110 protein-coding genes, 6 pseudogenes and 1 riboswitch (1 of these 117 cut by a window edge) are annotated in these 112,379 nt (G+C 61.5%); of the genes and pseudogenes, 74 read left to right on the top strand and 42 right to left on the bottom strand.

Going from position 1 to position 112,379, the window contains the following annotated elements:
• Both RHE_RS12755 and RHE_RS12750 read left to right on the top strand, forming a co-directional pair.
• Positions 1-833 carry the 3' portion of a cobyric acid synthase gene (locus tag RHE_RS12755; protein WP_011425749.1) on the top strand. The gene continues 622 nt to the left of window position 1, outside the view, so 833 of the gene's 1,455 nt are visible here — the last part of the coding sequence; its start codon lies beyond the left edge, outside the window; the stop codon is at positions 831-833.
• 272 nt (positions 834-1,105) lie between these two features.
• Positions 1,106-2,194 carry an adenylate/guanylate cyclase domain-containing protein gene (locus RHE_RS12750; protein ID WP_041678879.1) on the top strand — a complete coding sequence of 363 codons (1,089 nt, stop codon included), beginning with the start codon at positions 1,106-1,108 and terminating at the stop codon, positions 2,192-2,194.
• 6 nt (positions 2,195-2,200) lie between these two features.
• Here the strand turns inward: RHE_RS12750 and RHE_RS12745 are convergent, their stop codons facing one another.
• Complete coding sequence (locus RHE_RS12745) at positions 2,201-3,991, bottom strand: chloride channel protein (protein ID WP_011425747.1); 1,791 nt, start codon at positions 3,989-3,991, stop codon at positions 2,201-2,203.
• Positions 3,992-4,216: 225 nt separating this feature from the next.
• Positions 4,217-4,365, top strand: a riboswitch (cobalamin riboswitch).
• A 644-nt stretch (positions 4,366-5,009) separates the two neighbouring features.
• On the opposite strand from RHE_RS12745, the gene cobU reads away from it, so the two are divergent.
• From cobU to cobO, 4 genes are read left to right on the top strand one after another with little or no spacing between them, the layout of a single operon-like run.
• Positions 5,010-5,519, top strand: coding sequence for a bifunctional adenosylcobinamide kinase/adenosylcobinamide-phosphate guanylyltransferase (gene cobU, locus RHE_RS12735; RefSeq protein ID WP_011425746.1), 510 nt, complete (start codon positions 5,010-5,012; stop codon positions 5,517-5,519).
• A gap of 6 nt (positions 5,520-5,525) precedes the next feature.
• The gene (gene cobW, locus RHE_RS12730; protein ID WP_011425745.1) at positions 5,526-6,581 is read left to right on the top strand and encodes a cobalamin biosynthesis protein CobW; all 1,056 of its coding nucleotides are present in this window, start codon (positions 5,526-5,528) and stop codon (positions 6,579-6,581) included.
• A 3-nt stretch (positions 6,582-6,584) separates the two neighbouring features.
• Positions 6,585-10,418, top strand: coding sequence for a cobaltochelatase subunit CobN (gene cobN / locus RHE_RS12725; protein WP_011425744.1), 3,834 nt, complete (start codon positions 6,585-6,587; stop codon positions 10,416-10,418).
• The gene (cobO, locus tag RHE_RS12720; RefSeq protein WP_011425743.1) at positions 10,418-11,053 is read left to right on the top strand and encodes a cob(I)yrinic acid a,c-diamide adenosyltransferase; all 636 of its coding nucleotides are present in this window, start codon (positions 10,418-10,420) and stop codon (positions 11,051-11,053) included. The genes cobN and cobO overlap by 1 nt, the downstream gene beginning before the upstream one ends.
• Before the next feature lie 24 nt (positions 11,054-11,077).
• On the opposite strand, the gene RHE_RS12715 is transcribed toward cobO, so the two are convergent.
• Positions 11,078-11,863 carry a TSUP family transporter gene (locus RHE_RS12715; protein WP_011425742.1) on the bottom strand — a complete coding sequence of 262 codons (786 nt, stop codon included), beginning with the start codon at positions 11,861-11,863 and terminating at the stop codon, positions 11,078-11,080.
• A 99-nt stretch (positions 11,864-11,962) separates the two neighbouring features.
• Here RHE_RS12715 and RHE_RS12710 point away from each other — a divergent pair, with 99 nt between their 5' ends.
• The 8 genes from RHE_RS12710 to RHE_RS12675 all read left to right on the top strand — a co-directional run bounded on the left by RHE_RS12710 (position 11,963) and on the right by RHE_RS12675 (position 18,732).
• Entirely contained in the window at positions 11,963-12,382 is a 420-nt protein-coding gene (locus tag RHE_RS12710; RefSeq protein WP_042118624.1) for a cobalamin biosynthesis protein, read from the top strand.
• 70 nt (positions 12,383-12,452) lie between these two features.
• Positions 12,453-13,403, top strand: coding sequence for a nucleoside hydrolase (locus tag RHE_RS12705; RefSeq protein WP_042118620.1), 951 nt, complete (start codon positions 12,453-12,455; stop codon positions 13,401-13,403).
• 333 nt (positions 13,404-13,736) lie between these two features.
• Positions 13,737-14,576, top strand: a complete 840-nt coding sequence (cobA, locus tag RHE_RS12700; protein WP_011425739.1) for a uroporphyrinogen-III C-methyltransferase — start codon at positions 13,737-13,739, stop codon at positions 14,574-14,576.
• A complete protein-coding gene (locus tag RHE_RS12695) occupies positions 14,573-15,880 on the top strand; it encodes a cobyrinate a,c-diamide synthase (protein ID WP_011425738.1) in 1,308 nt (435 codons plus the stop codon). Before cobA ends, RHE_RS12695 begins: the two co-directional genes overlap by 4 nt.
• Entirely contained in the window at positions 15,877-16,884 is a 1,008-nt protein-coding gene (gene cobD, locus RHE_RS12690) for a threonine-phosphate decarboxylase CobD (protein ID WP_011425737.1), read from the top strand. Before RHE_RS12695 ends, cobD begins: the two co-directional genes overlap by 4 nt.
• Positions 16,881-17,861: an adenosylcobinamide-phosphate synthase CbiB gene (gene cbiB, locus RHE_RS12685; RefSeq protein WP_011425736.1), complete on the top strand. Its 981-nt coding sequence runs from the start codon at positions 16,881-16,883 to the stop codon at positions 17,859-17,861. The genes cobD and cbiB overlap by 4 nt, the downstream gene beginning before the upstream one ends.
• Before the next feature lie 92 nt (positions 17,862-17,953).
• Positions 17,954-18,154 (top strand): hypothetical protein, encoded by a 201-nt coding sequence (locus RHE_RS12680; RefSeq protein WP_020921531.1) that lies wholly within the window; start codon positions 17,954-17,956, stop codon positions 18,152-18,154.
• A gap of 149 nt (positions 18,155-18,303) precedes the next feature.
• On the top strand, positions 18,304-18,732 hold the full coding sequence (locus RHE_RS12675; RefSeq protein ID WP_011425735.1) for a L,D-transpeptidase: 429 nt from the start codon (positions 18,304-18,306) through the stop codon (positions 18,730-18,732).
• 42 nt (positions 18,733-18,774) lie between these two features.
• On the opposite strand, the gene RHE_RS12670 is transcribed toward RHE_RS12675, so the two are convergent.
• The gene (locus RHE_RS12670) at positions 18,775-19,494 is read right to left on the bottom strand and encodes a Crp/Fnr family transcriptional regulator (protein WP_011425734.1); all 720 of its coding nucleotides are present in this window, start codon (positions 19,492-19,494) and stop codon (positions 18,775-18,777) included.
• 288 nt (positions 19,495-19,782) lie between these two features.
• Between RHE_RS12670 and RHE_RS12665 the strand changes: the two genes are divergently transcribed.
• The 7 genes from RHE_RS12665 (at position 19,783) to RHE_RS12635 (ending at position 26,060) form a co-directional block, all read left to right on the top strand.
• Positions 19,783-20,061 carry an acyl carrier protein gene (locus RHE_RS12665; protein WP_003540486.1) on the top strand — a complete coding sequence of 93 codons (279 nt, stop codon included), beginning with the start codon at positions 19,783-19,785 and terminating at the stop codon, positions 20,059-20,061.
• Between the two features lie 117 nt (positions 20,062-20,178).
• Complete coding sequence (locus RHE_RS12660) at positions 20,179-20,661, top strand: 3-hydroxyacyl-ACP dehydratase FabZ family protein (protein WP_011425733.1); 483 nt, start codon at positions 20,179-20,181, stop codon at positions 20,659-20,661.
• The gene (locus RHE_RS12655; protein ID WP_011425732.1) at positions 20,658-21,863 is read left to right on the top strand and encodes a beta-ketoacyl-ACP synthase; all 1,206 of its coding nucleotides are present in this window, start codon (positions 20,658-20,660) and stop codon (positions 21,861-21,863) included. The genes RHE_RS12660 and RHE_RS12655 overlap by 4 nt, the downstream gene beginning before the upstream one ends.
• 10 nt (positions 21,864-21,873) lie before the next feature.
• A complete protein-coding gene (locus tag RHE_RS12650; RefSeq protein ID WP_011425731.1) occupies positions 21,874-23,160 on the top strand; it encodes a beta-ketoacyl-ACP synthase in 1,287 nt (428 codons plus the stop codon).
• A 56-nt stretch (positions 23,161-23,216) separates the two neighbouring features.
• Positions 23,217-24,245: a zinc-binding dehydrogenase gene (locus tag RHE_RS12645; protein ID WP_011425730.1), complete on the top strand. Its 1,029-nt coding sequence runs from the start codon at positions 23,217-23,219 to the stop codon at positions 24,243-24,245.
• A 6-nt stretch (positions 24,246-24,251) separates the two neighbouring features.
• Positions 24,252-25,187, top strand: a complete 936-nt coding sequence (locus RHE_RS12640; RefSeq protein WP_042118608.1) for a lipid A biosynthesis lauroyl acyltransferase — start codon at positions 24,252-24,254, stop codon at positions 25,185-25,187.
• A 180-nt stretch (positions 25,188-25,367) separates the two neighbouring features.
• The gene (locus RHE_RS12635; protein ID WP_187331686.1) at positions 25,368-26,060 is read left to right on the top strand and encodes a PAS domain-containing protein; all 693 of its coding nucleotides are present in this window, start codon (positions 25,368-25,370) and stop codon (positions 26,058-26,060) included.
• 107 nt (positions 26,061-26,167) lie between these two features.
• Here RHE_RS12635 and RHE_RS12630 read toward each other — a convergent pair whose 3' ends face one another.
• The 3 genes from RHE_RS12630 to RHE_RS12620 all read right to left on the bottom strand — a co-directional run bounded on the left by RHE_RS12630 (position 26,168) and on the right by RHE_RS12620 (position 27,787).
• Positions 26,168-26,527, bottom strand: a complete 360-nt coding sequence (locus RHE_RS12630; protein ID WP_011425727.1) for a VOC family protein — start codon at positions 26,525-26,527, stop codon at positions 26,168-26,170.
• A complete protein-coding gene (locus RHE_RS12625) occupies positions 26,528-26,926 on the bottom strand; it encodes a polyketide cyclase (protein WP_011425726.1) in 399 nt (132 codons plus the stop codon).
• Between the two features lie 69 nt (positions 26,927-26,995).
• Positions 26,996-27,787, bottom strand: coding sequence for a helix-turn-helix domain-containing protein (locus RHE_RS12620; protein WP_042118605.1), 792 nt, complete (start codon positions 27,785-27,787; stop codon positions 26,996-26,998).
• A gap of 204 nt (positions 27,788-27,991) precedes the next feature.
• Here RHE_RS12620 and gndA point away from each other — a divergent pair, with 204 nt between their 5' ends.
• The 3 genes and pseudogenes from gndA (at position 27,992) to RHE_RS12605 (ending at position 30,837) form a co-directional block, all read left to right on the top strand.
• Positions 27,992-29,443 carry an NADP-dependent phosphogluconate dehydrogenase gene (gndA, locus tag RHE_RS12615; protein ID WP_011425724.1) on the top strand — a complete coding sequence of 484 codons (1,452 nt, stop codon included), beginning with the start codon at positions 27,992-27,994 and terminating at the stop codon, positions 29,441-29,443.
• Positions 29,444-29,617: 174 nt separating this feature from the next.
• Positions 29,618-30,126, top strand: a pseudogene (locus RHE_RS12610) (GNAT family N-acetyltransferase).
• Positions 30,127-30,219: 93 nt separating this feature from the next.
• Entirely contained in the window at positions 30,220-30,837 is a 618-nt protein-coding gene (locus RHE_RS12605; RefSeq protein ID WP_011425722.1) for a class I SAM-dependent methyltransferase, read from the top strand.
• Between the two features lie 18 nt (positions 30,838-30,855).
• On the opposite strand, the gene RHE_RS12600 is transcribed toward RHE_RS12605, so the two are convergent.
• The 4 genes from RHE_RS12600 to RHE_RS12585 all read right to left on the bottom strand — a co-directional run bounded on the left by RHE_RS12600 (position 30,856) and on the right by RHE_RS12585 (position 34,511).
• Positions 30,856-31,395, bottom strand: a complete 540-nt coding sequence (locus tag RHE_RS12600) for an AAA family ATPase (RefSeq protein ID WP_011425721.1) — start codon at positions 31,393-31,395, stop codon at positions 30,856-30,858.
• A 3-nt stretch (positions 31,396-31,398) separates the two neighbouring features.
• Complete coding sequence (locus RHE_RS12595) at positions 31,399-32,475, bottom strand: D-alanine--D-alanine ligase family protein (RefSeq protein WP_011425720.1); 1,077 nt, start codon at positions 32,473-32,475, stop codon at positions 31,399-31,401.
• 32 nt (positions 32,476-32,507) lie between these two features.
• A complete protein-coding gene (locus tag RHE_RS12590; RefSeq protein ID WP_011425719.1) occupies positions 32,508-33,122 on the bottom strand; it encodes a C39 family peptidase in 615 nt (204 codons plus the stop codon).
• 345 nt (positions 33,123-33,467) lie between these two features.
• Positions 33,468-34,511 carry a LacI family transcriptional regulator gene (locus RHE_RS12585; protein ID WP_020921520.1) on the bottom strand — a complete coding sequence of 348 codons (1,044 nt, stop codon included), beginning with the start codon at positions 34,509-34,511 and terminating at the stop codon, positions 33,468-33,470.
• A gap of 452 nt (positions 34,512-34,963) precedes the next feature.
• Between RHE_RS12585 and RHE_RS12580 the strand changes: the two genes are divergently transcribed.
• The 12 genes from RHE_RS12580 (at position 34,964) to RHE_RS12525 (ending at position 50,172) form a co-directional block, all read left to right on the top strand.
• A complete protein-coding gene (locus RHE_RS12580; protein WP_011425717.1) occupies positions 34,964-36,196 on the top strand; it encodes an ABC transporter substrate-binding protein in 1,233 nt (410 codons plus the stop codon).
• Positions 36,197-36,366: 170 nt separating this feature from the next.
• A complete protein-coding gene (locus RHE_RS12575; RefSeq protein ID WP_011425716.1) occupies positions 36,367-37,272 on the top strand; it encodes a carbohydrate ABC transporter permease in 906 nt (301 codons plus the stop codon).
• A complete protein-coding gene (locus RHE_RS12570; RefSeq protein ID WP_020921516.1) occupies positions 37,265-38,209 on the top strand; it encodes a carbohydrate ABC transporter permease in 945 nt (314 codons plus the stop codon). The genes RHE_RS12575 and RHE_RS12570 overlap by 8 nt, the downstream gene beginning before the upstream one ends.
• Positions 38,210-38,216: 7 nt before the next feature.
• Positions 38,217-39,323, top strand: a complete 1,107-nt coding sequence (locus tag RHE_RS12565; RefSeq protein WP_011425714.1) for an ABC transporter ATP-binding protein — start codon at positions 38,217-38,219, stop codon at positions 39,321-39,323.
• Positions 39,324-39,617: 294 nt separating this feature from the next.
• A complete protein-coding gene (locus tag RHE_RS12560) occupies positions 39,618-42,077 on the top strand; it encodes a beta-mannosidase (protein ID WP_011425713.1) in 2,460 nt (819 codons plus the stop codon).
• Positions 42,078-42,115: 38 nt separating this feature from the next.
• Complete coding sequence (locus tag RHE_RS12555; RefSeq protein WP_011425712.1) at positions 42,116-42,877, top strand: sugar phosphate isomerase/epimerase family protein; 762 nt, start codon at positions 42,116-42,118, stop codon at positions 42,875-42,877.
• A gap of 8 nt (positions 42,878-42,885) precedes the next feature.
• A complete protein-coding gene (locus RHE_RS12550; protein WP_011425711.1) occupies positions 42,886-44,019 on the top strand; it encodes a Gfo/Idh/MocA family protein in 1,134 nt (377 codons plus the stop codon).
• A 226-nt stretch (positions 44,020-44,245) separates the two neighbouring features.
• Positions 44,246-45,277, top strand: a complete 1,032-nt coding sequence (gene mgrA / locus RHE_RS12545) for an L-glyceraldehyde 3-phosphate reductase (RefSeq protein WP_011425710.1) — start codon at positions 44,246-44,248, stop codon at positions 45,275-45,277.
• 115 nt (positions 45,278-45,392) lie between these two features.
• On the top strand, positions 45,393-47,006 hold the full coding sequence (locus RHE_RS12540) for a glycoside hydrolase family 43 protein (protein WP_011425709.1): 1,614 nt from the start codon (positions 45,393-45,395) through the stop codon (positions 47,004-47,006).
• 637 nt (positions 47,007-47,643) lie between these two features.
• The gene (locus RHE_RS12535) at positions 47,644-48,570 is read left to right on the top strand and encodes an ABC transporter ATP-binding protein (protein WP_011425708.1); all 927 of its coding nucleotides are present in this window, start codon (positions 47,644-47,646) and stop codon (positions 48,568-48,570) included.
• The gene (locus RHE_RS12530) at positions 48,567-49,328 is read left to right on the top strand and encodes an ABC transporter permease (protein ID WP_011425707.1); all 762 of its coding nucleotides are present in this window, start codon (positions 48,567-48,569) and stop codon (positions 49,326-49,328) included. The genes RHE_RS12535 and RHE_RS12530 overlap by 4 nt, the downstream gene beginning before the upstream one ends.
• A 106-nt stretch (positions 49,329-49,434) precedes the next feature.
• The gene (locus RHE_RS12525) at positions 49,435-50,172 is read left to right on the top strand and encodes an SDR family oxidoreductase (protein ID WP_011425706.1); all 738 of its coding nucleotides are present in this window, start codon (positions 49,435-49,437) and stop codon (positions 50,170-50,172) included.
• Here RHE_RS12525 and RHE_RS12520 read toward each other — a convergent pair.
• Positions 50,123-51,058, bottom strand: coding sequence for a LysR family transcriptional regulator (locus RHE_RS12520; protein ID WP_011425705.1), 936 nt, complete (start codon positions 51,056-51,058; stop codon positions 50,123-50,125). The genes RHE_RS12525 and RHE_RS12520 overlap by 50 nt on opposite strands.
• 139 nt (positions 51,059-51,197) lie before the next feature.
• On the opposite strand from RHE_RS12520, the gene RHE_RS12515 reads away from it, so the two are divergent.
• Complete coding sequence (locus tag RHE_RS12515) at positions 51,198-51,536, top strand: hypothetical protein (RefSeq protein WP_244425736.1); 339 nt, start codon at positions 51,198-51,200, stop codon at positions 51,534-51,536.
• Positions 51,537-51,640: 104 nt separating this feature from the next.
• Here the strand turns inward: RHE_RS12515 and RHE_RS12510 are convergent, their stop codons facing one another.
• Positions 51,641-52,078 carry an EamA family transporter gene (locus RHE_RS12510; RefSeq protein WP_011425704.1) on the bottom strand — a complete coding sequence of 146 codons (438 nt, stop codon included), beginning with the start codon at positions 52,076-52,078 and terminating at the stop codon, positions 51,641-51,643.
• 437 nt (positions 52,079-52,515) lie between these two features.
• Between RHE_RS12510 and RHE_RS12505 the strand changes: the two genes are divergently transcribed.
• Positions 52,516-53,799, top strand: a complete 1,284-nt coding sequence (locus tag RHE_RS12505; RefSeq protein ID WP_011425703.1) for an MFS transporter — start codon at positions 52,516-52,518, stop codon at positions 53,797-53,799.
• 14 nt (positions 53,800-53,813) lie between these two features.
• On the opposite strand, the gene RHE_RS12500 is transcribed toward RHE_RS12505, so the two are convergent.
• Genes RHE_RS12500 through RHE_RS12490 form a run of 3 tightly spaced genes read right to left on the bottom strand, consistent with a single transcriptional unit; the run spans position 53,814 to position 55,527 of the window.
• Positions 53,814-54,515: a TIGR02281 family clan AA aspartic protease gene (locus RHE_RS12500; protein WP_011425702.1), complete on the bottom strand. Its 702-nt coding sequence runs from the start codon at positions 54,513-54,515 to the stop codon at positions 53,814-53,816.
• Positions 54,512-54,727, bottom strand: coding sequence for a DUF1289 domain-containing protein (locus RHE_RS12495; protein ID WP_011425701.1), 216 nt, complete (start codon positions 54,725-54,727; stop codon positions 54,512-54,514). The genes RHE_RS12500 and RHE_RS12495 overlap by 4 nt, the downstream gene beginning before the upstream one ends.
• Positions 54,728-54,744: 17 nt before the next feature.
• On the bottom strand, positions 54,745-55,527 hold the full coding sequence (locus RHE_RS12490) for an adenosylcobinamide-GDP ribazoletransferase (RefSeq protein WP_011425700.1): 783 nt from the start codon (positions 55,525-55,527) through the stop codon (positions 54,745-54,747).
• A 172-nt stretch (positions 55,528-55,699) separates the two neighbouring features.
• Between RHE_RS12490 and cobT the strand changes: the two genes are divergently transcribed.
• Both cobT and RHE_RS12480 read left to right on the top strand, forming a co-directional pair.
• Entirely contained in the window at positions 55,700-56,716 is a 1,017-nt protein-coding gene (gene cobT / locus RHE_RS12485) for a nicotinate-nucleotide--dimethylbenzimidazole phosphoribosyltransferase (RefSeq protein ID WP_011425699.1), read from the top strand.
• Between the two features lie 142 nt (positions 56,717-56,858).
• Positions 56,859-57,242 carry a diacylglycerol kinase gene (locus tag RHE_RS12480; protein ID WP_011425698.1) on the top strand — a complete coding sequence of 128 codons (384 nt, stop codon included), beginning with the start codon at positions 56,859-56,861 and terminating at the stop codon, positions 57,240-57,242.
• A 1-nt stretch (position 57,243) separates the two neighbouring features.
• Here the strand turns inward: RHE_RS12480 and RHE_RS12475 are convergent, their stop codons facing one another.
• Positions 57,244-58,779 carry a sensor histidine kinase gene (locus RHE_RS12475; protein WP_042118597.1) on the bottom strand — a complete coding sequence of 512 codons (1,536 nt, stop codon included), beginning with the start codon at positions 58,777-58,779 and terminating at the stop codon, positions 57,244-57,246.
• Between the two features lie 106 nt (positions 58,780-58,885).
• On the opposite strand from RHE_RS12475, the gene RHE_RS12470 reads away from it, so the two are divergent.
• From RHE_RS12470 to RHE_RS12445, 6 genes and pseudogenes are all read left to right on the top strand, one after another.
• Complete coding sequence (locus RHE_RS12470) at positions 58,886-59,443, top strand: thermonuclease family protein (RefSeq protein ID WP_011425696.1); 558 nt, start codon at positions 58,886-58,888, stop codon at positions 59,441-59,443.
• 4 nt (positions 59,444-59,447) lie between these two features.
• The gene (locus RHE_RS12465; protein ID WP_011425695.1) at positions 59,448-60,080 is read left to right on the top strand and encodes a uracil-DNA glycosylase family protein; all 633 of its coding nucleotides are present in this window, start codon (positions 59,448-59,450) and stop codon (positions 60,078-60,080) included.
• Positions 60,081-60,149: 69 nt separating this feature from the next.
• The gene (locus RHE_RS12460; RefSeq protein WP_011425694.1) at positions 60,150-60,638 is read left to right on the top strand and encodes an Lrp/AsnC family transcriptional regulator; all 489 of its coding nucleotides are present in this window, start codon (positions 60,150-60,152) and stop codon (positions 60,636-60,638) included.
• A gap of 690 nt (positions 60,639-61,328) precedes the next feature.
• A complete protein-coding gene (locus RHE_RS12455) occupies positions 61,329-62,351 on the top strand; it encodes a porin (RefSeq protein ID WP_011425693.1) in 1,023 nt (340 codons plus the stop codon).
• 399 nt (positions 62,352-62,750) lie between these two features.
• A pseudogene (locus RHE_RS12450) lies at positions 62,751-63,649 on the top strand (LysR substrate-binding domain-containing protein).
• A gap of 270 nt (positions 63,650-63,919) precedes the next feature.
• Positions 63,920-64,087 carry a hypothetical protein gene (locus RHE_RS12445; RefSeq protein ID WP_166486884.1) on the top strand — a complete coding sequence of 56 codons (168 nt, stop codon included), beginning with the start codon at positions 63,920-63,922 and terminating at the stop codon, positions 64,085-64,087.
• Positions 64,088-64,266: 179 nt separating this feature from the next.
• Here the strand turns inward: RHE_RS12445 and RHE_RS12440 are convergent, their stop codons facing one another.
• From RHE_RS12440 to RHE_RS12430, 3 genes are all read right to left on the bottom strand, one after another.
• Positions 64,267-64,704, bottom strand: a complete 438-nt coding sequence (locus RHE_RS12440; protein WP_011425692.1) for a CBS domain-containing protein — start codon at positions 64,702-64,704, stop codon at positions 64,267-64,269.
• 744 nt (positions 64,705-65,448) lie between these two features.
• Complete coding sequence (locus tag RHE_RS12435) at positions 65,449-66,132, bottom strand: DNA alkylation repair protein (RefSeq protein ID WP_042118589.1); 684 nt, start codon at positions 66,130-66,132, stop codon at positions 65,449-65,451.
• Positions 66,129-66,998, bottom strand: a complete 870-nt coding sequence (locus tag RHE_RS12430; protein WP_020921494.1) for an NAD(P)-dependent oxidoreductase — start codon at positions 66,996-66,998, stop codon at positions 66,129-66,131. Before RHE_RS12430 ends, RHE_RS12435 begins: the two co-directional genes overlap by 4 nt.
• Before the next feature lie 165 nt (positions 66,999-67,163).
• Here RHE_RS12430 and RHE_RS12425 point away from each other — a divergent pair.
• The 7 genes and pseudogenes from RHE_RS12425 to RHE_RS12395 all read left to right on the top strand — a co-directional run bounded on the left by RHE_RS12425 (position 67,164) and on the right by RHE_RS12395 (position 71,327).
• Positions 67,164-67,518: pseudogene (locus tag RHE_RS12425) on the top strand (hypothetical protein).
• A 390-nt stretch (positions 67,519-67,908) separates the two neighbouring features.
• Positions 67,909-69,084, top strand: coding sequence for an FMNH2-dependent alkanesulfonate monooxygenase (ssuD, locus tag RHE_RS12420; RefSeq protein ID WP_011425689.1), 1,176 nt, complete (start codon positions 67,909-67,911; stop codon positions 69,082-69,084).
• Positions 69,085-69,354: 270 nt separating this feature from the next.
• Complete coding sequence (locus tag RHE_RS12415) at positions 69,355-69,678, top strand: ArsR/SmtB family transcription factor (protein ID WP_011425688.1); 324 nt, start codon at positions 69,355-69,357, stop codon at positions 69,676-69,678.
• Positions 69,675-70,085 carry an SRPBCC family protein gene (locus RHE_RS12410; protein ID WP_042118587.1) on the top strand — a complete coding sequence of 137 codons (411 nt, stop codon included), beginning with the start codon at positions 69,675-69,677 and terminating at the stop codon, positions 70,083-70,085. Before RHE_RS12415 ends, RHE_RS12410 begins: the two co-directional genes overlap by 4 nt.
• Before the next feature lie 48 nt (positions 70,086-70,133).
• Positions 70,134-70,355 carry a hypothetical protein gene (locus RHE_RS12405; RefSeq protein ID WP_011425686.1) on the top strand — a complete coding sequence of 74 codons (222 nt, stop codon included), beginning with the start codon at positions 70,134-70,136 and terminating at the stop codon, positions 70,353-70,355.
• 10 nt (positions 70,356-70,365) lie between these two features.
• On the top strand, positions 70,366-70,836 hold the full coding sequence (locus RHE_RS12400) for a DUF1801 domain-containing protein (protein WP_011425685.1): 471 nt from the start codon (positions 70,366-70,368) through the stop codon (positions 70,834-70,836).
• 35 nt (positions 70,837-70,871) lie between these two features.
• The gene (locus RHE_RS12395; protein WP_011425684.1) at positions 70,872-71,327 is read left to right on the top strand and encodes a DUF1801 domain-containing protein; all 456 of its coding nucleotides are present in this window, start codon (positions 70,872-70,874) and stop codon (positions 71,325-71,327) included.
• Between the two features lie 17 nt (positions 71,328-71,344).
• On the opposite strand, the gene RHE_RS12390 is transcribed toward RHE_RS12395, so the two are convergent.
• From RHE_RS12390 to RHE_RS12375, 4 genes are all read right to left on the bottom strand, one after another.
• A complete protein-coding gene (locus tag RHE_RS12390) occupies positions 71,345-71,821 on the bottom strand; it encodes an SRPBCC family protein (protein ID WP_011425683.1) in 477 nt (158 codons plus the stop codon).
• Positions 71,818-72,159 carry an ArsR/SmtB family transcription factor gene (locus RHE_RS12385; protein ID WP_020921486.1) on the bottom strand — a complete coding sequence of 114 codons (342 nt, stop codon included), beginning with the start codon at positions 72,157-72,159 and terminating at the stop codon, positions 71,818-71,820. The genes RHE_RS12390 and RHE_RS12385 overlap by 4 nt, the downstream gene beginning before the upstream one ends.
• Positions 72,156-72,842: a glutathione S-transferase family protein gene (locus tag RHE_RS12380; RefSeq protein ID WP_011425681.1), complete on the bottom strand. Its 687-nt coding sequence runs from the start codon at positions 72,840-72,842 to the stop codon at positions 72,156-72,158. Before RHE_RS12380 ends, RHE_RS12385 begins: the two co-directional genes overlap by 4 nt.
• A gap of 102 nt (positions 72,843-72,944) precedes the next feature.
• Entirely contained in the window at positions 72,945-73,763 is an 819-nt protein-coding gene (locus RHE_RS12375) for a methyltransferase (protein ID WP_011425680.1), read from the bottom strand.
• A gap of 114 nt (positions 73,764-73,877) precedes the next feature.
• Here RHE_RS12375 and RHE_RS12370 point away from each other — a divergent pair, with 114 nt between their 5' ends.
• On the top strand, positions 73,878-74,603 hold the full coding sequence (locus RHE_RS12370; RefSeq protein ID WP_011425679.1) for a DUF2270 domain-containing protein: 726 nt from the start codon (positions 73,878-73,880) through the stop codon (positions 74,601-74,603).
• On the opposite strand, the gene RHE_RS12365 is transcribed toward RHE_RS12370, so the two are convergent.
• From RHE_RS12365 to RHE_RS12350, 4 genes are all read right to left on the bottom strand, one after another.
• Positions 74,604-74,870: an usg protein gene (locus RHE_RS12365; protein ID WP_011425678.1), complete on the bottom strand. Its 267-nt coding sequence runs from the start codon at positions 74,868-74,870 to the stop codon at positions 74,604-74,606.
• Between the two features lie 210 nt (positions 74,871-75,080).
• A complete protein-coding gene (locus tag RHE_RS12360; protein WP_011425677.1) occupies positions 75,081-75,911 on the bottom strand; it encodes an ABC transporter permease in 831 nt (276 codons plus the stop codon).
• The gene (locus tag RHE_RS12355) at positions 75,908-76,714 is read right to left on the bottom strand and encodes an ABC transporter permease (RefSeq protein WP_011425676.1); all 807 of its coding nucleotides are present in this window, start codon (positions 76,712-76,714) and stop codon (positions 75,908-75,910) included. The genes RHE_RS12360 and RHE_RS12355 overlap by 4 nt, the downstream gene beginning before the upstream one ends.
• A 113-nt stretch (positions 76,715-76,827) precedes the next feature.
• On the bottom strand, positions 76,828-77,601 hold the full coding sequence (locus RHE_RS12350; protein ID WP_011425675.1) for a transporter substrate-binding domain-containing protein: 774 nt from the start codon (positions 77,599-77,601) through the stop codon (positions 76,828-76,830).
• A gap of 330 nt (positions 77,602-77,931) precedes the next feature.
• Between RHE_RS12350 and RHE_RS12345 the strand changes: the two genes are divergently transcribed.
• The gene (locus tag RHE_RS12345) at positions 77,932-80,148 is read left to right on the top strand and encodes an OmpA family protein (protein ID WP_011425674.1); all 2,217 of its coding nucleotides are present in this window, start codon (positions 77,932-77,934) and stop codon (positions 80,146-80,148) included.
• 159 nt (positions 80,149-80,307) lie between these two features.
• Here RHE_RS12345 and RHE_RS12340 read toward each other — a convergent pair whose 3' ends face one another.
• A complete protein-coding gene (locus tag RHE_RS12340; RefSeq protein WP_011425673.1) occupies positions 80,308-81,066 on the bottom strand; it encodes an alpha/beta fold hydrolase in 759 nt (252 codons plus the stop codon).
• A 54-nt stretch (positions 81,067-81,120) separates the two neighbouring features.
• The gene (locus RHE_RS12335) at positions 81,121-82,896 is read right to left on the bottom strand and encodes a cytochrome c biogenesis protein DipZ (protein WP_042118583.1); all 1,776 of its coding nucleotides are present in this window, start codon (positions 82,894-82,896) and stop codon (positions 81,121-81,123) included.
• 358 nt (positions 82,897-83,254) lie between these two features.
• Here RHE_RS12335 and RHE_RS12330 point away from each other — a divergent pair, with 358 nt between their 5' ends.
• The 9 genes and pseudogenes from RHE_RS12330 (at position 83,255) to RHE_RS35090 (ending at position 91,433) form a co-directional block, all read left to right on the top strand.
• The gene (locus RHE_RS12330; protein WP_011425671.1) at positions 83,255-84,307 is read left to right on the top strand and encodes an alpha/beta fold hydrolase; all 1,053 of its coding nucleotides are present in this window, start codon (positions 83,255-83,257) and stop codon (positions 84,305-84,307) included.
• A gap of 114 nt (positions 84,308-84,421) precedes the next feature.
• Complete coding sequence (locus tag RHE_RS12325; RefSeq protein ID WP_011425670.1) at positions 84,422-85,162, top strand: response regulator; 741 nt, start codon at positions 84,422-84,424, stop codon at positions 85,160-85,162.
• The gene (locus RHE_RS12320; protein ID WP_011425669.1) at positions 85,159-86,481 is read left to right on the top strand and encodes an ATP-binding protein; all 1,323 of its coding nucleotides are present in this window, start codon (positions 85,159-85,161) and stop codon (positions 86,479-86,481) included. Before RHE_RS12325 ends, RHE_RS12320 begins: the two co-directional genes overlap by 4 nt.
• A 178-nt stretch (positions 86,482-86,659) precedes the next feature.
• Positions 86,660-87,076, top strand: a complete 417-nt coding sequence (locus RHE_RS12315; protein WP_011425668.1) for an organic hydroperoxide resistance protein — start codon at positions 86,660-86,662, stop codon at positions 87,074-87,076.
• A gap of 51 nt (positions 87,077-87,127) precedes the next feature.
• The gene (locus RHE_RS33600; RefSeq protein WP_166486909.1) at positions 87,128-87,298 is read left to right on the top strand and encodes a hypothetical protein; all 171 of its coding nucleotides are present in this window, start codon (positions 87,128-87,130) and stop codon (positions 87,296-87,298) included.
• On the top strand, positions 87,298-87,933 hold the full coding sequence (gene maiA, locus RHE_RS12310) for a maleylacetoacetate isomerase (protein ID WP_011425667.1): 636 nt from the start codon (positions 87,298-87,300) through the stop codon (positions 87,931-87,933). The genes RHE_RS33600 and maiA overlap by 1 nt, the downstream gene beginning before the upstream one ends.
• A gap of 250 nt (positions 87,934-88,183) precedes the next feature.
• A pseudogene (locus RHE_RS12305) lies at positions 88,184-89,694 on the top strand (ATPase domain-containing protein).
• A 112-nt stretch (positions 89,695-89,806) separates the two neighbouring features.
• Positions 89,807-90,754 (top strand): PAS domain-containing protein, encoded by a 948-nt coding sequence (locus tag RHE_RS35095; RefSeq protein ID WP_406867020.1) that lies wholly within the window; start codon positions 89,807-89,809, stop codon positions 90,752-90,754.
• Positions 90,699-91,433, top strand: a complete 735-nt coding sequence (locus RHE_RS35090) for a response regulator (protein WP_406867019.1) — start codon at positions 90,699-90,701, stop codon at positions 91,431-91,433. Before RHE_RS35095 ends, RHE_RS35090 begins: the two co-directional genes overlap by 56 nt.
• Here RHE_RS35090 and mobB read toward each other — a convergent pair.
• The 3 genes from mobB to RHE_RS12285 are packed head-to-tail and all read right to left on the bottom strand — an operon-like array spanning position 91,430 to position 93,492.
• The gene (gene mobB, locus RHE_RS12295; RefSeq protein WP_011425666.1) at positions 91,430-91,948 is read right to left on the bottom strand and encodes a molybdopterin-guanine dinucleotide biosynthesis protein B; all 519 of its coding nucleotides are present in this window, start codon (positions 91,946-91,948) and stop codon (positions 91,430-91,432) included. The two genes, RHE_RS35090 and mobB, sit on opposite strands and share 4 nt — an antisense overlap.
• The gene (gene mobA / locus RHE_RS12290; RefSeq protein ID WP_020921474.1) at positions 91,945-92,574 is read right to left on the bottom strand and encodes a molybdenum cofactor guanylyltransferase MobA; all 630 of its coding nucleotides are present in this window, start codon (positions 92,572-92,574) and stop codon (positions 91,945-91,947) included. The genes mobB and mobA overlap by 4 nt, the downstream gene beginning before the upstream one ends.
• Before the next feature lie 9 nt (positions 92,575-92,583).
• Positions 92,584-93,492: a DMT family transporter gene (locus tag RHE_RS12285; protein WP_042118578.1), complete on the bottom strand. Its 909-nt coding sequence runs from the start codon at positions 93,490-93,492 to the stop codon at positions 92,584-92,586.
• 317 nt (positions 93,493-93,809) lie between these two features.
• Between RHE_RS12285 and RHE_RS12280 the strand changes: the two genes are divergently transcribed.
• Positions 93,810-94,577 (top strand): SDR family oxidoreductase, encoded by a 768-nt coding sequence (locus tag RHE_RS12280; RefSeq protein WP_011425663.1) that lies wholly within the window; start codon positions 93,810-93,812, stop codon positions 94,575-94,577.
• 303 nt (positions 94,578-94,880) lie between these two features.
• Here the strand turns inward: RHE_RS12280 and RHE_RS12275 are convergent, their stop codons facing one another.
• From RHE_RS12275 to RHE_RS12255, 5 genes are all read right to left on the bottom strand, one after another.
• Positions 94,881-95,663, bottom strand: a complete 783-nt coding sequence (locus tag RHE_RS12275) for a glucose 1-dehydrogenase (RefSeq protein WP_011425662.1) — start codon at positions 95,661-95,663, stop codon at positions 94,881-94,883.
• Between the two features lie 229 nt (positions 95,664-95,892).
• Positions 95,893-96,681, bottom strand: coding sequence for an SDR family oxidoreductase (locus RHE_RS12270; RefSeq protein WP_011425661.1), 789 nt, complete (start codon positions 96,679-96,681; stop codon positions 95,893-95,895).
• 22 nt (positions 96,682-96,703) lie between these two features.
• Positions 96,704-98,182 (bottom strand): sugar ABC transporter ATP-binding protein, encoded by a 1,479-nt coding sequence (locus tag RHE_RS12265; RefSeq protein ID WP_011425660.1) that lies wholly within the window; start codon positions 98,180-98,182, stop codon positions 96,704-96,706.
• 28 nt (positions 98,183-98,210) lie between these two features.
• Positions 98,211-99,140, bottom strand: a complete 930-nt coding sequence (locus tag RHE_RS12260; RefSeq protein ID WP_011425659.1) for a sugar ABC transporter substrate-binding protein — start codon at positions 99,138-99,140, stop codon at positions 98,211-98,213.
• Positions 99,141-99,256: 116 nt separating this feature from the next.
• Positions 99,257-100,237: an ABC transporter permease gene (locus RHE_RS12255; protein ID WP_011425658.1), complete on the bottom strand. Its 981-nt coding sequence runs from the start codon at positions 100,235-100,237 to the stop codon at positions 99,257-99,259.
• A gap of 214 nt (positions 100,238-100,451) precedes the next feature.
• Between RHE_RS12255 and RHE_RS12250 the strand changes: the two genes are divergently transcribed.
• The 4 genes from RHE_RS12250 (at position 100,452) to RHE_RS12235 (ending at position 104,724) form a co-directional block, all read left to right on the top strand.
• Positions 100,452-101,261 (top strand): transketolase, encoded by an 810-nt coding sequence (locus RHE_RS12250; protein WP_042118573.1) that lies wholly within the window; start codon positions 100,452-100,454, stop codon positions 101,259-101,261.
• Positions 101,261-102,217 (top strand): transketolase family protein, encoded by a 957-nt coding sequence (locus tag RHE_RS12245; protein ID WP_011425656.1) that lies wholly within the window; start codon positions 101,261-101,263, stop codon positions 102,215-102,217. Before RHE_RS12250 ends, RHE_RS12245 begins: the two co-directional genes overlap by 1 nt.
• A 68-nt stretch (positions 102,218-102,285) precedes the next feature.
• Positions 102,286-103,752 (top strand): FGGY family carbohydrate kinase, encoded by a 1,467-nt coding sequence (locus RHE_RS12240; protein ID WP_011425655.1) that lies wholly within the window; start codon positions 102,286-102,288, stop codon positions 103,750-103,752.
• Positions 103,753-103,773: 21 nt separating this feature from the next.
• The gene (locus RHE_RS12235; RefSeq protein WP_011425654.1) at positions 103,774-104,724 is read left to right on the top strand and encodes a sugar-binding transcriptional regulator; all 951 of its coding nucleotides are present in this window, start codon (positions 103,774-103,776) and stop codon (positions 104,722-104,724) included.
• A 21-nt stretch (positions 104,725-104,745) separates the two neighbouring features.
• Here the strand turns inward: RHE_RS12235 and RHE_RS12230 are convergent.
• A pseudogene (locus RHE_RS12230) lies at positions 104,746-105,066 on the bottom strand (ATP-binding cassette domain-containing protein); the annotation flags it as partial.
• Positions 105,067-105,177: 111 nt separating this feature from the next.
• Here RHE_RS12230 and RHE_RS12225 point away from each other — a divergent pair.
• Positions 105,178-105,523: pseudogene (locus RHE_RS12225) on the top strand (SAM-dependent methyltransferase); the annotation flags it as partial.
• A 110-nt stretch (positions 105,524-105,633) separates the two neighbouring features.
• Here the strand turns inward: RHE_RS12225 and moaA are convergent.
• Positions 105,634-106,680 carry a GTP 3',8-cyclase MoaA gene (moaA, locus tag RHE_RS12220; RefSeq protein WP_011425651.1) on the bottom strand — a complete coding sequence of 349 codons (1,047 nt, stop codon included), beginning with the start codon at positions 106,678-106,680 and terminating at the stop codon, positions 105,634-105,636.
• 182 nt (positions 106,681-106,862) lie between these two features.
• Between moaA and RHE_RS12215 the strand changes: the two genes are divergently transcribed.
• Complete coding sequence (locus tag RHE_RS12215) at positions 106,863-107,237, top strand: gamma-butyrobetaine hydroxylase-like domain-containing protein (protein ID WP_020921463.1); 375 nt, start codon at positions 106,863-106,865, stop codon at positions 107,235-107,237.
• A 28-nt stretch (positions 107,238-107,265) separates the two neighbouring features.
• On the top strand, positions 107,266-108,456 hold the full coding sequence (locus RHE_RS12210; protein ID WP_011425649.1) for a low temperature requirement protein A: 1,191 nt from the start codon (positions 107,266-107,268) through the stop codon (positions 108,454-108,456).
• A gap of 103 nt (positions 108,457-108,559) precedes the next feature.
• Here the strand turns inward: RHE_RS12210 and RHE_RS12205 are convergent, their stop codons facing one another.
• Positions 108,560-109,027 carry a MarR family winged helix-turn-helix transcriptional regulator gene (locus RHE_RS12205; protein WP_011425648.1) on the bottom strand — a complete coding sequence of 156 codons (468 nt, stop codon included), beginning with the start codon at positions 109,025-109,027 and terminating at the stop codon, positions 108,560-108,562.
• Positions 109,028-109,074: 47 nt separating this feature from the next.
• Here RHE_RS12205 and RHE_RS12200 point away from each other — a divergent pair, with 47 nt between their 5' ends.
• Together RHE_RS12200 and RHE_RS12195 are read left to right on the top strand one after the other, a co-directional pair.
• A complete protein-coding gene (locus RHE_RS12200; protein ID WP_042118571.1) occupies positions 109,075-110,049 on the top strand; it encodes an alpha/beta hydrolase in 975 nt (324 codons plus the stop codon).
• Positions 110,050-110,085: 36 nt separating this feature from the next.
• Complete coding sequence (locus tag RHE_RS12195) at positions 110,086-110,697, top strand: pyridoxamine 5'-phosphate oxidase family protein (protein ID WP_011425646.1); 612 nt, start codon at positions 110,086-110,088, stop codon at positions 110,695-110,697.
• A 176-nt stretch (positions 110,698-110,873) separates the two neighbouring features.
• Here RHE_RS12195 and RHE_RS12190 read toward each other — a convergent pair whose 3' ends face one another.
• On the bottom strand, positions 110,874-111,941 hold the full coding sequence (locus RHE_RS12190; protein ID WP_011425645.1) for a GGDEF domain-containing protein: 1,068 nt from the start codon (positions 111,939-111,941) through the stop codon (positions 110,874-110,876).
• Between the two features lie 268 nt (positions 111,942-112,209).
• Positions 112,210-112,362, bottom strand: a complete 153-nt coding sequence (locus tag RHE_RS33590) for a hypothetical protein (protein WP_166486908.1) — start codon at positions 112,360-112,362, stop codon at positions 112,210-112,212.
• Positions 112,363-112,379: the final 17 nt, after the last annotated feature.

Genomic DNA, 112,379 nt, shown 5'->3' with positions numbered 1-112,379 from the left:
GGATCCGCGCGATCGAAGGCTTCACCGGCTGGCCCTGCTTCGGCGTCGTGCCGTGGCTGCAGGCTGCCACGCGCCTGCCGGCCGAAGATTCGGTCGTGCTCGAACGGCTGGCGAGGAGCGGTACAGGGGCGCTGAAGATCGCCGTGCCGATGCTGCCGCGCATTGCCAATTTCGACGATCTCGATCCGCTGAGGGCGGAGGCGGATGTCGAGCTGGTCTTCGTCCGAGGGGGCGAACGGTTGCCTGCCGATGCGAGCCTGGTCATACTTCCCGGCTCGAAATCGACGATTTCGGATCTCGCCGATCTCCGTGTGCAAGGCTGGGACCGCGATCTTGCGGCGCATGTCCGGCGCGGTGGCCGGGTGATCGGTATTTGCGGCGGCTACCAGATGCTCGGTCGCACGGTACGCGATCCGCTCGGCATCGAAGGCGGGAGGATCGAGGCGGCGGGGCTTGCGCTGCTCGACGTCGAGACCGAGATGGCGCCTGAGAAAACCGTGCGCAACAGCCAAGCCCGTTCGAGCGAATACGACGTATCACTCGCCGGCTACCAGATCCATCTCGGCGTCACCCGCGGCCCGGATTGCGTCCGGCCGTCGGCGATCATCGACGGTGCACCCGACGGAGCGCTGTCGGCCGACGGGCGGATCATGGGCACCTATCTGCACGGGCTTTTCGGCAGCGACGCCTACCGCGCCCGGCTGCTTCAGAGCTTCGGCCTATCTGGCGAGCGGCGGAACTACCGTGACAGCGTCGAGCAGGCGCTCGACGAGATCGCCGGGGAATTGGAACGTCACCTCGATCCGCACTGGCTGGCGGGGCTGCTCGGTTAGTCGCAGCGGTGCGGCCGAATTGCACATCACTTTCACTCGACCGGGAGTAGCATCGCGACAGGAAGCAGGCTAATGGATGGGAAGCGCGCAATATCGCTCTTTCATCGCCTGTCCGGCGATTTAGCCTGCGGGCCTCGATGGTCGGAAAGATTCCTTCAGGTTGTCGCCCTCATTCGGAGATTAAAAAAATTAACGATCATATCCAGTGGCTTATCGAGCAGGGAATCACCTGTGAGCATATTGGCGACCTCGCCGCCGGTCTCTGCGACCGGCTGATTGCGACCGGCGTTCCGATCTGGCGTGCGAGCATCAGAATGCCTTCCCTCCATCCCATGTATCGCGGCGTCGCCGCCAATTTCGAGCGGGGCGGTGCAATCGTTCTCGAGAATGCGGAGCATGGCAGTGAGACGGAACGCAGCTTCGAGATGACGCCGATCTTTCATCTTTTGAGCCGCGGAGAAAAAACCGGGCGATGGAACCTGGCGAAAGGCGAGGGGCTCCAGTATGCCGAGCTTCACGAATTCGCGCTTGCCGGCGGCACGGATCACGTCATCAGCATTTTCGAATTCCCGAAGGAGGTCGCGCTACGGGGACTCGGTTTTTCGCTCACCAGCGATGCGCCCGGCGGATTTTCCGACGACCAGCTGGCGATCATCCAGGAGCTGTTGCCGGCTCTGGGGTTGGCCGCCTACCGTGTCGCGGTTTCGAAAACCGCGACCGAAATCCTCGCCGTCTATACCGGCGCCAGGACCAGCGCCCGCATCCTTGCCGGCGAAACCCGCAGAGGAATGGGCGGCTCCATCGACGCCGCCATCCTGCTTGCCGACCTCCGCAACTTCACGGCGCTAACCGAGGCCCATCAGCCGGGGGAGATCGTCGGCTTTCTCAACGAGCACTTCGAGCTGATCGACCGGCACGTCGAGGAAAATTCCGGCGAGATCCTCAAGTTCATGGGCGATAGCGTGCTGGCAATCTTTCCGACGGACGCCGAGAATCCGCAAAAGGCCTGCAAGGCCGCATTGGCTTCGGCACAGAACCTGCTGAAGGCAAACGAAGAGCTCAATCGCGAACGAACGCTGAATGGCGGCCCCGATATCGGGATTGATGTCGTCTTGCATCTCGGCGAGGTTTTCTACGGAAATGTCGGCGCCCAAGGCCGGCTGGACTTCACCGTGATCGGCAGGGCCGTCAACGAGGCGTCCCGGCTCGAAAAGCTGTGCGGAACGCTTGAGCAGCCCCTGCTGCTGTCGGAAAGCTTCGCAGCGACCTGCGCCGTGCCCTGCGACTATCTCGGCGCTTTCGAGCTGCGCGGAGTTTCCAAGAGAGCCGACGTCTTCAGGCTTGCCGGCGCTGCTCCTTAAGCTCGCTCAAATCTCGCCCGACACCTCGCGGCGGCGCCGGTCGAGTTCTTCGCTGTAGCGGCGTAGCGTGTGGCTTTCGCTGAGCTGTCCCACCACCTTGCGCTCGATCAGATTGTTGACGACCGCAAGCGCTTCACTTTCGCTCTTGTCGAAGATAGCCGCCGCCTGCTTGGCGTTCATCTGCGGCTGAAGGAAATCATTGCGATAGCGGACGAAGTCGGCAAGTGTCTGGCTCTCGTCCTGGGCGTCGGTCGGGTTGGCGTAGATCTCTGGCACCAGCACGAGGCCAGCATATTTGTCGTTCTCCTCGACGAGAATGACGCGTTGGGTTGAGCCGATCGGGAAGGCTTGCTTGAAGTCGCCCAGCGAGATATCGGCCCTTACCGTTTTCACGTCGGCGCGCATCAGCTTGTTCACCGTCAGATTGCGGATCCAGCCAACGTCGTGGGCGCTGCGGATGCTCTCGCCGCGCAGATGGAAGCGCCATGTGGCGAAGGAGTAGCCGAAAGTCGAGCGCACGACGAGCGAGGAGGTGATGACGGCGGCGAGAACCAATGCCGTGATCGGGAAATCGCCGGTGATTTCGAGCGCCAGAAAAGTCATCGTCAGCGGCCCCCCGATGACGGCGACCGACAGGGAACTCATCCCGACCACGGCATAAATGACCGGCGTCAATGTCGCATCGGCGAAATAGGGAGCGCAATAAGCGAAGAGCTTGCCGAGCAGGGCGCCCATGAACAGTGAGGCGAAAAACAGCCCGCCCCTGAAACCGGAGCCGATCGAGATCGCCGAGGCAAGGGATTTCAGGAGGAAGAGACCGATCAGCGCCGGGATCGCCACGTCGCGAGACAAGTTGAGATGCAGCGCGCCGTGGCCGGCCGAAAGAACCTGCGGCGAGATCATTGCGAGAAGCCCGACGATGATGCCGCCGAGCGCCGGGCGAAAGGACGGGGCGATCGAGCTTTTGCGCGCCATCTCCTCGATGAAGGCCACGCCCTGCATGAGGAGAATGCCAACGCCGGCGCAGAATACACCGAGCAGCAGCGCCGGGATATAATCGGCCGGTACGACCGAGCCGAAGCTGCCGATATCGATGGTGAAATCACCCTCGGCAAGCAACCTTGCGATAAGGGTTGAAACGAGGGCGGAGACCACGACCGGTGTCAACGACACGATGGTATAGGTGCCGATGATCAGCTCGAAGGCGTAGAAGGCGCCCGTCAGCGGCGCGTTGAAGGCGGCGGCGATGGCGCCGGCCGCGCCGCAACCGACGAGGATGCGCAGGTCCGAGCGACGCAGCTGCAGCTTCAGGCCGAATTTGGAGGCAATGCCGGCAGCGAGCTGCGTATAGCCAGCCTCCAGACCAACGGAGGCGCCGAAGCCGTTGGAGATCAGGTTCTGTATGGCAACGATGATGCTATCGGTCAGGGAGAGTCGACCGCCGTGCAGCGCATTCGCCTCGATCGGATCGACCATCGGTTTCTTGCGCCGTTTGGCGAGCGCCAGGAGCAGCAGGCCGAGCAGGGCGCCGCCCATGACGGGGGCGGTGAGCAGCAGCATCTTGTCCTCGATGTCAGATGCGCTCAGCCTTTCACTGTCGGCGATGCCGAAAACAAGCTGGTGCAGCTGGTTGGAGACATAGCTCATGCCGGACACGGCAAGACCCGAGGCGATGCCGACGATGGCGCCTGCCAGCGACAGGCCAACTTCGCTGCGGCGCGTCAGGGCGCGCAGCCGCCCCGGATCGAAGAAAACACGCAGCGCGCGCAGGCGGCGGCGATCCAATTTCATTAGCATGGCTAGACAACTAGGCGAGGAGAGGCCGGGTCAAGGGCGGAAGTGCAGTCGCCTTGCAGCCCAATTGCGGCGAAAAGCCGACGGGCAGGTCGAATATTTATGATGTAAGCCTCGAATAAAAGACGACATTCCGGTAGAGCCAGTGGTGTTGGCTGGCCTTTCACGTAGTCCAGCGGGAAGGTGGTTGCGAAGGGCGGTTGACTTCACCCTGCGGCTTCCCTAACCATCCCAGGAATAACGGATGGTTCCGGATCGGCATTTCGCTTTCCGGATGAAAAGGGAATGTGACGGGGTGGACCCACACCGGGCGCCTTCATCACAGCCGACCCCGCGACTGTAGGGCGGTAAGGGTCTTCCATCCGGCATCGAACCCCTTCCGGCCTAGCCGCAATCGTGCGGGCGGACAGGATGGGCGACGTGCCGGAAAAGCCACTGGAAATGCATGGTGATCAACCGGGGTCGGACGCCTCTATCTCTACGAATCGTCCACCTTTTCACCGAGGCAGCCGGGAAGGCGAGGCAGATCCGCTGGCACGATCAGGGGCAACCGGACTTCCGGTTCGCCCCGGTCGCGGCCGATAACCGCGAGCCAGGAGACCTGCCTTCCGTGCCGGGCGAAAAGCCCAACCCTGGGCAAGAGACCCGCTGCCAGCACGGAGGTTGTTTTGGCTGAACGATTGAATCCAGCGCTGCCTCTGGTGGTGCGTATGAGAGGTGCCGGTTCGTCGCCTCTCGGGTATGTCCGCGTGTTACGCGCCTTCCTTTCCTCCCTCATCGCTGTGCTTGTCACAGGAATCCAGCCACGGCGCGTCCGCGCCGTGATTAACTATGCGCAGTCATCGAATGAGCCTTCCCTGCCCAAGGACCTAGGCACGCTGGATTCCTGTGACAAGCACAGGCATGAGGGAAGCGAATGGGGTGGCGCGGCGTTCCACGGCAAAGTTTTGGCTACCGCGGCTCATAAAGCTAAACCTAGAACAAGCTGCAGCGGCACGCCTCCTCTGAGGAATATTCGGGCATGACCACCACGCTCATTCTCGGCGGCGCCCGCTCCGGCAAATCCCGTTTTGCCGAAAATCTCGTTATGGCAAGCGGCCTCGAGCGCCACTACCTGGCCACCGGCCGTGCCTGGGACGAGGAGATGCAGACGCGTATTGCCCAGCACAAGGCCGATCGCGGCCCGTCCTGGACGACGCATGAGGAGCCGCTCGATCTTCTCGGCATGCTTGCAGCCCTCGACGGCGAGGGACGTATCGTGCTTGTCGATTGCCTGACGCTCTGGGTGACCAACCTGATGATGGGGGAGCGCGAGATGGCGGTGGAATTTTCGGCGCTCGCCAATTTCCTGCCCGGCGCCAAGGCGCGGCTGATCTTCGTTTCCAACGAGGTTGGCCTCGGCATTGTGCCTGACAATCGCATGGCGCGCGATTTTCGCGATCATGCCGGACAGCTGCACCAAATAATCGCGGCGAAGGCCGACGAAGTCTATCTCATCGCGGCCGGTCTGCCGCTGAAAATGAAGGGTTGAAGTTCCATGAACCAGCAGAAAATCCCCGCAACTGTCATCACCGGCTTCCTCGGCGCCGGCAAGACGACGATGATCCGCAACTTGCTCACCAATGCCGGCGGCAAAAAGATTGCGCTCGTCATCAACGAGTTCGGCGACCTCGGTGTCGATGGTGAGGTGTTAAAGGGCTGCGGCGCGGAGAATTGCAGCGAGGAAGACATTATCGAGCTCACCAATGGCTGCATCTGCTGTACCGTCGCCGACGATTTCATTCCAACGATGACGAAGCTCTTGGAGCGCGAACAGCGGCCCGACCATATCGTCATCGAAACCTCCGGCCTCGCCCTGCCGCAGCCGCTGGTCGCCGCCTTCAACTGGCCTGATATCCGCACCCAGGTGACCGTCGACGGCGTCATCACGGTGGTCGACAGCGCGGCCGTTGCCGCCGGCCGATTCGCCGATGACCATGATGCGGTCGAGGCGGCGCGCAGCGAGGACGACTCGCTCGATCATGAGAGCCCGATTGAGGAGCTGTTCGAAGACCAGCTCACATGCGCCGATCTCATCGTGCTCAACAAGACCGACCTGATCGATGGCGATGGCCTGGGCCGCGTGAAGAGCGAAGTCGCCTCGCGCATCGCCCGCAAGCCGGTCATGATCGAAGCCAGGAACGGCGAGGTGCCGGCAGGCGTGCTGCTCGGCCTCGGCATCGGCACGGAAGACGATATCGCCAACCGCAAATCCCATCACGAGCTGGAGCACGAGGATGGGGCGCCACACGACCACGACGAATTCGACAGCTTCGTCGTCGAACTCGGCGCTATTTCCGACCCGACAGGCTTTGTCGAAAAGCTGAAGGGCATCATCGCCGAACATGATGTGCTGCGCCTCAAGGGCTTCATCGACGTCTCGGGCAAGCCCATGCGCCTGCAGCTGCAGGCCGTCGGCAGCCGCATCGACCAGTATTTCGACCGCGCCTGGGCAGCGGGCGAGGCGCGCCGCACGCGCCTCGTCGTCATCGGCTTGCACGAAATGAACCAGGACGCGGTTCGCAAAGCGATCGAAGCGCTCGTTCAGGGATAATCGATGCATCTGCTTCTGGCCCAGCAGGGAACGATCAGCGATGGCGAGGAGGCGATCGACCTCGGCCAGTCGCCGGGCGATATCCTGTTCCTTTCGGCCGCCGACACCGAGCTTGCCGCGATCGCGGCTGCCTGTCGTGCGGGTGAGGGGGCGTTTTCGCTGAGGCTCGCGAATCTGATGAGCCTCAAGCATCCGATGTCGGTGGATACCTATATCGAGCGAACGGCGCGGCACGCCAAGCTGATCGTTGTGCGGGCGCTGGGTGGGGCGAGCTACTTCCATTATGCGCTGGAGGCGTTGCATGCGGCGGCAGCCCGCAACGGTGCCCTGATCGCGGTGTTGCCTGGCGATGCCAAGCCGGATGCCGGGCTGGTTCCTTTCTCCAATGTTGACCTCGACGATCTCAACGCGCTTTGGGCCTATCTAATCGAAGGCGGCGACGCCAATGCGCGAGATTTTCTCGCCTATGCGTCGGCGATGCTTTCAGGGGCGGAAAAGCCGGCGCCGGCAGCGCCGCTGATGAAGGCGGGCATCTGGTGGCCTGGGCGGGGGCTGATCGGGGTCGAGGAGTGGCGGCAGTCTGTTGCCTGTATACCTTCTTCGGCCCTTGAGGAGGGTATCCCACATTCAGCGGAGAAGGTGGCGGTGGGGCCAATCGTCGCGATCAGCTTCTACCGCGCCCTGGTCCAGAGCGGCGAGACCGGTCCGATTGAGGCGCTGATCGCGGCGCTTGCCGCACTTAGCCTCCGGCCGTTGCCCGTCTTCGCCTATAGCCTCAAGGATCCTGTTTCGACGGGCATTCTTGAGAGCGTGTTTTCGGCGCTGAAGCCCGAGGTCGTCATCAACACGACAGGGTTCGCCGTTTCGGCACCGGGCGCCGACCGGGAGCCGACGGTACTGGAAACGAACGACGCCATCGTGCTGCAGGCGATCCTGTCGGCTTCGTCGCGGGAGGCCTGGGCTGTTTCGTCGCAGGGTCTATCGGCGCGCGATCTCGGCATGAATGTGGCGCTTCCTGAAGTCGACGGGCGTATATTGGCGCGGGCGGTGTCCTTCAAGACGGCGGCGCGTTACGACACGGCTGTCGAGGCGAACATCGTCGCCAGCCTCCCCGATGCCGGCCGGGTGCGCTACACGGCGGAGCTCGCCGCCAACTGGGCGCGGCTGCGCGGGACGCACGCCAATAGGAGGCGCATCGCCCTGGTCATGGCGAATTATCCGAACCGCGACGGCCGGCTCGGCAACGGCGTCGGGCTCGACACGCCGGCCGCCAGCATCGAGGTGCTTCGGGCGATGGCGGGTGCGGATTATCCGGTTGCCGATGTTCCAGCCGATGGCGACGCGCTGATCCGCCATCTGATGGAGGGGCCGACCAATTCCGGGCATGACGGCCGGGTCATCCGCGAGGCCCTTTCGTTCAGTCGCTACAAAGACTTCCTGGGATCTCTTCCCAAAAAGATTCAGGATGAAGTGACGGACCGCTGGGGCGAGCCAGAGAACGACCCCTATTTTCGCGACGGCGTCTTCGCCCTGCCTTTCGCCCGCTTCGGCGGCGTCCTGGTCGGCATTCAGCCGGCACGCGGCTACAATATCGATCCGAAGGAGAGCTATCATTCGCCGGATCTCGTGCCGCCGCATGGCTATATCGCCTTCTATGCTTTCCTGCGGCACGAATTTGGCGCCGACGCTGTCATCCATATGGGCAAGCATGGCAATCTCGAATGGCTGCCGGGCAAGGCGCTGGCGCTCTCGGAGACATGTTATCCGGAAGCGATCCTCGGGCCGTTGCCGCATCTTTATCCCTTCATCGTCAATGATCCGGGCGAGGGCACGCAGGCCAAGCGTCGCGCCGCCGCCGTCATCATCGATCATCTGACGCCGCCTTTGACGCGGGCCGAGAGCTACGGGCCGCTCAAAGACTTGGAGGCGCTGGTCGACGAATATTACGAGGCCGCCGGCGGCGATCCTCGCCGCATCCGCCTGCTCAGCCGGCAGATCCTCGATCTCGTCACCGATATCGGGCTGGATCAGGATGCGGGGATTGCGAAAGATGAGAGCGAAGGTGAGGCGCTGAAGAAGCTCGACGCCTATCTCTGCGATCTCAAGGAGATGCAGATCCGAGACGGGCTGCATGTCTTCGGAGTGTCGCCGGAGGGGCGGTTGCTGACGGAGCTCACCGTCGCGCTGGCGCGGGTCCCGCGCGGGCTGGGAGAGGGTGGCAATGCGAGTTTGCAGCGGGCGATTGCTGCGGATGCTAGGTTGAGTTTCCCCCCCGCCGGGGAGAAGGGCAGTCGCGCGCTTCGGCGTCCCTTCGACCCACTCGACTGCGATATGGCGACTCTTTGGATTGGCCCGCGTCCGGCTATCCTCGCAGATATCCTCGACGCCCCTTGGCGCAGCAACGGTGACACCGTCGAGCGCATCGAACTGCTCGCCGCCAAGCTCGTTTGCGGTGAAATGGAGTGCCCAACCCTCTGGTCCGAAACCAGAACGGTGCTCGACCAGATCGAATCCTGCCTCAAGCCTTCCATCCTCGCCTGTGGCCCGGCCGAAATCACCAGTCTTCTGCGCGGCCTCGACGGTCGGTTCGTAGCCCCTGGCCCCTCCGGCGCCCCGACCCGCGGCCGGCCCGACGTGCTACCGACGGGCCGCAATTTCTATTCGGTCGACAGCCGCGCCGTGCCGACGCCGGCCGCCTACGAACTGGGCAAGAAGTCGGCCGAACTGCTCATCCGCCGCTATGTTCAGGATCACGGCGAGTGGCCCGTCTCCTTCGGCCTGACGGCCTGGGGCACGTCGAACATGCGCACCGGCGGTGACGATATCGCTCAAGCGCTAGCACTGATCGGCGTCAAGCCGCTCTGGGACATGAGCTCGCGTCGTGTCACTGGCTATGAGATCATATCGCCGGCGGCGCTCGGGCGGCCGCGCGTCGATGTGACGCTCCGGATTTCCGGCTTCTTCCGCGACGCCTTTCCCGAGCAGATCGCCCTGTTCGACAAGGCGATCCGCGCTGTCGGCGCGCTGGAAGAGGATGTGACTGACAATCCGATTGCCGGGCGCATGCGCGGCGAGACGGCGCGGCTCGCCGCGGCTGGGCTCGATGAGAAGGCGGCGGCGAAGCGGGCGGGCTACCGCATCTTCGGCTCGAAGCCCGGCGCCTACGGCGCGGGCCTGCAGGCACTGATCGATGAAAAGGGCTGGGAGCGGCGGGCCGATCTTGCCGAAGCCTATCTCGTCTGGGGAAGTTATGCCTATGGTGCGGGCGAGGATGGGCGGGCCGAACGCGGTCTGTTGGAGGAGCGGCTGCGCTCGGTGCAGGCCGTCATTCAGAACCAGGACAATCGCGAGCATGATCTGCTCGACAGTGACGATTACTACCAATTCGAGGGCGGCATGGCGGCGGCGGCCGAGCAGCTCGCCGGTGCGCGTCCCGCGATCTATCATAACGATCATTCCAGGCCGGAACGACCTTTGATCCGATCGCTCGAGGAGGAAATCGGCCGTGTCGTGCGGGCGCGCGCGGTCAACCCAAAATGGATATCAGGCGTCATGCGCCACGGCTACAAGGGAGCGGCCGAGATCGCCGCCACCGTCGATTATCTCTTCGCCTTCGCGGCGACGACAGGCGCGGTCGGCGCGCATCATTTCGAGGCGGTCTATCAGGCCTTCGTCGCCGATCCGGACGTGCGCGGTTTCATGATCGAGAGGAACCCGGCGGCATTCGACGAGATGAGAGAGCGCCTGCGCGAGGCGATCGATCGCGGGCTTTGGACGCCGCGCAGCAATTCGGCGCGGTTCGACCTGGCCGCCACGCAACTGAATGAGGTGCACTGATGAGCGACGAGATCCCAGAAAACGAAGCGGCCAAGGATGATGCGCGCCACGCCGAGAAGATGGCGAAGAAGAAGGCGGCGCGGGACAAGATCATGGCGACCAAGACGGACGGCAAGGGCTTGATCATCGTCCATACCGGTAAGGGCAAAGGCAAGTCGTCAGCCGCCTTCGGCATGATCTTCCGCCACATCGCCCATGGCAAGCCGTCGGCCGTCGTGCAATTCATCAAGGGCGCGATGTGGACCGGCGAGCGGGACCTGATCGAGAAGCATTTTTCCGATCTATGCCAGTTCCACACGATGGGCGAGGGCTTCACCTGGGAAACGCAGGACCGGGCCCGTGACATTGCCGCCGCCTCGGCGGCCTGGGAGAAGGCCAAGGAGCTGATCCGCGACGAACGCAATTCCATGGTGCTGCTCGACGAGATCAACATCGCGCTCCGCTACGATTATCTCGACGTCAACGACGTCATCGCCTTCCTGAAGAGCGAGAAGCCGGCCATGACGCATGTCGTGCTGACGGGGCGCAATGCCAAGGAAGAGCTGATCGAGATCGCCGATCTGGTGACGGAGATGGAACTCGTCAAACACCCCTTCCGCTCCGGTATCAAAGGGCAGCCGGGGGTGGAGTTCTGAGGCGTTCCGGGTGTTTCTGCGACTCTAGACGCCGAACCAGACCCGCAGCGGATTTGCCGGATCGGCGAGCAGCTTAACCGCCAAGGCGACGCAGACGATGACGAGCAGCGGCTTGATCAGCTTTGCGCCAATGCGCATGGCGAGCCGTGAACCCACCTGTGCGCCGAGGAACTGGCAGAGGCCCATCAACAGGCCGATCTTCCAGAGGATCGCGCCGAAGCTTGCAAAGACGATCAGCGCGCCGAAATTCGAGCCGAGATTGAGAAGCTTCGTATGTGCGGTTGCTTTCAGCACGCCAAAGCCGGCGAGCGTGACGAAGGCGAGCATGAAAAAAGAACCGGTGCCGGGGCCGAAGACGCCATCGTAGAAGCCGATCGCGGGCACAAGCGTCAAGCCGAAGGCGAAGGGTGTGATGAGACGGTGTTTATCGAGGTCGTTGAGATTCGGCTTGACAGCGAAGAAGATCGCGATCGCCAACAGCAGCACCGGCATGATGGCTTGAAGCACCTGTCCGGGTACGATCGTCGCAAGAGCGGCGCCGAGTGCTCCGCCCATGACGGCCATCAGCGCCATCGGCAGCTGTTCGGAAAGCTCCACATGGCCCTTGCGGGCGTAGGCGAGCGTCGCAGAAGCGGCGCCGAAGATCGATTGCACCTTGTTGGTTCCGAGCGTCTGCAGCGGCGGGATGCCAGCGATCAACATGGCGGGAACGGTGATGAGACCGCCGCCGCCGGCAATCGCATCGACGAAACCGGCAAAGAAGGCAGCAGCGCAAAGCAGCAGGATCAGATGGAGGGCAATGTCAGGCAAGATGCTATTCCAGAAGGACGTTCAGCCGGTCTTGTTGCATTTACCTCTCCAAGCTGCAATGGCTGCAAGGACACAGCAAGGGCACATTCGGCTGCTTCCATGAGCGACATGTCTTTCAATTCGGCACGGCGCCATGTGCTCGGTCTTGGCTGCGAGCGCGGGACGCAGCCTGCGGAGGTGTTGGCGCTCGCCTTTGCAGCGCTCGAGACCGCCGGTGTCGGCGCGGATGAACTCGCCGCCATTGCTTCCATCGACAGCCGCCGGGAGGAGGCGGCGATCCTGGCAGTTGCCAGGTATTTTGCGGTGCCGGCCCTATTCTTCGACGCTCCGCGGCTGGAGCGGGAAACGCCGCGGCTTAAAAATCCGTCAGCCGTCGTCTTTGCTCGCGTCGGCTGCCATGGCGTTGCGGAATCGGCAGCGCTTGCGGCGATCGGCGATGATGCCGAACTGGTGCTTGGCAAAATCAAATCGGCGCAGGCGACGGCGGCGGTCGCCCGCGGCGGGTTGCAGAAAGCCTGATGGTCGCTATGGTGGCGGCAATTCGCGGCGCCAACCGGCAGCCTCGCGATTCACATCTAGAGGACATATCATGCACAAGGTCATTTACGACACTGACCCGGGCGTTGACGACGCGATGGCGCTTCTCTTCCTGCATCGCCATCCTGAAATCGATCTGATCGGCATCACCACAGTCTTCGGCAATGCATCGGTCGAGACCACGACGCGCAATGCGCTCTTCCTCAAGCGTGAGTGGAATATACCTGCACCCGTCGCCAAGGGCGCCAGCGTCACCATCGATGCCTCGCGCGCCGAGCGGGAATGGCCGGCCATGGTGCATGGCGACAACGGCCTCGGCGATATCGAGGTGCCGCACACGATCGACCTGCCGCTCGATCCCCGGCCGGCGCACCGATTCATCATCGACACCGTGCGGGCCAATCCCGGCGAGGTGCGCCTGGTCGCTGTCGGCCGGATGACCAATCTGGCGATGGCGCTGAAGGAGGATCCCGAGATTGCGACCCTGGTCAGGGACGTCGTCATCATGGGTGGCAATTTCTATGTGCCCGGCAATGTCTCGCCGGTCGCCGAGGCCAATATTCACGGCGATCCCGAGGCCGCCGACATCGTGATGACCGCGCCCTGGAAGGTGGTCGTCATCGGCCTCGACGTCACATCGATCACCACGATGAGCCGCAGTTATCTCGGCAGGATGGCGGCCGAGGGAGATGGCGCCGTGAAACTGCTCGATGCACTCTCGCAGTCCTACATCGACTTCTACAAGCATGCGGTCGAGGACGGCATGATGGTGCATGACAGCTGCGCCGCAGTCTACGTCGTCGCGCCGGAACTGTTCTCGTCCATATCGGGCGCCGTGCGTGTCGTCTGCGGCGGCATTGCCGATGGCCAGACGATCGTCAAGCCGGATGGCCGCCGCTTCCCGCCGGGCGATTGGGATGACCGGCCGAGCCAGATCGTCACCACAGGGATCGAGTCGGAAAAGGTCCTGAATCTGATCCGCGATACGCTGCTTCGCGGCTGAGTGCCTCGAAGGCCGATTGCAGCAGCGGGCGTCAACTTTCGACTTGCTTTTTTCGGCGTCACCCTCGGCCCTGTGTCGAGGGTCTGCCGCGGCCGCCGCAGATACTCGGGACTAGGCCCAGCATGACGAAGAGGAGTTGGACGACTTTGTCAACAGTCCGTGCTGCGGGCGGTCCCGCTCGTATAATATTATAAAATATTCATATTGTTGCGTCGCTTTCCTGCGAAATCGAATCCGCTTGTTTGGAAAGTGAGTCGTCGTCATTTCAGCAACTTCAAGTGAGGTGGCGCAGCCAGCGTTGACCTTGGCCCGTGCTGGGCCTAGATCAACAAAATGTTGAATAGCATAGTCTCCCATTTGCCGGCGCTGGAGCCGGGCAGCGTCTGGCTCGTCGGGGCCGGTCCGGGTGATCCGGGCCTGCTGACGCTTTTGGCCGCCAGGGGGCTCGCCGAGGCCGATGTGATCGTCCATGACGCGCTGGTCAATGAGGACTGTCTGAGGCTCGCGCACCCCGACGCCGAACTCGAATATGCCGGCAAACGCGGCGGCAAACCCTCGGCCAAGCAGCGGGATATTTCGTTGCGCCTGGTGGAATTGGCGCGCGCCGGCAAGCGGGTGCTGCGGCTGAAGGGCGGCGATCCCTTCGTCTTCGGGCGCGGCGGCGAGGAGGCTCTGACGCTGGTCGAACACAATATCCCATTCCGCATCGTGCCGGGTATCACTGCCGGTATCGGCGGGCTTGCCTATGCCGGCATTCCGGTGACGCATCGCGAGATCAATCATGCGGTGACGTTTCTCACCGGCCATGATTCCTCCGGCATCGTACCCGACAGGATCGACTGGGAAGCGATCGGCAAGGGTTCGCCCGTGATCGTCATGTACATGGCGATGAAGCACATCGCCCAGATCAGCGCCAACCTCATTGCTTCGGGCCGCTCGCCGTCCGAGCCCGTGGCTTTCGTCTGCAATGCGGCGACCGGCGCTCAGCAGGTGCTGGAGACGACGCTTGGGCAGGCGACCGAGGCTGTCACCGCCTCCGGGCTCGAGCCGCCGGCCGTGGTCGTCGTCGGCGAGGTGGTGCGGCTCCGAGCCTCGCTCGATTGGCTCGGCGCTCTCGCCGGACGACGCCTGCAGCCCGATCCGTTCCGCCAGGCCGGCCAGGTGCTCGCATGAGCGGCCTCCTGATCGCAGCTCCTTCTTCCGGTGCCGGCAAGACGACGGTGACGCTCGGGCTGCTCAGAGCCTTGCGTCGGCGCGGCATCGCGGTCGCGCCCGGCAAGGCCGGCCCCGACTATATCGATCCCGCCTTCCATGCCGCTGCGAGCGGCACGCTCTGCCTGAATTTCGATCCCTGGGCGATGCGGCCGGAGCTGATCTCGGCCAATGCCACGCTGCACCGCTCCGGTGACCGCATTCTCGTCGTCGAGGCAATGATGGGACTGTTCGACGGGGCGGCCGACGGCAAGGGGACGGCGGCGGATCTGGCCGCCCAGCTCGGCCTTTCCGTGGTACTGGTCATCGACGCTTCGCGCATGTCGCAATCGGTAGCGCCGCTGGTGGCGGGTTTTGCCGGTTTCCGCGCCGATGTGCGCGTTGCCGGCGTCATCCTCAACAGGGTCGGCAGCGAACGGCACGAGGCGATGCTGCGTCAGGCGCTCGAGGCGATCCGCATGCCGGTGATCGCCGTGATCCGCAGCGACAAGGCGCTGGCCCTGCCCGCTCGCCATCTCGGCCTTGTTCAGGCCGGTGAGCATGCAAGCCTCGAAGGTTTCATCGAGCATGCGGCGGATGCCGTCTCCGAGGAATGCAATTACGAGTTTCTGCTGCGCATCGCCAGGCAGGGCCTCAACCGGCCGTCGGCTGCCAATATCGATCGCCTGCCGCCACTCGGCAGTCGCATTGCGGTGGCCCGCGATATCGCTTTCGCCTTTTCCTATGAACATATGCTGCTTGGCTGGCGGCGGCGGGGTGCCGCGATTTCCTTCTTCTCGCCGCTCGCCGACGAAGCGCCTGCTGCCGATGCGGATGCGATCTATCTGCCGGGTGGCTATCCCGAGCTGCATGCCGGAACGCTTTCCCAGGCGCCGAATTTCCGCGCCGCCCTTGTCGATGCGGCGGCGCGCGGCATCCGGATCTATGGCGAGTGCGGCGGCTACATGGTGCTCGGCGAAGGACTGATCGACGCAGAGGGCAAGCGTCACGAGATGCTCGGCCTGCTGCCTGTCGTCACGAGCTATGCCGCGCGCAAACGCCATCTCGGTTATCGTCACGTCATGCCGCTCGACGGTGCAATCTTTAAGCGGGCGATGACGGCGCATGAATTCCACTATTCCACCCCCATTTCGGAAGGCGAGGGCGAGCGGCTGTTTCAGGTGCGGGATGCGCTCGGAACCGATCTCGGCCCGGCGGGACTCCGGCGCGGGCAGGTGGCGGGTTCCTACATGCATTTGATCGATCTCGCCGGGATCTCCGCATGAGCGCGCCGATCGTCCACGGTGGCGGAGTTACTGCCGCTGCTGCCGCCTTTGGCGGCAGGCCGGAAGACTGGCTCGACCTTTCTACCGGAATCAATCCATGCCCGGCGGCCCTACCGGAAATCCCGACAAGGGCCTGGCACCGCCTCCCGGACAGCCATCTGGTCGATGAGGCAAGGCGGACGGCGCGCGATTACTACGGGAGCGGCGAGATCCTGCCGCTGCCGGTGCCCGGCACGCAATCGGTGATCCAGCTTCTGCCGAGATTGCTGACAATGGGTGAAGGCGCCAAGGTCGCCATCGTGGCGCCGACCTATGGCGAGTATGCGCGCGCTTTTATTTCGGCCGGTTTTGCCGTCAATACCGTCAATCATGTCGCTGCGATCGGAAACGAGCATCGGCTTGCCGTCGTTGTCAATCCGAACAATCCCGATGGGCTGGCATGGCCTGTGGAAACGCTGATTGGCCTGCATGACAGGATGAAGGCGGTCAATGGACTTCTGGTTGTCGACGAAGCCTTCGGCGATGCCGATCCGGCGCTCAGTCTCGCGGGCCACGCGCAGAGGCTTTCCAAGCTGGTGATCTTCCGCTCCTTCGGCAAGTTTTTCGGGCTCGCCGGTCTGCGGCTCGGCTTTGCGATTGCGCCTGATGATATTCTCAAGCGTTTCGAGGAGTGGCTCGGACCCTGGGCGGTTTCAGGACCGGCCCTTTCGATAGCGGGCTCGCTGCTGCGTTCGGACGTTTCCGCCATCCGCCGGCTCATCAATGAACGCCGGGCCGGGCTTCATGCGGTGCTGACCGGGCTCGGGCTGCAGATTACAGGGGGAACGGCGTTGTTTACCCTTGTCGACGATGCCAGGGCGGGCGACATTTACACGCATCTCTGCCGCCATCATATTCTCGTCCGCAAGTTCGACTATGCGCCCACTTGGCTCCGTTTCGGGCTGACGCCTGATCCGGCGGCGGACCGGTGGCTTGGCGAAGTCCTTCAGAGATTTGAGCGATGACGATCGATCTAAACCTTCTCGTGCTGCTTCTGGCGCTGCTGCTCGACCGGATACTCGGCGATCCGCAATGGCTCTGGTCGCGCGTGCCGCATCCCGTTGCGATTTTCGGAGCGGTGATCTCCTATGCCGACCAGCAGCTCAATCCTTCAAGCCTCACGGGCCATCAACGACGAATGAATGGCGTTGCCGCCATCCTGGCGCTGCTGTTGCTGGCCTTGGCGGCAGGCTTCGTGTTCAACCGGTTTTTCGCGTTGTTCGGCCTCGCCGGCATCCCGCTGGAGACCGGACTGGTGGCGATCTTTCTGGCGCAGAAGAGCCTTGCCGACCACGTCGCTGCCGTTGCCGTCGCCCTGCGTGAGGAGGGGCTTGCCGGTGGGCGGGCCGCCGTCGCCCGCATTGTGGGGCGCGATCCCGAGACGCTGGATGAGCCGGCCGTCTGCCGCGCGGCGATCGAAAGCCTTGCCGAGAACTTCTCCGATGGCGTCGTCGCGCCGGCGATTTGGTATGCTATCTTCGGCCTGCCAGGGCTTTTTGCCTACAAGATGCTGAACACGGCGGATTCGATGATCGGCCATAGATCGGAAAAATACATCGATTTCGGCTGGGCGGCCGCCCGGCTCGACGATGTCGCCAACTGGCCGGCCGCGCGCCTTTCCATCCTGCTGATTGCTGCTGGCGCCTGGATCCGGCGCGGCACCAGCGCCTGCCGCGAAGCGATCCGGGTGGCGATGCGCGACGGCGGCCTGCACCGTTCGCCGAATTCCGGCCGGCCGGAAGCGGCAATGGCTGGTGCGCTGAATGTCCAGCTCGCAGGACCGCGCATCTATGGCGGCGTGCTCATTACCGAACCGATGATCAACAATCCCGGGCGCGATGTCGCGACATCCGGCGACATCGAAGACGGAGTCTCGGTATATCAGGCGAGCTGCATGGTGCTTGCCGGCGTGACGTTCGGATTGTTTTTGTGCTTTCTGTGAGGGACTTGCGGCACAGCTCACGCCCCAGTGGACAGTCCCGCCGTAAAGCTTTATGCGAAACGCCTCATATCCATCAGACCGGAGGCAGAACGATGACAGTTCAGGTTGAACTACCGTGCCCGAAGTGCAGAAGCACCAAGATGAAATTCGAGCGTCCGGAGATCCGGGAGACGGACATCATCAGCTGCGCGGCCTGCGGCCATAATCTCGGCACCATGGCCTCCATCCGCGAAAGGATGAACAAGGCCTATCAGCAGCTCAAGCAAAGGCCGGCGGCGCGCAAGCTTCAGTGAGGCGGAGCGGCCGTCCTGCGGCGCTTAAACCGTCAATGCCCTGTTAGAATTGTGATTACCATTCGGGTTAAAGCTATGTAATCAAGTATCGTCGTAGTCTCTCTGTCGTGAGGGCGCAATCAAATGCGCGGGTGCGAAGAGGGGTTATCATGAAGACGATTTTTGCCGCCGCGACGGCAAGCTTATTACTGCAGTTTTCTCCGGTTGCGGCTGAGGCAGCAACGCTGATTGCCAATATCAGCATCGGCAAGCAGACGATGACCGTCACCGAGAACGGCTTCGTCAAATATCGCTGGAAGGTTTCGACCGCGCGCAATGGTTATGTCACGCCCACCGGCTCCTGGAGCGCCAAATGGCTGTCGCGCGATCACCGTTCCCGCAAGTACGACAACGCGCCGATGCCTTACGCCGTATTTTTCAACGGCGGTTACGCCGTTCACGCCACCTTCGATCTGAAGCGTCTCGGCAGGCCGGCCTCGCATGGCTGCGTTCGCTTGCATCCCGACAATGCGGCGGAGTTCTTTTCGCTGGCGCGGCAGGCAGGTCTTGCCAACACGCGCGTCGTCATCACGCGCTGATCCCGGATCAGCGCCTGAATCCGAATTCGACGTCTGATCGCATTACGCGCTGATCCTTTCCAGCTCATCCAGATCGGGAACGACGATATGTCTGGAGTTCTCGATCAGGATGACACCCCACTTGCGCAGCCTTGTCATTTGCCGGCTGACGGTTTCGATCGTCAGCCCGAGAAAATCGGCGATCTCGGCGCGCGATAACGGCAAATCGAAGGCGGTGCTGATGGCGGTTTGCGGCTCGGCATGGGTTGCGATGAGGTGGAGCAGGCTTGCAACCTTCTCCTCCGCCGTGCGGCGGCCGAGCGTCAGCATCCAGTCGCGCGCGGCGTCCAGCTCGTTGAGCGCCTGATCGTGCAGCCTGCGCTGCAGCTCCGGCGTCTCCCCGATCATGCGGTCGAGCAGGTTGCGCGGGAAGACACAAATTTCCGCGTCGGTTGCCGCCTCCGCCGACAGTGTGCTTTCGCGGACGAAGGGCCTGCCGACGAAATCGGGAGCGAACTGCAGGCCCACAATCTGCTGGCGTCCGTCCGGCATCATCTTGCAGAGCTTCACCACGCCGCGCATGATGTTCGAATAAAACGAACTTTCCGATCCTTGCGCAATGATCTCCGAGCCGGCCCCGATCTTGCGGCGCATGGAGTGGCGGTTGAGCTCCTTCAGCTGAGCGTTCGACAGGGCGCCGCAGACGACGCCGTGCCGCGCCTGACAGGAACGACATGGGACGGGCGTGCCTGTCTCGAAAATCTCGTTGCTGGCAACGTCCATCGTCGTGATCCTTCAAAAAGCCGGACATGCTGGAACGCGACCGCAATTCCTTCCAGCGCAGTTTGATGATTATCAAATGCCAGCGCGCATAATTTGATTCAGATCAAAGACCGGTGAGGATGTTGGACGGCCGCATCCTGCTTTCGGCGCCTGCACTCACCGGCGTTCCATTGCTGTTTAGGCAACACCTTATTGTCAATTTGCCGCAACGGCCGGACGAAAGCATTGGCTTTTGAAAAGGATTTGCCTATGAGGGGGTTTAAATCGTCATTTCATGAGGTACAGCGCGTGACCGCTACATTCGATAAAGTTGCCGACATTATTGCAGAAACCAGCGAGATCGATCGCGCCACGATCACGCCGGAGAGCCATACGATCGACGACCTCGGTATCGACAGCCTCGATTTCCTCGATATCGTCTTTGCCATCGACAAGGAGTTCGGCATCAAGATTCCGCTCGAAAAGTGGACGCAGGAGGTCAACGAAGGCAAGGTCTCTACGGAAGAATATTTCGTGCTGAAGAACCTCTGCGCCAAGATCGATGAGCTCAAAGCGGCCAAGGCCTGAGCGACATATCAGTCTTTTTCGAACGCCCTGCCGCCCTGACTATGGCGGCCGGGCGGTTTCGTTCCTAACTAGGCGTCACCGGCGGGCGGATCTGTCCCGTCGGGCCGGAGGATCCGAATGCTGCTGGAATATTTCCAGATGATTGACCGCGTAGAAGCGGTGGACCTGAAGAAGGGGATACTTTCGGCGCGATCCGTCGTGCCGGCAAAGAGTCCCGTTTTCGAGGGCCATTTTCCCGGCATGCCGCTCGTTCCAGGTGTGCTCCTGATCGAGGCCATGGCGCAGGCCTCCGGTATGCTGGTGCTTGCCGCTACCGATTTTGCCGCCATGCCCTTCCTGATGTCGGTCGACGGCGCGAAGATGCGCACCTTCGTCGAGCCGGAAGCCGTGCTCGACATCGAGGCGGTGCTGGAGCACGACGGTTCCGGTTTTGCGGTCACCAAGGCCAAGATCACCAGCGGCGGCAAGAAGGTCTGCGACGCGCAACTGAAACTGCGTACCATGCCCTTCAGCGAGGTGCCGCTCGGCGATATCGTGAAAAAACGCGCCGGCGAAGTCGGGCTTCTCGAAGCGATCGCAGCGCAGGGAGTGATTGAATGAGCAAGGCTGCAAACGACGTCGTCATTTCGGGCGTCGGCATCGTTACCTGTCAGGGCGTCGGCAAGGAGGCGCATATCGCGCTGCTTTCGGCCGAAAGCGCGCCGAAGGCGATCGTCGAGACCGAGAAGTTCAAACCCTATCCGGTGCACCCGCTCCCAGAGATCGACTGGTCGCAGCAAATCGCCAAGCGCGGCGACCAGCGCCAGATGGAAAACTGGCAGCGGATCGGCGTCTTCGCAGCCGGTCTGGCACTCGACGATGCCGGCTTCAAGGACAATATCGAGGCCTGCGGCACGATGGACATGATTGTGGCCGCCGGCGGTGGCGAGCGCGATATCAATGTCGATACGCTGATCGTGGACGAGGGCCTGAAGCGCAACGACCGCGAATTGCTGCTGAATGAGAAGCTGACGACGGAGCTGAGGCCAACTCTGTTCCTGGCGCAGCTTTCCAACCTGCTTGCGGGCAACATCTCCATCGTTCACAAGGTTACCGGTTCCTCGCGCACCTTCATGGGCGAAGAAGCTTCAGGGGTTTCAGCCGTCGAGACCGCGTTCTGGCGCATCCGTTCGGGTGAATCCACCCATGCGCTGGTCGGTGGCGCCTTTGCTGCCGAACGTCCCGATATGATTCTGCTCACCGAAGCGATCGGCGCGCATACGCGCGACGAATGGGCGCCGCTCTGGTCGCGCGCCGGCCTTGCGGGCGGCGGTATGATCACCGGTTCGGCCGGCGCCTTCCTGGTGCTGGAATCGCGCAAGCATGCGGAAGAGCGCGGCGCGCATATCTACGCGACGATCAGCGCCGTCGAAGGCGACCGCGGCAGCCGTAGCGCCGGCAATTTCGAAGTGCGCATGGAGCGGCTGCTGAAGCCTGCCGCCGAGCTGCCGCCGGAGGCGACGGCGATCTTCTCCGGCTCGACCGGCATGCATGAAATCGCGGCCCGCGAAAAGGCAGTGCTGGAGCATCAGCTTCCCGGTGCAGCAATCCGCGGCTTCGGCGGCGTTTCCGGTCACACGATCGAGGCGCATTTCCCGCTGGGGCTGGCGCTCGCAGCCCTTGCCATCGATACCAAGGCCAAGGTTCCGCCCTTCGACGCTGCTCATGAAGCGCCGATGAAGGCGGGCACGAAAGCCGCCGTCGTAACGACAGTCGGACACCAGCGCGGCGAGGGCGTCGCCGTTCTTTCCGCAGAGGCGTGAGGAGAGAGATATGACAGCTTCCGCTTACAAGGATCATCTCGGCCGGCCGATCGTCGCAGTGACGGGCATGGGCATCATCACGTCGCTGGGCCAGGGCCTGAAGGACAACTGGGCGGCCCTTTCGTCCGGCACCTCGGGTATCCACGCGATCAATCGTTTTCCCACAGAAGGCCTGTCGACCCGGATCGCCGGCACCGTCGATTTCATCGAGATTCCCGTCCCGAACGCCGTCGAGCGCTCCTATGCCTTTGCGCGCGAGACGACCATCGAGGCATTAGCCGATGCCGGTCTATCAGGCGATTTCAGTGGCCCGCTGTTTCTTGCTGCGCCGCCGATCGAGCCGGAATGGAGCGCCCGGTTCGAACTCGCCGACCGTTCGCCGGCCGCCGACCATCCCGGTGATGCCTATGAGCGCTTCCTGACGGCGCTGCGCCAGCGGCCCGACCCGGCCTTCCACGAGGCGGCGCTGTTCGGCGCGATTTCCGAGCGTCTTGCCGACCGGTTCGGCACGCGCGGCCTGCCGGTGACCTTGTCGACGGCCTGCGCCTCCGGCGTCACTGCGATCCAGCTCGGCATCGAGGCGATCCGCCAGGGCCGCACCGACCGCGCGCTGACCGTCGCGACGGACGGATCGCTCAGCGCCGAAGCGCTGATCCGCTTCTCGCTGCTGTCGGCCCTTTCGACGCAGAACGATCCGCCGACCAAAGCCTCCAAGCCGTTCAGCAAGGATCGCGATGGCTTCGTCATCGCCGAGGGTGCGGCCACCCTGGTGCTGGAATCGCTGGAATCGGCGGTCGCTCGCGGCGCCAAGGTGCTCGGCATCATGAAGGGCGCCGGTGACAAGGCCGACAGCTTCCACCGCACCCGGTCTTCGCCTGATGGCGGCCCGGCGATCGCGACGATCCGCGCGGCTCTTGCCGATGCCGGTATCGACGAGAGCGGCATCGGCTACATCAACGCGCACGGCACCTCGACGCCTGAAAACGACAAGATGGAGTATGGCGCCATGTCGGCCGTCTTCGGCGAACGGCTGGTCGGCATTCCGGTTTCGTCGAACAAGTCGATGATCGGCCATACGCTGACGGCGGCGGGTGCGGTCGAGGCGGTATTCTCGCTGCAGACGATGCTGACGGGCACGCTGCCGCCGACGATCAACTACAATAATCCCGATCCGTCGATCGTGCTCGATGTCGTGCCGAACAAGAAGAGGGAGGCTCAGGTTTCGGCCGTGCTTTCCAACTCCTTCGGCTTTGGCGGGCAGAATGCCAGCCTTGTCATGGCGCTCGAACCGGCTTAAGCGGTTCCCGACAATTTCAGGACGAGACGAACGCCTCTGAGGCGAGGGATTTTGCTATGCGCGCTTTGCAACTGATCGACGACCGCAAGCTTGAGATCACCGACCTGCCGGAACCGGAGGCGCCTGCCGCCGGCGAGGTGACGCTGCGCGTCAAGGCAGTGGCCCTCAACCATATCGACGTCTGGGGCTGGCGCGGCATGGCTTTTGCCAAGCGCAAGATGCCGCTTGTCATCGGCGCGGAAGCCTCCGGCGTCGTCGAAGCGATCGGGCCGGGTGTCGCCAATGTGCTGCCGGGCCAACTGGTTTCGATCTATGGCGCGCGTACCTGCGGCCTCTGCCGACCCTGCCGCGAAGGCCGCGACAATCTCTGCGAACATGTTTCCGGCGTGCACGGTTTCCATCTCGACGGTTTCGCGCAGGAGAAGGTCAATCTGCCGGCGCGCCTGCTCGTTCCGGCTCCTCCCGGCGTCGATGCGATTGGTGCGGCGCTCGCCCCCGTCACCTTCGGCACGGTCGAGCACATGTTGTTCGACAATGCCAAGCTCGAGCCCGGCGAAACCGTCCTCGTCCACGCCGGCGGCTCCGGCATCGGCACGGCGGCAATCCAGCTTGCCAAGAAGATCGGCTGCACCGTCATCACCACGGTCGGCTCCGACGACAAGATCGAGAAGGCGAAGGCACTCGGCGCCGATCACGTCATCAACTACCGCACCGACCGCTTCGAAGGCGTGGTGCGCAAGCTCACCAAGAAGAAGGGCGTCGACGTCGTCTTCGAGCATGTGGGGAAGGATACCTGGGCCGGTTCGATGCTCTGCATGAAGCGCGGCGGGCGTCTCGTCACCTGCGGCTCGACTTCGGGCGTTTCGACCGAGATGAACCTGATGATGCTGTTCCAGCAGCAGTTGAAGCTTCTCGGCTCCTTCGGCTGCCGTATGGAGAACATGGCCGATGCGATGCAGAAGATGGGGCGCGGGCTCGTGCATCCCGTCATCGATACCGAAGTCGGCTTCGACGATATCGACCGCGCGCTGGAGCGGATGGAATCCCGCCAGATCTTCGGCAAGATCATTCTGAAGATGGACTGACCTGACGTGAAGCTGTTCATTACCCGGGTCGTTCTGGCGCTCAGAAATTTCCAGCAATGGCTGGTGGCGCAGGCGATGTTCGGCTTCCTGAACGTGCTGAAGCTGTTTCCGGCCGATGGCGCGATTCGCTTCGCGGACCGGGTGATGCGCAGCCTCGGCCGGCGGACCCGCCGCCATAAGCTGATGCTCGTCAATCTCCGCAACGCTTTCCCTGAGAAGAGCGAGGCCGAGATCGAAGAGATTGCGCTCGCCAGCTGGGGAAATATGGGTCGGCTCGCGGCCGAATACGTCTTCCTCGACGAATTATTCGACTACGACCCCGAACGGCCGGAGCCGGGCAGGGTGGAGGTGTCGGGCATCCCCATCTTCCTCGACCTGCGCGACAATCCGCGCCCCTTCATCGTCTTTACCGGCCATACCGCCAATTTCGAGCTGCTGCCGGTGGCGGGTGCGGCCTTCGGGCTCACGGTCACCGTGCTTTTCCGGCCGCCGAACAATCCCTATGTCGCCAAGAAGGTGTTTGACTTCCGCAGCGCGCGCATGGGCAAGCTGGTGCCCTCGCATGCCGGCTCCTCCTTCGCGCTCGCACGCCAGTTGGAGGCGGGCCAGGGGGTGGGCGTGCTCGTCGACCAGAAATTCGGCAAGGGGCTGAAAGGCACCTTCTTCGGGCGAGAGGTGAAGACCAATCCGCTGCTGCCGAAGCTGGTGCGCCAGTTCGATTGCGAGGTCTATCCGGCGCGCTGCATTCGCCTGCCGGGAAACCGCTACCGGCTGGAAATCGAGCCGCGGCTGGAGATGCCGCGCGACGCCAAAGGCAATCTCGACCTGCCGGCGGCCGCCCAGCTACTCAACGACAAGGTGGAAAGTTGGGTGCGGGAATATCCGGAACAGTGGCTCTGGTATCACGACCGCTGGCAGATCAAGAAGACGCTCGCGCCTTGAAAATCAAACCCTGATTTATCAGCGGTGAAAAGCGGCAGGTGTTCTCGGATTGAAACCGAGTAAACTTCATGTTAGCCGTCACTACCAGGGCGCGAATAATATCCACCTCAGGGCGCATTTGGGAAAGTGCAGCCACACAATTTGGACACGCCACTTGGGACAATGGGAGTGGGAGGCGTCTTGCTGGAGCTTTTTCGAGCCTTTTCCTTGCGCTGCGCGCAAATAGAGGAAGCCATAAGCCGGGGCGACGATCAGCGCGTGATGTTGCTCGACCGTCACGTCGAGCCGCTGGTCGAGGCTATCCTGGCCAGCCGGGCGGCCAATCTGCTCGAAGTCTATATGCAGCTGCAGTTCGTCAGCCATCTCGTCGCTCGGGACGCGGACGACAGCGCCAGCGTCAGGGAACATACGGCGGTGCTTTCCTATCTGCTCGACTGCTATTTCGGCACGCATGCGCCGGACTGGCGGGTGCCTTCGCCGCAGGATGCGCGCATCGAGCCGCCGGCAGCCTATGTGCCCGACACCGACAACGGCCAATTCCTCAATTCGGCGATCCTCGAAAGCCTACCGGACCGTGTGGCGGTGCTGACCAGGGACTACCGCTACCTCTATTCCAATGCGGCCAACAGCGCTCGTCTCGACAGGAAGCCGATGGAACTGATCGGGCGTCACCTTTCCGAATTCATCGGCGAGGAGCGATTTGTCGAATGCGCCAAGCATAAGCTGGACGTCTGTTTTGCCGGCGGGGAGGTCGACTACACTTATGAGCGCCGGACTGACGACGGCGCATCCCGGCAGGTACGCTGTCGCATGTCGCCGCTTCGCGATGCGAGCGGCATTGTGATCGGCGCTCTGATCGTGATGGATCGGTAGTCTAGAGCAATTCCGTTTTTCTTCGAATCACGGAATTGTTCTATCTCTTTGTTTTCACGCAATTCCGGGCGCAAAACCGCTGCACACTTTTGCTGGAATTGCTCAATTTATGCCGTCGCCCAGACGGCGAGCTCGTAGCCGTCACGGTCGAGGAAATGGAAGCGGCGGCCGCCGGGAAAATCGGTAATCGGCCGGCAGATCGTGCCGCCGGCCCTTTCGACCGAAGTCAGCACTTCTTCCAGATCCCTGGCGTAGACGACGACGAGCGGGCCACCCGGCCGCACGGGGCCGAAATCGGTGAAGCCGCCCTTCAGCCGGCCGTCATCAAATTCGCAGTAATTCGGGCCGTAATCGGTGAAACGCCAGCCGAACGCCGAGCCGTAAAAGGCTTTGGCGGCGGCGATGTCGGAGACGTTGAATTCGACATAGTCGATGCGGCGGTCGTTGTGTTCGGAGTTTTCAGCCATTTATCTCTCCATCAGGGCTTTCAGCATGACGAGATCCTTCTCGATATGCGCGGCATCAGCGGCAAATTGCGCATCTGTCATGCCGGGCAGACGCAACAGCGTGAACATGACCTCGCAGCCGTCGCCGTTCGGTACGATGCGCAGGGCATTATAAACCCGGAGCCCGGATTCGATCGTCACCGTATGATCGATCACGCCGAATTCATTGGCGGGAACGAAGCTCACTTTGATGGTGCCGAGGGGACCGTTGGCGATCCAGTCGGCGCCGTCTGGCTCGAAGCCGGTGGCAAGGCCGGAGGCCCAGAGCGGCATGTTCTCCGGCCTGCCGGCGAAGTCGTAGACATCCCGCCAGTCGCGCTCGATCGACTGGTGGATAATTTTTGCAGGCATTGTCGCCATGGTGCAGGTCCTTGAATTTTGGTTTCCCTGAAATAATAAGGCTGGCCAGCGGTGTCTTGAACAAAACGGTCAGCCCGATCCTTTCCACCCGCCGAGTTGGTCGAGGATGATCGCAGGGGTGAGCGTCGAGAGTTCTGCGACCTCGCGTGTCATGTGGGCCTGATCGGCAAAGCCTGCTTCGAGCGCGATGCGGGCGAGCGGCATCGTGTCCACCCTGCGGCAGAGGTCGAGGAACTTCTGGAACCGGCGGATGCGTTCCAGTGTCTTTGCGCCATAGCCGAAATGATGGTAGCAGCGGCGGCGCAGCTGCCTTTCGCTCATGCCGAGCCGGTCCGGCAGGCCGGAGGCCGGGCGGTCGCTGTCGGCGGCGGCGAAGATCATGGCGGCGTCGCGGGCGGGCTCCTCCTCGTCGCGCGCGGCCTCTTCAAGCAGACGGCCGAACAGCGTCGCGGCGGCCTCGGGGTCCGGACGATCTTGCAGCCGCGCTTCGAATTCGCTCGTGCCCTTCCGGCCGATGTCGGCAAGCGGCACCGAGAGGCCGACCAGCGCCGAGAGCGGCGTCTTCAGCCAGGATGCCGCGGCGCCCGGCGCAAAGCGCGCGCCGATGACGGTCGCGCCCGGCCTTATGACGGGGAAGGCTGCCGTCCTGTCGGGCCCGGCGACCTCAAGCCTTCCGTGAATCCAGAGGAGATCACAATAACCATCCGGCACGATCGCCACCCTCGCTGGCGGCCCATCGTTCAGCGTATGCGACCAGAGGCGGCTGAAATGGCGCCACAATGCGGGCGTCGGGGCATATTCGCGGTAGCGGCCGGCGCGGGCCGCAAGCAGCGCCATATCTTTTCGTCTTTTCGAAACCAAACGATATCTCCCGAGGTCCGCATGATAACATGAGATAGGGCGGTACGGGCGATCGCGAAAATTTGCGGCTTCCGGATCGGCTGCAGATGAAAGGTTGTCGGACAAGTCAGGCGATCAAAGCTGTATTTCATCGGCTTTTGCGAACCGATTAGACCCTCGCGAGACTTGCCGTTTGAGCGAGACAGTGCCACAACACCGGTCCAAATGACACATCGGAGGTTTGTCGTGGAAAAGGCAGAAATCGGACTGATCGGCCTTGCGGTCATGGGCTCCAACCTGGCGCTCAACATCGCGGAGAAAGGCAATAAAATCGCGGTCTTCAACCGCACGCCTGAGAAAACCGATGAATTCTATGAAAGCGCCGGCGATCTGAAGAAGCAGATCATTCCCTGCAAGACCATCGAAGAGTTCGTCGATGCGATCCGGCCGCCGCGTCCGATCATCATCATGATCAAGGCCGGTGAGGCCGTCGACCAGCAGATGGAGGCGCTGCGCCCGCATCTCTCCAAGGGCGACATCATGATCGATGCCGGCAACGCCAATTTCCGCGACACCGTCGCCCGCTTCGACCGCCTCAAAAACACCGATCTCACCTTCATCGGCATGGGTGTTTCCGGCGGCGAAGAGGGTGCGCGCCACGGACCGTCGATCATGGTCGGCGGCACCGAAGAATCCTGGAAGCGAGTCGAGAAGGTGCTGACCTCGATTGCCGCCCGCTACAATGACGAGCCCTGCGTCGCCTGGCTCGGCAATGACGGCGCCGGCCATTTCGTCAAGACCATCCATAACGGCATCGAATATGCCGACATGCAGATGATCGCCGAAATCTACGGCATTCTGCGCGACGGCCTCGGGAAGAGCGCCTCCGAAATCTCCGGCATCTTCGGCGAGTGGAACAAGGGCCGGCTGAACTCCTACCTGATCGAGATCTCCGAGAAGGTGCTGGCGGCGACCGATCCGGTTTCCGGCGGGCCGATGGTCGACATGATCCTCGACAAGGCAGGCCAGAAGGGCACCGGCAAATGGTCGGCGATCGAGGCGCAGAACATGGGCATTCCGGCAACGGCGATCGAAGCCGCCGTCGCCGCCCGCAGCCTCTCCTCGATGAAGTCGCAGCGCGAAGCGGCGGAAAAGATTTTCGGCACGCAGGCCGTTTCGTTCCCGATCGCCTACGGTCCCGAGCTCAACAAGGATCTGGAACTGGCGCTCTTTGCCGCCAAGATCGGCGCCTATGCGCAGGGCTTCGCGGTGATGGCGGAAGCCTCGCGTGAGTTCAACTGGTCGCTGCCGATGCCGACGATTGCCAGGATCTGGCGTGCCGGCTGCATCATCCGCTCGCAGTTCCTCGATGAGATCACCTCGGCCTTCACCAAGGCTCCGGATGCTGCGAACCTGATCGTCACGCCAGCTTTCTCCGAGATGGTCAAGGAATCGATTCCGGCGCTACGCCGCGTCGTCGCTGCCGCCATCTCGGCCGGCCTGCCAGTGCCGGCGCTGACCTCGGCGCTCACCTATTTCGACGCCTACCGCCAAGGCAGGGGAACCGCGAATCTCATCCAGGCCCAGCGCGATTTCTTCGGCGCCCACGGCTTCGACCGCCTTGATGGCAAGGATTTTCACCACGGCCCCTGGGGCAGCGGTGCGGCGACCTTCTGAGGTTTGCAGAGAAGATACGAAAAAGCCCGGCCGTCGCGCCGGGCTTTTTCGCGGGCCGCCGCATGTCGTCCGATGTGACAGGCGAACGCGATGGAGGCTTCGCCGGGGGACGCCGAGCGGCACACTTCAGTTTGCTGCGGCATTCGAAAGCTAGACGTTCAGAAAGGCGATAACATGTCCGGAACGGGCGCGATCACAATTCGAACGGAGCGGCTAATTCTCCGCAAGCCTGAGGTCGAAGATTTCGACGCCTACGCTCGACTGATGGCTTCCCCGCGGTCTGTCGAAATGGCGGTCCCTTCGACCTGCGGGCAGCGTGGGGGATGTTCTGTCACGACGTGGCGCTCTGGCAGCTGTTCGGACATGGAGCGCTGATGATCGATCTTGCCGAGAGCGGCGAATGCGTCGGCCAGGTGGGGATCAACCATGGGCCGCTCTTTCCCGAAAAGGAGCTGGGGTGGTTCGTCTACGAAGGGCGCGAGGGCCGGGGCTATGCGACGGAAGCAGCCTTGGCGCTCCGCGATTGGGGCTTTTTGACGCTCAAGCTGACGTCGCTCGTCAGCTATATTGCTCCGGGCAATGCCGCATCCGTTGCCGTTGCGGAACGGCTGGGAGCGCGTCTCGATCCCGCGGCACCTCGGACTGATCCTGCCGATCTCGTCTATCGTCACTTCGCTCCTTGAGACTATGCTCTGAGGCCGACAGGCAATTGACGGACGTCTCAATCCTTACACGTTGATGGATCAGTATCGGGCTCTGCAAGAGATGGGTGCCGGATGACGGACGGGAAACAGGAACATTGGGACGCGGTTTACCGTGTGAAGGCTGCCGACAGTGTCAGCTGGTATCAACCGATGCCTGAGCCTTCTCTGCGTACGCTTGACGAGCTGCATCTGCCGGCCACCGCTTCGCTGATCGATGTCGGCGGCGGCGCCTCGAGCCTTGTCGATCGTCTGTTGGAGCGCGGGTGGTCCGACCTCACGGTTCTCGATATCGCCGCGCCAGCCCTTGAGGTCGCCAAGGCGCGGCTGCGGGGCGGGGCGGCTCAGGTCGATTGGGTGGTGGCCGATATTACCGTATGGCGCCCGGAGCGCGGTTATGACGTATGGCATGACCGCGCGCTCTTTCATTTCCTCACCGAGCCCGCGCAACGGCTCGCCTATCGCCGCGCCCTTGACGCCGGAACGGCGCCGGGCAGCGTCGTGATTATCGCGACCTTCGCGCCGGATGGGCCAGAGCGATGCAGCGGCCTGCCGGTCCGGCGTTATGACGCGGCAGCGCTGGCGGCGGAGTTCTCGCCCGCCTTCATACTGGAGCGCGACTGGCGCGAGGAGCATGCGACGCCTGGCGGCGGCCGGCAGTCTTTCCAATGGTGTGTTCTTCACAGGCGCTGAGATGCGGGCGAGAAGCAGCTAATTCGCTTCCTGAGACAGGCGGTCGAGCACGAAATCGGCCCGATCGGCGACCGGCCTCTTCGGCAGTATGATGACCTGGTAGCCGAGCGTCGGATAGATCGCGGCTAGCCGGTCATATTCGGCGACAGCCTCGTCGAAGGCATGGCGCCGCTCAGGATCGCTCACGTAGATCTCCGCCCATGGCGGCGTGAGAAAAACGCGTCTGTCGTAAGGGTAGGCGGCGCTCAACCTTTCCAAGTTCGGTTCTCCGGTCAGGTGCTGAAGCGCTGCCGCGGCGTCGATCAACCCACGATCGAAGAACGTCCAGCCCGGCTGCCGTGCGACGGCCGCGTGGTCGGCAATCGCCATTTCGATCGCACGACGGGCGAAGGCTGCCATGTCGACCCAAGGCAAGGCAGCGCCATCGCCATCGAGCTCCTGCTTGACGATCCGCCGGCCGGGCTCTTCGACGATCCTGTGACCGCGGCGGCCAAGCTCCGCAAGCAGCGTCGATTTTCCGCCGCCGGAACATCCGGAAATCAGAATCGACCTGTTCATGATCTAGCCTGCCCTGCGGGCGCGCGCCATGCCGTGGCCCACCAGACGGTCGATGATCTCGGCATAGCTTACGCCGCTTGCCGCCATCGCCTTTGAATACATACTGATATCGGTAAAGCCGGGAATGGTGTTGAGCTCGTTGATGACGAAGCGCATGTCCGATGTCAGGAAGAAATCGACGCGCGCCATGCCGTCGCAGCCGACGGCTCGGAAAGCCCTTGCGGCCATGTCGCGCATGGCGGCCTCGATCTCCGCCGGCAGGTCGGCCGGCACTTTCAAGGCAGCGCCGTTCTCATCGATATATTTGGCGCTGTAATTGTAGAAGCCGTGGCTTTCGGCCGGCACGATCTCGCCCGGGCGGGAGACGAAAAGCTTGCCGTCGGTATCCTCCAGCACGCTGAATTCGATCTCGCGTCCGGCGACGAATTCCTCGGCAAGCAGGATGCGGTCATGGCGGAAGGCCTGCTCGAGCGCTGCGGCGAATTCCTGGCTGGCATGGACCTTGGCGACGCCGACCGACGATCCCTGCCGTGCCGGCTTGATGAAGAGCGGCAGGCCGAGTTCGCCTTCGAGCGCGGAGAGTGAAGGGGCAGCACCCTCGTGGATCGTCACGGCGCGCGCCACCGGCAGGCCCGCCGCCCGCAGCAGGCGCTTGGCGATATCCTTATCGAGGGCCGTGGCCGAACCGAGGATGCCGCAGCCGGCGAGCGGCACGCGCGCCACTTGCGCCGAGCCCTGCACCGATCCGTCCTCACCATGCGGGCCGTGCAGCACAGGAAACAGAATGTCGATCCTTGGCAATTCATGCGGCGCGCCATGGGCTGACATGGCCAGCATGCGCCCGCGGCCGCCCGGCACGAGGCAGATTTCCGTGCCTGACGAGGGTGTCGCCAGCCGGCCGTCCTCGAAGCTGCTCAGCAGCCATTGTCCCTCGTGGGTGACAAAGACGGGAAGGGCATCGTATTTCTCGGGCTCCAGGGCGGCCATGACGTTGGTCGCCGAAAGAATCGAAACATCGTGCTCGGCCGAACGGCCGCCGAAGAGCACGGCGATGCGCAGCCTGTTGGGGGAAGGGGTCATGAAAGCCTCCGAAGCGATAGGATGCGGAAAGATCAGGCTTCGACCGATATGCCGCGATTGGCAAAGAAACGATCGAAGACGGCAAGCGGCAGCGTGACATCCGCTTGGCTTGCCGCGTCATGGCCGGACGGATTGTGGAAGCGGATCGTCTCCTGCGAAGCTGATGTCACCAGCACGAGATGTCCGCCCTTTGCCGGCGGCTCGCGCTCCGGCCAGCGGATGGCCGAATGCACCGAGGCGATGAAGAAGCGGCGTTTCGACAGAAGTTCCGGGATGGCCGACGTCTCGACGTTGGTCATCGTCTCGGCGCCGAGCCCGAAACGCTCGCTCACAAAGCGGACGAAGGGAGCGTAGATCAGCCCCTTGATCGAAGCGTCGATCTCGTTGATGACATAACCGCCATATCTAGTGCAGGCGCGGGCAAGCTCGAGAGTCGGATGGATTTCGCCGCGCGCGGCGAGAATCATCTTCAAGCAGGCCATGCCGCAGACATTCACCGCCCAGCGCGCATATTCCTCAATGGTCGCGGCTCCCGAATGGCGCCAGAGCGGATCGCTGAGCAGCGCCCGCGACCCGTCGGCAAGCACCGGCAGCGTCATGCCGGGTGTTTCCCATTGGCTGAAATAAGGCACGCTGCTCTGCTGCATCCTGTCGACATCCCCGCGGTTCGTTTCGTGAGATGGCGGCCAATCTTGGCTTTTTTCAAGGCGATGCCCACTTGCGAATCCGACGGTAGGGCGCGTTTTTCTTCGACGCAACTTAAAGTAATAAGAACCTCATCCTGATGCGCCCCGTAGGGGTCTCGAAGGACGGGGCGGGTGCTCGGCATGGCGGGAAATTGATGGAAGGAGGAGCGCTGCGGCGTGCCCTTCGAGGCTCCGCTGCGCGTCTCAGGATGAGGGATGTTGGAGAATGCCGCGCTCAGAGGGCGTTATATCGTTGTTTTCGATGTTGCATTGTTTTGCTAGTTGTCATCCCGCTCCGCCATCACCCTACCTGTCACCCTCCGGCCAGATCGGCTGACTGATGCTCTGCAGCAGTTCCGGTTCGACGCCGTCGATGCGGGCGATGACGGCTTTGGCCATTTCGCGGCCGGCTTGGCGCACATCCTCCTGGGCGGTGATGATCTCGGGACGGATCCAGTTCAGGATCGGCACCGACTGCTTGGACACCATATCGAGATCGCGCCCCAGCGCCTTGCCGGCGGCCTCGATGCCGGCATTGACGGCGATCGCCGCACTGCCGGCCGAACAGACGATGCCGTCAGGGGCGTTCGCCGAGCGCATCATCACCTCGACGACGTCGCGGATATCGGCAAGCGGCGCGTCGGTGTTGATGCGCAGGGGAACTTCCTCGGCGCCGTAATCGTGCAGGCCGGTCTGAAAGCCGATCCGAATATGGGCGTAATAGGTGAGCTTGCTCGGCGGCTGCAGCAGGGCGATGCGCCGCCGACCTCGTTTGACGAGGCGTTCCACCGCCTGATGGGCGAAGGCCTCGTTGTCGAAATCGTGGAAGGGGTGGACGAGACCTGCATCGGTGCGCCCGTGCGTTGCAAAGGGCATGCCGCGTTCCGACAGGAGCCGCACGCGCGGGTCGTCCGGCTCGATACGCGAGATGATGACGCCGTCGGCCGAGCCAGTCTCGAGGATATAGCGCACCGGCAGCATAGGGTCCTTGCTGTGGGAATGCGGTGTCACGACGATATGATAAGGAGTGCCGGACAGAACTTCCGATATGCCGAAGACCATCTGGCTCGAGAAGCCCATGATCTCTTCATCGATGCTGAGGACGAGGGCGATGACGTTGGTCTTGCCGGTGCGCAGGCGTACGCCCGCCCGGTTCGGCTGGTAACCGAGCTGGCGGGCGACCATGCGCACCCGCTCCTTGGTTTCGGCACCGATATCCGGCGCGTCCTTCAGCGCACGCGATACCGTCGTCACACCGAGGCCGGTCATGAAGGCGATCGTCTTCAATGTCGGGCGCTCGCGCGTCACCGCCGTCGATGTCGCCTGTCCGAAATTTCCCTTGTTTTCCATCCCTGTAGGCCGCCTTGCGCGAATTGGTCTCGCTTATAGAGGCTTTTTCAGGCGCCGTAAGCCCGCCGCCTGCCAAAATCGCACCTCCCTGAGGAGTTCAATCTGTAACGATACAGTAGAAAAGTCGAGTGGTTTTTCTTGTGTGCGCCGCAATATCATTCGCATAGGTTGAATTGGTGATTCTTGCAGAATTTTTCTGCAGCTGCGAAAAAGGTAGTGCGGGGCTCGAAACTGAAATTTGAAAATGATTATTACATTTCATTGTGATGGCCAGACGCAGCGCCTGCGGAGAAGTGTGTCAGGCTGCCGATTCACGGGTGTGTGGAGGTCTTCCGAAACAGTCAGAAGTGGTAATCAGGATCTTTAAAGAAAAATTTACGGGCGGGCAGTTGCGTGGGGAAATCGATTGATCTAAGTTTTTCCGGCAACGTTTCAGTGAGGGAGGAGAACTCATGAAAATTCGTATGATGGCGGCCGTGCTTGCCGCTTCCGCTGTGCTTCCGATTAGCGCCAACGCCACGGATCTTGAAGTCACGCATTGGTGGACATCCGGCGGCGAGTCCGCGGCTGTCGCCGAGCTGGCCAAGGCATTCGACGCCACCGGCAACCATTGGGTCGACGGCGCCATCGCCGGTTCCGGCGGCACCGCTCGTCCGATCATGATCAGCCGCATCACCGGCGGCGATCCGATGGGCGCCACCCAATTCAACCATGGCCGCCAGGCCGAGGAACTTGTCCAGGCCGGCCTGATGCGCGATCTAACCGACGTGGCGACCGCTGAGCACTGGAAGGACATTATTCGCCCATCGAGCCTGCTCGATTCCTGCACGATCGACGGCAAGATCTACTGCGCTCCGGTCAACATCCACTCCTGGCAGTGGCTGTGGCTTTCGAATGCCGCCTTCAAGAAGGCCGGGGTCGAGGTTCCGAAGAACTGGGACGAGTTCGTCGCCGCCGCTCCGGCTCTCGAAAAGGCGGGCATCCTTCCGCTCGCCGTCGGCGGCCAGCCGTGGCAGGCCGCAGGCGCCTTCGACGTTCTGATGGTCGCGATCGCCGGCAAGGATACCTTCAACAAGGTCTTCAAGGACAAGGACGCGGAAGCTGCCGCGGGTCCTGAAATCGCCAAGGTCTTCAAGGCTGCCGACGATGCGCGGCGCATGTCCAAGGGCACCAATGTCCAGGATTGGAACCAGGCGACCAACCTCGTCATCACAGGGAAGGCGGGCGGCCAGATCATGGGCGACTGGGCGCAGGGCGAATTCGCGCTCGCCGGTCAGAAGGCCGGCACCGATTATACCTGCCTGCCAGGCCTCGGCGTGAACGAGATCATCTCGACCGGCGGCGACGCCTTCTACTTCCCGCTCCTGAAGGACGAGGAAAAATCCAAGGCACAGGCCGTGCTTGCCAAGACCCTGCTCGATCCCAAGACCCAGGTTGCCTTCAACTTGAAGAAGGGCTCGCTGCCGGTTCGCGGCGACGTCGATCTCGGAGCCGCCAACGACTGCATGAAGAAGGGTCTCGATATCCTGGCGAAGGGCAACGTGATCCAAGGCACCGACCAGCTGCTTTCGGCCGATAGCCAGAAGCAGAAGGAGGATCTCTTCTCCGAATTCTTCGCCAACCCGTCGATGACGCCGGAAGACGCTCAGAAGCGTTTCGCCGAAATCATCGCTTCGGCTGACTGATCGGCAGGTTCGCTGCCTTTGGGATCCGGCTCGATGCGAGCCGGATCCTCTCCGGACGATCGGTCCGGCTGGCGGCGTGTCTCCGGCATTCCCTGGGAAACCGGGGCAGAGATGGCAGGCGGCGATGCCGTTCTGTCACGGTCGCAGCTGCGATTTGAGGAGAAGTGTTCATGACGGGTCAAGCGCAAGCCGGCCGGCCAATCAAGTTACTGCGCAATCTGAATGCCAAGATTGCATCCATCCCGATGATCCTGACAGCGTTGGTGATCTTTGTCGGCGGTACGTTCTGGACGGTCTTTTATTCCTTCACCAATTCCAAGCTCCTGCCGCGGTTGAGCTTCGTCGGCTTCGACCAGTATCACCGTCTCTGGGCGGCACCCCGCTGGGTTACTGCGATCGAAAATCTGGCGCTCTATGGTGTGCTCTCGCTGATCTTCAGCCTGGTCATCGGATTTGTGCTCGCCGCACTCATGGATCAGAAGATCCGTTTCGAGAACACTTTTCGCACCATCTTTCTCTACCCCTTCGCGCTGTCCTTCATCGTGACCGGTCTCGTTTGGCAGTGGGTGCTGAACCCGGATTTTGGCGTCCAGTCGGTGGTGCGTTCGCTCGGCTGGACAAGCTTCACCTTCAATCCGCTCTATACGCCCGAAATCGTCATCTACGGGATTCTGATCGCGGCGCTTTGGCAGGGAACGGGCCTCGTCATGTGCCTGATGCTTGCCGGTCTGCGCGGCATCGACGAGGATATCTGGAAAGCGGCCCGCGTGGACGGCATCCCGATGTGGAAGACCTACCTGCTCGTCGTCATTCCGATGATGCGGCCCGTGTTCATCACGACGATCGTCATCATCGCTTCCGGCATCGTCAAGGTCTACGACCTCGTGGTGGCGCAGACTTCGGGCGGTCCCGGCATCTCCTCGGAAGTGCCGGCCAAATACGTCTACGATTACATGTTCCAGGCACAGAATCTGGGTCAGGGCTTCGCCGCGTCGACGATGATGCTGGTCACAGTCGCGATCATCATCGTTCCGTGGGCCTATCTGGAGTTCGGAGGAGGGCGCAAGCGTGGCTGATATCGAAACTCTCAACACCACGGCTGCCGGCCTCGACGCCGTCTCACAGAGGCTCGGCGACGGTCCGAGCGGTCCGAAGCCGCGCCCGACGCTGTCAGCGCGCAACATCATGCTCTATGGAACGCTGACGGTTGCAGCGCTCTATTATCTGCTGCCGCTCTATGTGATGGTGGTGACTTCACTGAAGGGCATGCCGGAAATCCGTCTCGGTAACATCTTCTCGCCGCCGATGGAGATCACATTCGAACCCTGGGTCAAGGCCTGGGCGGAGGCCTGCACGGGCCTGAACTGCGATGGCCTGTCGCGCGGTTTCTGGAATTCGGTGCGCATCACGGTGCCGTCGGTGATCATCTCGATCGCCATCGCCTCGGTGAACGGCTATGCGCTGGCAAACTGGCGGTTCAAAGGTTCCGAGCTGTTCTTCTCGATCCTCATCATCGGGGCCTTCATTCCCTATCAGGTGATGATCTATCCGATCGTCATCATCCTGCGCGAAATCGGCATCTACGGCACGCTGACCGGCCTTGTCATCGTGCACTCGATCTTCGGCATGCCGATCCTGACGCTGCTCTTCCGCAACTACTTCGTGTCGCTGCCGGAGGAACTGTTCAAGGCAGCGCGCGTCGACGGGGCAGGCTTCTGGCAGATCTTCCTGAAGATCATGCTGCCGATGTCGCTGCCGATCTTCGTCGTCGCCATGATCCTGCAGGTCACAGGCATCTGGAACGACTTCCTGTTCGGTGTCGTCTTCACCCGGCCGGATACTTATCCGATGACCGTGCAACTCAACAACATCGTCAATTCCGTCCAGGGCGTGAAGGAATACAACGTCAACATGGCAGCGACGATCCTCACCGGCCTGGTGCCGCTGATCGTCTATTTCGTCTCCGGACGGCTTTTCGTTCGCGGCATCGCCGCCGGCGCAGTGAAGGGGTGATGATCACATGAACATGAATTCAACTGTCTCCAATTCGAGCGTCTCGATCAAAGATCTGTCGCTGAACTTCGGATCGGTCAGCGTGCTGAAGGATCTCAACCTCGACATTAATGACGGCGAATTCCTGGTGCTGCTCGGATCGTCGGGCTGCGGCAAGTCTACCTTGCTGAATTGCATCGCAGGCCTGCTCGATGCTTCGGAAGGCCAGATCTTCATCAAGGGCAAGAACGTCACCTGGGAAGAGCCGAAGGATCGCGGCATCGGCATGGTCTTCCAGTCCTATGCGCTCTATCCGCAGATGACCGTCGAGAAGAACCTCTCCTTCGGCCTTCGCGTCGCCAAGGTGCCGCAGGCCGAGATCGACAAACGCGTGGCGCGTGCGGCCGAGATCCTGCAGATCCAGCCGCTCCTGAAGCGCAAGCCGGCAGAGCTTTCCGGCGGTCAGCGCCAGCGCGTGGCGATCGGCCGGGCGCTGGTGCGCGATGTCGACGTTTTCCTGTTCGACGAACCGCTTTCCAACCTTGACGCCAAGCTGCGTTCAGAATTGCGTGTCGAAATCAAGCGCCTGCACCAGTCGCTGCAGAATACGATGATCTACGTGACGCATGACCAGATCGAGGCGCTGACGCTGGCTGATCGCATCGCCATCATGAAGAGCGGCATCATCCAGCAGCTCGACGATCCGACGACGATCTATAACCGGCCGCGCAATCTCTTCGTCGCCGGCTTCATCGGATCACCGTCGATGAATTTTCTACACGGCGAATTGATCAAATCAGGCGACGGCATCGCCTTTGCGGCGAACGGCGTCAACTTCTCGCTTGCCGCCTACGATGCCAACGAGGCGCTGCAGCCGGGCCGCAAGGTCGTGCTCGGCGTTCGCCCTGAACACATCAAGGTCAATGAGAATGCCGGCGGCGAAGAACATGACGCGACCGTCGATATCGAGGAGCCAATGGGTGCGGACAATCTTCTGTGGCTGAAACATGCCGGTCACACGATGTCGGTACGCGTCAATGGTGCCCGCCGTTTCAATGTCGGGGCGAAGGTGAAGCTGAGTTTCGACATGGCGCTGGCCTCGGTGTTCGATGCCGAGAGCGAGTTGCGGCTTTAGCGGAGGTTCTGCGGGTGGGGCCGGGGATGGCGCCGCCTGCTTGCTGTAGGGCTGTTTGTATGAATTCGACCGACGCTCCACCCAGGCCGGGGCGAGCTTGGCAACAGGCCAACTCCGCTCTCCGTCATCCTCGGGCTTGACCCGAGGATCCATGCCTGCCGCGGCTGGTGGATGCCGAGTGGATGCTCGGGTCAAGCCCGAGCATGACGGACGGGAAGGGGGCGCAATGACCGACAATTGCCGGACGGCGGCTATGCGCCGTCCATTTCAAGAACGTGAATCGGAAATGAAATCGTGACTCAACAACCGCCCCTCTCCAGCATCGACCTTTCCGGTTCGTGGCAGCTGACCTCCGTCGACGGCGAGATCAGGAGCGTGATCACGCTGCCGGGCGACGTGCATACGGCGCTTTATCGCGCAAGCCTGATCCCCGAACCTTATTTCGGCCGCAACGAGGAGAAGGTGCAGTGGGTCGCGGAGCGCGAATGGGCGGTCGAGCGCAGCTTTACGCTTCACGACGCCGAGGGCGACTGGTATCTCGACGTCGACTATCTCGACACGGTCGCCAGCATCTACGTCAACGGCTTCCTGGCCCTCGAAGCCGACAACAGCTTCCGCCGCTACCGGCCGGATGTCTCGAGCATGCTGAAATCGGGTGACAATGTCATCCGCATCGTCTTTGCCTCCAACCCCGCGGTCGGGGCCGAGCGGCAGAAAAAGCAGCCCTTCTACATTCCCTACAGCACCGGCAATTCGCCGATCCCAGACGGCAACATGCTCCGCAAGCCGCAATGCCATTTCGGCTGGGACTGGAACATCGCCATTGCGCCGTTCGGCCTCTACGGCACGGTCGCGCTGAAGAAGCTCGAAACGGCGCGCATCGAACATGTCGTCACCCGCCAGGTCCACAATAATGACGGCTCCGTCGATCTGACGGTCACCGCGAGCCTGTTTTCCAAGCATGCCGGCGTCGCCCAGATCTATTTCGAGTTCGACGGCGAGCGTGTGCGCCTCGACGTCGGCGTCAAAGGCGAGACTGATGTCAATTATCTCTTCCATATCGACGAGCCGCGGCTCTGGTGGCCTTCCGGCAGCGGCGAGCAGGCGCTCTACACGCTGTCGGTGGAATTGTCCGACGAGGTGGTGACCAGGCAAATCGGCCTTCGCACCATCGAGCTGATCACCACGCCGGATGCAGCAGGCGCGCGCTTCGCATTCAGGATCAACGGCCGGGAGATCTTCTGCCGCGGCGCCAACTGGATTCCGGCCGATGCGCTCTATTCGCTGTCCTCGCCCGAGAAGACGGAAGATCTGCTGCAATCGGCGAAAGCCGCCAACATGAACATGATCCGTGTCTGGGGCGGCGGCTTCTACGAGCAGGATCATTTCTACGATCTCTGCGACCGGCTCGGCCTGCTCGTCTGGCAGGACTTCATGTTCGCCTGCAACCTCTATCCCTCGGCAGAGGACTTCCTCGACAATGTCGCGATCGAGGTGGATTACCAGGTGCGCCGGCTCTCTTCGCATCCTTCGATCGCGCTGTGGTGCGGCGATAACGAGCTTGTCGGCGCGCTCACTTGGTTCGAGGAATCACGGAAGGACCGCGACCGCTACCTCGTCTCCTACGACCGCCTCAACCGGACGATCGAGCAGGCGGTGAAGAAGGCGCTGCCCGGTGCGCTGTGGTGGCCTTCGAGCCCGGCTTCCGGCTATCTCGATTTCGGCGACGCCTGGCATGCGGACGGGGCCGGCGACATGCACTACTGGTCGGTCTGGCACGAGAACAAATCGTTCGACAATTACCGTACGGTGCGGCCGCGCTTCTGCTCGGAATTCGGCTTCCAGTCCTATACCTCCCTGCCAGTCATCAGGACCTATGCCGAGGAGAAGGATATGAATATTGCTTCTCCCGTCATGGAGCTGCACCAGAAGAATGCCGGCGGCAACGAGCGCATCGCCGGCACGATGTTCCGTTATTTCCGCTTCCCCAAGGATTTCCCGAACTTCGTCTATCTCTCGCAGATTCAGCAGGGCCTGGCGATCAAGACGGCGGTGGAATACTGGCGGTCGCTGAAACCCCATTGCATGGGCACGATCTACTGGCAGCTCAATGACACCTGGCCGGTCGCTTCCTGGTCGAGCCTCGATTATGGCGGGCGCTGGAAGGCGATGCATTATCTCGTAAAGCGCTTCTTCCAGCCGGTGGCAGTCGCGGCGATTCCTTCCGAGGACGGCAAGACGATCCGTTTCTCGCTGGTCAACGACACGCTTGCCGATGTCAGTGTCGATCTTTCAATTTCTGTTCTGACGATGAACGGCGAGCGCAAGCACCTGAAAGATGTGCAGGCGGTCTGCTCGCCGGATGCGGCGGTGACGGCTGCGACCATCGACGTCGCTGAGATCGGCGAGGGAACGCTGCTCGCCTGGCAATTCACAGCCTCAAACGGCATGGGCGGCGAGGGGCATTATGTCAACGGCACCTATAAGGCGCTGGAGCTCGAGCCCGCGGGGCTGACGGTCACCCATGAATATGTCGAGGCGAGCGGCGCCGTCGACATCAACGTCACCGCGAAGGGACTTGCGCTCTTCGTGATGATCGAGAGCGAGACGGACGGTAAATATTCCGACAACGCCTTCGATCTCGCGGCCGGCGAAAGCCGCCGCATCACCTTCACCCCCGCACATCAGCTCGAACGCGGCAAGCTGCCGGACTTCCGGTTCTACGACCTGCATTCCTGCCAATCAGCGGATTGATCTTCCCAAGCATGGGCACGAGGCCCAAGGAGAACATGATGACGAAACTAAGCTACCAGCTCTATAGCGCGCGCAACTTCCAGCCCTATTCGGCGATTTTCGAGAAGCTCGGCAAGGCGGGCTATGGGGAAGTCGAGGGCTTCGGCGGCATCTATGCCGATCTCGACGATGCCGGCCTGAAGAGCCTTCGCGCCGAGCTCGACAAGAACGGGCTGGTGATGGCGAGCGGCCATTTCAGCCCCGATTTCCTGGAGAAGGAAGTTCAGAGATCGCTGAACATCGCCAAGATCCTCGGAATGGATTCGATCTATGCGCCGCATCTGGCGGCTGACCAGCGCCCTTCCGACGCCGCCGGCTGGATTGCCTTCGGCAAGCGCCTGCAGGAGATGAGCAAGCCTTACAAGGACGCCGGCTACGAGTTCGGTTGGCACAACCATGACTTCGAATTCGTCAAGCTGGCCGACGGCTCGCTGCCGATCGAGCGTATCTTCGAAGGCGCTCCCGGTATTTCCTGGGAAGCCGATATCGCCTGGGTCATCCGCGGTGACGCCGATCCCTTCGCCTGGATCGAGAAGCTCGGCTCACGCATCACTTCGGTCCACGTCAAGGATATCGCGCCGGCAGGCGAGGCGAAGGACGAGGACGGCTGGGCCGATGTCGGCCATGGTAAGGTTGAATGGGCCAAGCTGATAGCGGCGCTTCGCGGCACCAAGGCCAAGCACTTCGTCGTCGAACATGACAATCCCAAAGACATCGACCGCAACATCAGCCGTTCGATCGCATCCTTCAAGACTTATTGAGGCACATCATGACCAGGGAACTTGGCGTCGGCATCATCGGATGCGGCAACATCTCCACCACCTATTTCTCGCTCGCACCGCTCTTCAAGGGGCTGAAGGTGCTGGCCTGCGCCGATATCAACCTGCAGGCGGCCGAGGCCCGCGCCAAGGAATATGGCGTGAAGGCACAGACGATCGACGCGCTGCTCGCCAATGACGAGATCGACGTCGTCGTCAACCTGACCATTCCGGATGCGCATTTTCCGGTATCGAAGGCAATCCTGGAGGCCGGCAAGCACGTCTATTCGGAAAAGCCGCTGGTGCTTACGCTGGAGCAGGGAGAGGAGCTTCGCCGCATCGCCAAAGCGAAAAACCTTGCCATCGGCTGCGCGCCGGACACCTTCCTCGGCGGCGCCCACCAGCTCGCCCGCAAGTTCATCGACGATGGCGGCATCGGCCGGGTCACCTCCGGCGCTTGCTATGTCATGAGCCCCGGCATGGAAATGTGGCATCCGAACCCGGACTTCTTCTTCCTGCCGGGCGGCGGCCCGATCCTCGATCTCGGCCCCTATTACATTGCCAACCTGATCAACCTGATCGGGCCGGTGAAGCGCGTCGGCGCCATGACCTCGATGGCATCGGAAACCCGTACGATCACCAGCCAGCCGCGCCATGGCGAGATCATCCCGGTCAAGACGCCGACGACGATCCTGGCGCTGCTCGAATTCGTCAACGGTGCGACGGTGACGCTGTCGGCAAGCTGGGATGTGTGGTCGCATCGTCATGCCAACATGGAGCTCTACGGCACCGACGGCTCGCTCTACGTACCGGACCCGAACTTCTTCGGCGGCACCGTCGAGGCAAGCGGCCGCGACAAGGACATCAAGCCGCTGGAAGACTGGGAACATCCCTTCGGCAAGATCAACCAGGAAAGCCCTAGCGGCTCGCGCGCCAACTACCGCACCGCCGGCCTCGCCGACATGGCGATGGCGCTGATCGATGGCCGCGATGCGCGCTGCTCGCTCGACCGCACGCTGCACGGTGTCGACGTGATGACCTCGATCCTGAAATCAGGCGAGGAGGGTCGTTTCATTGACCTCACCACGACTTGCACCCAGCCGGCTGCGCTCGGCATCGAAGAGGCGCACGCGCTGTTGAAATGATACGATGGCGTTAGAATCATTGTGCTGAGGATTACCCCTCACCCTAACCCTCTCCCGGTAAAAACGGGAGAGGGGACGGGCCAATGCAGCGTCGAGATTTAAGGGGCGGGTGCGGCATACCCCTTCGCCCGTTTACGGGGAGAAGGTGGCGGCAGCCGGATGAGGGCAGCTCCTGCGCCAGGCACTGGCGGGACGTCAATAGAGATATTTTAGCAAGGAGAGTCTCATGAGCTGGCGACCAGCCGCAGACCGTTATTCGAAGATGAAATATAACCGCACGGGCCGTTCCGGCCTGAAGCTGCCGGCTATTTCCCTCGGCCTCTGGCACAATTTCGGCGGCGACACGCCACACGATCGCAAGATCGATATGTGCCGCACGGCTTTCGACCTCGGCATCACCCATTTCGACCTCGCCAACAATTACGGCCCGCCTCCCGGCAGCGCCGAAAAAGCCTTCGGTGAGATCCTGCGCACCGAATTTTCCGGGCTCCGCGATGAGCTGATCATCTCCTCCAAGGCCGGCTACGACATGTGGCCGGGCCCTTACGGCGAATGGGGCAGCCGCAAATATCTGGTCGCTTCCTGCGACCAGAGCCTGAAGCGCATGGGCCTTGACTACGTCGACATCTTTTATTCCCACCGTTTCGACCCGGACACACCGCTGGAGGAAACCTGCGGCGCACTCGACCATATCGTCCGCTCCGGCCGGGCGCTCTATGTCGGCATCTCCTCCTATAATTCGCAGCGCACCCGCGAAGCAGCCGCCATCCTCAAGGACCTCGGCACGCCCTGCCTGATCCATCAGCCGAGCTATTCAATGCTCAACCGCTGGGTCGAGGACGACAGGCTGCTCGATACGCTCGATGAAATCGGCATGGGTTCGATCGTGTTCTCGCCACTCGCCCAGGGCATGCTGACGACGAAGTATCTCGGCGGTATTCCAGCCGACAGCCGGGCGGCGCAGAATCATTTCCTGAAGCGCGATTTCATCCGTCCCTCGATCATCGACAATATCAGGAAGCTCAACGAGATTGCCGAACGACGTGGCCAGAGCCTGGCGCAGATGGCGATTGCCTGGGTCCTGCGCGGCGGGCGGGTGACCTCGGCGCTGATCGGCGCCAGCCGGTCTTCGCAGATCGTGGATTGCGTCAAGGCGCTGGACAATATCGAATTTTCGGCTGAGGAGCTGAAGGAGATCGATGTCTATGCCAAGGAGGCCGATATCAATCTCTGGGCGAAGTCGGCGGAGCGGGGATAGGAGAGAGGTGGAAGTGCTGCTTGCTCCCCCTTCTCCCCGCTGCGGAGAAGGGGAGGCGACGTAACCGCTCCCATTTTGATGTACGTACCTCAACTATAATCTCGGAGGAGCCGCCATGATCCGCAATCCTGTCCTGCCCGGGTTCAATCCCGATCCCTCGATCTGCCGCGTCGGTGACGATTATTACATCGCGACCTCGACTTTCGAATGGTATCCGGGCGTGCAGATCCACCATTCGACGGACCTGGTGAACTGGACGCTGGTGCGCCGGCCGCTGGAGCGCGCCTCGCAGCTCGACATGCGCGGCAATCCCGATAGCTGCGGCATCTGGGCACCCTGCCTTTCCTATGCCGATGGGCAGTTCTGGCTTGTTTATACCGACGTCAAGCGCTTCGACGGCAATTTCAAGGATGCGCACAACTACATCGTGACGTCACCTTCGATCGAGGGCGACTGGTCCGAGCCGGTCTATGTGAATTCCTCCGGCTTCGATCCCTCGCTCTTCCATGACGATGACGGGCGCAAATGGTTCGTCAACATGCAGTGGAACCACCGAACCCAAAGCTTCGGCGGCTCGCCGAAATCGCCCGCCTTCGACGGCATCTTGCTGCAGGAATGGGATCCGGCGGCGAAGGCGCTGAAAGGTCCGATCCGCAACATCTTCGCCGGCAGCCCGCTCGGCCTGGTCGAAGGGCCGCATCTCTTCAAGAAGAACGGCTGGTATTATCTGACGACCGCCGAGGGCGGTACCGGCTATGACCACGCCGTCACTATGGCACGTTCGCGCGGCATCGACGGGCCCTATGAGATGCATCCGAACATGCATCTGATCACCTCGAAGGATCATCCGGGGGCGGTGCTGCAGCGGGCGGGGCACGGCCAATATGTCGAGACGCCGGACGGCGAAGCCTATCACACCCATCTCTGCGGCCGGCCGCTGCCGCCGAAACGGCGATGCACGCTGGGGCGCGAAACAAGCCTGCAGAAATGCGTCTGGCGCGACGATGATTGGCTCTATCTGGAAAGCGGTACCTGCGTGCCCGATGTCGATGTGCCGGGTCTCGTCGGCGCAGTGCCGGTGGAGAAGCCGATGCGCAGCGAGTACAGTTTCGATGGGGGCAAGTTGCCGGCCGATTTCCAGTGGCTACGCACGCCCGAACCCCAGCGCATCTTCAATCTGACGGACCGTCCCGGCCATTTGCGGCTGATCGGTCGCGAAAGCATCGGCTCCTGGTTCGAGCAGTCGCTCGTCGCGCGCCGGCAGGAGCATCATAGTTTCCGCGCCGAGACCGTGATCGAATTTTCGCCTGACACCTATCAGCAGGTCGCGGGGCTGACGCATTACTACAACCGCCACAAGTTCCATGCGATTGCCGTGACGCTGCACGAAACGCTCGGCCGCTGCGTCACCATCCTCTCCTGCAACGGCGACTACCCGAACGGCCGGCTCAGCTTTCCCGCCGAAAGCGGTGTAGCGATCCCGGCCGAGGGCCGTGTCCAGCTTGCGATGGAAATCCGCGAAAATGACCTGCAATTCTTCTGGCAGACGGAAGGCAAGGGCGCATGGCAACGGATCGGGCCTCTCCTGGACGCCGGCGTGATTTCCGACGAGGGCGGGCGCGGCGAACACGGCTCCTTCACCGGCGCCTTTGCCGGCGTGTTTGCCTTCGATACGTCGGGGCGTGGGAAGACGGCGGATTTTGATTGGTTCAATTATGATGAATTGTGAGGGGCTTCCCAACCCTCTCGTCCTACGGGCCTCCGGCTTTGGCCTCCGCGCCTCAGGATGGGCTGATCGGTTTACCCTGCGTCTGGAACGCCATGCGAGGTCGTCGGTCATCGGTGTCTTTCTGGTGCGTTCCCTGAGTGAGCCGCGGCTTCTCTCCGATCTTATCCTGAAGCACCCCGCCGGCTTTCCGTTTGCCCTCCTAAAAAGAAAGCCGGCGCAGAGGCCGGCTGAGACGAACGCGGCTCGACAGGGGAGACTGGCCGGTCCTAGCACTTGGTAACTGACAATAAATTTCATTACATGCCGAGACAGCGGAAATGGGCGTAACGAGAACGCCGTAAGACGGCTCCGCAAAGGAATGGGCGGCGGGGCGGATGCCGGTGCTTGCCTCGGCTCTCTTATCGCGCATGAATATCACCGGAAGATGACATTCCAAATCGGCCATCACCTTTCTTTCCGTCGGAGGAATAGCCGTCGAGATAGGTGTTTCGATCATGTCACCCATGGGTGACTCTGTGCTGTTAGCGGCGGTGTTGGTGCTGTGTGAATGCACTGTTCACGTTCCCGAAGGATGTCAAAGCGTCGCGGACGAACTATATAGCGGCCCGAAATACTTCGATAATCCCAAGAGTTCCGCATGGCTCCCATTATTTCTGTTCAGAACCTGACGAAGACCTATGCCAATGGGTTCGAGGCCCTGAAGGGTATCAATCTGACTGTCGAGAAGGGCGAGATCCTGGCGCTGCTCGGGCCCAACGGCGCCGGCAAGACGACACTGATCTCGATCATCTGCGGTATCGCCAATCCAAGTGGAGGTCAGGTTCTCGTCGCCGGCCACGACGTCGTGAAGGATTTCCGAGCCACGCGCTCGATGATTGGCCTGGTGCCGCAGGAACTGACCACCGACCAGTTCGAGACGGTGTTCAATACAGTGAGCTTTTCCCGGGGGCTGCACGGCAAGAAGGCCAATCCCGCCCATATCGAAAAGGTGCTGCGGGCGCTGTCACTGTGGGACAAGAAGGACAATATGTTGCGCCAGCTCTCCGGCGGCATGAAGCGGCGGGTGCTGATTGCCAAGGCACTTTCCCACGAGCCGGATATTCTTTTCCTCGACGAGCCGACCGCCGGCGTCGACGTGACGCTGCGCAAGGACATGTGGCATGTCGTCGAAGAGCTTCGAGCCTCGGGCGTGACCATCATCCTGACGACGCATTACATCGAAGAGGCTGAGGAAATCGCTGATCGGGTGGGAGTCATCAATGGCGGCGAACTGCTGCTCGTCGAGGACAAAGCGGCGCTGATGGCCAAGCTCGGCCGCAAGCAGCTCATCCTCGATCTCACCGATCCGCTCGAACGATTGCCGGATTGCTTTGCCGGTAACGGGCTGACGCTGGAAGCAGACGGAAGCCGGCTGACCTATGATTTTGACGCCGACAATGAGCAGGAAAGCATTGCGACGTTGCTCACGCGGCTCGGCGAGAACAATATCCACTTCAAAGATCTCTCGACGCGGCAGAGTTCGCTCGAAGACATCTTCGTGGCGCTGGTGGGAGCGGCAAAATGAATGTCGAGGCAATCAAATCAATCTATTTCTTCGAAATGGCGCGCACACGCCGAACGCTGCTGCAGAGCGTCATCTCACCGGTGATTTCAACATCCCTTTATTTCATTGTCTTCGGCGCGGCTATCGGCTCGCGCATTCAGGAAGTGGAGGGTGTCTCCTACGGCGCCTTCATCACACCCGGCCTGATCATGCTGACACTGCTCGGCCAGTGTATCAGCAACGGTTCCTTCGGCATTTACTTCCCGAAATTCACCGGTACGATCTATGAGGTGCTGTCGGCGCCGGTGGCGATGACGGAAATCCTGCTCGGTTACGTCGGGGCGGCGGCGACCAAGGGGATGATCATCGGTGTCATTATCCTCTTGACCGCCAATCTTTTTGTCGACGTCAGGATCGAGCATCCCTTCATGATGATCCTGTTCTTTCTGCTGACAGCCGTCACCTTCAGTCTGTTCGGCTTCATGATCGGCATCTGGGCCGGCAATTTCGAGCAGTTGAACCTCATACCGATGCTGGTGGTGCCGCCGCTGACCTTCCTCGGCGGCAGCTTCTACTCGATCAACATGCTGCCACCCTTTTGGCAGGCAGTCAGCCACTTCAATCCGGTCCTCTATCTCGTCAGCGGATTCCGCTGGAGCTTCTACGGGATCGCCGATGTCAATCCGGCGACCAGTCTGTCGATGATCACGGTGTTCCTGGCGATCTGCCTCGGCACGCTCGGCTGGATCTTCAAGACCGGTTACCGGCTGCGCAACTGACGCTGATCGCGCGTGATCGGAAACTCCGATGACGCTATCGATTTCTTCCGTTTTTCTTCCGCAGCGGTCCGGGGCATCTGCTCTCTCATTCAAATGGAGATGCGAGATGACTGCTATCAGGATTGAAGGTGCGAAGGTGTTAATCGTCGGCGGCGGTTCCGGCATGGGTCTGGCGCTTGCCATGCGCCTGCTTGCCGAGGGAGCGTCCGTGACGATCGCGGGGCGCAGCCGGGAGAGGCTCGCGGCAGCCCGCCGCCACCTCGGTGACCATCCGAATCTTGCGACACGTGCCGTCGATATAACCCGGGAGGAGGAGGTCGCCGCGCTGTTTCAGGGCGGCGAACCGCTGGATCATATCGTTAGCACGGCGGCCGATATCGAAGGCGCCTATCAACTCCTGCCGTCGATCGAGCTTGTGGCGGCACAACGGGTGGTCGAAAGCAAGTTCTACGGACCGCTTTTGCTGGCGAAACATGGCGCCATCCGTCTGCCGCCGGCAGGATCCATTACCTATACCTCTGGAGTCGCCGCCTATCGACCGGCAGCGCGTGGCTCAGTGGTCGCAGCGGTCAATGCGGCGCTCGAGGGCCTGGTGAGAGCGCTTGCCCTCGAGTTGGCTCCCATCCGTATCAACGCCGTATCGCCCGGATGGGTCGATACGCCGATCTGGGGCTTTGTCGCCGGCGATGCCAAACAAGCGACGCTGGACGCGATGGCGGAGCGCCTACCGGCAGGCCGGGTAGGGCAGCCGGAGGATATTGCCGACGCAATCCGTTTTCTCATCGGCAACGGCTTTACGACAGGGACAATCCTGCATGTCGAGGGCGGACATCGGCTGGTCTGACCGGCGAGAGATGTTCCCTTGCTGACTCCAGGATAAGGGCGAGCGCCGGCGGCTGAACGCGCCGGCGCCGCCACCTCATCACCAGTGAAGCGGCTGGCGGTTTGCCAGGCCACGACAATTCGACGATATCGCTGTGCGCCGGAGACAGCCCGATCGCGAGGCGCGGGACAAGCCCATAGCCGGTGCCGGAGGCAACGAGGCGAATGATCGTCGCTATACTGTCTGCTTCCGTCGCAATGGGCGGCGGCGTCACGCCCGCTTCGGCAAAGGCATTATCGAACAGATGGCGATAGACGCAGCCGGCTTCGGTCGCGACAAAGTGGGCGGTGCTCAGTGCCGCCAGGTTCTCAAATGAGTATAGCTGCGCGTTGCGGCCCGCGATCAACACCAGCGGTTCGCTGCAGATATGGCGCGTCGCGAAGCGCTCGTCCTCATGGTCGCGATCGAAGGTGAAGGCGACGTCGATCGAGCCGTTCTGCAATTGCGCATGCAATTCACCACTGCCGCCAACCTTCAGTTTGAGGGCGAGGCCGGGGTTCTGCCGACGTAAGCTGGAGAGCCAGGGCGCCAGCCTTTCAGCGGCGATGGTTTCGAGCGTGCCCAATATGACTGATAGTTCGGCGTTGCCGGCGGCCGAGCGGACCGCGTCCTTCGCCTCGCCATTCAGCGCCAAGATCTCTTCCGCATAGGCCTTCAGAGCTGCCGCTGCCGGAGTGGGGACGACACCTTGCCGGGATCGAACAAAGAGCTCGGCGCCTAATTCCTCTTCCAACGCCTGTATCTGGTCACTGAGGCTCGATTGGGCGAGGTTGACTTCGGCAGCGGCGCGCGTGAGGTTTCCGTGGCGTATCACCGCAAGGAATGTCTTCAGTTGTCGTGGAGTCATGTCAGGTTTCCGGCATTGAGCAGGCGCAGGATATCAACAGAGAGGACCAGGCGGCAATGGACCCGCTTGGCGAAGAAGCGCCGCAATTTAAACACGAAAAATGTCGAGCGTTGCTGTCATCGGTCGCGGGGGCAAGGGGATGATCACCAGTAGCGTGTTTGCATACATCGCGATTGCCACGGTCCTCTGCCTGACCCCACAAGAAAGCCGGTCGCAGCTGGCCGCAGCGCCCGTCAAAGTTACTTATGCCGTGGTCATGGGGCAAAACGAGCCAATCTCTGAGGTAGCATGCGTTCCGGATGTTGCTTGTGACCTTGTCGACCATGCCGATCCCGCGGTCCATCTCACGATCATGGTGTATTCGGGCTTGAAGGGGGTGAACTGCGCATCTATTGCTGGTCTGATCCCTGTTCCTTCACGGGCTCGCGATCGCACATCGATTTTTCCGGCCGGCGAGTTGCCGCCGACAGCTTTTTAGGCGAGTCTGATTTCGGTATTGCGGTTCCGCTCGTTGTAAGGCAGCGACCTATTATCGGCGAAGTCCTTGTCTCCTATTGATTGTTTTATCTTGCGCATTTTCCCTCAGGCGCTGCTGACGAGCAGGGCGCCGGATAAAATGAGGAAGGTTCCAGCGGCGAGCTTGACCATGTTCAAATCAGAGGCCTCGCCGAGGAAGAGGGCGCCGATTGCCAGCGTCACCAGCACGTTGCAGCTCCAGATTGGCGCCAGTTTCGAGACAGGGACGCCGTAAGCGAAGAGCGCGAAGCTGATGAGGCCAGTGCCGAGGGCGAAGCAGGCGCCGGCGGTCGCGGCAAAACCGAGCCCCTCGATGCTCCAGGGAGCGGGGCGCCAGATCAGCGCGGCGACCAAGCCGGCGAGAGCACAGGCGGCGCCGAAGGCGATCAGATAGACGGCGGAGCCGGTGGCGGACATGGCGCTCTGCTTCTGGAAGATGGCGGTGATGCCCCAGAAAATGGCGGGCAGAATGCCGCCGATGACGATCGGCCAGAGTGAATTCATCGCGAGGACTCCTGTCGCACCCATAGGTCAAGCCTTCGCCTCAGGCGAAGGCCGATCGAACATGCGGGGTGCCACCAGACTAGGAGTTTCTTCTTGCTCTTTGTGGTCTTGTTGTTTTGCGGGTGAAGGTGACAGATCCGGCCCGTGCCGTAAAGCGGCATCGCGCCATTGGTCGCACGGGTTGGCTGGCTTGCATTTCCAACGGGCGGTGAAACCTCACGTTGACGGGGTGGAAATATTCGTCTAGCCATAGCGGCCATGAAGATCGCAATGGTTCTTGTCGTGGTGATAAAGCGCATGGGCAGGATGGTGTAACCATCCGGCGATCAGCCCAATGCGCTGTAGATCAAGCTCCTGACGGGGCTTTTTTTGTGCCCCGAATTTCGCCTCGCCTCGTCAGACTCTCCACAAATCTCGCTGACAAGACGGGCAGGACCATGACAGGCAATAATTCAGTTCAGACTTCCGGCAGCCGCCTGACCGAGAAAACGGTCACGACATCGACGGCGGCACCCCGACGCACGATCCTCCTGCTGCTGACGGCGCTTTCGGTATTGCCGGTCAACATATATCTGCCGGCGCTGCCAAACATCGCTGCCACGTTTCGGGCCGATTTCGCACTGGTCAATCTTTCGATTGCCGGCTATGCGATCATCAACGCCGTGACGGCAATTATCGCGGGGGCGATGTCGGATCGCTACGGACGCCGGCCAGTGGCGCTGATCGCCGTTTCGATTTTCGTGATCGCGTCGATCGGCTGCGCGCTCGCTCCCAATATCGGCATTTTCCTGTTGTTTCGCGTGATGCAGGCGTCGATCGCCGCCTGCTTCTGCGTTGCCCTCGTCGTTATCAAGGAGACGGCGGGTGACCGCCAGGCCGCCAATAGGATCGGCTACGTCGCCATGGGATGGGCCATCGCGCCGATGCTCGGTCCGAGCTTCGGCGGCGTTCTGGATGAAGCGTTTGGGTGGCGGGCGATCTTCGTCGCTCTGGCGCTGCTTGGCGCAGCCATCCTCGCCATCTCCATGCGCGAGTTGAAGGAAACGGCCGGACACGCCTCAGGACCGAAAGGCAATTACTTTGCTGCCTATCGGCAGCTTCTCAGCTCATCACGGTTCGGGGCGTATACGCTGTGCATGGCCTGCTCCACCGGCACTCTCTATATCTTCCTCGGCGGCGCATCCCTGGCCGCTGTTTCGTCGCTCGGCGGATCGAGCGCGAAACTGGGCTTCTTCATGGGAATGGTTCCCGCAGGGTTCATTCTCGGCAGCTATCTCGCTGCCCGATTGGCGGGAAAATCGCTCAGCACCACACTCGTCATTGCGCGCCTGTCGACGTGCATGGGCCTGCTGCTGGGACTGATCCTGTCGATCTCAGGCGTCACGCATGTCCTGGCGTTTTTCGGACCCTGCATGTTCATCGGCATCGGCAACGGTCTGACCTTTCCCGCCGCCAATCTGGGCGTGATGTCGGTTCGCGCAAATCTCGCGGGTACTGCTGCCGGACTTGCCGCCGCCATGTCGATCGCCGGCGCCGCGTTGATCGCTTCGATCGCCGGGCTGTTTCTTTCCGAGGCGGGCGCGGTTCCGACGCTGTTCGCAATGTTGCTGACATCGGCATCGCTTGCCTTGTCGGCAGCGCTTTTCGCAGCTTTAGTCGACCGGCGACGTGCAAGCCGTGTTCCTCATGGAGAGCCTGCCGAAAGCGGATCGGGAGGATAATTTATTTTGCAGGCTCAATCCCGCAGGCGCAGTTCGTCGGTCTGCATCTGCATCGAGCCCAGCGTTTCCAGGAAGCTCATGCCGAGCAGGCTCTGGTCGAGCCGGCCGTCCTCGGCGACGCTGGCTGCGACATTGTTGCGGACGATCGGACCGATCGCCACCTGATCGAGTGTGACAGGGGCTGCGCGGCTGCGGCCGTTGGCGGTCATAACAGTCATCGAGTAGGTGAGGCCGGCGAGATCGATGCCGATGCGCTCGGCATCCTCGTGCGAGAGCGCGACCATGCTGGAGCCGGTGTCAACGAGCATCTCGACCGGTCGGCCATTGACATTGACGTCGGCTTCGAAATGGCCGTTCAACAGCTTGTGCAGGATGATTTCCTTGCCACCCTCGCTCGTCGTGACGACGACGGCGCGGCCGGGAACGAGGCCGGCGAGCACGCGGTTGCCGACGCCGAGCGCTTCCTGGCGATAGAGATAGACGGTCACGAGCGCCAGGATGATCACCAGCCAGATCATCATCTGGCGCATGGTTTCACCCACGCTGCGCCGGCTTCCCCATATGCCGGCCGACAGCATCAGAGCGATCGGCAGCAGGTAGACGACGCGGCCGAAATCGTCGCTTTGCAAGCCGAGAATGCGGCTGCTGTCATTGTTGAGTATCAGCACGGCAAGGCCGATGCCGATTAAGACGAGGAAGACGGTGAAGCGGATCATAAAGGCCGCTCCGGCCGCTTGGGGAGATTTGTTTTTATATGGCTCCTCGTGGCGGCGGTTGCGAGCCTCGCCGGCAGCAGCGCCATGATCACGCCGCGCTCGGCATCTGTATAGTCCATCCAGCCACCGATTTCCTGAAGAGTGCGGCCGCATCCGGCGCAAAAACCGGTGGCTGAAACCATGGAGCAGACGTGAATGCAGGGTGTTTGCATGCAGGATATATCGGGTTTCAAAGGGCCGTGGCAAGAGCGCAAAGGGTGGCGATTTCGCAAATCTGCTGGGTCGCACCCAGCGTGTCACCGGTGTGGCCGGCAAGCTTGCGGCGGATGAAGACGGTGAAGGCAAATCCCGCAACGCCGGCGACGAGCAGGCCGGCGACGAGCGGCCGCAGGCCGAATGGCGGCCAGATCAGAAGCGCCGCGAGGAGACCGGCCGAGACGAGCGCAAAATGCATCGCCGCCTCATTCGGCTGGCCGTTCGAAGCGGCCACGCCATCGGGCTTTGCCGGCGGCAACCGTTGCCAATGCCAGGCGATCGCACCACGGCTCAGCGCCGCGACAGCAGGAATGGCAAGAGCTGCGGCGAGCGGCGAGGAATGGCGGATAATGGCGGCGAGCGCGGCTGCACGGATCGCAAAGGAGAGAATCAGCGCTATCGCGCCATAGGTGCCGATCCGGCTGTCCTTCATGATGATGAGGCTCTGTTCGCGACTGCTGCCGCCGCCGATGCCGTCGGCCGTATCGGCCAGACCATCTTCGTGCAGCGCGCCGGTGACTAGAGCCTGGACGGAAAGCGCGACCAGTGCGGCCACCAGCGGATCGGTGCGCAGGCTTAAAAGAAGGAGGAGGGTGACGGCAGGGACAAAGCCGATGAGAAGGCCGGCGAACGGAAAAGCGCGCACTAGGCGGTTTAGCCTGCCGTCATAGCCGTTGAACAGCGCCGGCGGCATGGGAAGGCGACTGAGAAAGGCGACGGCGCGGGCGGTATCGACCGCATAATCCTTGATCTTCATTCTGCTTCGTTCTGCCGGAGGTCCCGACTTATGGTCGCGGCGGTGCTTTTGGTGTTGTTCGCTTCGTTCGCCGGCTTTAAGAGAGAGCCACCGCAAAGAAGCTGATTTGCTCGACGCAAACAAGTGGTTTGCGTGAAAACAAGAATAGCCGATTCATAGGAACACCGCACAGATGAGCGTTTCAGGCCTGCCGTTCGACGATTTCCGTACCCTGCTCCGCGAGCTGCCGGGGCCGGATGCCCGCGCGCTGGCGGCCGCACGCGAGCGCGACGCGCAGCTGACCAAGCCGCCGGGCGCGCTCGGACGGCTCGAGGAAATCGCCTTTTGGCTCGCCGCCTGGACCGGTCGTGCACCGGCCGTCAACCGGCCGCTCGTGGCAATCTTCGCCGGCAATCACGGCGTCACCAGGCACGGCATCACGCCGTTTCCGCCGGCGGTGACGCAGCAGATGGTCGAGAATTTCGCAGCCGGCGGCGCGGCGATCAATCAGATTTGCGTCGCCCACGATCTCGGGCTGAAAGTCTTCGACCTGGCGCTCGATTATCCCACGGGCGACATTACCGAGGAGGCGGCGCTTTCCGAGCGTGACTGCGCCGCAACCATGGCTTTCGGCATGGAAGCGATCGCCGGTGGCACCGATCTGCTCTGCATCGGCGAGATGGGCATCGGCAATACGACGATTGCGGCTGCGATCAATTATGCCCTCTATGGCGGTTCGGCGCGCGACTGGGTGGGACCTGGCACCGGCTCCGAAGGCGACATGCTGGAGCGCAAGATCGCGGCGGTCGAAAAGGCAGTGGCGCTGCACAGCGACCATCTCGACGATCCGCTCGAGATCATGCGACGGCTCGGGGGCCGCGAGATCGCGGCGATGGCGGGCGCCATTCTTGCCGCCCGCATAGAGCGCATTCCGGTGCTGATCGACGGTTATGTCGCGACTGCCGCGGCTGCGATCCTCAAAGCCGCAAATCCTGCCGCGCTCGATCATTGCCTGATCGGCCATGTCTCTGCCGAACCGGGGCATCTGCGCTCGATCGAGATGCTTGGCAAGACGCCGCTTCTGGCGCTCGGCATGCGGCTCGGCGAAGGCACCGGCGCGGCGCTGGCTGCCGGTATCGTCAAGGCGGCGGCCGCCTGCCATTCCGGCATGGCAACCTTTGCACAGGCGGGTGTGAGCGGCAAACATTGAGGCCGCGACCGGCAGCGGCGATGCGGTCTCCGGTTCGCTTGCGCCGTTCAGGCGGATTCGCTATTTGCCTATTGGCTCACTGAAGGGGAGATGGCGAAACCTTTCCCGCGTCCGTGGCGCAACGGGAAGATGAGAGGGCGTCATGACGAAGCCTGCGGTGACGAAAGAGACCGGATTTCGGCATTTCATCGCCGCCGCCAGCTATTCCTGGGCGGGCTTTCTGCGTGTGCTGAGAGAGGCGGCCTTCCGCCAGGAACTTGGTTTTTTCGTCGTTTCGGTCGCAGCGCTGGCGCTGGTAGGCGCGACTGCCGGCGAGATTGTCGTCGCGGTTCTGCTGTTCCTCGGGCTCTTTTCGATGGAGGCGATGAATACTGCCGTCGAAGAAGTGATCGACCGGATTTCGCCGGAGATTTCGATCGTCGGCAAACATGCCAAGGATCTCGGTTCCTTTGCGGTGAGTTGCATGATCGCCGCATGCTGTCTCTATCTCGGCTTCGTTCTCGGCAAACACCTGATTTTTAGCTGAATCAGGCAAAACTCTTGCGCTTGCGAGCGACGGCCTGGGCCTCTTCGACAGCCGGCAGGCTCTGGAGCACGCGCTTGGCGGGCAGGATGGCGATGACCTCTGTGCCCTCGCGCAGCTTCGACTTCAGCAGGAACTGTCCGTCATGCTTGGCAAGGATCGCCTGGACGATCGGCAGGCCGAGGCCGGTGCCCTGTTCGGCGCTTTTGATGGCGATCGAACCTTGGCCGAAGGCTGAGAGGACGACGGGGATCTCTTCTTCCGGAATGCCGGGGCCGTTGTCCTTGATCGAGATGTACTGGCCGCCACCAGCCGTCCAGCCGACCTTGACGTGGATTTCGCCGCCCTGCGGCGTGAATTTGACGGCATTGGAGAGAAGGTTGAGCACCACCTGGCGCATCGACTTCTCGTCCGCCCAGATGGCCGGCAGCTGCCGCTCGAATTGATCCGAAATGGCGATGTTCTTGGCCCGGGCGCGCAGCTGGACCATGCCGATGCAATCCTCGGTGATATCGAGCAGCGATATCGCCTCCTCGCTCAGCTCGTATTTGCCGGCCTCGATCCGAGACAGGTCAAGGATCTCATTGATGAGATCGAGCAGGTGCTGGCCGGAGCGGTGGATATCGCCGGCATATTCCTTGTAGGTCGGATTGGCGAGCGGTCCCATGACTTCTGCCGACATCACCTCGGAGAAGCCGAGGATGGCGTTGAGCGGGGTCCTGAGTTCGTGCGACATCGAGGCGAGGAAGCGGGATTTGGCGAGGTTTGCCTCTTCGGCGCGGCGACGCGCCTCGTCAGACATCGATTTCGCCACTTCCAGCTCGGCGATCAGATCGTCCTTCTCCGATTGGTAGGAGAGAATCCTGAGGTTCGATTTGAACAGCCGGTCGCTGATATAGTTGAAGAAGACCAGGGTGGTCGTGAACAGCGCGGTCAGGCTGATTTCGAGGAGGTCGCGCGACAGGCCGCTCTTGGCCCCCAGCGCCAGGACCGCAGGCGCGAAGGCGACCAGGACGGCAGGCGTCAGCATGAAATTCGACATCGCCGTGACGGAGAGCGCAATCAGCAACGTTGCGCCCTTATAAAGAATGAAGCTCGACGGTTCGCAGGTGTCGCAGCCCTGAAGCGCGAAGACAGCCCAGCAGCAGCCAACGAGAAATTGGCCGAGCAGTAGCAGGCGGCGCCATTTGCCGGCGCTCTCGGAGGTGATTTCCTGGTGGCGCGCGCGCCGCGCGAGCAGAATATTGCCGGCGTGGCAGGTGAGCGTCAGCAGCGCCCAGAAGAGCAGCCGCGTATCTTGGGTGAAATAGACGCCGAGAGCGGTGATGATGACCACAAAGAGCGGCATGATCGTCGCGCCCTGCAGCATCGACGCGATGTACATCTTGAGGACGTCACGGTCAAAGGAGGAATTGGACGCATGACCGGACTGAAGACGTTCGCGCGTCTGCCGCACGGCCTTGGAAACGGCCTTATTGCGGTGGCTGCGCGACCTGTCGACGATAATCTTGTCGGTCGATGTGCTTACGCCGGTACTCATGTGCACGTTGAAACTTCATCCCAGGGTGGATAAGAGCTTAACCGGCAATTCTTAAGAAGATGTTTGCCATCTTTGCCAAGGATTTGTTTTTTAAGGAGGCGAAAGCGTGACACGGGACCTGCGCCTGATTCGCGATGGCGTGACCGCTTTTGCCCTGCTGGTGCTCCTGGCGCTGATTGCCGTCAAGATCAATGATGGAGAAACAATCAAGCGTGCAGGAGCCTTTCATGCTGCCGATGGCGACAGTCTGACATTAGGCGGGGAGCGCTTCCGCCTCGAAGGCATTGACGCGCCCGAGCTTAACCAGAGCTGTGAACGGGCGGGAAAGGCCTGGGCTTGCGGGCGCGTGGCGCGGGAGGCGCTGCAGGAGATGGTGCTGGCATCGGGAACGCTTTGCCAGGGCGACCGGCACGACCGCTACGACAGACTGCTTGTCGTCTGCCGAAGTGGGACGGGCGGTGACATCAACGCCGGCATGGTGCGCCGAGGCATGGCCGTTTCCTATGGTGGCTACGGCAAGGAAGAGATCGAGGCGAGAGCGGCGAAAGCGGGGCTGTGGGCCGGGACTTTCGAACGGCCGCGCGATGTGCGCGATCATGCCCGTCAGGAAACCGTTTACGGCGACGCGCTGCGCTTCATCGGGCGGATCGTCGGATGGGAGTAAAGCGATGATCGACCAAGCCAAGCGGGAAACTCTGCGGCGAGAAATAGCCGCCTGTCGCATCTGTCGCGACGCCCCGGCAGGCGGACCTGAGCACCGGCTGCCGCACGAGCCGCGGCCGGTGGCCGTGATCTCTGCGCGTGCACGTATCCTGATCGCGGGGCAGGCGCCCGGCCTTCGGGTGCATGAGAGCGGTCTGCCGTTCGACGATGCCTCGGGCGACCGGCTGCGATCATGGCTCGGCGTTGACAGAGCAAGCTTTTACGACCGCAGCCGATTCGCCATCGTGCCGATGGGCTTCTGCTTTCCTGGCTACGACGACAAGGGCGCGGACCTGCCGCCGCGTCGCGAATGTGCACCGTTTTGGCGGCAAAGGGTGATCGCGGCGATGCCGCAGATCGAGCTGGTGCTGGTAATCGGCCAATATGCGCAGGCTTGGCATATGGCTGACGAGAAGCGAGGCAATATGACCGAGACCGTGCGGGCTTGGCGTGCCAGCCTCCTGTCCGGCCGGTCACCGGCGGTGCTGCCGCTGCCGCATCCGAGTTGGCGCAACAGCGGCTGGCTGAAACGCAATTCCTGGTTTGAGGAAGAATTGCTTCCTGTGTTGCAGGAGCGGGTGAAAATGCTGCTTTCATGAAACAAAATTCTTCTCGTTATACGGAATCGGGTTATACAAAGAAAATAATTCGAAAGGACTGACGTGCGCATGGACCGCCTCGACCGAAAAATACTGCGTCTGCTGCAAGAAGATTCGACCCTTGCCGTTGCTGACCTCGCCAAGAAGGTGGGGCTTTCGACGACTCCATGCTGGCGACGCATTCAGAAAATGGAGGAAGATGGCGTCATCAAGCGTCGGGTCGCCATCCTCGATCCGGAGAAGGTCAACACCAAGGTCACGGTTTTCGTATCGATTCGTACGGCCACGCATTCGATCGAGTGGTTGCGCCGCTTTTCCGAGGTGGTCGCGGAATTCCCTGAAGTGGTCGAATTCTATCGAATGAGCGGGGATGTAGACTATCTCCTGCGAGTCGTCGTACCCGATATCGCCGCCTATGACGCCTTCTATAAGCGGATGATTGCCAAGATCGAGATTCGCGACGTCTCCTCCGCCTTTGCTATGGAGCAGATCAAGTATTCGACGCAGTTGCCGCTCGACTACATGATTCTTGAGAACGCTAAATCCAACGACGATTGAAGTCGCCAATAGGTTGCGACGAGCCACTGGCCGGCAGGCGGGTTTGCCCCCTGGCACTCGCCCGGAATCCGGGTCTCTGGGCGATTCGCCCGCATGCAGGAATGCGGCGCTCGGAAGCGGCTTTCGGAAGAATGTGGCCCTGACTGCAAAAAAAGCCGGAAAAATCGCAAAAAAACGCTCCAGTTTCACCAAAGTGCTGGAGAAATATATAGCCTGGTAACGATTGCACGGCTACGATGTGTGGCATCAATGAGCGCTATGTCATCATTTTGACTCATTCGTATCGAAATCAGAACACCATGTTCTACACCGCTACCTTGTATCGGTTCATCGGTCGGCGGTAGAGTTTATGCGCTTCACCATTGTGTTCGACGGGTGTCGAACGGTGGTGAATTTGAGAATGGGGCTTAACGTTTGCGGCTTGCGATGGAGGTTTCCATTGCGAGGCCGTTTTGTGCGTTCACTAACTAATCATCTGAAATTGTTGTATAAAAATCACGTCCCTGGCGAAAGTTGCTCACGCCGACCCATCGCGCATGTATCTGGAATTGCTTGATTGAGGCTTCTATGTGATGACGGTTTGGCGGTTCGATCGATCCGCACGCCGAGATGGCTGTTCAAACTGGGCCGGCTTCAAATTGACTACCCGATGAGACGTCAGCCCCGATCGACAAAGGAATGGATTGGTAAATGAACATCAGAATGGTTTTGCTCGCATCAGCAGCAGCATTTGCTGCATCGACGCCGGTTCTTGCAGCTGACGCTATTGTTGCTGCTGAGCCGGAACCGGTTGAATATGTTCGCGTCTGCGACGCTTACGGCACCGGCTACTTCTACATCCCCGGCACCGAAACTTGCCTCAAGATCGAAGGCTACATCCGTTTCCAGGTCGACGTTGGTGATCAGCCGCTCAATGGCTCGGCCAGCAACGATTCGGATTGGGATGCGCGTACCCGCGGTCAGGTTCAGTTCACGGCCAAGAGCGACACCGAGTATGGTCCGCTGACCGGCGTCATCGTCATGCAGTTCAATGCTGACAATGCCACCGACCAGGATGCCATCCTCGACTCCGCTTACCTCGACATCGCGGGCTTCCGCGCTGGTCTGTTCTACAGCTGGTGGGACGATGGTCTCTCGGGTGAAACCGACGACATCGGCTCGATTGTAACGCTGCACAACTCCATCCGCTATCAGTACGAAAGCGGCGACTTCTACGCTGGTCTCAGCGTCGACGAACTGGAAGACGGCTTCTACAAGACCGGCGAAGGCCCGAACAACGTAGGCGTTGCCTTCGGCGTTGGCGGCACTGCAGGCGCCTTCAGCTACCAGGTCACCGGCGGTTGGGACTTCGACAACGAAGACGGCGCTATCCGTGCAATGGGTACGGTTGAAATCGGTCCCGGTGCGCTCGGCCTCGCTGCCGTATACTCTTCCGGCCCGAACTCCTACTACTCCGCAGCTGAATGGGCTGTCGCTGCCGAATACGCTATCAAGGCAACCGACAAGCTCAAGATCACTCCCGGCGTCCAGTATTACGGCGACATCTACGAGGCTGGCGACGACTTCAGCGACAACGACGCTTGGAAGGTTGGTCTGACGGTTGATTACCAGATCGTCGACAACTTCTACGCCAAGGCTTCGGTTCAGTACTTCGACCCGGACAATGGCGACGACTCCACCTCGGGCTACTTCCGCCTGCAGCGTTCGTTCTAATCCACTTGGTGAGTGTCCCCGGTCCTCGGACCGGGGGCGCTTCAAATCAGTTTCTGATCCGAGTGACCTCCGATCAGCTACGGGGACGGGTCCGGTCTTCCCTGCCGGACCGTCCTTGCAGTGTTTTTGACACGCGTTCTTGTGGCTGTCTTTTCGGAGCGCCATCCAGGTAAGCCGAACCGGCATGTTGTGTATCGCTCGTCGGCTCCTGCAGGCCTTGATCGAGGCCATTCTTATTCTCAAGAGAGTTTTGGATTGACCGTTGGGCATTGGGTGGCTTTGCCGCGACGGGTCGTGGAAAGAAGATCCAGTGCCGACAATGTGATTACAGCTTTGCTGGAGAGAGGATACAACCCTTTTGGGGCGGCATTCATTCCTACTCTCGGATAGCTTGTTCGCATGGACGATCTCAACGACTATTATTATTTTGCAGCCGTCGTCTCCAGCGGTGGTTTTGCTTCTGCCAGTCGCAATCTGAAAATACCGCGCTCAAAATTGAGCAGGCGGGTCAGCCGGCTCGAGATCGGACTTGGCGCACGGCTGATAGAGCGTTCGACCCGTCACTTCCGGGTGACAGAGATCGGACAAGCTTTTTACGAAAGATGCCAGACCATTCTGCAGGAGGCCGACCGCGCCAAATCGATCGTCACCGAAGCCCAAGCAGACCCGCAGGGTGTGGTGCGGATGGGCTGCCCGCTTGGTCTGGTCGACGTTTCCGTCGGAGGGGATACTGCCTGAATTCCTCGAACGCTATCCGAAAATCAAGCTGCAGATTGTCGGCTCCGAGCGTCGCGCCGACCTCATCAACGAACGGATCGATCTTGAGGTGAGAGCGACCAACGAGCCGGAGACACAGACGAGTCTGGCGATGCGCAAGCTCGACCGGGCGCGGCGCATCCTGGTCGCAAGCCCGTCGCTCATCGAACGTATAGGTGGTTTAAATTGCGTCGACGAACTCGCCGATCTTCCGACGCTGGCGATGACGCCGTGGGTGTCGTTCCATACTTGGGAACTCATCGGTCCGAATGACGACAAACGGGTCATCCGGCATCAGCCGAGGCTGACCTGCCGCAGCATGACTGCCATTCTCGATGCAGCCCGCGCCGGCCTCGGCTTCGGGCTTCTGCTCGAAAGCGCCTGCGAGGCCGATCTCCAGGCTGGGTAGGCTGGTGCGGGTTCTGCCGCAATGGCAGTCGGAGGAAAGCCAGTTCTATATCGTCTTCACGACCGCGAAGGGCATGCTGCCGGCGGTAAGAGTGCTGATCGACTTCCTCGTCGAAAAATCCAGGCATCATTGACAGCCGAAAGCCTCGGCCCTATATGGATGCTTTACCGAAGATCTGGCCGTCGATCTAATCCTGGGGCTTCAGCCGGGCGTGGGGTAGCGCCCTCAGACGACCATGTCCTGGCTGGGCGGGTAAAACTCGAGCGGCGGCCTGTCATCGTTCAAGTCGGACAGCCCGCACCGAAGCAGGCGGTTATCGCGGCACGGACAAGCATGCGGTACGGACAATCAATGGAATGATCTGCCTCGACCAATGTTGAATCTTGGGTGGGTGGAGTTCCTGATGATGCGAATGCTGATGATCGTCATTATCGGAGCAATGATTGCTTCAATACTTGGCATCCTGGCGATCAAGCCATTTGATCGCGGCAGCGACGCGCCGCCACTGGTGATTCAACAACCGGAGCCGAATAGTAGTTCAATCTCGGCTGAGGTGCCAAGGTCGCGGTAAAACAGAAGACCAAGCTCGTTCCAACTGGCGCTCGAGCCATAACTACGGAGCTGCGTAAAGCGTCCTGATGTGCGCAACTGCAGCACTCTCGCGCCAAAGGCAATGGAGCGAGAGTTGAGAGTTGAATGAGCAGATACCGCCGAACCCATGGACAGCTTGTTGTGGCACGACGCGGACCGTCAGTGGGCCGTCTGTGAATGTGCACCGCCGCGTTGCGAAATGCCGCTCAGTGCTTTGCCTGTTTCCATGGTCTCGCCCTTCATGGCGAGATCGCCAAGCGAGATGATGCCGACCAGCCGCTTGCTTCGGTTCAGCACCGGCAAGCGCCGCACTTGGAGATCCCCCATGTTGTGAAGGACGTCTTCGACATCTTCGTCATCGAAGCAGTATTTGACATCGGTACTCATCACGTCGCGGACTTTTGCGTCGGGGCCTTTGCCCTCTGCCACGCCACGAATGGCGATGTCGCGATCGGTGATCATGCCGACCAGCCGGTCATTCTCGCCCACCGGGAGAACGCCGGCGTCGAGACGTCCCATCATTGAGGCGACATCTCGCAATGTGTGCTCCGGATCGGTGATCTGCACGTCTGTGGTCATGCAATTGCTGACTTTCATGATAACCTCCCTGGTGCTGCCCGCGCCTCTCGCACGGGCTAAAAAGAGTGAACGCGCACCATTCGGAAACGTTCCTGCCAAGACCCGGCGGTGCGACGCGTGATCTGCTGAATAACATTTCGATGCCGGTGTTGATATCGCACTAAGCGCAGCCTTGCGACTGCCATCTGCTCGATGAACTCTTTGAGCATGTTCTCGCGCGCTACGCAGTTTGGTGACATCGATTCCGAACCAAGCAGCGCTTCTGGATTCGGAACCTTCAGTGTGGGAGTGGGTTCTTGTCGGTGAAGCCCGAGGAATTGGCTATGCCTAGAAAAGTTGCTGCCCCCGCCAAACGGATCGACCCGAAAGAGAAGCCTGTCCACTGTTCCGACGACCAGGCGGCGCCCGCAGACCCCGACGATCGCCAACATCCGCCACGAGATACAAGAGAGACGCCGGCGCCGAACCCAATCGACAAAGGGCTCCCGAAGGCCGCCGGAATAAGTCAGAGACCGAAGACGGTCTTAAGGCGTGCGATCGGTAAGAGCATCGGCTCCCTCCTGCTCGGCGCAATGCGCACAACAATAAATCCGCCGGGAAGATGCTCTGCAGTAACTTGCCAACATTCGTCAAGGCGCAAGCGCGAAGTTCGAGACCGTCTTCTATGCAGTGCACACGCTCGAGCTCATCGCGTGTACTACGAACATCACCAAGCTGGCCCTCAACATGCGCGACGGCCTCAAGACGAAGGGCTGCATCGCGCTATTTTAGCCGCGCCATAAGCTTTTCGCCGCTCAGTTCCTTGACCGCGTCCCTGCCGATCCAGCGCGCGGTTTTATCCGGACTTTCGGCCAGAAGCTTCGCCAGCGTCAGCGCCGGGCCATGGCAGCCGCGATTACGTTTGCCGATGCTGCGCAGTGCCCAATTGATCGCCTTGCGAACGAAGTTGCGGGAATCGCGAGAATGGGTCTCGATCAGCGGCAGCCAGGCGAGGATGGTCATATCGCTCTCGTTCTTCCGGTGGACGGCGGCGCCTGATATCATGGCGAAGGCGGCGCGGCGAACGAACTCGCGCCTATCGGCGGCGAATTCTGGTATGAGCTCGTCCAGCCGGGCCTCGACGAAGAGATCGGCGGCGCAGTCGACGATCTCCCAGGAATTGAAATCATTGGCCCAGCTTCTGGCCTCTTCCGCCGTCAGCCGCTTCGGCTCAGCTGTGCAGAGGGCAAGCAGGCGGGCTTCGCGGATATCGCTTTGCCAGAGCTGCTTTGCCCTGATGTGATCCCTCTTCGCCAATCTGGCGACCGCCCTGATATCGGGATTGGAAATGCCGAGGGCGCGGTCGGTGACGATGCCGAATCGCGCCATTCCGGCGGCATTCTCCTCCGAGCGCAGCGTTTCGAGATGCGCGATCAGTTCAGCCGGATCAGAGGAGGGACCTATCATTTCTCAAGCCGGGCGAGCAGCGAAGATGTGTCCCAACGATTGCCGCCCATCGCCTGCACATCGCCATAGAATTGGTCCACAAGGGCGGTGACCGGCAGCTTGGCGCCGTTGCTGCGGGCTTCGGCGAGCACGATGCCAAGATCTTTGCGCATCCAGTCGACTGCGAAGCCGAAATCGTATTTGCCTGCATTCATGGTCTTGTGGCGGTTTTCCATCTGCCAGGAGCCCGCTGCACCCTTGGAAATCACCTCGACGATCTTTTCGATATCCAATCCGGCGCGCTTGCCAAAATGCAGCGCTTCGGAAAGCCCCTGGACAAGGCCAGCGATGCAGATCTGGTTGACCATCTTGGTAAGCTGTCCGGAACCGGCTGGCCCCATCAGGCCGACCATGCGCGCATAGGCGTCGATCACCGGGCGGGCTCTTTCGAAGACGGCTTGATCGCCGCCGCACATGACGGTCAGCACTCCGTTTTCGGCACCCGCCTGGCCGCCGGAGACCGGAGCGTCGATAAAATCCACACCTTTTTCCTTTGCCGCGGCATAAAGCTCGCGGGCGACCTCGGCGCTGGCGGTGGTGTTATCGATCAGCACCGACCCCGGTTTCATGCCGTGCAGAGCGCCGTTCTTGCCTGAGGTGACCGAGCGGAGATCGTCGTCATTGCCGACACAAACGAAGACGAAATCGGCGTCGGCGGCAGCCTCGGCAGGGGTGGGGGCGGATTTGCCGGAGAATTTCTCGGCCCAGGCAGCGGCTTTCTCGGCCGTACGATTGTAGACGGTGACATCGTGGCCGCCCTTCGTCTTCAGATGACCGGCCATGGGGAAGCCCATGACGCCGAGACCAATGAACGCGACTTTAGCCATATGTCCTATCCTTATCTTGAGTGAGAGGCCTTGAGGATTAACCGAAACGGCGCAAGCAGAAAAGTCGTGAAGACGGACTTCCTTCCGGTTGGCGCATATGATGCCGGTCACTATTCGGCCGAGCCTTAGATGGGAACAAAGGATAATGTTTCCCCCGGGGATGACATGAACGAAATTCCGACGATCGAGCCACGTCGCAAGGGGCGCAGCGGCACGCAGGCGATGCCTATTCCGTCGCGGCAGATGATCGAAGAGCAGATTCGATTGACGCGTGAAGGTGTTCTCACCGAGGCCGGCGTCCTGCGTCGCCGTCTCGCCGCCCAATACGGAGCGGATGCCTGCCGCCCGTGACGGTGCAGCGGCATTGCGTGAGATCGCCGAACTATCCTTCGGCGCGCTGAAGAAGGGCGAACCGGTTTCGACGATGACGCCATATTGTCGCATGGTCGATCCGGCGAGCCTGTTTGCGAAACGTCCTGCCGGCGGTGCCGCCCTCATTCGCGAGCTGTTGGCCGCTTAATACCGAGAGCGGTAGCGAGGCGGGCGAGGGAGCTCCGTCTGATCGCGACGCCGGGAGGATTTGCGGAAGGCGGCATGGGGATACGAAAAATTATTCCGCGAAGAGAGTGATAATGGCAAAGCGATATTGTCGATATAATTTGTAGTCTATGTCAGTATTTCTGCGATCGGAAGCCAGCTCTGGAACGGAGCGTGGCAACCGCCGCCGACCGACAGGACATTCAAATGCTCACGCCCAGACAGACGCCCAGCCTTGTTCCTGCTGCCACCGCGGCCCTTCCGGGCATTCGCGCGGCGACAGTGTGCATCCATGCCGGGAATATGTCCGCTCGCCAAGAGCCGGCTTGCCGCGCGAGCCGATCTTAGAATTTCGCAGCAAAGGACCGTTTCCATGACCGACACCTTCAATCCCATCAATTTTCTCTGGTTCATCCCCACATCGGGCGACGGCACTTATCTCGGTTCCTCCGACCTCAACCGGGCGCCGGAAATCGGCTATCTCACCCAGATCGCGCAGGCCGTAGATCGGCTCGGCTATTCCGGCGTGCTATTGCCGACCGGAGTGGCGTGCGAGGAATCCTTTGTGACGGCAGCCGCACTGGCGGCAAAGACCGAGAAGCTGCAGTTCCTGGTGGCGATCCGCCCGGGCACGGCATCGCCTGCCTATTATGCGCGTCTTGCGACGACGCTCGACCGCATTTCCAACGGCCGCCTGCTGCTCAACATCGTCGTGGGCGGCAGCCCGGCAGAGCTCGCCGGCGACGGTATCCATCTCGAGCATGACGAACGCTACGCCCATGCCGAGGAGTTCTTCACCGTGTTTGAAGAGCTGCTGGACAAGGGGACGGCGAGCTACGACGGCAAATACATCAAGGCGACCAATGCGCGCCTCGGCTTTCCCTCTGTGCAGAACCCTCGCCCACCGCTTTATTTCGGCGGCTCGTCGGATGCGGGCATCGACTTCTCGGTCGGCCGCGTCGACAAGTACCTGACCTGGGGCGAGCCGCCGGCGCAGGTGGCCGAGAAGGTCGCAAAGGTGCGCAAGGCTGCGGCCGAGCGGGGCCGCGAGGTGACCTTCGGCATCCGCCTGCATTTCATCGTGCGGGAAACCGACGAAGAAGCCTGGGAGGCGGCCGAGCGGCTGATCCGTCATCTCGACGACGATACGATCCGCGAGGCGCAGGAACGCTTCGTCCACGAATCCGATTCGGTCGGACAGAAGCGCATGGCCGCTCTTCACGGCGGCCGCCGCGACAAGCTCGAGGTCTCGCCGAATCTATGGGCCGGCGTCGGCCTGGTGCGCGCCGGCGCAGGCACCGCGCTTGTCGGCTCTCCGAAGACGGTGGCCGCCCGCCTTCGCGAATATCAGGAGCTTGGCATCGATACAGTGATCGGCTCCGGCTACCCGCATCTCGAAGAGGCCTATCGTGTGGCCGAACTGCTCTTCCCGGAACTCGGCATTACCCGCGAGCAGCAGCGCCTGGCCTTCAACAATGAGTTCGGCCGCAAGCAGATCTTTGCCGGCGGCAGCCATGGCGGCAACCTGAAAATGGTCTCGGGCTCCTGAACTCAAACAAGGTGCAGTACATGTATCGCCGGAAGCCGTCTGCGGCTTCCGGCGTTTTTCTGCCTGCTGGTTGCCCTTGAGGTTGGCGGTCGCAATTATGCATAGCCTATCGGCTATGCTGGATGTGTTCTTGGTCTTTTCGATTGTTGTATCCGCTGGCGAATTGACCGTAAGTTTTTCCAATAGATTTGTCGCTTTGTGTTGTCGCTTGACATACGTATATCTCGATGGCTATAGGTTTATTCATAGCTTTTTAGGTATGGGTATTCAATGTCGAACGTTCAGGACGTGCTCTTCAGGACGCTTGCGGATCCCACCCGGCGCGCGCTTTTCGAGCGGCTGTGCCGGGAAGGGGAAAAGACGGTCGGGGCGTTGACGGCGCAGGCCGGGGTCTCGCAGCCAGTCGTTTCGAAACATCTCGGGCTGCTGAAGCAAGCCGGGCTGGTGCGCGACCGTCATGAGGGGCGACAGACGCATTATAGCGCGCAGCTCGGCGCGCTTGCGCCCCTGGTCGACTGGACGAGCGAGATGGCCGGCTTCTGGCAAAGCCGCTTCAATGCGCTCGAAGATTTGTTGAAGAGGATGGATCAATGACAGACATATCGACCAAAACACGTTCCGTCGTCATCGAGCGGGAGATGCCTTTTCCGGCGGAAAAGATCTGGCGGGCGCTGACCCAGCCGCACCTGATCCAGGAGTGGTTGATGAAAAGCGACTTCAAGCCGGTCGTCGACCATAGCTTCAACTTCAACGCCGATTGGGGCGTGGTCGACTGCCGCGTTCTGGAGGTCGAGCCCCACAAGATCCTCGCCTACAGCTGGGGAGCCTATGGCCTCGAAACCGTCGTGACCTGGACGCTCACGCCGACGGGCGCGGGTACGCATCTGCGCATGGAGCAGTCAGGTTTCCGGGCGGATCAGCGGCAGGCCTATGGCGGCGCCAGGAGCGGGTGGCCCCAATTCTTCGACAAGCTGGAACAGATGTTGCCGCGGGTTGACTGATCCGTCGCCGAGCGGGCGGCCGGTCGAGCTCATTTCGAGGAGGCTTCATTGAACTGGAACAACTGGTTTCGGCAGGTCCACCGTTGGCTCTCCATTGCCTTTACGCTGGCCGTCATCGTCAATATCATCGTCATGGTGCAGGAGAAGTCGGCGGTCTGGATTGGGCTCTTGGGGTTGCTGCCGCTCGGCCTGCTTCTCGTTACTGGTCTCATCTTGTTTGTGCTGCCCTATGCCACGAAACGGCGCGGCGTCGGAGGCATCGGCGGATAGGAGGAAATCTATGGCGGGCAGAACGTCGAAAGGCGCGGAGAAGGTCACGAAAAACACCGCCGCCAAACCGGCGGGGGCGGCACCGAAGCTTCTGTCGGGCGGCAACCCGCAAATTCCCAAGGGTTATGGCGATGCGTCCGTGCAAGCCTACATCGCCGCCATGCCGGATTGGAAAAGTGAGATCGGGCGTCGCCTCGATGCGCTGATCTCCAGAACCGTGCCGGGCGTCTGCAAGGCGGTCAAATGGAACTCGCCCTTTTACGGCGTGGAAGGGCAGGGTTGGTTCCTCGGAATCCATTGCTACGCCAGCTATGTCAAGGTGGCTTTCTTCAAGGGGGTGTCGCTGCATCCCCTGCCGCCAGGCGAGTCTAAGCAGAAAGAGGTGCGCTACCTCGACATCCGCGAAGACGATCCCTTCGATGATGCGCAGATCGCCTCCTGGGTGGAGCAGGCGAGCCGGTTGCCCGGCGAACGGATGTGAGATTTTTGATGCGCGGCGACGGGAGAACGATAAATATGAAGAAGGCGACGGCAACCGTGAAGAAGATTGATTCCGAGGAAGGGAACGGGCAAGCCTCTCCCTCTCAACTGATTGATGCGAGGATCGAGGAGCTCAAGGATTGGCGCGGCGACATGCTCGCGCGGGTCCGCGCGCTCATCAAGCAGGCCGAACCCGAAGTGGTCGAGGAATGGAAGTGGCGAGGGGTTCCGGTGTGGGAGCGCGCCGGCATCATCTGCACCGGTGAGACCTATAAGAATGTGGTCAAGCTTACCTTCGCCAAAGGAGCGTCGCTTGAGGATCCGAACAGCCTTTTCAACTCCAGCCTCGACGGCAACACCCGGCGTGCCATCGACTTTCATGAAGGCGACGAGATCGATGGGGAGGCGTTGAAGGCGCTCATTCGAGCCGCGGCTGCGCTGAACGCGTCGGTGCGGGCGGCCGGTTCGCGGAAGAAATCAAGCAGCGTGTGACACGTCGTCGGGCCGCGTTAGTGAATCGGGCTCGTCTCGCGTTCGAGAAAGAGTTCGAGATTGTCGAGGCCGATCTCGGTGCCCTGAAGGCGGGCGCCGTTGTCGCCGTAGCCGTCGAGGAAAACCACTTGCTCGGTGAAGACCATTCTGGTGCCGCTGGGTTCGACGTCGAAGGCGACGGTGACGAGCGAGGCTGAGATGCGGGTTTGCCCGAGCTTCATCTCATAGGCATAGATGATGCGGGTATCCGGCACGATATCGATGTAGCGGGCGTCATAGGCGTGCAGAAGCCCATCGGTGTCGGCGGTATAGTTCCTCTCTGTACCGCCCGGCCTGAAATCGAGCGCATATTCCAGCGGCACCCATTCGCCGTGGCAGGCAAACCATTGCCGCTTGGACTCCGGGGTCGACCAGGCCCGGAAGACCCGGGCGACGGGCGCCGTCAGGCGGCGCTCGATGACGAAGGTGGTATGTTCGGCAGAGCGTGTCGTCATTCGGGGAGGGTCTCCGGCTCATCGGCGAGAAATTGATTCAGTCTGTCGAAGGCAGCGGTCCAGCGGGTCTTTCGCTGTTCCACCCAGCGCTCGACAGCGGCAAGCGCATCCTGCTGCAGGCGGTAGGTTCGCACCCGGCCGGATTTTTCGGATAGCACGAGGCCGCTCTCCTCCAGCACCTGCAGATGTTTCATCACCGTCGGCAGGGCGACGGCGAGCGGTGCGGCCAGTTCGGTGACCGAAGCGGGGCCGCGGCCGAGGCGGTCGATCATGCCGCGGCGACTGCGATCGGAAAGGGCGTGAAACATGCGGTCGAGATCCGCCTGGCTTTCGATCATTCCGCCGCATCCCGATAACGGGCGGGCAGCCTGTCCTGATAGGGATAGAACTTGAAATAAGGGCGGGCCTCTTCCAGCGCCCTGGCGAAGGACGGGCGCGCCAGCAGACGATCGTAATAGGCGCCAAGTTTCGGCTGCTCCTGTGAGAACGGGACCAGCGTCTCGGCATAGAAGAGGGCGGGGGCTGCGGCGCAATCGGCCATAGTAAAGGCGTCGCCCGTTATCCAAGGGCTTTCACCCAGCTGCTTTTCGATCATCGCATAGGCTGTGGTGAGCGTCGCTTTGCAGGCGGCCATCTCTATTTCGTCTGCCGTGCCCTCGGGACGCCGGCGATGGCTGACGAGCGTCTGCATCGGCACCTGGACATAATGGTCGAAGAAGCGGTCCCAGAGGCGGACCTGCAGCGCCCGATCGATCTCCAGCGGCAGCAGGCGCACGGGGCCGGGGTAGTAATGGTCGAGATATTCGATGATGATCGTCGTTTCGGGAATGGTGCTGTCGCGCGCCTCGTCCCTCAGCAGCGGCATCTTGCCCATCGGCCAGAAGCGGAAGAGATCGGCACGCGAAGCCTCGTCGGACAGATCGACGAGGCGATTTTCGAAGGGCGTCGCGTTTTCATAAAGCGCGATCAGCACCTTGTGGCAGAAGGAGGCGAGCGGATGCCCATAGAACACGAGCGACATGCGGCGACCTTTCTTATCCGGTAGAAAACTTTACCGAACGACTAAGTATCAGGCCGAAACAGAATGCGCAACAAATAGTTCGCCAATTGTGAAACTATTCTCTCAACCGATATGCCGCGCGATCACCAGGTGACCCGGTGTCGGCTGACCGTCTTCCATGCGGACGTTGATCTCCGATACCTCGACGAGTTCGAAACCAGTCGCTGTCAGACGTTCCCTGACATAGGCATAGGCATGGGCAAAGCGCTGATGCGGCCCGACCATATAGGCGCGGCCGGCAAGCGTCTCCTCGGGCAGGGTTTCGGAGGAGAAGATGAACAGACCGCCCGGCGTCAGGTTTTCGGCGGCGCCGAAGAAGAGCGGTTCGAGCGCGCCGAGATAGGGCAGCACGTCTGTGGCGGTGATGAGGTCGAAGGCATCCTCGTCATTGTCGTCGAGGAAATCCTCGACCTCGGCGACGAAGAGCGTCTCGTAAAGATCTTTTTCGTGGGCGATCTCGACCATCTTCTCCGATATGTCGATGCCGGTCATGTCCTCGCACAGGTCGCGCAGCGCGCCGCCGGTGAGACCGGTGCCGCAGCCGAGATCGAGCAGCCGCTTGAATGGCCCGAGCTTCAATGCCTGCAGGCGCTGGCGCACCAGCATCGGCACGTGATAGCCGAGTTGCTCGACGAGCACGTCCTCGAAGACCTCGGCATGCTGATCAAACAGGGTCTCGACGTAAGCGTCGGGCGCCTTGACCGGAATTTCGCCGCGGCCCATCGCGGCGATGCGCACGGCAGCTCCGCCGTGGTCCTCGGGGTCGATCGCCAATACGTCCTCATAGGCCGCCACGGCCCCATCGACATCACCTGATTTCTCCAGCGCCAGTGCGCGGTTATAGGCCTCGGCAAGGGCTTCTTCGTCGATCTTCTTTGCCATCGCGGTTCATGTCCTTTTGTTTTCAGGCATGGCTCTACGGTGGCTTTCGATGTTTTGCAATGGCGCGGCTACAGGCGCAGAATGGCCAAAAAGAAGACGACGGGAGGAAATGCCATGAAAGCGGAGCAAGACAGGATGCCACCGGCAAGGGAAGAAGAGGGTGAGCGCCCCTTGCTGCTGCCCACAACGCCGGGCGAGATCACCAATACGCTCAGCCATTATTACCGCGGCGAACTCGGGCGGATGACGAGCTGGCGCGACCGCATCGACCGGACGTCCAACTGGGCGATTACCGTGGTGGCGGCGCTGCTTTCGGTGTCGCTCTCGACGCCGACCTCGCATCATGGCGTGCTGCTGTTCGGTATGATGCTGGTGACGCTGCTTCTGATAATCGAGGCGCGGCGCTACCGCTTCTTTGATATCTACCGCGCCCGAATCCGGCAGATCGAGCGCTGTTATTTCGCGCAAATCATGGCGCCGAACGCTTCGGCCGGCAGCGAATGGGCTGCGGTGATCGCCAACAGCCTGCGTCATCCACGCTTCCTGCTCAGTTATGGGGAAGCAATGCATCGGCGGCTGAAACGCAACTACGGCTGGATGTATTTTATCCTGCTGCTTGCCTGGTGCCTGAAGATTTCGACGCCGAAACTGCAAACGGAGGGTGTACCGACGCTACAGGCGCAATCGTGGACCTATGTCATCGACAACGCCGTGCTCGGGCCGGTTCCCGGCCTTGCGGTCATCGCAGCAGTCGCCGTCTTCTATCTCGGCATGCTCTATTTCGCGCTGCGTCCGGATCGCAACGAGGGCGAATTCGGTCATGGCGAGGCGCATGTCTGATCAGTGCAAGATGAACTCACCCTTCAGCGCCCGCCACTCGGTTGCCGAAATCAGCTTGCGGTGGACGTAGCGCACCGAGTGTAACGGCCCGTCGAGCTTCTCCTGCCAAAATTTCAGGAAACCGCGCATCTCAGGAAAATCGGGTGCGAGGTCATAATCCTGCCAGACGTAAGTCTGCAGGATCGTCGGGTGATCCGGCAGGTGGTAGAGGATCTGGGCGGTCGTCAAACCGTAACCCTGCAGTTGCTTTTCCATGTCCTTGTGCATCGTATTCAGCTTCTTCTCGTTCCCGCTCGCGCTTTATTAGCGCCACGTGAAATGGAAGCACGCGAGTGGTTAATGCAAGCTTAACAGATGCTCTGCAAAGGAAGTATTCTTTTTTGTTTTCAATGGTTTGGCAGCATATTGATGCGAGTGCTGCCAAGCTGCTTTAGCAATCCGCCGTTCCAAAACTGCGATACGCTTTTGGCGTCATTCTCAGCGCTTGAGATGCCGCGTCAGTCGACGCTCGATCCATGCCCAGAGATGGCGTAGCGCCTCGACGATGGTGAGGTAGAAGATCGCTGCCCAGAGATAGGTCTGGTAGTCGAAGGTGCGGGAGAAGGCGTAGCGGGTTTCGCCCATCAGATCGAGCACGGTGATGATGGCGACGACCGCCGAGCCTTTGATCAAAAGGATGATCTCGTTGCCGTAGGGGCGAAGCGCCACGATGAAGGCCTGCGGCAGGATGATCTTGCGGAAGGCGATGATCCTATGGATGCCGAGGGCAGCCGCTGCTTCGCGCTGGCCGTGCGGTACGCTCTCGATTGCACCGCGCAGAATTTCCGCCTGATAGGCCGCCGTATTGATCGTCATGGCAAGAAGGCCGCAATACCAGGCCTCGCGGAAAAACCACCAGATGCCGACGGCTTCCAGCTGCGGGCGGAAGACGCCGAGGCCGTAATAGACCAGGAAGAGCTGTGCCAGCAGCGGCGTGCCGCGGAAGAAATATATATAGCCATAGGCGAACCAGTTAAGAGCCCGGTTCTTCGACAGCCGCGCCATAGCGAGCGGCAGGGAAAGGATGGCGCCGCAAACGACGGAGATGGCAACCAGGCTGAGCGTCACCCAGAGCCCGTGCAGATAACGCGGTCCGTAGCGGGTGAATTTCTCCGGATCCCAGCCGTTGATGACGGTGAAGATCAGCAGCGCGGCGAACAGAGCCCAGACCACAACGAAGACGTAGCCGCACAGGCGTGCCGCCGTGACCGGCTTTGCCACCTTGCGAGGTGCAGGCTGCGGCGGGATCAATGTCTCAGCGTAGCTCATCGGCGGACCTCCGAACGTTTGGCCCAGCGGTCGACATAGGCAAGCAGGAAGGAGGAGAGGATAGCGAGCACCAGATAGAGACAGCAGGCGATACCATAGAAGAAGAACGGTTCCTTGGTCACCCGCACAGCGACGCTCGTCTGGCGCAGGATGTCGGCAAGGCTGATGATCGAGACGTAGGACGTGTCCTTCAGCAGCACCATCCAGAGGTTCGTCAGACCGGGGAGGGCGATGCGAACAAGCTGCGGCAGGATGACGAGCCGCAGCGTGCGGCCGCGATGCAGGCCGAGCGAATCTCCCGCCTCATATTGGCCTTTAGGAATAGCGCGGAAGGCCGAAAGCAGCACCTCCGAGCAATAGGCGGAGAAGACGACCGACAAAGCGATCACGCCGGCCAGGAAGGCGTTGATCTCGACCGGCGGCCCGACATAGCCGGCAAGCTCCAGGAGAGACTGGATGAGCATCTGCATGCCGTAATAGATGATGAATAGCGTCAGAAGCTCCGGCAGGCCGCGGAAGATCGTCGTGTAGATGCCGGCCGCCAGCCGCAGCGATTTTTCTTCCGACTGCTGCCCGAGAGCCACGAGGAAGCCGATGACAAGGCCGATCGGCAGGGTAACGATCGCCACCGATACTGTGACCTGCAGACCAAGGGCGATTTCGTCGCCCCAGCCGGTATCGCCACAAGCAAGAATCGTCGACTGACCTAACCAGGTGAAGATGCCGACGGGTCCGCAAAGCGGATCGAAAATGTGCACAATCCAGCTCCAGAAGGAGCCGAGCGCGGAAAACAATCCGCCCATGCGAGAATTCCCCTCACGGCTTTTGCCGTTTTGATCTTGCCACCTTTGTCAAACAAAAATGGCGGAAGAGCAAGCCTTCCGCCATTCGCTTGATCGGCCAGATACCGAATTTCTTATTCGCCGTAAACGTCGAAATCGAAGTACTTGTCCTGGATCTTCTTGTACTCACCGCTGGCGCGGATCGCAGCGATCGCAGTGTTGAGCTTTTCCTTCAGCGGATCGCCCTTGCGGATGGCGATACCGGCGCCGTTGCCGTTGATTTCCTTGTCGACCGGCAGGGTCGTCAGGATCTTGCAGCAGGCGCCGGCGTCGGACTTGACCCATTCGGAGAGAACGACAACGTCGTCGATGACCGCATCGACACGGCCGCTGGAAACGTCGAGCTTGTATTCGTCGGCCGTCGGATAGAGCTTCAGCTCGGTGTCGGCGAGGTGCTTCTCGGCGTAGTTGGCATGCGTCGTGGAAGTCTGTGCGCCGATCACCTTGCCCTTCAGGCCGGCAACGTCAGTGATCTTCGAATCCTTCGGCACGGCGATGGCCGGAGGGGTGTTGTAGTACTTGTTGGAGAAGTCGACGAGCTTCAGGCGCTCCGGCGTGATCGACATGGAGGAGACGATCATGTCGAACTTCTTGGCGTTCAGAGCCGGGATGATGCCATCCCAGTCGGTGCTGACGAAGGAGCATTCGGCCTTCATTTCGGCACAGAGCGCCTTGGCGATATCGATGTCGAAGCCCTGGATGGTGCCGCTGGCATCGACGAATTCGAAAGGCGGATAGGTCGAATCGGTGCCGATCACGTATTTCTCGCCATCGGCCATGGCCGACCCGGCGAAGAGCGACATTGCCGCGATCGAGGCTGCCGCGAAGATACGGGTAGAGATATGCATGAGGATCCTCTCAGTTGGTAGCCATCGCGCTTTTTTGTCTTGGGCTGACGGCTGCTGTTCAACGGTGACGGGCACCGCCTTGCGGCGATAATCAGACTTTTTTTCACGGAAATGCAACAGAAATCCCACGGAATTGTACGGTGCAAATAACAGGCGAGATGAACGAAAGCAGACTGCAACATTCACGGGAGGTTAATCCGCGAATTCCTAGAAACGGAACAAATCGGCGGTTTGGCGCTTTGCCAATTCGCCGTTTCGCCTCATTGCGAAACTAGGGCGAACCGAGGCCTGTCGGCCTTCATGAAGCTCAAACAGGATCGAGGAAACCCGATGGGCAAGAAATCAAGATTGTTTGCAAGCGCAGCTTTCCCGCTGCTTTCCCTGTCGCTGGCGCTGCAGCCGGCATCTGCAATGGTTGCCGCGCGCGGCTCCGCGCCCGAGGCTGCGGCCGCGCGGCAGATCGAACAGGGCAGTTTCGAAGTGGCACAGGACGCGCCCTCCGAAGAGGAGCTCTTGAAGAAGAAGCGCAGGCAGAAGGAGGAAGCCCCGGCCGAACAGGCGCCGGCGGCCGAGCAGCCGAAGGAGGCTCCTGCCGGGAAACCGAAGGCCGAGCGCAAGGAGGCGCCTGCGCCCGAACCCAAGGCAGAGCCGGAACCGCCGAAGGCCGAAGCGCCGAAGGAGGAGCCCGCGCCGAAGGCCGAAAGCAAGCCGGAGCGGAAAGCCAAGCAGGCAGCCCAGCCGGAGGCCGAGCCGCAGCAGGAAGAACAGCAGCCGGTAACGCAGGAAAAGCCGAAAAAGCCGAAGAAGCAGCAGGCTGAGCAAGCCGAGCCGGAGGCTCAGCCGGAGCCTGAACAGCAGCCGGCCGCAAAGCAAGCCCAGCCGGAGGCGGAACAGGCCCAGCCCGAAGTCAAGCCGGAAGGTAGCAAACGGGAAAAGGGTCAAGACAAGGCCCAGAGCCGAGATAAGGGCAAGGCTAAGACCGAGACTGCCGCACCCGAGGCGGTGACGCCGACTGAGGAGCAGGCCAAACCCGCAGTCGAGCCGGAGGCAAAACCCGCTGCCGAAGCTCCTGCCAAGAAGCCGAAGAAGGGCGAGGCTGCAGCACCGGCGGTGAAGCCAGCCGAAGACAAGGCGGCCGCTCCTGAAGCTACGCCCGCCGAAGCGCCGACGGAGGGCACAGCTGCAAAGCCTGCCGCCAAACAGCCCGCCGGTGAGCAACCCGTCGCCAAACAGCCCGCCGGCGAACAGCCCGGTGGCGAACAGCCTGCCGCCAAACAGCCCGCTGCGCCCGCCACCGACACGGCCCAGCCGGCGCCGGATACCAGCGGCGGCCAGCAGGTGGAGCAGGCTCTTCCTGCGCCGGAAAAGGTTTCACCCGAGGAGTTGCAGCGCCGCAAGGCGATTGCCGCCGACCCGGCCAAGAGCAACGAAACCGTCGTGCTGCCGGTCGAGAATGGTGCGGCCGTGCTCGACAGCGACAAGGATGCCGATCGCAGCAAGGGCCGCGAAAGCCGCCGTGACCGCGACAAGCTGCGGGCCGAGAGCCAGGAGGTGAAGGTGCCGACCTCGGATGCCGATGCGCAGGCCGCTGCGGCGGCGGCTGCGCCGGCGATTAAGCTCGAGGCAGTGACCAGCGAGAAGGGCACGAGGCTCGACACGCGGCCGCAATTTGCCCGTCCCGAGGGAGCGCGCATCGACGACCAGACCGACGATAACCGGCTGATCATCCAGTACAATAACCAGGTGATCGTGCGCAGTGACGACGACAGACGGTTCGTGCGTGACGGCGAACGGCCGATCTATGAAGAGCTGCCGGACAACCGCTACCGCGAGACCATCACGCGGCCTGAGGGCTATCGCATCGTTACTATCCGAAACCGCTACGGCGACATCATCCAGCGGTCGCGCGTCGATGCCCGCGGGCGCGAATATGTGCTCTACTACTCACCTGAACTCTACGAGGATCCTGATCGCGGCTATTTCGATGACCCGGGTGCTGATTTGCCGCCAATGCGGCTGCGTGTCCCGCTCAACGACTATATCATCGACACCAGCAGCGATCCTGACCGGGACTACTACGAATTCCTCAGCGAGCCCCCAGTCGAGCAGGTGGAGCGTGTCTATTCGCTTGACGAGGTGAGATATTCCGCCCGTATTCGCGATAAGGTGCGCCGGATCGACCTTGACACGATCACCTTCGCGACCGGAAGCGCCGAGATCCCGATGACCCAAGCGCGCACATTGCGCAAGGTTGCCGACGCGATCAACCAGGTGCTGAAGAAGGATCCGAGCGAAACCTTCCTGATCGAAGGTCATACGGACGCTGTCGGTTCAGACCAGAGCAACCTGGTCCTTTCCGACCAGCGAGCGGAATCGGTCGCCAACGTGCTCTCAGACGTTTACGGCATCCCGCCGGAAAACATGGCGACGCAGGGCTATGGCGAGCGTTACCTGAAGGTCAACACACCAGGCCCCGAACAAGAAAACCGGCGCGTCACCATCCGCCGCGTCACCCCACTGGTTCGCCCAGTCGCAGCCAACCGGTAAATGCTGTGCCCCTCTCCATTCGTGGAGAGGGGCATCTGGCTTTTGCTTTGCGGCTGGGGCACGGGAAGAGTGGAATGATCCTGCTCGAACTCCTCGGTCCTAGCTAAAAGGTTGGATGCGTGCGGCACGTGCAGTTCTCGCACCAGCCGCCCGTCCTGCCTACCTGCCGGTCTTGCTTGCCGCCTTCTCGATGACCTCGGCGACCTTTTCCGGTTGGGATGCGAAGACGGCGTGGCTGGCTTTGATCTCAGTCACTTCGCTGCCGGCTCGTTTCGCCATGTCGCGTTCGAGGTCAGGGTTGATGGCGTGATCCTCCGTGGCGATGATCGACCAGCTCGGCTTCGTCCGCCATGCCGGCTCGCCGATCTTGGCCGCAAAAGCCTGTTTCGCGGCGAAGACCTGGGATTTTGCCAGAAAGTCGGACTCTGCTTTGGGCAGGTCGGCGGCAAAATCAGCCGCGAAGGCGCCCGGGTCGAGATAGAGATATTTTCCGTCTTTCGTTTCCTTGATGTCCATGCTGCCGGCCGGCTTCGAACTGGCGAGGCTTAGCAGGCTTTCCCCCTTGTCGGGCTGGAAGGCGGCGACGTAGACGAGGCCCACAACGCCTGGATTGTTGCCGGCTTCGGTGATGACCATGCCTCCGTAGCTGTGGCCGACGAGGAGCGTCGGTCCTTCCTGGAGGTCGAGGACCCGCTTCGTCGCCGCCACATCGTCATCGAGTGAGGTGAGGGGCTCCTGGACGATGGTGACGTTGAAACCGCGCTTTTCGAGAGTCTCGGTCGCCTTGCGCCAGCTCGAGCCGTCGGCCAGCGCGCCGTGAACGATCACGATGTTCTTGACCGCGGCAGCCTCGGCTGCGAACGCGATTCCAGCGGTGGCGAAGGCAAGGGCTGCGATGAAAGTCAGATGCTTGTGCATGAGGTTACTCCTTGTGGTCGATGTTGAAGAGCGGGATGTGGAACCGCCTCGGGTTCAGCCGAAGGTGAAGGCGTAGGCCTGGACGCCTGGATCGAGGAAGCGGACTTCGAAGTTGCGGGCGGTGACGGTGCCTGACTGGCGCACCAGCTGGTAAAGCCTGGTCGCAGTCACCGTGCCGTTGCCGTCGGCATCGATGTCGGAGCCGTGATCGGGTCCTGGCGCCTTGCCATCGAGCCTCACCTGGAAGCGGATCGGTTTGGCGTCGGCGCCGGGTCCGAGAACGAGATGCAGATCGCGGGCGCTGAAGCGATAGGCGATGCCGCCGCCCGCCTGGTCGAGAGTTGCCTGATCCTTACCGATGGTCCAGCTGCCGGACAGGCCCCATGCGTTGATGCCGGGCTCGGTGATCGAATAGTTCTGCGGCGTATCGGCTTGCAGCCCTTCGGGGGAGACGAAATTTTCGGTCTGTGCGTAGCCGAGGTAGGTCTCGCCGGAACGGATATTCGCGAGGTCGGGACCTGCTTCCACGCCTCTGGCATCGGGCGCGACCGGGGCCGTATCCGCCATCTGGCTGCCGGCTTCGCGCAGCAGATCCTGGATGGCTTTTTCGGTCCTGCCGTAGTTGCCTTCACCGAAATGATGATAGCGGATCTGACCTTTGGCATCGATCAGATAGGCGGCAGGCCAGTAGCTGTTTTCAAAGGCGCGCCAGATTTTGTAATCATTGTCGATCGCAACCGGATAGCCGATCTGAAAGTCGCCGATGGCCTTCTTGACGTTGTCGATTTTCTTCTCAAAGGCAAATTCCGGGGCGTGCACGCCGACGACTACCAGGCCCTGGTCCGCATATTTTTCCGCCCAGGCCCTGACATAGGGAATGGTGCGAATGCAGTTGATGCAGGAATAGGTCCAGAAGTCTACGAGCACCACCTTGCCCCGCAGTTGCTCCTTGGTCAGAGGCTTCGAGTTCAGCCATTCAACCGCGCCGTCGAAGGAAGGCGCATAAGCTTCGACGGGCAGATCACTGTGGAAAGGCTTGCTTCCATCGGCCGCGGGAACGATGGTGTCGTTGCTCGCCACCGCAGAGGGCGTGCCGCCGGCCGGCCTGGCATGCAGCCTGTCCAGAACGGCCTGTTCCAGCGAGGCAGTGCTGGCATAGGAAAGGCGCGCCAGCAGGCTGGTGTCGAGACCGAGCGCGATAACCGCCACGCCCGCCAACACGGCAGCGCCGACAGCCTGGCGGATTCGATCACCAAGACCGAGCGAGCGCTTCATTGCGGCGAAGATCTTACCGCCGACAAGCAAGGCGACGGCAAGCGAAGTCGCAGCACCGGCGGCATAGGCGATCAAGAGCGCGGTCGTCTGCAGGTTGGCGCCTTGCAATGCAGCGCCGGTCAGCACGAGGCCGAGAATTGGTCCGGCGCAGGGCGCCCATAGCAGGCCGGTGGCGACGCCGAGGATGAGCGCGCTCCTGACCGTCGGCGCAGTGCGTCCGCTACCGCTGGCATTCAGAAGATTGTTGCCGAGATCGACGATCGGGCGGGCAAGCGTGCTTGCAAAGCGCTGAGATAGCAGGCTCGCTCCGAAGAGCGCGAGCAGGACGATCGCTGCGAGGCGGCCATATTCATTGGCACGGATCGCCCAGCTGCCGCCGACCGCTGCAAGCGTGGCGACCAACGCGAAAGTAGCAGCCATCCCGGCCAGCATGGGCAGCGTGCTCTTGACGAAAGGCTGGCCGGCTCGGGCGAACACCAAGGGGAGGATAGGGAGGATGCAAGGGCTGAGAATGGTCAGCACGCCTCCGAGATAGGCAATGATCAGAAGTGTCATCATCGTTTCCTTTGAAACCGGTTGATCGGGCTCTGGACGGCGATGGGCCTGAACCAGCAATGGCTGGGAGATAGTCGGGCGGAGGTATCTCCGATGTGTCTGGTTTGATAGGAAAATGTACCGAACTATTGCGCTGAGCGCGGCCGATACAAAAGAATACAAACTGCCTTCTCCACAGAGGCTGCGGCGAAAACTGCGATAGCCCGCCGGATGCCCTGCCGGAGGTGGCGCGTTTGTATCAGAATGTATCTCGGCAGGCGGAGGTTACACTCGCATTCAAAAACCGCAGCCTGTGACATATGGGCGATACAAGCCGAACGTCATCTGAGCGCCATGATCCATTCGACAGGAGAGACCGATGTCAGAGCAAATCAATCATCACCGCCGTCGTTTCTTCGGCATGACGGCAATCGCGCTCGCAGCCGTGGAATTCGGCGTGGCCGGCGCCGCCGCGGCGCAACAGCCGCAGCCTTCCATCGGAGCGCTGCCTGACGTAAAGGCGGGGACCAATAGGTCGTTCGAAGCGCTGAAGCAGGTCAAAACCGATGTGCTCGATATCGGTTTTGCCGAGGCCGGAAAGGCCGATGCTCCGGTCGTGCTGCTGCTACACGGCTGGCCATATGACATCTATAGCTTTGTCGACGTCGCGCCGCTGCTTGCCTCCGCCGGTTACAGAGTGATCGTGCCTTATCTGCGTGGCTACGGCACGACCCGCTTCCTCGATGACGAGACACCGCGCAACGGCCAGCCTTCGGCGCTTGCCGCCGACATGATCGCCCTGCTCGATGCGCTCAAGATCGAAAAGGCTGTCGTTGCCGGTTACGACTGGGGCGGACGAACCGCCAATATCATGGCAGCGCTGTGGCCCGAACGCTGCAAGGCGATGGTATCGGTGAGCGGCTACCTGATCGGCAGCCAGGAGGCCAACAAGAAGCCGCTTCCACCGAAGGCGGAACTTGCCTGGTGGTACCAGTTCTACTTCGCTACCGAACGCGGACGCCTGGGCTATGCGAGCAATACACGGGACTTCGCAAAGCTCATCTGGCAGACGGCATCGCCGAAGTGGAATTTCGATGATGCGACTTTCGACAGATCGGCGGCCGCCTTCGACAATCCCGACCATGTGGATATCGTCGTGCACAATTATCGCTGGCGCCTGGGGCTTGTAGAAGGCGAGGCGAAGTATGATGCCTATGAGAAGAAGCTTGCCGCCCTGCCGATGATCTCGGTGCCGACGATCACGATGGAAGGCGATGCAAACGGTGCGCCGCATCCGGAACCTTCCGCCTATGCCGGAAAATTTTCCGGCAGATACGAGCATCGCACGATCGGCGGCGGTATCGGCCATAATCTACCGCAGGAGGCGCCACAGGCCTTCGCCCAGGCGGTCATCGACGTCGATCGCTTCTGATCGGCAACAGAGGCTCGTTGCCCGGACCGGCGGAATAGCGTAGGTCGCGTCTGGCGCTTCGACATCCGTGGACGAGGCGGTGGGCGCGGCCACAAGCGTTGAGGAAAGGCAATTATGGATCATGTCGATCACATCCTGATCGTCGACGACGATCGTGAAATCCGCGAATTGGTCTCGGGCTATCTGCAGAAGAACGGCCTCAGGACGAGCGTTGCAGCCGACGGGCGCCAGATGCGCAGCTTTCTGGAAGCCAATGCCGTCGACCTCATCGTGCTCGATATCATGATGCCTGGCGACGATGGGCTGGTGCTATGCCGGGAATTGCGCGCCGGCCGGCACAAGGCAATCCCGATCCTGATGCTGACGGCCCGCACCGACGAGATGGACCGGATTCTCGGTTTGGAGATGGGCGCCGACGACTATCTTGCCAAGCCCTTTGCCGTGCGCGAGCTTCTTGCCCGCATCAAGGCGGTGCTGCGGCGCGCGCGCATGCTGCCGCCCAACCTGCAGATCAGCGAGGCGGGACAATTGTTGACCTTCGGCGACTGGCGGCTCGATACCGTCGCCCGTCACCTTCTCGACAAGGACGGAACCGCGATTGCACTGAGCGGCGCCGAATACCGCCTGCTCCGCGTCTTCATCGACCATCCGCAGCGCGTGCTCAACCGCGACCAGCTTCTGAGCCTGACGCAGGGCCGCGACGCCGAACTTTTCGATCGCTCGATCGATCTTCTTGTCAGCCGCCTGCGGCAGCGTCTGGGGGACGATGCGCGCGAGGCGACCTATATCAAGACGGTGCGCAGCGAAGGTTATGTCTTTTCGGTTCCGGTCGAAATTTCGGAGCCGCGCCGATGAGCGCGAGCATGTCTATCCTGCCGGGCCTGATGTGGCCGAGAACGCTGCGATCGCAGATCTTTCTCATCCTGCTGATCGGCCTGGCTTTCGCCTATGGGCTTTCCTTCAGCGTTCTCTACATGGAGCGCTACATGTCGGCCAAGGCGGTGATGCTCGGCACGCTGGAGAATGACGTCGCAACATCGATTGCGGTCCTCGACCGCCTTCCGGCAAGCGAGCGCGGCGACCTCCTGGACTGGCTGAGCCGCGGCAACTACCGTTTCGAACTTGGCCCTGGCCTGCTCGGTGTACCCGACAGCTCCAGCAAGGCGAGGGAGATCGCAGGAAAGATAGAGGCGGCCGCCGGGCATCGCTTTCCGATCCGCGTCGAACGAATTCCGGGTGAGGTGAGCCGGCTGCAGGCGCATCTGACGTTGAGTGACGGCACTCCTCTGACGATCGATGTCACGCCGAGAGGGGTCATGCCGATCGCCGCATGGCTGCCCTATGTCTTCGCGATCCAGATGGCGCTGCTCGTTCTCTGCACCTGGTTTGCGGTCCGCCAGGCGATCCGGCCGCTCGGCGAACTTGCCGCTGCCGCCGATGCGCTCGACCCGGATAAGGACGGTCAGGCTTTGAGCGAGGTCGGGCCGAGTGAGGTGGCGCATGCGGCGAGAGCATTCAATGCGATGCGGGAGAGGATCGCCCACTATCTCGAGGAACGGGTGCAGATACTGGCGGCGATCTCGCACGATCTTCAGACGCCGATCACCCGCATGCGGCTGCGCGCCGACATGGCGGAGGATTCACCCGAGAGGGACAAGCTGGTGCACGATCTCGCCGAGATCCAGCGCCTCGTCCAGGACGGCATAGCCTATGCGCGCAGCGCCCACGGCAGCGGGGAAAAGAACGCTCGCATCGACCTCGCATCGTTCATCGACAGCATAGCCTACGATTATCAGGACACTGGAAAGGCCGTGACGGTCGTCGGGCTGGTTGAAGGCGCCGCCTTCACCAGGCCGCACGCCCTTCGCCGCATCCTGTCGAATTTCATCGACAACGCATTGAAGTTTGCCGGCGCCGCCGAGATCAGCGTCGAGCGCGGCGCTGACAATTCCGTCGTCATGAGCGTCATGGATCGCGGACCCGGCATTCCGGATGATATGCTCGAAGCCGCAATGCAGCCCTTCTTCCGGCTCGAGCAATCCCGTAACCGTGAGACGGGGGGCACAGGTCTCGGGCTGGCAATCGCTCAGCAGCTGACGGCGAAGATCGGCGGATCTCTGAGGCTCTACAATCGCTCGGGTGGCGGACTGGTGGCTGAAGTCACCATTCGGTGACGTCAAAATGTCGGAATGTTTTGTACGCGAAAATGTCATGGACACCGGATGCTACCTTTTGTGACATTTCGGCGGTTTCCGGAAACATGCCGGATATATCGATCCGTCAAACCACACTCCGTCAATCCGGTCGCGTCAGCGGCCAGTCGCATGAAGCGACGCAACAAGGAGTGTTTCCATGATCAAGATCGACAAGGTTCTTTATACTGGCAGGACCCGCACCACCGGCGGGCGCGACGGTGCCTCGCAGAGCGATGACGGAGAACTGGACATCAGGCTCTCGCCTCCCGGCAGCGCCCGGCCCGGCACCAATCCCGAACAGCTCTTCGCCGCCGGCTGGTCGGCCTGTTTCATCGGCGCGATCGGCATTGCCGCCGGCAAGCTGAAGGTGAGGCTTCCCACGGAGACCGCGGTGAACGCCGAGGTCGATCTCGGAACGACCGAGGGCGACTATTTCCTACAGGTCCGCCTCCAGGTCAGCCTGCCCGGCATCGAAGCAGATGTCGCAAAGGCGCTTGTCGACGAGGCGCACCGAACCTGCCCCTATTCGAAGGCGACGCGCGGCAACATCCATGTGGAGCTGAGCATTGCCTGACCGGCAGGCGCCGAGGGCGAGGTCTGTCGGGCCTCGCCGATGGAGGATTTCATGAGATTGATGATCATCTGGGTCCTGGGAGCGGCGGTATTTGCCGCACCTTGCATCTACGACATAAGCTCGCAGGAGCCTTCGCCGCTCGCCGGCCTTGTGACGGCGGCATTGGCAGCGTCTTCTGCGGATGGGTTGCCGCTCCTGCGCGACGATAAGGGAGAAAGATAATGAAGCTCTACCAGAACGAAATTTCCTCGGCGACATCGAGGGTGCGGATTGCACTGACGTTGAAGGGGCTGACGGCGGAGGCGCTGCCGGTCACCATTCTCGGCGAGGAGGCAGAGAGCCGACAGGCCGGATACCGCAGTGTCAATCCGCAGGGGCTTGTACCGGCCCTGCTCACCGACAGCGGCGTCCTCGTCACCCAGTCGCTGGCGATCGTCGAATATCTCGATGAGATCCGGCCTGAACCGCCGCTGCTGCCTGACACGGCCGAAGACAGGGCGCGGGCGCGGTCCATCGCGCTTGCGATCGCGGCCGAGATCCATGCGCTGCTGCCGCCGCGGATCGGCCTGCATCTCAAAACCGCCTTCAAAGCCGATGCCGATGCCGTTGCTGCCTGGAGCCGTCACTGGGTCGGCGAGGGAATGGCCGCTGTGGAGACGATGATTGCCGGCCGGAGGCGTGGGGCGTTCGCGGTCTCCGATCAGCCTGGCATTGCCGACATATTCCTCTTCCCGCAGGCGATCAGCGCCAGGCGCATGGGCTTCGATCTCGCGCGGTGGCCGAATATCGCGGAGATTGTCGGCAGGCTCGAAGCGATACCGGCTTTTCAGGAGAATGCGCCGGCGCCGAGGAAATGACGTTATCGGTGAGGGCGCGGCCGCAGCGGATTGCGACCATTTGCGTCTCAGCGGTTGACCCTAGCCTGCACCAGCCGCCGGCATGCTTCGGCGGCCTTTGCGGTCGTCGTCGATACGCTTCGGTACGAGGATAGAGACTTATATTGAGCCTATGGGCGGCGCGTTGAGGCGGTGCCAAGTCATACCGCGCCTGTCGTTTGACATTCCCTCCTTCGCCACTAATTCAAAGTGAAAATGAAGGAAACAATGAATGAATACTGCTATTCCTGCCGCGAAAGCTCGGACCGGAGTGTCCGGTTTGGACACAATTCTGGCAGGGGGGCTTTCCGCCGGCCACGTGTTTCTACTCGAGGGAAATCCAGGGGCAGGAAAGACCACGATTGCACTGCAGTTTCTGATTAAGGCGCGCGACTTGGTGAGCGCGGGCTCTACATCACGCTCTCGGAAACCGAAAGCGAACTGCGGGCCGGAGCCGCGTCGCACGGCATGATCATCAATGGGCAACATCGAGGTCTTTGAGGTCGTGCCCCCGGAAAGCCTGCTGGATTCCGATCAGCAGCAGAGCTTGCTTTATTCGTCAGACCTTGAGCTCGGTGAGACGACCAAGGAAATTTTCGCCGCGTTCGAGAGGGTACGGCCAAGCCGTGTCGTTCTTGACAGCCTGTCGGAGATCAGGTTGTTGGCGCAAAGCTCGCTGCGCTACCGTCGGCAGATCCTTGCGATCAAACATTACTTCGCCCGGCAGGGGGCAACGGTGCTCCTGCTCGATGATCTGACGTCCGACGTCCTCGACAAGACGGTGCACAGCGTCGTGCACGGAGTGATCCATCTCGATGAACTGGCGCCCGGCTACGGTTCCGAACGGCGACGTTTGAGAGTCATGAAATATCGTGGGCAAGCCTTTCGTGGTGGTTACCACGATTTCACTATTCAGACGGGCGGGGTCGTCGTGTTCCCGCGCCTCGTCGCGTCAGAGCACAGGACGAGTTACGCCCGTGACGATGTTTCCAGCGATATTGCGGAACTGGACCTTCTCTTAGGCGGCGGACTTGAGAGGGGCTCCAGTACGCTCATTCTCGGGCCTGCCGGCACCGGTAAAAGCACTTTTTCGTTTCAATTCATGGCCGCAGCGATCGCGCGGGGAGAGAAAGCTGCGGCCTTCATTTTCGATGAAGAGCTTGGCTTGCTTTTAGGGCGGCTCAAGGCGCTTGGAATCGATCTGGAGGCGATGAGGGACGCTGGCCTTGTTCACATCGAGCAGCTGGACGCCGCCGACTGTCGCCCGGCGAATTCGCCTACCGTGTGCGGGACTGCGTCGACAAGTCCGGGGCCAAAACTGTCATTATCGACAGCATCAACGGATATCAGGCTTCGATGCCGGATGAGAATTCGTTGATCCTCCACATGCATGAATTGCTGCAATATCTGAACAGGCAAGGTGCAAACACCTTCTTGACCGTTGCCCAACACGGACTGGTCGGTGACATGAAGGCGCCGGTCGACGTCACCTATCTGGCCGATACTGTCATCCTACTGCGCTATTTCGAGGCGGCTGGAAGGGTGCGGCGCGCAGTATCGGTGATCAAGAAGAGGACCGGATTCCACGAGGATACAATCAGGGAATATCGCATCGACGCGGCAGGCTTGACATTCGGAGGGCCGCTTGTGGGATTCCAGGGAGTGCTGCGCGGCGTTCCGGAATTCGTTTCAGACACGACGTCCCTCATGTCGCGCAATGGCGGGGATGGCGGCAATTCCTAATACCGGCAAACCAAAGGCGCTGATCTATACACCGACGGGTCGCGATGCTCTGGTTGCTGTATCCCTCGTGAACGAAGCGGACGTAACAGCGGTTACTGCTCAGGACCTCCCGATGTTCGCGACATTGCTTGATGACGATGTCGCGTTCGGCGTCCTGACAGAGGAGGCCGTTCGCTCAAGTGATCTGAAGCCGGTCGCGGCCTGGATTTCGGCACAGCCGAGCTGGTCTGATCTGCCTTTTATCGTGCTCACCACGCGGGGCGGCGGGCCGGAGCGGAATCCGGCCGCAGCCAGGCTTTCCGAGGTTCTCGCCAATGTCACCTTCCTGGAAAGACCTTTTCACGCCACTTCGTTCATCAGTATCGCCAAGACCGCGTTGAGAGGCCGGCTACGACAGTACCAGGCGCGCGCCCATCTTGAGGCGCTCAGCGAAGGAGAACGGCGGTTGCAGACCGCGCTTGCTGCCGGACGGCTCGGTGCATGGGAGCTCGAGCTGTCCTCAATGAGATTATCGGCGTCCGACACCTGCAAGGCGATTTTCGGCCGAGGCCCGGACGAGGAATTCACCTATGACAACCTGGTAAAGTGCATCTATCCCGATGACCGACACCTCGTGCAGGCAAGCCTCGACCGGACGATTGAAACCGGACGCGACTATTCGGTCGAGCACAGGACCATCTGGCCGGACGGGTCGGTTCACTGGGCGGAAGTGCACGCGCAGCTCTATACCGACCGATATGGTTCGGCGAAAAAGCTCGTCGGCGTTTCCTTCGATGCCACGGCGCGCAAGACAAGCGAGGAAAACCTCAGGCGGCTCAATGAGAGCCTTGAGGAGCGGGTGAAGGAAAGGACCGGCGAGGTGCATGCTGCCCATCGGAGCTTGGTCGAAGAGGTGGCTCAAAGAGAAAAGGCTGAGGAGCAGCTTCGCCATTCACAGAAAATGGAAGCGATCGAACCAAGTCGAACTGGCGCTGCTCAACCTTGCCGTCAACGCGCGCGATGCGATGCCGGATGGGGGAGCTCTGTCGATTTCGCTGCGCGAAGAACAGGTAGCCGGTGACGGCGGCGATTTCGACGAGGGGACCTATCTCGTCCTTAGTGTGACAGACAACGGCAGCGGGATGGACGCAGAGACGCTGAAGAAGGCCGTCGACCCCTTCTTCTCCACCAAGGAGCTCGGAAAGGGCACCGGTCTTGGGTTGTCGATGATCCATGGCCTTGCCGTCCAGCTTAATGGCGCGCTGCGCCTGACAAGCAAGCTCGGCGTGGGAACGACTGCCGAATTATGGCTTCCCGCGACCGAACGGCGCCCTGAGCAGCCGGCTGAAACCGATTTGCCTCTTGCGCACGCCGCATCCAAGCTAAAAATCCTTCTGGTCGATGACGATACCTTGATCGCCATGAGTTCGGTCGAGATGCTTGAAGATCTCGGCCATGATGTCGTCGAAGCAAATTCCGGCTCGCAGGCGCTGGATCTGATCAGAAGCGGCGGGCATTTCGACGTGATGATTACCGACTATTCGATGCCCGGCATGACCGGCGCCCAGCTTGGCCAGGCGGTACGGACCGTTCGACCGGCGCTGCCGATCGTGCTGGCAACGGGTTACGCCGATCTTCCTGCCGGCGTCGAGGTCGATCTTCCAAGATTGGCAAAGCCTTACAACCAGGCCCAGCTTGCAAAGGAAATCCACAAGGCGTTGGCAAGCGAGACGGACATGCCTCTCAAATCGGCGAGCTAGGATCGAGCCTCAAGACCGACAATCGCGGCGATGAAATCGGCGATGGCGGCGGTGTCGTCGAGATTGAAGACGGGCAGGGTGGTGTCCGTGACGGGATGATCGGCGGCGATGGCTGCGATGTGGGGATCATCGGGCGCGAGCGGCGTGCGGTTTGCGGCCTCGACGCGGCGAGCCTCGATCTTCGGGATAGGCTCGCGCTTGTAGCCCTCGATCAAAACGAGATCGCAAGGTGCAAGCCGGTCGAGGATCTCCTCGAACGCGGGTTCGGGGGCGCCGCGGAGCTCATGCATGATGGCGTAACGCGTGCCGGAGACGATGGTGACCTCGTGGGCGCCGGCCTGGCGGTGGCGATAGCTATCGGCCCCGACCTTGTCGATATCGAAATCATGATGCGCGTGCTTGATCGTCGAGATCCGGTAGCCGCGGCGAGTGAACTCCGTCACCAGCCGGACGGCAAGCCCTGTTTTGCCCGAGTTCTTCCAGCCGGCAATGCCGAAGATTTTCGCTGCGGTCATGTGCGCAGGGCCTCCAGCCAGCGTTGCGCCTCGATGAGATCGTCCGGCGTGTTGATGTTGAAGAAAGGGTCGAGCAGGCTGGCGCGGGTCGGATGCAGCGGAAAGTCCACTTCCGTAACGTCATGCCGCAACAGGAAGTCACGCACGCGGCGCTTTTCGTCGGTAGCGATCCAGACTTCCAGATCGGCGGCCAGAGTCACCGGCCAGAGACCGAAGACGGGATGACTGCGGCCCTCGGAGGCGGCAATGGCGATCTGCGACGGGCGCTCCAGGGCTGCGGCCAGCCGGGCGACGAGATCGGTCGGAAAGAACGGACAATCCACCGAGACGGTGACGACATGGGTAATCGCGGGAAGGCCGGCGCCGTGGACCATGGCCGCGTGGATGCCGGCCATCGGCCCGGCCTTGCCAGGAACGCGGTCGGGAACCACGGGCACGTCCTCGGCGACCGCGTCGGCGTTAACGGCAACTGAGATGACCTGCTGCGAGAGACGGAGCAGTACATGGCGGAGCAGGCTGTCGGTTCCGAGCATCACCACCGCCTTGTCGCGACCCATGCGTTGCGAGCGGCCGCCGGCCAGCACGACGCCTGCAATATCGGATCTGTCGAGCGAGAACTCCGTCATCATCCTGCCTCAAACCGGTGAGCGCGGCGCAGACTCCTGCGCGATCGGCGGCACGCGGCGCTTGGCTTCACGATAGAACGTATAGAGGCCGGAAGCGATGACGATTGCGGCGCCGAGGAGCGTCCAGCTGTCGGGCACTTCGGCGAAGAAGAAAAAGCCGAGCAGCGAGGAAAAGATCAGGCTGGTATAGCGGAATGGAGCGACGAAGGAAATTTCTCCAGTGCGCATGGCGAGGATGACCGACTGGTAGCCGACGAGCACCAGCACCGAGGCGAGCAGGAGATGCCCGAGCGAAGTCGCGCTGACCGGCTGCCAACCGCCGAGCACCGGGATGAGCAAAGCGCCGAAGAAGGAGGCGGAGATGGCGGTGATGACGGTGATCATCAGCGAGGGAATCTCCGGATCGATCGAGCGGGTGGCGAGATCGCGGCCGGCCGTCGTCAGCACCGCGGCGACGCAGAGGAGGGCGGCGGGGGTGAAGCCTTCGGGGCCGGGGCGGATGATGATCATCACCCCGACGAGGCCGACGAGGATCGCCGACCAGCGCCGCCAGCCGACCGGCTCGTTGAAGAACAGCGCGGCGCCAAAGGTGACAACCAGCGGCAGCGACTGCAGGATCGCCGAGGCATTGGCGATCGGCATCATGCCGAGTGCGGTGATATAGGTGACGGCGGAGAACATCTCGCAGACGATGCGGAGGATGATGATCGGCTGCCGCACGACGCGCCAGGAGCGCAGAGCGCCCATTCTCCTGGCTATGAGATAGACGAGCAGGCTGGTGAAGAGGCCGCGCAGAAACATGATCTCGCCGGCGTTCATAGAGGCGATCACCGATTTGGAGAGAGCATCGCTCGCGGAAAATCCGGCCATCGCCATGCTCATATAGATGGCGCCCTCAGTATTGCGTGACCGCGGCATGAAGAGATTCCCGTTACCTGTGCGCCCTTCTTAGTCGGGAAGATGCGTGAAGGGAATCGAATGAATGTCACACCCTGCATAAATCGATGATGCGGCGCACGATGGTGCTGACGTCACGGCAGGCGCCTCTGCGGAAACCGCAGCAACTTACCGTTTTATCTGACGAATCCGGTATTTCGGATATGCCATACCGAGGGCACTGATCCGGCCAAGACCAACTTTCATCGGCGGATTTTGTTTTTGCGCGCGGGAAACGGGTGGCTGCACCGTCAGATGTTTGAGATCTGGGATGCCTCAACAACTGAGGAGAAACGGATATGACACTTCTGAAGGACAGAACCGCAATCGTCACCGGTGCCAGCTCGGGCATCGGCCGCGCGGCGGCGAAGGTCTTTGCTCGGGAAGGCGCGAAGCTGGTGATCAACGGACGGCGGCAGGATGCACTCGATGCCGTCGTCGCCGAAATCGAAGCGGAGGGCGGAGAGGCTGTCGCCGTTGCCGGCGATGTCAGGGACGAGGCGCTGCAGGCAAGGCTGGTCGAAACGGCGGTCTCCCGTTTCGGCAGGCTCGACATTGCCTTCAACAATGCCGGCGGCCTCGGCGAGATGGGGCCGGTTGGCGGATTGTCGCTGGAGGGCTGGCGCGAAACGATCGAGACCAATCTGACCGCCGCCTTTCTTGGCGCCAAACACCAGTCGGCGGCGATGGGAGAGGGCGGCGGTTCGCTGATCTTCACCTCCACCTTCGTCGGCTACACCGCCGGCATGCCCGGCATGGGCGCCTATGCCGCCAGCAAGGCCGGCTTGATCGGTCTCGTGCAGGTCCTCGCCGCCGAACTCGCCTCGCGCAACATCCGCGTTAATGCCCTTCTGCCCGGCGGCACCGATACGCCGGCCAGCATTACCAACGCGCCCGACGCGACGGCGGAAGTGCTTGCCTTCGTCAACGGGCTGCATGCTCTGAAACGCATGGCGCAGCCGGAAGAGATCGCCAACGTCGCGCTTTTCCTGGCGTCCGACCTGTCGAGCTTCGTGACGGGGACGGCGATGCTGGCGGATGGTGGGGTTTCGATCAGCCGGACGTAGGGTTGATGATGGGGGCGTTCATTTTGCTTTCGCTTGCGCTCACCGAAGCCAGGCAATGAAGGCGTGCCGTGCTGCCCCCTCATCTGCCTGCCGGCATCTTCTCCCCGCTGGGGAGACTCGCGGTAGTGCCTCGCTCCATTTGAGACGTTTGCGGTGGATATGGCCATCGTGGAGCTGATGCCCGCAGGGCAGATGAGGCAGGTCAGGAGCGTCAGCGACAAACGCCTTGAGCGGCAAGCGAAAGGCATTTGGCTGCTCCAGGTCAGATCTTCCATTCAGCTTCAACGCCTTCGAAGTCCCTGCCTATGACATAATCAATCCGCCATCGACATTGATCGTCTGGCCGGTGATGTAGGCGGCGTCGTCGCTGGCGAGGAAAGTGACCAGGCCGGCCACATCTTCGCCGGTGCCGGCGCGTTTCATCGGAATGCCCTCGACCCATTCTTTCATCAGTTCGCCAGGACCGTAATTGCCGAGGAGCTTGCCCCAGGCCTGGTCGTTATAGGCCCACATGTCGGTTTCGATGATGCCGGGGCAGAAGGCGTTGACGGTGATGTTTTCGATCGCGATTTCCTTGGCGAGGCTCTGGGTGATGCCGACGACGCCCATTTTCGAGGCGGCGTAGTGCGGGGTGTAGATGAAGCCGTCGCGGGCCTGGCCGGAGGCGGTGTTGATGATGCGGCCGCCGCGCTTGTGCTTGCGCATTCTGGCAATGGCCTCCTGGGCGCAGAGGAAGACGCCCTTGGTGTTGACGGCCATGACCTTGTCCCATTCGTTTTCGGTCATATCTTCGATGCGGGCGATGGTGATGACGCCGGCATTCTGGATCGAGACATCGACCGCGCCGAATTCCTTTTCGGCGGCATCGTAGAGCGCCTTGACGCTCGCCTTGTCGGTGACATCGCCGATGAACGAGATGGCCCTGCCGCCTTTGGCCCGGATCGCTTCCGCGACGCCGTGGACCAGATCCTCGTTGGCCGAGACGACGAGATTGGCGCCTTCGCGCGCAAAGCGCTTGGCGATGGCCGCGCCGATGCCGCGGCTGGCGCCGGTGATGACGACCGTTTTATTTTCGAAGCGTTTCATGCTGTTTCCTTTCAGGTATCCCTCGAGAGGCGGCAAATCCGCTCGGTGAATTCGCGCCGTCTCGAGCGCCAGTGACGGCGCCCGTGCCTCAGCTCATTCGATCAGCGCGAAGGGCGGGCGGCGGCGATGTCACGCGCCGTCTTGCCCGTTGGTCCCTTCAGCGCCTCGGTCTCAGCCAGGGAGGAAGCGAGACCGGTTCATGTTCCAGTTGCGGATGCGCTTCGTCGCATCACCAGCAGCAGAAACCGCCGTCTACCAGAAGATCGACACCGGTCACGAAACTTGCTGCGTTCGACAGCAGGAACACGGCCGGACCGACCATCTCGTCGACATCAGCCATGCGCTGCATCGGTGTCTGCTCTTCGAAAAGCTTGGTTTGATGAACCATCTCCGGACGGGTATTCATCGGCGTCGCCGTATAGCCGGGGGAAATGGTGTTGACGCGAATGCCGCGGCCGACCCATTCCATCGCCATGGACTTCGACATATGGATGACGCCCGCCTTGGAGGCGTTGTAATGCGCTTGGCTGAGGCCCCGGTTGACGATGACCCCCGACATGGAGGCGATGTTGACGATGGCGCCGCGTCCATTCTTCAGCATGGCGCGGGCCTCAGCCTGGCAGGAAAGAAAGATGCCTTTCAGGTTGATATCCATCAACGTCTGGTATTGATCCTCTTCCATATCTTCTGCTGGGTTGGCGTTGGCGATGCCTGCAGCGTTGACGGCCAGCGTCAGGGCGCCGAGATCCGCTTCGGTTCGTGCGACGGCATCGGCAAGCGAGGATTTGCTCGTCACATCGGCCGCGATCTCGATCGAGCGACGGCCGGCGGCGCGAATATGTTTGGCCGTCTTGGCCAGCCCGTCGTCAGTCCGGCGGTCGAGCAGCGCCACATCAGCGCCGCATTGCGCAAGGCCGATAGCAATGCGCTGCCCGATGCCGCTGCCGGCACCGGTGACGATGGCAACCTGGCCGCTGAGGTCGAAAAGCTTCGGGGCGTTCAGAGTGATGTCAGACACCGCTCTTCCTTTCTCTGTCTGTTTAGATGGTCGCTAACTCCATGACCGAGACGTCATTTGCCTGGTCACGATCGAGGATGCCTGCCTGCTTGCCCTGGGCAAGCACGAGAATGCGATTGGAAATGCCGAGAACCTCCTCGAGGTCGGAGCTTACGACAATGAGCGCCACACCCTGTTTGGCAAGGTCGACGATGATGTCGTAGATGCCCGCGCGGGCGCCGACGTCGATGCCTCTTGTCGGTTCGTCGAGCACGACGACCTTGGGCTCGCGCAAGAGCCACTTGGCGATCACGACCTTCTGCTGATTGCCGCCAGAAAGATCGGAGGCATATTGCTCGGCGCGGCCCTTGACGCCGAACTTGGCAACCGCCTTTTCCGCGAAGGAGCGCTTGAGGCGCGGGGTAATCCAGCCGCCGCCGAGTTTATCCAGGTTGGCATAGATAATGTTCTCGCTGATCCGGTGCCCGACGATCAGGCCCTGCTCCTTGCGGTCTTCCGGAACCATCACGATGCCCTTGGCGATAGCGTCGGCTGGGTCCCGCAGCCTGAGTTCCTCGCCTTCGAGCGTGATCGAGCCCGCACTGATTGGGTCTGCTCCGGAAATCGCCCGCACCAGTTCGGTGCGGCCGGCGCCGACCAGTCCGGCGATGCCGAGAATTTCTCCGGCCCGCACCTCGAAGGTAACGTCCCGGAACGAGTTCTCAGGTGAGCTCAGCCCGGACACCTCAAGCACCGGGCGGCCGGTTGGTAGCGGCAGGGCAGGGAACAGGCGATCAAGCGGGCGTCCGACCATGCTCTCGACAATCGTTCGCACCGGCGTGGCGCTGTCTGAGAATTCCTGCACCCGCTCGCCGTCGCGAAGGACGACGATCCGGTCGGTTATCTGCTTGATTTCTTCCATGCGGTGGGAAATGTAGACGATGCCCACACCCTCCGAACGAAGCTTGCGAACTTGTTTGAACAGAGCTTCCGTCTCAGCACTGCCAAGGGCCGCTGTCGGTTCATCGAGGATCAGGAGCTTGGCGTTGAGAGCCAGCGCCTTGGCGATTTCGATGAGCTGTTGATTTGCGGTGGAAAGGCCGGCGACCATCCGTGTTGCCGGTATATGAAGGTTCAGGCGCGCGAGCTGGTCCTGGGCGCGGCGAACCATCTGAGCCCGGTCGACGACGCCGTTCTTCATCGGCCAGCGACCAATGAAGACGTTTTCCGCGATCGACAATTGCGGCAGAAGCTGCAGTTCCTGATGGATCAGGACGACGCCGTTGTCGATGGCTTCGCGCGGAGTGGCCGGGGCATAGGGCTGCCCCAACCATGTCATCGATCCCTCGGAAGGTGTGCGTGAGCCGGCAATGATGCCCGACAGCGTCGACTTGCCCGCTCCGTTTTCACCGAGAAGTGCCACCACTTCACCGGGATAGACGTCCAGGCTGACATTCTTCAGAACCTGGAGCGGCCCATACCACTTGGATATGCCCCTCAGGGAAAGAACTGGATCAGTCACAGCACACCTCCTCAAGGCCTCGGCTTCATTACGGGTGGTTGGCGATGAAGCCCGCGACGTTTTCCTTGGTTGTCAGCGTGGCATCCAAGAGCTGTACTGGGGGTACCTTTCCACCGGCGACGAGCTTGGCGGCGTTTTCAACCGCATCGCGTCCCATTTTCTGCGTCTGCTGGGTCGCCGTCACGTTGAAGACGCCCTTGCTGAGCGCTTCGAGAGCCGCAGTGTCGCCATCGAAGCCGCCGACTACGATCTTCTGCGAGGGATTGGCGACCTTGATCGCCTGAGCTGCGCCAAGTGCAAGGCCATCGGCCTGTGCGAAGACGATCGAGACATCAGGATTTGCCTGCAGCATATTCTGCATGATCTGGAAGCCTTCGTCCTGGCTCCAGATGTTCGAATATTGCTCGGCAACGACCTTCACATCAGGATAGGCCTTGAGGGATTCGCCGCAGCCCTTCGAGCGATCGACTTCCGGCGTCGTGCCTTTCTGGCCATGGATGATGACCATCTTCCCCTTGCCGCCGGCTTCCTTCAGAATGTAGTCGCACACCGCCTTGGCAGACGCGACGGAATCGGTTGCGAGGAATGTATCGCCCGGCGCGCCTTCGGCGTTGCGATCGACGTTGACGACGGGAATGCCGGCGTTCTTCGCGAGTTTGACCGGAACGGTTGCCGCGGCGGCACCTGCCGGAATGTAGATCAGTGCATCGATTTTCTGGGTCAGAAGATCCTGGATCTGGTTGACCTGCGTCGGCCCGTCGCCCTTCGCGTCGACCGTGATAACCTCGATGCCGCGCTTCTTGGCTTCGGCTTCGACCGATTGCTTGATCTGGTTGAAGAAGTTTGCCTGAAGGTTGGCAACGGCCAGACCAAGCTTTTTCAGTTCCGCCGCGTGAACGGGACCGAGCATGAGACCGAGCAGTGCAGCGGACGCGAGCATGGTGCGCGCAATTTTCATTGTAGTTCCTCCGTTGTTTGATGGACCCTAGGGTATGTCCTCCCCCTGGGGTTATTGATCCGCCCCGAATTTTAGGGACGGAATTCCGTGTCCGCCAACGCGGCGGACCATGCGCGTCAGGCGCGGCGCCGACGAATGGTCTCTGCGCCGACCGCAAGCACGATGACGATCCCGATGATCACCTGCTGCAGGAAGGGCGAAACGTTGAGAAGATTGAGGCCGTTGCGAAGCACGCCGATGATCAGGACGCCGATCAGCGTTCCCCCGATGCCGCCCGCGCCGCCGGAGAGCGATGTCCCGCCGATGACGACCGCGGCGATGGTGTCCAGCTCATAACCCAGGCCGCTCGACGGCTGGACGGAATCCAGGCGGGCGGCGAGCACGATGCCTGCGAGCCCCGCAAGGACGGCGCTCACGACATAGACTGATATCGTCACCAGCGGAACGTTGATGCCTGCGAGGCGTGCGACTTCGGGGTTGCCGCCCACCGCGTAGAGCATGCGGCCTTCGGAGCGGAAGTGCAGGAAAAGCCACGCCGCAAGAACGACCGCGAGCATGAGGAAGACCGTGGCCGTCATGACGCCGAAATGGCGATCGATCGCCAGCATCATGAACCAGTCGGGGAAGCCGACGATCTGCTGACCGTCGGTGATCATGTTTGCTACGCCGCGCGCCGCCGACATCATCGCAAGCGTGGCGATGAAGGCTGGAACCCTGAACTGCGTCACCAGCAGCCCGACGATGAGGCCGGAAACGGCCGATGCGATCAGCGCGAAGGCGATCCCGACAGGCAGCGGCAGACCAGCGACGTTGGCGGTCCAGCCCATGACCATCATCGCCAGGGCAAGTGCAGAGCCGACGGACAGATCGATGCCGCCGATCAGGATGACGAAGGTCATTCCAACTGCCATGATGCCGAGGACGGTGATCTGGTCGAGGATATTGAGGCCGTTTCTAACCGAAAGAAACGTGTCTGTGCTGAAGCTCAGAAAGATACACAGCGCGAGCAATCCCACCAGCGGACCGGTAGCTCCCTTGAGCTTTCCGAGCCAAGCGCCGGACGAAAGCCTGTGTTCATTGATATCGAGCGCCACCATTTCTCCTCCCTATGCCTAGGCTTGTATCCGATATTTGTGCAAGCGAGAATAATTATTCACTCGTGCTGGAAAATTCATTAACAACTTGCTTTCCGGCTGTCAACTCTATTTGTACCAGCATATCCTCGTTAGACACCTCGTTTGGAGGCTTGACTAATCGGTGTGTTGTGCAAAAATATTGATAACTGAATATTTATGCATCAAGAGGAACCTTATGGATACGACAGAACTTGAGCGCATTGCCCGCCAGATCCGATTGCGCGATCTCCAGGCGGTCTTTGAAGCGGGCGCCGGCCACATCGGCGGGGAGATGTCGGTCATCGACATTTTGACCGCGCTCTATTTTCGTGTGCTGAATGTCTGGCCGGACCAGCCGAAGCATCCCGACCGCGACAGGTTCGTTCTTTCAAAGGGACATACGGCTTGCGCCCTCTATGTGACACTCGCAAAGCGCGGCTTCATCCCGGAGGAGGAGATTTCCACCTTCCTGCAGCCGCATTCGAGGCTGAACGGGCATCCGAACTGCAACAAGGTTCCTGGCGTCGAAACCAATACCGGTCCGCTCGGCCACGGCCTTCCGGTCGCGGTGGGAATGGCGAAAGCCGCCAAGCTCTCGGGCGCTGGATATCATACCTATGTCGTTACCGGCGACGGTGAGATGCAGGAGGGCTCCAACTGGGAAGCGATCATGGCGGCAGCCCAGTTCAAGCTCGACAACTTGACCTTGATCATCGATCACAACAGGTTCCAGCAGGGCGCAGCACTTGCCGAAACCAACGATCTCGCTCCGCTTCGTCCGAAGCTCGAAGCCTTCGGCTGGGAAGTCACCGAGATCGACGGCAACAATATGGGCGAGATCGTTCCGGCTCTCGAACGCCGGGGTTCAGGGCCGCACTGCATCGTCGCCCATACCAACAAGGGCCACGGAATCTCCTTCATGCAGGACCGGGTCGAGTGGCATCATAAGGTGCCGAGCAAGGAACAATACGAAATCGCATTGGCAGAATTGTCGGAGGCACTGTAATGAACGCGCCAGTAAACCCACCCAAGCTTCACGATTGCCGCGACGCATTCGCCTCCACGCTCGAGCAGCTGGCAGCTGAAAACGAAATGATCGTTGCCGTCTGCAACGACTCCGTCGGTTCCTCCAAGCTCGGCGGCTTCAAGGCGAAGTTTGGAGAGCGCCTCGTCAATGTCGGCATCGCCGAGCAGAACATGGTCGGCGTCGGAGCAGGCCTCGCCAATGGCGGACGGCTGCCCTTCGTGTGCGGCGCCGCGCCGTTTCTCACTGGCCGGTCGCTGGAGCAGATCAAGGCCGATATTTCGTACTCGAATGCCAACGTAAAGCTGGTGGGCATCTCTTCCGGAATGGCCTATGGCGAACTGGGGCCGACTCATCACTCGATCGAAGACTTCGCCTGGACGCGGGTCCTGCCCAATCTTCCTGTTATCGCGCCCTGCGACCGGATCGAGACCGCCGCTGCCGTTGCCTGGGCAGCGACCTACAGCGGTCCCTGTTTCCTGCGTCTGTCACGGGTCGGTGTGCCCGACCTTCTGCCGGAGGGCCACAGGTTCGAACTCGGCAAGGCGAATCTCCTCCGCCAAGGTTCCGACGTCACGCTGATCGCCAATGGCACCTTGACCCATCGCATCGTGAAGGCTGCCGAGATTCTCGCCGAACGCGGCATCGATGCCAGGGTGCTCAATCTCGCAACGGTTCGTCCGATCGACGAGGAGGCCATCATCGCCGCGGCTAGGGAAACCGGAGCGATTGTCACGGCCGAAGAGCATTCGATCTTTGGCGGGCTCGGCTCCGCGGTCGCCGAAGTGGTGGTCGATAATGCCCCGGTGCCGATGAAACGTCTCGGCGTTCCCGGCGTCTACGCCCCGACCGGTTCGGCAGAGTTCCTGCTCGACGAATACGGGATGTCGCCATCCGCCATCGCCGACGCTGCACAGGCGCTGATCAAGCGCAAGTAATTGGGATCGCGTGAAGCGGCCGGGGCGCATTTGCCGCCGCGGCCGCCGCCTGATCTGTGGAGGATAAAATGCGGGCAATTCTGGCAATCGACCAGGGTACGACCAATTCAAAGGCAGTTCTCGTTTCCGAAAAGGGAGAAATCATCGGCAGGGGTTCCGCTCCAGTCGGCATCTCCTATCCGAAGGAAGGCTGGGTCGAACAAGATCCGCGCCGGCTCTACGCATCGGTCTGCGAAGCGATCGACGCCTGCCTGAAGGCCGGCCCCGATGCGACGATCGAGGCCGTAGCCATTTCCAACCAGCGCGAGTCCGTTACCGCCTGGGATGCCGAAACGGGAGATGCGCTCGGACCAGTGGTCAGCTGGCAGTGCCGTCGAACGGCGCCGGATTGCGAACGTCTCATTGTCGAAGGCCGCCTCGACCGTGTGCAGGCGCTGACCGGCCTGCCATTGGATCCGATGTTTCCGGGTTCGAAATTCCGATGGCTGCTCGACCGGATCCCGGCCGGGCGATCGGTGCGGCTGGGAACGGTCGACAGTTGGCTCATTCACTGCCTGACGGGCGGGCGCCGGCATGTCTGCGACGCTTCGAATGCCGCCAGGAGCCAGTTGTTCGATCTCAGGGAACAGAGATGGAGCGAGGAACTTGGCGAGATCTTCGGCGTCGATATCGCGCTCCTGCCGGAGGTGCTCGACAGCTCTGGCGATTTCGGCAGAACGCAAGGATTGCCCGGGGTGCCCGACGGCACGCCTATCATGGCCGCGATCGGAGACAGCCACGCAGCCCTGTTCGGCCATGGCGCATTCAAGCCGGGCGACGGCAAGGTGACCTTCGGCACCGGCTCTTCGGTCATGACGACGCTGCCGCAATTCATCGCCCCGCGCAATGGCATCACAACCACCGTCGCATGGCGCATCGCGGGAAAGCCGACCTTCGCTTTCGAGGGCAATATCCTCGTTTGCGCCGCCAGCCTTCCCTGGATGGCGGATATTCTTGGCCTGGCTGACGTGGCTGCCCTCGTCGAACTTGCGGCGAGCGCCGGGCCGGGCGCGCCTGGCTTCGTGCCGGCGTTCGTGGGGCTGGGTGCGCCTTACTGGAATTCCGGCGCCCGTGCTTTGTTCTCCCAGATCAACTTCAATACGACACGCGCGCAGATGGCGCGGTCGGTAACCGATTCCATCGCCTTCCAGGTGCATGATGTGATCGCGGCCATGCGGGCGCAGAGCGGCGGCGAACTCGGGGCGCTCTATGTGGATGGGGGACCGAGCCAGAACCGCTTTCTGATGCAGTGCGTCTCGGATCTTATAGAGCATCCCGTGATCCAATGCGAAGCACCCGAGGCGTCGGCTCTCGGCGCCGCTTATCTGGCGGGCCTCTCCCTCGGCTTGTGGAGCGATCTCCAAGTCGTCTCGGAGCTGCCGCGAAACAGCCAGACCATCGAGCCGCAGGTCATGGACCGAGAGGCCCTTCTGGCGACCTGGAATGATGCGCTTGCCCGCTCGACGTCCCGCGAAACACAGGCTAAAGGTGAATAAAAATTCACTCCGGGATCAGCGATGACTCGCCTCAACGAACTCCGCCTCATTTCAAGGGTCGCCCAGATGTACCACATCGAGGGGCGGCGGCAGGCGGAGATCGCACAACACCTTCGCCTGTCGCAGGCGACGGTATCGCGCATGCTCAAACGTGCCGAGGCCGAAGATATCGTGCGAACCAGCGTCATCCCTCCCGTCGGCACCTATAGCGAGCTCGAGGGCGCGCTTCGCGAGAAATACGATCTGCCGGAGGCGATCGTCGTCGAATGCACCGAAGACCGGGACGGCGCCATCATGGCCCGCATCGGCGAGGCGGCGGCGCATCTCCTGGAGGTGACGCTTGCGCCAGGGGAGATCATCGGCGTTTCGAGCTGGAGCCAGACCATCTTCAAGATGGTCGAGAACATTCACCCGCAGAAGAGCGCTCAGGCGAAATATGTCGTCCAGACCCTGGGAGGCATGGGCGATCCTTCCGTGCAGACGCATGCGACGCAGCTGACCACGCGGCTTGCGCGGCTGACCGGCGCCGAGCCGAAACTGCTCCCCGTGCAGGGCGTGACGACATCAAGAGAGGCAAAACTGCTGATGCAGGCCGACCCCTTCGTCCGCGAGACAATGGACCTATTCGGCAGCATCACGCTGGCGATTGTGGGCATCGGAGCCGTCGAGCCCTCCGAACTTCTCGCTCGATCCGGGAATATCTTTTCGTCACGCGAACTCTCCGATCTCGCGGAAGCGGGAGCCGTCGGCGATATCTCACTGCGCTTCTTCGATAAGAACGGCAAGCCGGTCAAGACGCCGCTGGACGACCGGGTCATAGGGCTTCCACTCGAGGATCTCGAACGGGTGGACCGGGTCATCGCGCTTGCCGGCGGTGCCAAAAAGACCAACGCTATTGCAGGTGCACTCCGCGTTGGGGTCATCGACATGCTTGTTACGGACAAGTTCACCGCGCAGCGATTGATCGACTGAGGCAGACTGATTTTGCCGGCCTCAATGCGCCGTCCCATCCACGATGACATGATCGTGGTCCATAGAGCATTTCTCCACCCGGGCCTCGACCCGATAGATCTCCCGCAGCATCTCGGCGGTGACGACGTCCCTGGGGGCGCCGCAGGCGTGCATGCGGCCGTTGGGGATGACCAGCACCTTGGCGATCAGGACGAGCATGGCTTTGGCGCGCGCCCGGCGGCGCATGAAATCGAGCACGTGGATCTGACGGTGGAGGTCTAATGCGCTTGTCGGTTCGTCCATCAGCATGATCTCGGGCTCGCGCACGAGCGCCCGGGCGACGGAGACGAGCTGGCGCTGGCCGTCGGCCGACCAGCGCGGTGATGATGCCGATCGGGAAGACGACGGGCGCGCGCCCCCGAAATCGACTTCGAGACGATCGAGGTCAGCGACAACAGCAGCGCGCCTGCCAGGATAGAGCCCGGCAGGAAGGTGCTGATCGTCGACGGCAATATGGGCAGGGAGACCTGGGTCAAGGGCCTACAAAAGCTCTGGACGAAGATCACTGGCAAGCCTGCGGCGAGCCACATGTCGCCGGAAATGATGGCGCGCCATCAGAACATCCGCTCCCGCGTACACTTTGCCAAGGAGATGCCGGTCGAAGCGGTGGTCGATCTTCTCCGTCAGGGGGCTTTACGGATATCGTGGTCGACCGCAAGCTCGGGGATACTCACTGGGCACAGGCGCGATACTGTTCCTGCGCGGGTTGGAGCGCATGGTGCAGGAGCGGTTTGCGATTTGTGCGCGTAAGCCTGGGTAATGGGATAGGTTAGCCGCCGCACCGTTGCCTGGCCCTTCGCGTAGGCTCAGGGCGTTCGACGCTGCGATCGATTCACTGGATCGATCGCTCCCGCGTCGCGGGACCGCCTCTCACCCACCAGTGACACTCATGTGCCGGGCCACAGCTGGCCTATTATGCGTCCGGTCGATGATGAAGTCGTGGCCTTTCGGCTTGCGGGTGATGGCCTCGTCGATGGCGGCGTGGAGGAGGGCGTCGTCTTCGGTGGCGCGCAGTGCGGCGCGCAGATCCGCGGCGTCGTTCTGGCCGAGGCACATATAAAGCGTGCCGGTGCAGGTGAGCCGGACGCGGTTGCAGCTCTCGCAGAAATTATGGGTCATCGGCGTGATGAAGCCGAGGCGGCCGCCCGTCTCGGAAACCCTGACGTAACGCGCCGGGCCGCCGGTCTGGTAGTCTATGTCGGTTAGCGTGAACTGACGTTCGAGATCGGCGCGCAGTTCTGAGAGTGGCAGGTATTGGTCCGTGCGGTCCTCTTCGATCTCACCCATCGGCATGGTTTCGATGACGGTGAGGTCCATGCCGCGGCCATGGGCGAAGCGCAGGAGATCGGGTATCTCGGCATCGTTGAAATTCTTCAGCGCCACGGCGTTGAGCTTGATTTTGATGCCGGCCTTCTGGGCGGCGTCAATACCTTCCATGACCTTGTCGAAATCGCCCCAGCGGGTGATCTTGCGGAACTTGTCGGGATCAAGCGTGTCGAGCGAGACGTTGATGCGGCGCACGCCGCAATCATGAAGCTCGGCGGCATGGCGGGAAAGCTGTGAGCCGTTGGTCGTAAGCGTCAGCTCATCCAGGCCGGAGCCGATCTTTGCGCCGAGCTTGCGCACCAGATACATGATGTTCTTGCGCACCAGCGGCTCGCCGCCGGTCAGCCTGATCTTGCTGACGCCCTTGGCGATAAAGGCGGAACAGAGGCGGTCGAGCTCTTCGAGCGTCAAGAGATCCTTCTTCGGCAGAAAGGTCATGTTCTCCGCCATGCAATAGGTGCAGCGGAAGTCGCAGCGGTCGGTGACGGAAACGCGGAGATAGGTGACCGCCCGGCCGAAAGGGTCGATCATCGGATGTGCATCAGCCGTGAGCGGCGATGCGTTGCCTATCGTTCCCACTCTGTTATTCACCAATTCCTCCGCGGGGGGATTTGAAGCGCGCCAAGCGGGATGGCCCCGTTTTTCAAGCGACAGGTTTCTATTTGTGCATATGTGATTGCCCCGTCAAGGGAAACGGATCTCGCACACGCTAATTTGCGCTTGCCTCGAAAAAGCCGAACGCCTACTTCTCCAGGGGAAAGAGGATGATAGAGATGAGCGATATCTGGCCGAGCGAACTTCGCGTTTCAAAGGACCGGCAGCGGCTGGTGGTGACCTTCAACGACGGCCAGAGCTTCGACCTTTCGGCCGAACTCCTGCGCGTTCTTTCACCGTCTGCCGAGGTCCAGGGCCACGGGCCGGGGCAGAAGGTGACGGTGCCGGGCAAGCGCAACGTCGCGATCGTCTCGATGACGCCGACCGGCAATTATGCGGTCCGAATCGGTTTCGACGACATGCACGATACCGGCATCTACACCTGGACCTACCTGCGTGAACTGGGCGAACGGGGGGCGGAGCTGTTTTCAGCCTATGAGGACGAGCTCCGGGAAAAGGGCATGAACCGCGACACGGCGGAAAAGCCGCGCTGAATTTCAATCCATGGCCATCGGGGGACTCATGGCGAAAGCGAATAGGAAGAACTGGCTGCGCAACAAGGGAAGCGCGGCCGGCAGCAAGGTGACCTTCCTCGAGCTGTTCTTCGACCTGGTCTTCGTCTTTTCGATCTCGCAGCTTTCGCATGCGCTCGCCGCCCATTATACGCCGCTCGGCGCCGCCGAAGCGGCGCTGCTGACCTTCGCCGTCTGGTGGGTTTGGATTTTTACCGCCTGGGTGACGAATTGGCTGGATCCAGAGAAGATGCCGGTGCGCGGCATGCTGGTGGTGCTGATGATGCTCGGGCTGGTGCTTTCCGCGTCCATCCCTGAGGCCTTCGGCGACAAGGGACTGCTCTTTGCCGGCGCCCATGTGGCGATGCAGGTCGGACGCTCATTGTTTACGACCTATGCGATGACGCGCGTCGACCGGGCCAATACGCTGAATTTCGTCCGCATCACCGCATGGCTTGCGGTGGCCGGCGCCTTCTGGATCGGCGGTGGCCTGGTCGAACACGAAGCCAGGCTGATTGCCTGGATGGTTGCGCTTGCGATTGAATATGCCGGGCCAGCCGCAGGCTTTGCAGTGCCGGGGCTCGGCCGTTCGGTTCCAAGCGACTGGGACGTGTCAGGTGCGCATATGGCCGAGCGCTGCGCGCTCTTCGTTATCATCTGCCTCGGCGAAGCGATTCTCGTTTCCGGCCGTACCTTTTCCGAGATGCCGATCTCGGGACTGACAAGCATCGTCTTCGTCACCGGCTTCGTTGGCACCGTCGCCATGTGGTGGCTTTATTTCCGCTTCGGCCACGGGCGCGCCGCCCATCGCATCGAACATGAGGAAACGCCGGGTGCCTTGGCGCGGCAAGCTTTCACCTATGGGCATATTCCGATCCTTGCCGGGATCATCGTGCATGCGGTGGCGGTTGAATTCATGTTCTCGCATCCGCACGAGACGGGCGACTTCGGCATCGCCGCGGCGGTGCTCGGCGGCTCCGGCCTGTTCCTCGTCGGCAATCTCTGGTTCAAGGGCGCGACCAGCGGACAGATGCCGCTGTCGCATCTTGCCGGCCTGTTGCTGGTGGTCCTGCTGGCCTTCGCGGCGCCCTTCCTCGAGGTCTATCTGCTCGGCATCCTGGCGACGCTGGTGCTGATCATCGTCGCCGCCTGGGAATACCGCTCGCTGAGCGGCACATCGGCGGCGCCGTCATTGCATTGAACCTCACGCGCCTCGCATCGAACGTGGTTCATGCGAGGCGCTTGAGGGTCTTTTTATGCATGTCGTGCCCCCAAAACCGCTGCACACTTTTGGGCTACATGCATCAGTCATCGTCGCGCAGTTCCTTAAGCAGCACGGCGATGATGCGCTCCATTGAAGTGGCGGTCGCCATGCATTGTTCGATCGGTTCCTCGGAGAGCGTACGCTCGATGAGATCGGTCTGGATCGCCATTGCCGCCTCGGTCACTTTGCGGCCTTCGTCGGTGAGATAAAGGCGCAACACGCGCTTGTCGCGCTCGTCGCCGCGCCGCTCGATCAGCCGGCGCGTTTCCATCTGCGGCAGCAGCATGCTCATATTTGAGCGGCCGACGAGGAGCTTGCGCGCCAGCTCCTGCTGCGAGATGCCTTCGAAGCGGTAGAGATTGACGAGGATATCGAGGTGCGGCGGCTTGATGTCGAGATCGACAAGCGAGCGGGCCAGGGATTGCTGCATGAGCTGGCAGGCGCGAGCCACCGCGATCCAGCTGCGAAAACGCGGATGATCCCAGGGTAGGGATTGATTTTTGTTCATCGTTGTACTTTATTGTTCAGTGTTGAACAGTCTTTTGGATTCCCACTATGGCAAATTTCGCGCTTGAGGTCACCCGCCTCGGATTCCGGCTAATGCAGACGATTTCGCCGCGGCTGGCGGGCAGGGCTGCATTCCTGCTGTTCTGCCGCACGCCATCGCGAGGGCCGAAGGGCAAAAAGGCAAAGGCAGCGCATGCTGCTGGTGCGGCGCGGCTTGCCGGCGCGGAAAGCTTCGTGCTCAGGCTTGCCGGCGGTGCCAAGGCGCATGCCTATCGCCTGAACGGCGGGCCAATCGGCCAACGCAAACGCTATCTCATCACGCATGGTTGGGGCTCGAGCGCCGTCTACATGGCAAATCTCGTTTCGGTGCTGGCGGCGACGGGTGCCGAGGTGGTCGCGCTCGATTTTCCTGGTCACGGGCGGGCGGGCGGACGCTTCCTGCATATGGGGCTTGCTGTCCAGGCGATCGCGGCGGCAGGAGAGCGGTTCGGTGCATTCGACGCGGCAATCGGCCATTCCTTCGGGGGCGCGGCGCTGATGGTCTCGGCGGCGGGCCTGATCCCGGATGCGGCGCCCATTACTGGCGAGCGACTCGTGCTGATCGGCGCGCCAAGCGAGATGGCTTGGCTCTTTTCCGATTTCGGCGGGATGATTGGCCTTCGCCCGACTGCGCAGGCTGCGCTGGAGAATGAGGTTCATAGTGTCACCGGACGGAGACTCGAAGATTTCGACGTGAGCGAGACGGCCGGCATGATTGGTCGGCCTGTGCTCGTCATCCATGCTGAGGACGATAAGGAGGTGTCGCCGGCCCACGCCAGGCGTTATGACGCGGCCGGCGAGACTGTGCGGCTGCTCTGGGCGAACGGCCTCGGGCACCGGCGCATCGTCGGCGCGGCTCCCGTGCTCGGTGCGATCGTGGCCTTTCTTGAAGGCGACGCGGACGAGGAGACCGGCAAAAGTATCAAAAAAGATGCAGAGATCATTCCGTTTTTTGAGCTTCCGGCGAGGCGCGCGGCATTGTAGCGTCCGTGGCGAAGATCAGCCGCGGCGGGGCGCCTCATGAAAATTATCAGCAGCATTGAAGAGCTCGATACCATCTATGGTGCCGGGCTATCGCAGGCCTCGGTCGACAAGGTGACCAAGCGGCTGACGCCGCTCTATCGTCAAATGATCGAAATCTCGCCGTTTGCGGCGCTGGCGACCGTAGGCCCGGAAGGGCTCGATTGTTCGCCACGCGGCGATCTCGGCGGCGTGGTGCGCGTCGTCGACGACGAGACGCTGCATCTGCCGGATTGGCGCGGCAACAATCGTGTGGATTCGCTCTCCAACATCGTGCGCGACCCTCGGCTTGCGCTGATGTTCCTGATCCCCGGTTCGAATACGACGATGCGCATCAACGGACGCGGCGTCGTCTCCGACGATGATGCGTTGCTTGCAAGCTTCGAAATGGACGGCAAACATCCGCGCACCGTCGTCGTCATCTCGATCGACGAGGTCTATTTCCAGTGCGCGCGAGCGGTGATGCGGGCCGAACTCTGGAACGCCGCGCATTTCACCGATCCGGCGAATTTGCCGACGCCGGGCCAGATGCTGAAGGCCGCCGTCAGCGATTTCGACCAGGAAACCTACGACCGGGAATGGCCGGGACGGGCGGCGAAGACGATGTGGTAGGGTGTGATACCGAAGACGGCCACTCACCTCTCCATTCCTGTGACAGACACAGGAATGAGGGAGCAAGCGGCGACCTCGCGCTCCTGATGTCGAGAAAGTAATAGCCGTGGAGCGAACCGGACAGCATCTGGTGCCGTCACCTTATGGTGACAGCCTGCGTGTCGTGCGGATTACCGTCAGGCCTTGTAAATCAGCCAGCTCTTGCTGAAGTCCTTCTGCATGCCGTCCTGATAGAGGACGATGCAGTTGCGGCCGGCGTTCTTGGCGCCGTAAAGGGCGATGTCGGTCTTGCTGTAGAGTTCGCCGGCATCCTCCGCATTCGAGGCCATGCAGATGCCGATCGAAACGGTGATCGGGCCGTAATTCACCCGCGTGCGGGAATTCTTGAACGGTGTGGTTTCCAGCGTGCGGCGGATGCGTTCGGCGATCGCCGTCACTTCCTCGGCTGTGTTGCCCTCGATGATCAGGGCAAATTCCTCGCCGCCGGCACGGGCGACGAAGACGTCTCGCCGAACATTGCTGCGGATGACGGAGGCGACGGTGGCGAGGATCTTGTCGCCGACTGGATGGCCGTAGGTGTCGTTTATCTTCTTGAAGTTGTCGATGTCGGCGAGGAGCAGGGCCGTTACCGGGCGCATGCCGGGATTGTTGAAGACCGCTGCCAGCCGGTCATCGAAGGCGCGGCGGTTGGAAAGGCGCGTCAGCGAATCGGTGTTGGCGATGCGCTTGTATTCGTCGAGTTCCTTGCGGACCTGGTCCATCTCCTGCGAGCGCTGGACGACGTCCTCGACGGTGCGTTCGCCATGCGCCATGGTATCGCCAGTCGCCTGGCTCAAAAGTTCGATAGCGCTTTCGATCAATTCGACGCTGGCATTGCTCTTGGAGGTGATGCGCTTATGTGTCTCGCCGAGCAGCCTTGTATAGCTTTCGAGCGAACTTTGCTCCTGCCTCAGGATCCGCAGCAGGCCGTCGAGTTCGCCTGATATGCGCGTATGGGCATCGTCGAAAACGCGTGCGGGGCTGCTGGTGAAATACTGCGCGCCGAGCGCATCGAGTTCGGCCTGGGTCGCCTGGCTGCCGAGAGCTGCGAGTTCGCGGGTGAGCGCCGGATTGGAGCCGATATACGCCTCGTAGAAGAGTTCGTAATTGCGGGGTATCGGCGCGACGCCCATCGAGCGCATGGCGTAGGTGATCTGGCCCGCTACGTCGGGAACCTGCACCTTGGGCACGACAGCCGTATTCATCCGGCAAACTCCTCATTTCTTCGAAGGCAATATTTATTTGTTAGCTTAAATTTCTTGGGAAAAGATTAAAGCGACATATACCAAAGATTACATATGAAAACTTCGCAGCGGGTCAGTACTTCAAGTAGATCTATGATTTTTCAAGGAAAAACGTTTCCTTGTCGGGACAGTGCATGCCCGTTGCGCGGAAGGGAGTATTCGAAAAACTTACAGTTCTTTCTCGTTGGAGATCGTATTCATCTTGTCGACAGCAAGTTTTGGTTGTTTCCTATTCCCGAAGCATATGCGGAATGACAATTTTCACCGCCAAACTCGACGCTGCCAGAAAGCCAGGACGTAGACCCTGGAAAGGGTCCGCGCCATTTCTTTCGCCATCCTCGTTTTCATCGTCTTCGCAGGCGGCGCCTTGCTGCTGGAGCATGCCGGTCTCTTTGCCGG

Origin of the sequence: Rhizobium etli CFN 42 (genome assembly GCF_000092045.1) — a bacterium.
GTDB classification, from domain to species: Bacteria; Pseudomonadota; Alphaproteobacteria; order Rhizobiales; family Rhizobiaceae; genus Rhizobium; species Rhizobium etli.
This window is presented reverse-complemented; position numbering and strand designations above follow the sequence as displayed.

Excerpts from the sequence above, each read along its gene's own strand:
- RHE_RS12315 (WP_011425668.1), top strand. The coding sequence starts at position 86,660 with ATGATCAAGATCGACAAGGTTCTTTATACTGGCAGGACCCGCACCACC.
- RHE_RS12555 (WP_011425712.1), top strand. The coding sequence starts at position 42,116 with ATGACGAAACTAAGCTACCAGCTCTATAGCGCGCGCAACTTCCAGCCC.
- RHE_RS12205 (WP_011425648.1), bottom strand. The coding sequence starts at position 109,027 with ATGAACAAAAATCAATCCCTACCCTGGGATCATCCGCGTTTTCGCAGC.
- RHE_RS12375 (WP_011425680.1), bottom strand. The coding sequence starts at position 73,763 with ATGGCAAAGAAGATCGACGAAGAAGCCCTTGCCGAGGCCTATAACCGC.
- RHE_RS12365 (WP_011425678.1), bottom strand. The coding sequence starts at position 74,870 with ATGCACAAGGACATGGAAAAGCAACTGCAGGGTTACGGTTTGACGACC.
- RHE_RS12260 (WP_011425659.1), bottom strand. The coding sequence starts at position 99,140 with ATGAAAATTGCGCGCACCATGCTCGCGTCCGCTGCACTGCTCGGTCTC.
- RHE_RS12695 (WP_011425738.1), top strand. The coding sequence starts at position 14,573 with ATGAGCGGCCTCCTGATCGCAGCTCCTTCTTCCGGTGCCGGCAAGACG.
- RHE_RS12285 (WP_042118578.1), bottom strand. The coding sequence starts at position 93,492 with ATGCCGCGGTCACGCAATACTGAGGGCGCCATCTATATGAGCATGGCG.
- RHE_RS12390 (WP_011425683.1), bottom strand. The coding sequence starts at position 71,821 with ATGACGACACGCTCTGCCGAACATACCACCTTCGTCATCGAGCGCCGC.
- RHE_RS12350 (WP_011425675.1), bottom strand. The coding sequence starts at position 77,601 with ATGCATATCTCTACCCGTATCTTCGCGGCAGCCTCGATCGCGGCAATG.
- RHE_RS12385 (WP_020921486.1), bottom strand. The coding sequence starts at position 72,159 with ATGATCGAAAGCCAGGCGGATCTCGACCGCATGTTTCACGCCCTTTCC.
- RHE_RS12535 (WP_011425708.1), top strand. The coding sequence starts at position 47,644 with ATGGCTCCCATTATTTCTGTTCAGAACCTGACGAAGACCTATGCCAAT.
- RHE_RS12515 (WP_244425736.1), top strand. The coding sequence starts at position 51,198 with ATGATCACCAGTAGCGTGTTTGCATACATCGCGATTGCCACGGTCCTC.
- RHE_RS12495 (WP_011425701.1), bottom strand. The coding sequence starts at position 54,727 with ATGCAAACACCCTGCATTCACGTCTGCTCCATGGTTTCAGCCACCGGT.
- mobA (WP_020921474.1), bottom strand. The coding sequence starts at position 92,574 with ATGACGGAGTTCTCGCTCGACAGATCCGATATTGCAGGCGTCGTGCTG.
- RHE_RS12500 (WP_011425702.1), bottom strand. The coding sequence starts at position 54,515 with ATGATCCGCTTCACCGTCTTCCTCGTCTTAATCGGCATCGGCCTTGCC.
- RHE_RS12580 (WP_011425717.1), top strand. The coding sequence starts at position 34,964 with ATGAAAATTCGTATGATGGCGGCCGTGCTTGCCGCTTCCGCTGTGCTT.
- RHE_RS12395 (WP_011425684.1), top strand. The coding sequence starts at position 70,872 with ATGAAGAAGGCGACGGCAACCGTGAAGAAGATTGATTCCGAGGAAGGG.
- RHE_RS12655 (WP_011425732.1), top strand. The coding sequence starts at position 20,658 with ATGAGCAAGGCTGCAAACGACGTCGTCATTTCGGGCGTCGGCATCGTT.
- RHE_RS12255 (WP_011425658.1), bottom strand. The coding sequence starts at position 100,237 with ATGGTGGCGCTCGATATCAATGAACACAGGCTTTCGTCCGGCGCTTGG.
- cobO (WP_011425743.1), top strand. The coding sequence starts at position 10,418 with ATGAGCGACGAGATCCCAGAAAACGAAGCGGCCAAGGATGATGCGCGC.
- RHE_RS12210 (WP_011425649.1), top strand. The coding sequence starts at position 107,266 with ATGGCGAAAGCGAATAGGAAGAACTGGCTGCGCAACAAGGGAAGCGCG.
- RHE_RS12355 (WP_011425676.1), bottom strand. The coding sequence starts at position 76,714 with ATGGGCGGATTGTTTTCCGCGCTCGGCTCCTTCTGGAGCTGGATTGTG.
- RHE_RS12215 (WP_020921463.1), top strand. The coding sequence starts at position 106,863 with ATGAGCGATATCTGGCCGAGCGAACTTCGCGTTTCAAAGGACCGGCAG.
- ssuD (WP_011425689.1), top strand. The coding sequence starts at position 67,909 with ATGACCGACACCTTCAATCCCATCAATTTTCTCTGGTTCATCCCCACA.
- mobB (WP_011425666.1), bottom strand. The coding sequence starts at position 91,948 with ATGACCGCAGCGAAAATCTTCGGCATTGCCGGCTGGAAGAACTCGGGC.
- RHE_RS12525 (WP_011425706.1), top strand. The coding sequence starts at position 49,435 with ATGACTGCTATCAGGATTGAAGGTGCGAAGGTGTTAATCGTCGGCGGC.
- RHE_RS12630 (WP_011425727.1), bottom strand. The coding sequence starts at position 26,527 with ATGGCTGAAAACTCCGAACACAACGACCGCCGCATCGACTATGTCGAA.
- RHE_RS12280 (WP_011425663.1), top strand. The coding sequence starts at position 93,810 with ATGACACTTCTGAAGGACAGAACCGCAATCGTCACCGGTGCCAGCTCG.
- RHE_RS12340 (WP_011425673.1), bottom strand. The coding sequence starts at position 81,066 with ATGCACAAGCATCTGACTTTCATCGCAGCCCTTGCCTTCGCCACCGCT.
- RHE_RS12490 (WP_011425700.1), bottom strand. The coding sequence starts at position 55,527 with ATGAAGATCAAGGATTATGCGGTCGATACCGCCCGCGCCGTCGCCTTT.
- RHE_RS12670 (WP_011425734.1), bottom strand. The coding sequence starts at position 19,494 with ATGGACGTTGCCAGCAACGAGATTTTCGAGACAGGCACGCCCGTCCCA.
- RHE_RS12325 (WP_011425670.1), top strand. The coding sequence starts at position 84,422 with ATGGATCATGTCGATCACATCCTGATCGTCGACGACGATCGTGAAATC.
- RHE_RS12380 (WP_011425681.1), bottom strand. The coding sequence starts at position 72,842 with ATGTCGCTCGTGTTCTATGGGCATCCGCTCGCCTCCTTCTGCCACAAG.
- RHE_RS12465 (WP_011425695.1), top strand. The coding sequence starts at position 59,448 with ATGATCGACCAAGCCAAGCGGGAAACTCTGCGGCGAGAAATAGCCGCC.
- RHE_RS12605 (WP_011425722.1), top strand. The coding sequence starts at position 30,220 with ATGACGGACGGGAAACAGGAACATTGGGACGCGGTTTACCGTGTGAAG.
- RHE_RS12710 (WP_042118624.1), top strand. The coding sequence starts at position 11,963 with ATGAGCGACATGTCTTTCAATTCGGCACGGCGCCATGTGCTCGGTCTT.
- RHE_RS12400 (WP_011425685.1), top strand. The coding sequence starts at position 70,366 with ATGGCGGGCAGAACGTCGAAAGGCGCGGAGAAGGTCACGAAAAACACC.
- RHE_RS12480 (WP_011425698.1), top strand. The coding sequence starts at position 56,859 with ATGACGAAGCCTGCGGTGACGAAAGAGACCGGATTTCGGCATTTCATC.
- RHE_RS12320 (WP_011425669.1), top strand. The coding sequence starts at position 85,159 with ATGAGCGCGAGCATGTCTATCCTGCCGGGCCTGATGTGGCCGAGAACG.
- RHE_RS12575 (WP_011425716.1), top strand. The coding sequence starts at position 36,367 with ATGACGGGTCAAGCGCAAGCCGGCCGGCCAATCAAGTTACTGCGCAAT.
- RHE_RS12435 (WP_042118589.1), bottom strand. The coding sequence starts at position 66,132 with ATGATAGGTCCCTCCTCTGATCCGGCTGAACTGATCGCGCATCTCGAA.
- RHE_RS12455 (WP_011425693.1), top strand. The coding sequence starts at position 61,329 with ATGAACATCAGAATGGTTTTGCTCGCATCAGCAGCAGCATTTGCTGCA.
- RHE_RS12460 (WP_011425694.1), top strand. The coding sequence starts at position 60,150 with ATGGACCGCCTCGACCGAAAAATACTGCGTCTGCTGCAAGAAGATTCG.
- RHE_RS12240 (WP_011425655.1), top strand. The coding sequence starts at position 102,286 with ATGCGGGCAATTCTGGCAATCGACCAGGGTACGACCAATTCAAAGGCA.
- RHE_RS12680 (WP_020921531.1), top strand. The coding sequence starts at position 17,954 with ATGACAGTTCAGGTTGAACTACCGTGCCCGAAGTGCAGAAGCACCAAG.
- RHE_RS12550 (WP_011425711.1), top strand. The coding sequence starts at position 42,886 with ATGACCAGGGAACTTGGCGTCGGCATCATCGGATGCGGCAACATCTCC.
- RHE_RS12600 (WP_011425721.1), bottom strand. The coding sequence starts at position 31,395 with ATGAACAGGTCGATTCTGATTTCCGGATGTTCCGGCGGCGGAAAATCG.
- RHE_RS12335 (WP_042118583.1), bottom strand. The coding sequence starts at position 82,896 with ATGACACTTCTGATCATTGCCTATCTCGGAGGCGTGCTGACCATTCTC.
- cbiB (WP_011425736.1), top strand. The coding sequence starts at position 16,881 with ATGACGATCGATCTAAACCTTCTCGTGCTGCTTCTGGCGCTGCTGCTC.
- RHE_RS12345 (WP_011425674.1), top strand. The coding sequence starts at position 77,932 with ATGGGCAAGAAATCAAGATTGTTTGCAAGCGCAGCTTTCCCGCTGCTT.
- RHE_RS12625 (WP_011425726.1), bottom strand. The coding sequence starts at position 26,926 with ATGGCGACAATGCCTGCAAAAATTATCCACCAGTCGATCGAGCGCGAC.
- cobD (WP_011425737.1), top strand. The coding sequence starts at position 15,877 with ATGAGCGCGCCGATCGTCCACGGTGGCGGAGTTACTGCCGCTGCTGCC.
- RHE_RS12200 (WP_042118571.1), top strand. The coding sequence starts at position 109,075 with ATGGCAAATTTCGCGCTTGAGGTCACCCGCCTCGGATTCCGGCTAATG.
- RHE_RS12565 (WP_011425714.1), top strand. The coding sequence starts at position 38,217 with ATGAACATGAATTCAACTGTCTCCAATTCGAGCGTCTCGATCAAAGAT.
- RHE_RS12360 (WP_011425677.1), bottom strand. The coding sequence starts at position 75,911 with ATGAGCTACGCTGAGACATTGATCCCGCCGCAGCCTGCACCTCGCAAG.
- RHE_RS12675 (WP_011425735.1), top strand. The coding sequence starts at position 18,304 with ATGAAGACGATTTTTGCCGCCGCGACGGCAAGCTTATTACTGCAGTTT.
- RHE_RS12330 (WP_011425671.1), top strand. The coding sequence starts at position 83,255 with ATGTCAGAGCAAATCAATCATCACCGCCGTCGTTTCTTCGGCATGACG.
- RHE_RS12410 (WP_042118587.1), top strand. The coding sequence starts at position 69,675 with ATGACAGACATATCGACCAAAACACGTTCCGTCGTCATCGAGCGGGAG.
- RHE_RS12510 (WP_011425704.1), bottom strand. The coding sequence starts at position 52,078 with ATGAATTCACTCTGGCCGATCGTCATCGGCGGCATTCTGCCCGCCATT.
- maiA (WP_011425667.1), top strand. The coding sequence starts at position 87,298 with ATGAAGCTCTACCAGAACGAAATTTCCTCGGCGACATCGAGGGTGCGG.
- RHE_RS35095 (WP_406867020.1), top strand. The coding sequence starts at position 89,807 with ATGTTCGCGACATTGCTTGATGACGATGTCGCGTTCGGCGTCCTGACA.
- RHE_RS12430 (WP_020921494.1), bottom strand. The coding sequence starts at position 66,998 with ATGGCTAAAGTCGCGTTCATTGGTCTCGGCGTCATGGGCTTCCCCATG.
- RHE_RS12530 (WP_011425707.1), top strand. The coding sequence starts at position 48,567 with ATGAATGTCGAGGCAATCAAATCAATCTATTTCTTCGAAATGGCGCGC.
- cobN (WP_011425744.1), top strand. The coding sequence starts at position 6,585 with ATGCATCTGCTTCTGGCCCAGCAGGGAACGATCAGCGATGGCGAGGAG.
- RHE_RS12660 (WP_011425733.1), top strand. The coding sequence starts at position 20,179 with ATGCTGCTGGAATATTTCCAGATGATTGACCGCGTAGAAGCGGTGGAC.
- mgrA (WP_011425710.1), top strand. The coding sequence starts at position 44,246 with ATGAGCTGGCGACCAGCCGCAGACCGTTATTCGAAGATGAAATATAAC.
- RHE_RS12645 (WP_011425730.1), top strand. The coding sequence starts at position 23,217 with ATGCGCGCTTTGCAACTGATCGACGACCGCAAGCTTGAGATCACCGAC.
- RHE_RS12590 (WP_011425719.1), bottom strand. The coding sequence starts at position 33,122 with ATGCAGCAGAGCAGCGTGCCTTATTTCAGCCAATGGGAAACACCCGGC.
- cobU (WP_011425746.1), top strand. The coding sequence starts at position 5,010 with ATGACCACCACGCTCATTCTCGGCGGCGCCCGCTCCGGCAAATCCCGT.
- RHE_RS12235 (WP_011425654.1), top strand. The coding sequence starts at position 103,774 with ATGACTCGCCTCAACGAACTCCGCCTCATTTCAAGGGTCGCCCAGATG.
- RHE_RS12250 (WP_042118573.1), top strand. The coding sequence starts at position 100,452 with ATGGATACGACAGAACTTGAGCGCATTGCCCGCCAGATCCGATTGCGC.
- RHE_RS12245 (WP_011425656.1), top strand. The coding sequence starts at position 101,261 with ATGAACGCGCCAGTAAACCCACCCAAGCTTCACGATTGCCGCGACGCA.
- RHE_RS12370 (WP_011425679.1), top strand. The coding sequence starts at position 73,878 with ATGAAAGCGGAGCAAGACAGGATGCCACCGGCAAGGGAAGAAGAGGGT.
- RHE_RS12440 (WP_011425692.1), bottom strand. The coding sequence starts at position 64,704 with ATGAAAGTCAGCAATTGCATGACCACAGACGTGCAGATCACCGATCCG.
- RHE_RS12195 (WP_011425646.1), top strand. The coding sequence starts at position 110,086 with ATGAAAATTATCAGCAGCATTGAAGAGCTCGATACCATCTATGGTGCC.
- cobW (WP_011425745.1), top strand. The coding sequence starts at position 5,526 with ATGAACCAGCAGAAAATCCCCGCAACTGTCATCACCGGCTTCCTCGGC.
- RHE_RS12445 (WP_166486884.1), top strand. The coding sequence starts at position 63,920 with ATGATGCGAATGCTGATGATCGTCATTATCGGAGCAATGATTGCTTCA.
- RHE_RS12585 (WP_020921520.1), bottom strand. The coding sequence starts at position 34,511 with ATGGAAAACAAGGGAAATTTCGGACAGGCGACATCGACGGCGGTGACG.
- RHE_RS12745 (WP_011425747.1), bottom strand. The coding sequence starts at position 3,991 with ATGCTAATGAAATTGGATCGCCGCCGCCTGCGCGCGCTGCGTGTTTTC.
- RHE_RS12190 (WP_011425645.1), bottom strand. The coding sequence starts at position 111,941 with ATGAATACGGCTGTCGTGCCCAAGGTGCAGGTTCCCGACGTAGCGGGC.
- RHE_RS33600 (WP_166486909.1), top strand. The coding sequence starts at position 87,128 with ATGAGATTGATGATCATCTGGGTCCTGGGAGCGGCGGTATTTGCCGCA.
- RHE_RS12705 (WP_042118620.1), top strand. The coding sequence starts at position 12,453 with ATGCACAAGGTCATTTACGACACTGACCCGGGCGTTGACGACGCGATG.
- RHE_RS35090 (WP_406867019.1), top strand. The coding sequence starts at position 90,699 with ATGCCGGATGGGGGAGCTCTGTCGATTTCGCTGCGCGAAGAACAGGTA.
- RHE_RS12520 (WP_011425705.1), bottom strand. The coding sequence starts at position 51,058 with ATGACTCCACGACAACTGAAGACATTCCTTGCGGTGATACGCCACGGA.
- RHE_RS12595 (WP_011425720.1), bottom strand. The coding sequence starts at position 32,475 with ATGACCCCTTCCCCCAACAGGCTGCGCATCGCCGTGCTCTTCGGCGGC.
- RHE_RS12540 (WP_011425709.1), top strand. The coding sequence starts at position 45,393 with ATGATCCGCAATCCTGTCCTGCCCGGGTTCAATCCCGATCCCTCGATC.
- cobA (WP_011425739.1), top strand. The coding sequence starts at position 13,737 with ATGTTGAATAGCATAGTCTCCCATTTGCCGGCGCTGGAGCCGGGCAGC.
- cobT (WP_011425699.1), top strand. The coding sequence starts at position 55,700 with ATGAGCGTTTCAGGCCTGCCGTTCGACGATTTCCGTACCCTGCTCCGC.
- RHE_RS12275 (WP_011425662.1), bottom strand. The coding sequence starts at position 95,663 with ATGAAACGCTTCGAAAATAAAACGGTCGTCATCACCGGCGCCAGCCGC.
- RHE_RS12650 (WP_011425731.1), top strand. The coding sequence starts at position 21,874 with ATGACAGCTTCCGCTTACAAGGATCATCTCGGCCGGCCGATCGTCGCA.
- gndA (WP_011425724.1), top strand. The coding sequence starts at position 27,992 with ATGACACATCGGAGGTTTGTCGTGGAAAAGGCAGAAATCGGACTGATC.
- RHE_RS12475 (WP_042118597.1), bottom strand. The coding sequence starts at position 58,779 with ATGAGTACCGGCGTAAGCACATCGACCGACAAGATTATCGTCGACAGG.
- RHE_RS33590 (WP_166486908.1), bottom strand. The coding sequence starts at position 112,362 with ATGCTCCAGCAGCAAGGCGCCGCCTGCGAAGACGATGAAAACGAGGAT.
- RHE_RS12415 (WP_011425688.1), top strand. The coding sequence starts at position 69,355 with ATGTCGAACGTTCAGGACGTGCTCTTCAGGACGCTTGCGGATCCCACC.
- RHE_RS12505 (WP_011425703.1), top strand. The coding sequence starts at position 52,516 with ATGACAGGCAATAATTCAGTTCAGACTTCCGGCAGCCGCCTGACCGAG.